Annotated in this window: 97 protein-coding genes (2 of these 97 only partly in view); 55 read left to right on the plus strand and 42 right to left on the minus strand. The window is 72.5% G+C overall.

From position 1 onward, the window contains the following. Positions 1-42: the end of an LLM class F420-dependent oxidoreductase gene (locus H299_RS0112155; RefSeq protein WP_027748625.1), read on the plus strand. 882 nt of this gene lie to the left of the window's left edge; only the last 42 of its 924 coding nucleotides appear in the window; its start codon lies off the left edge, out of view; the stop codon is at positions 40-42. Further along, the gene (mmuM, locus tag H299_RS0112160) at positions 39-941 is read left to right on the plus strand and encodes a homocysteine S-methyltransferase (RefSeq protein ID WP_027748626.1); all 903 of its coding nucleotides are present in this window, start codon (positions 39-41) and stop codon (positions 939-941) included. Before H299_RS0112155 ends, mmuM begins: the two co-directional genes overlap by 4 nt. Positions 942-1,034: 93 nt before the next feature. Here mmuM and H299_RS33740 read toward each other — a convergent pair whose 3' ends face one another. Both H299_RS33740 and H299_RS0112170 read right to left on the minus strand, forming a co-directional pair. After that, positions 1,035-1,985 carry an erythromycin esterase family protein gene (locus H299_RS33740; RefSeq protein WP_027748627.1) on the minus strand — a complete coding sequence of 317 codons (951 nt, stop codon included), beginning with the start codon at positions 1,983-1,985 and terminating at the stop codon, positions 1,035-1,037. A gap of 128 nt (positions 1,986-2,113) precedes the next feature. Further along, positions 2,114-2,929 carry an EamA family transporter gene (locus H299_RS0112170; RefSeq protein WP_486587247.1) on the minus strand — a complete coding sequence of 272 codons (816 nt, stop codon included), beginning with the start codon at positions 2,927-2,929 and terminating at the stop codon, positions 2,114-2,116. A gap of 203 nt (positions 2,930-3,132) precedes the next feature. On the opposite strand from H299_RS0112170, the gene H299_RS0112175 reads away from it, so the two are divergent. From H299_RS0112175 to argF, 3 genes are read left to right on the plus strand one after another with little or no spacing between them, the layout of a single operon-like run. Next, positions 3,133-4,026, plus strand: coding sequence for a LysR family transcriptional regulator (locus tag H299_RS0112175; protein WP_027748629.1), 894 nt, complete (start codon positions 3,133-3,135; stop codon positions 4,024-4,026). A 53-nt stretch (positions 4,027-4,079) separates the two neighbouring features. After that, a complete protein-coding gene (locus H299_RS0112180) occupies positions 4,080-5,303 on the plus strand; it encodes an arginine deiminase (protein WP_027748630.1) in 1,224 nt (407 codons plus the stop codon). Between the two features lie 57 nt (positions 5,304-5,360). Then, positions 5,361-6,377, plus strand: coding sequence for an ornithine carbamoyltransferase (gene argF / locus H299_RS0112185; RefSeq protein WP_027748631.1), 1,017 nt, complete (start codon positions 5,361-5,363; stop codon positions 6,375-6,377). Here the strand turns inward: argF and H299_RS0112190 are convergent. Continuing rightward, positions 6,328-6,831: an ATP-binding protein gene (locus tag H299_RS0112190; RefSeq protein ID WP_027748632.1), complete on the minus strand. Its 504-nt coding sequence runs from the start codon at positions 6,829-6,831 to the stop codon at positions 6,328-6,330. The two genes, argF and H299_RS0112190, sit on opposite strands and share 50 nt — an antisense overlap. Positions 6,832-7,110: 279 nt before the next feature. On the opposite strand from H299_RS0112190, the gene H299_RS0112195 reads away from it, so the two are divergent. Together H299_RS0112195 and H299_RS0112200 are read left to right on the plus strand one after the other, a co-directional pair. Then, positions 7,111-7,938: an enoyl-CoA hydratase family protein gene (locus H299_RS0112195; protein ID WP_027748633.1), complete on the plus strand. Its 828-nt coding sequence runs from the start codon at positions 7,111-7,113 to the stop codon at positions 7,936-7,938. A gap of 16 nt (positions 7,939-7,954) precedes the next feature. Beyond that, positions 7,955-10,252 (plus strand): bifunctional salicylyl-CoA 5-hydroxylase/oxidoreductase, encoded by a 2,298-nt coding sequence (locus H299_RS0112200; protein ID WP_027748634.1) that lies wholly within the window; start codon positions 7,955-7,957, stop codon positions 10,250-10,252. Between the two features lie 22 nt (positions 10,253-10,274). Here H299_RS0112200 and H299_RS33745 read toward each other — a convergent pair whose 3' ends face one another. Beyond that, positions 10,275-10,481 carry a DUF3099 domain-containing protein gene (locus H299_RS33745; protein WP_037758826.1) on the minus strand — a complete coding sequence of 69 codons (207 nt, stop codon included), beginning with the start codon at positions 10,479-10,481 and terminating at the stop codon, positions 10,275-10,277. Between the two features lie 425 nt (positions 10,482-10,906). Beyond that, positions 10,907-11,518 (minus strand): flavodoxin family protein, encoded by a 612-nt coding sequence (locus H299_RS0112210; RefSeq protein WP_027748635.1) that lies wholly within the window; start codon positions 11,516-11,518, stop codon positions 10,907-10,909. A 219-nt stretch (positions 11,519-11,737) separates the two neighbouring features. Here H299_RS0112210 and H299_RS33750 point away from each other — a divergent pair, with 219 nt between their 5' ends. Further along, complete coding sequence (locus H299_RS33750) at positions 11,738-12,676, plus strand: AraC family transcriptional regulator (RefSeq protein ID WP_051262382.1); 939 nt, start codon at positions 11,738-11,740, stop codon at positions 12,674-12,676. 64 nt (positions 12,677-12,740) lie between these two features. Here H299_RS33750 and H299_RS0112220 read toward each other — a convergent pair whose 3' ends face one another. Then, positions 12,741-13,562 (minus strand): PaaX family transcriptional regulator C-terminal domain-containing protein, encoded by an 822-nt coding sequence (locus H299_RS0112220; RefSeq protein ID WP_027748636.1) that lies wholly within the window; start codon positions 13,560-13,562, stop codon positions 12,741-12,743. 39 nt (positions 13,563-13,601) lie between these two features. Further along, positions 13,602-15,323, minus strand: a complete 1,722-nt coding sequence (locus H299_RS0112225; protein ID WP_027748637.1) for an AMP-binding protein — start codon at positions 15,321-15,323, stop codon at positions 13,602-13,604. A gap of 143 nt (positions 15,324-15,466) precedes the next feature. Between H299_RS0112225 and H299_RS0112230 the strand changes: the two genes are divergently transcribed. Further along, positions 15,467-16,657 (plus strand): acyl-CoA dehydrogenase family protein, encoded by a 1,191-nt coding sequence (locus H299_RS0112230; RefSeq protein ID WP_027748638.1) that lies wholly within the window; start codon positions 15,467-15,469, stop codon positions 16,655-16,657. Then, a complete protein-coding gene (locus H299_RS0112235; protein ID WP_027748639.1) occupies positions 16,654-17,052 on the plus strand; it encodes a RidA family protein in 399 nt (132 codons plus the stop codon). The genes H299_RS0112230 and H299_RS0112235 overlap by 4 nt, the downstream gene beginning before the upstream one ends. 86 nt (positions 17,053-17,138) lie before the next feature. Here the strand turns inward: H299_RS0112235 and H299_RS0112240 are convergent, their stop codons facing one another. From H299_RS0112240 to H299_RS33755, 4 genes are all read right to left on the minus strand, one after another. Beyond that, positions 17,139-17,561 (minus strand): VOC family protein, encoded by a 423-nt coding sequence (locus tag H299_RS0112240; RefSeq protein WP_027748640.1) that lies wholly within the window; start codon positions 17,559-17,561, stop codon positions 17,139-17,141. 150 nt (positions 17,562-17,711) lie between these two features. After that, complete coding sequence (locus H299_RS0112245; RefSeq protein WP_051262383.1) at positions 17,712-18,473, minus strand: winged helix-turn-helix domain-containing protein; 762 nt, start codon at positions 18,471-18,473, stop codon at positions 17,712-17,714. A gap of 104 nt (positions 18,474-18,577) precedes the next feature. Beyond that, on the minus strand, positions 18,578-19,330 hold the full coding sequence (locus H299_RS0112250; RefSeq protein ID WP_027748642.1) for a hypothetical protein: 753 nt from the start codon (positions 19,328-19,330) through the stop codon (positions 18,578-18,580). 101 nt (positions 19,331-19,431) lie between these two features. Further along, entirely contained in the window at positions 19,432-21,732 is a 2,301-nt protein-coding gene (locus H299_RS33755; protein WP_078512668.1) for a serine/threonine-protein kinase, read from the minus strand. A 347-nt stretch (positions 21,733-22,079) separates the two neighbouring features. Here H299_RS33755 and H299_RS33760 point away from each other — a divergent pair, with 347 nt between their 5' ends. Further along, positions 22,080-22,994, plus strand: a complete 915-nt coding sequence (locus tag H299_RS33760; RefSeq protein WP_051262385.1) for a sigma-70 family RNA polymerase sigma factor — start codon at positions 22,080-22,082, stop codon at positions 22,992-22,994. A gap of 7 nt (positions 22,995-23,001) precedes the next feature. On the opposite strand, the gene H299_RS0112265 is transcribed toward H299_RS33760, so the two are convergent. Both H299_RS0112265 and H299_RS39925 read right to left on the minus strand, forming a co-directional pair. Next, positions 23,002-23,346: a VOC family protein gene (locus H299_RS0112265; RefSeq protein ID WP_027748643.1), complete on the minus strand. Its 345-nt coding sequence runs from the start codon at positions 23,344-23,346 to the stop codon at positions 23,002-23,004. A gap of 127 nt (positions 23,347-23,473) precedes the next feature. Continuing rightward, the gene (locus H299_RS39925) at positions 23,474-23,620 is read right to left on the minus strand and encodes a hypothetical protein (RefSeq protein ID WP_199782431.1); all 147 of its coding nucleotides are present in this window, start codon (positions 23,618-23,620) and stop codon (positions 23,474-23,476) included. 282 nt (positions 23,621-23,902) lie between these two features. Here H299_RS39925 and H299_RS0112275 point away from each other — a divergent pair, with 282 nt between their 5' ends. Then, positions 23,903-25,318, plus strand: coding sequence for an FAD-dependent monooxygenase (locus tag H299_RS0112275; protein WP_027748644.1), 1,416 nt, complete (start codon positions 23,903-23,905; stop codon positions 25,316-25,318). A 220-nt stretch (positions 25,319-25,538) separates the two neighbouring features. Further along, the gene (locus tag H299_RS0112280; RefSeq protein WP_027748645.1) at positions 25,539-26,168 is read left to right on the plus strand and encodes a TetR/AcrR family transcriptional regulator; all 630 of its coding nucleotides are present in this window, start codon (positions 25,539-25,541) and stop codon (positions 26,166-26,168) included. Positions 26,169-26,181: 13 nt separating this feature from the next. On the opposite strand, the gene H299_RS0112285 is transcribed toward H299_RS0112280, so the two are convergent. Together H299_RS0112285 and H299_RS0112290 are read right to left on the minus strand one after the other, a co-directional pair. Beyond that, positions 26,182-27,927, minus strand: a complete 1,746-nt coding sequence (locus H299_RS0112285; RefSeq protein ID WP_027748646.1) for an ABC transporter ATP-binding protein — start codon at positions 27,925-27,927, stop codon at positions 26,182-26,184. Next, a complete protein-coding gene (locus H299_RS0112290; RefSeq protein WP_027748647.1) occupies positions 27,924-29,684 on the minus strand; it encodes an ABC transporter ATP-binding protein in 1,761 nt (586 codons plus the stop codon). The genes H299_RS0112285 and H299_RS0112290 overlap by 4 nt, the downstream gene beginning before the upstream one ends. A gap of 94 nt (positions 29,685-29,778) precedes the next feature. On the opposite strand from H299_RS0112290, the gene H299_RS0112295 reads away from it, so the two are divergent. The 6 genes from H299_RS0112295 to H299_RS0112320 all read left to right on the plus strand — a co-directional run bounded on the left by H299_RS0112295 (position 29,779) and on the right by H299_RS0112320 (position 34,065). After that, positions 29,779-30,834, plus strand: a complete 1,056-nt coding sequence (locus tag H299_RS0112295) for an ABC transporter substrate-binding protein (protein ID WP_027748648.1) — start codon at positions 29,779-29,781, stop codon at positions 30,832-30,834. Between the two features lie 8 nt (positions 30,835-30,842). Then, positions 30,843-31,946 (plus strand): iron ABC transporter permease, encoded by a 1,104-nt coding sequence (locus H299_RS0112300; RefSeq protein ID WP_027748649.1) that lies wholly within the window; start codon positions 30,843-30,845, stop codon positions 31,944-31,946. Continuing rightward, on the plus strand, positions 31,943-32,779 hold the full coding sequence (locus tag H299_RS0112305; protein WP_027748650.1) for an ABC transporter ATP-binding protein: 837 nt from the start codon (positions 31,943-31,945) through the stop codon (positions 32,777-32,779). The genes H299_RS0112300 and H299_RS0112305 overlap by 4 nt, the downstream gene beginning before the upstream one ends. Positions 32,780-32,900: 121 nt before the next feature. Further along, positions 32,901-33,335, plus strand: a complete 435-nt coding sequence (locus H299_RS0112310; RefSeq protein ID WP_027748651.1) for an SRPBCC domain-containing protein — start codon at positions 32,901-32,903, stop codon at positions 33,333-33,335. Beyond that, the gene (locus tag H299_RS0112315) at positions 33,322-33,675 is read left to right on the plus strand and encodes a metalloregulator ArsR/SmtB family transcription factor (RefSeq protein ID WP_027748652.1); all 354 of its coding nucleotides are present in this window, start codon (positions 33,322-33,324) and stop codon (positions 33,673-33,675) included. Before H299_RS0112310 ends, H299_RS0112315 begins: the two co-directional genes overlap by 14 nt. A gap of 3 nt (positions 33,676-33,678) precedes the next feature. Next, positions 33,679-34,065 (plus strand): VOC family protein, encoded by a 387-nt coding sequence (locus H299_RS0112320; protein WP_027748653.1) that lies wholly within the window; start codon positions 33,679-33,681, stop codon positions 34,063-34,065. 83 nt (positions 34,066-34,148) lie between these two features. Here H299_RS0112320 and H299_RS0112325 read toward each other — a convergent pair whose 3' ends face one another. After that, positions 34,149-35,678: a UDP-N-acetylglucosamine 1-carboxyvinyltransferase gene (locus H299_RS0112325; RefSeq protein WP_027748654.1), complete on the minus strand. Its 1,530-nt coding sequence runs from the start codon at positions 35,676-35,678 to the stop codon at positions 34,149-34,151. 196 nt (positions 35,679-35,874) lie between these two features. Continuing rightward, positions 35,875-37,341: a DHA2 family efflux MFS transporter permease subunit gene (locus H299_RS0112330; RefSeq protein WP_027748655.1), complete on the minus strand. Its 1,467-nt coding sequence runs from the start codon at positions 37,339-37,341 to the stop codon at positions 35,875-35,877. Positions 37,342-37,483: 142 nt separating this feature from the next. Between H299_RS0112330 and H299_RS33765 the strand changes: the two genes are divergently transcribed. The 13 genes from H299_RS33765 (at position 37,484) to H299_RS0112395 (ending at position 54,674) form a co-directional block, all read left to right on the plus strand. Further along, positions 37,484-38,164, plus strand: coding sequence for a TetR/AcrR family transcriptional regulator (locus tag H299_RS33765; protein ID WP_051262401.1), 681 nt, complete (start codon positions 37,484-37,486; stop codon positions 38,162-38,164). Then, the gene (locus tag H299_RS0112340) at positions 38,161-38,559 is read left to right on the plus strand and encodes a YrdB family protein (RefSeq protein WP_486587248.1); all 399 of its coding nucleotides are present in this window, start codon (positions 38,161-38,163) and stop codon (positions 38,557-38,559) included. The genes H299_RS33765 and H299_RS0112340 overlap by 4 nt, the downstream gene beginning before the upstream one ends. Before the next feature lie 217 nt (positions 38,560-38,776). Further along, positions 38,777-41,494: an aconitate hydratase AcnA gene (acnA, locus tag H299_RS0112345; protein WP_027748657.1), complete on the plus strand. Its 2,718-nt coding sequence runs from the start codon at positions 38,777-38,779 to the stop codon at positions 41,492-41,494. A gap of 348 nt (positions 41,495-41,842) precedes the next feature. After that, on the plus strand, positions 41,843-43,261 hold the full coding sequence (gene ngcE / locus H299_RS0112350) for an N-acetylglucosamine/diacetylchitobiose ABC transporter substrate-binding protein (RefSeq protein WP_027748658.1): 1,419 nt from the start codon (positions 41,843-41,845) through the stop codon (positions 43,259-43,261). 128 nt (positions 43,262-43,389) lie between these two features. Further along, the gene (locus H299_RS0112355) at positions 43,390-44,469 is read left to right on the plus strand and encodes a carbohydrate ABC transporter permease (RefSeq protein WP_078512669.1); all 1,080 of its coding nucleotides are present in this window, start codon (positions 43,390-43,392) and stop codon (positions 44,467-44,469) included. A 16-nt stretch (positions 44,470-44,485) separates the two neighbouring features. Beyond that, the gene (locus H299_RS0112360; protein WP_027748660.1) at positions 44,486-45,421 is read left to right on the plus strand and encodes a carbohydrate ABC transporter permease; all 936 of its coding nucleotides are present in this window, start codon (positions 44,486-44,488) and stop codon (positions 45,419-45,421) included. A gap of 244 nt (positions 45,422-45,665) precedes the next feature. Next, complete coding sequence (locus H299_RS0112365) at positions 45,666-46,874, plus strand: ROK family transcriptional regulator (protein ID WP_027748661.1); 1,209 nt, start codon at positions 45,666-45,668, stop codon at positions 46,872-46,874. 162 nt (positions 46,875-47,036) lie between these two features. Then, entirely contained in the window at positions 47,037-48,131 is a 1,095-nt protein-coding gene (locus tag H299_RS0112370; protein ID WP_027748662.1) for a sugar ABC transporter substrate-binding protein, read from the plus strand. A 144-nt stretch (positions 48,132-48,275) separates the two neighbouring features. Next, positions 48,276-49,055 carry an ATP-binding cassette domain-containing protein gene (locus H299_RS0112375; RefSeq protein WP_037758754.1) on the plus strand — a complete coding sequence of 260 codons (780 nt, stop codon included), beginning with the start codon at positions 48,276-48,278 and terminating at the stop codon, positions 49,053-49,055. Further along, positions 49,052-50,323, plus strand: a complete 1,272-nt coding sequence (locus tag H299_RS0112380; protein WP_027748664.1) for an ABC transporter permease subunit — start codon at positions 49,052-49,054, stop codon at positions 50,321-50,323. The genes H299_RS0112375 and H299_RS0112380 overlap by 4 nt, the downstream gene beginning before the upstream one ends. Positions 50,324-50,721: 398 nt before the next feature. Then, positions 50,722-52,623: a 1-deoxy-D-xylulose-5-phosphate synthase gene (gene dxs / locus H299_RS0112385; RefSeq protein WP_027748665.1), complete on the plus strand. Its 1,902-nt coding sequence runs from the start codon at positions 50,722-50,724 to the stop codon at positions 52,621-52,623. A 137-nt stretch (positions 52,624-52,760) separates the two neighbouring features. After that, positions 52,761-54,362 (plus strand): glycosyltransferase family 39 protein, encoded by a 1,602-nt coding sequence (locus H299_RS33770; RefSeq protein ID WP_078512671.1) that lies wholly within the window; start codon positions 52,761-52,763, stop codon positions 54,360-54,362. A 120-nt stretch (positions 54,363-54,482) separates the two neighbouring features. Next, on the plus strand, positions 54,483-54,674 hold the full coding sequence (locus tag H299_RS0112395) for a hypothetical protein (RefSeq protein WP_027748666.1): 192 nt from the start codon (positions 54,483-54,485) through the stop codon (positions 54,672-54,674). A gap of 208 nt (positions 54,675-54,882) precedes the next feature. Here H299_RS0112395 and H299_RS0112400 read toward each other — a convergent pair whose 3' ends face one another. The 6 genes from H299_RS0112400 to H299_RS0112425 all read right to left on the minus strand — a co-directional run bounded on the left by H299_RS0112400 (position 54,883) and on the right by H299_RS0112425 (position 61,853). Beyond that, positions 54,883-55,263: a hypothetical protein gene (locus H299_RS0112400; protein WP_027748667.1), complete on the minus strand. Its 381-nt coding sequence runs from the start codon at positions 55,261-55,263 to the stop codon at positions 54,883-54,885. Between the two features lie 101 nt (positions 55,264-55,364). Beyond that, positions 55,365-57,512 carry a 3-hydroxyacyl-CoA dehydrogenase NAD-binding domain-containing protein gene (locus H299_RS0112405; protein WP_027748668.1) on the minus strand — a complete coding sequence of 716 codons (2,148 nt, stop codon included), beginning with the start codon at positions 57,510-57,512 and terminating at the stop codon, positions 55,365-55,367. Continuing rightward, positions 57,509-58,723: an acetyl-CoA C-acyltransferase gene (locus tag H299_RS0112410; RefSeq protein ID WP_027748669.1), complete on the minus strand. Its 1,215-nt coding sequence runs from the start codon at positions 58,721-58,723 to the stop codon at positions 57,509-57,511. The genes H299_RS0112405 and H299_RS0112410 overlap by 4 nt, the downstream gene beginning before the upstream one ends. A gap of 125 nt (positions 58,724-58,848) precedes the next feature. Beyond that, complete coding sequence (locus H299_RS0112415) at positions 58,849-60,120, minus strand: ribonuclease D (protein ID WP_027748670.1); 1,272 nt, start codon at positions 60,118-60,120, stop codon at positions 58,849-58,851. 158 nt (positions 60,121-60,278) lie between these two features. Next, on the minus strand, positions 60,279-60,956 hold the full coding sequence (locus tag H299_RS0112420; protein ID WP_027748671.1) for a response regulator transcription factor: 678 nt from the start codon (positions 60,954-60,956) through the stop codon (positions 60,279-60,281). Between the two features lie 150 nt (positions 60,957-61,106). Further along, a complete protein-coding gene (locus H299_RS0112425; protein WP_027748672.1) occupies positions 61,107-61,853 on the minus strand; it encodes a DUF3000 domain-containing protein in 747 nt (248 codons plus the stop codon). Between the two features lie 82 nt (positions 61,854-61,935). Between H299_RS0112425 and hemE the strand changes: the two genes are divergently transcribed. The 3 genes from hemE to hemQ are packed head-to-tail and all read left to right on the plus strand — an operon-like array spanning position 61,936 to position 65,247. Further along, on the plus strand, positions 61,936-63,003 hold the full coding sequence (gene hemE, locus H299_RS0112430; protein WP_027748673.1) for a uroporphyrinogen decarboxylase: 1,068 nt from the start codon (positions 61,936-61,938) through the stop codon (positions 63,001-63,003). Continuing rightward, complete coding sequence (gene hemG / locus H299_RS33775) at positions 63,000-64,508, plus strand: protoporphyrinogen oxidase (RefSeq protein WP_078512672.1); 1,509 nt, start codon at positions 63,000-63,002, stop codon at positions 64,506-64,508. The genes hemE and hemG overlap by 4 nt, the downstream gene beginning before the upstream one ends. Positions 64,509-64,530: 22 nt before the next feature. Beyond that, positions 64,531-65,247, plus strand: a complete 717-nt coding sequence (gene hemQ / locus H299_RS0112440) for a hydrogen peroxide-dependent heme synthase (protein WP_027748674.1) — start codon at positions 64,531-64,533, stop codon at positions 65,245-65,247. A 64-nt stretch (positions 65,248-65,311) separates the two neighbouring features. On the opposite strand, the gene H299_RS0112445 is transcribed toward hemQ, so the two are convergent. Further along, positions 65,312-66,076, minus strand: coding sequence for a TIGR04222 domain-containing membrane protein (locus H299_RS0112445; protein WP_027748675.1), 765 nt, complete (start codon positions 66,074-66,076; stop codon positions 65,312-65,314). Positions 66,077-66,172: 96 nt separating this feature from the next. Then, entirely contained in the window at positions 66,173-66,991 is an 819-nt protein-coding gene (locus H299_RS0112450; protein ID WP_078512673.1) for an aminoacyl-tRNA hydrolase, read from the minus strand. On the opposite strand from H299_RS0112450, the gene H299_RS39080 reads away from it, so the two are divergent. The 3 genes from H299_RS39080 (at position 66,990) to H299_RS39930 (ending at position 69,182) form a co-directional block, all read left to right on the plus strand. Next, positions 66,990-67,910: an ATP-binding cassette domain-containing protein gene (locus H299_RS39080; RefSeq protein WP_106965782.1), complete on the plus strand. Its 921-nt coding sequence runs from the start codon at positions 66,990-66,992 to the stop codon at positions 67,908-67,910. The two genes, H299_RS0112450 and H299_RS39080, sit on opposite strands and share 2 nt — an antisense overlap. Further along, a complete protein-coding gene (locus H299_RS39085) occupies positions 67,907-68,575 on the plus strand; it encodes a hypothetical protein (protein ID WP_027748677.1) in 669 nt (222 codons plus the stop codon). Before H299_RS39080 ends, H299_RS39085 begins: the two co-directional genes overlap by 4 nt. Before the next feature lie 454 nt (positions 68,576-69,029). Beyond that, the gene (locus H299_RS39930; protein ID WP_199782432.1) at positions 69,030-69,182 is read left to right on the plus strand and encodes a hypothetical protein; all 153 of its coding nucleotides are present in this window, start codon (positions 69,030-69,032) and stop codon (positions 69,180-69,182) included. Between the two features lie 24 nt (positions 69,183-69,206). Here H299_RS39930 and H299_RS0112470 read toward each other — a convergent pair whose 3' ends face one another. Both H299_RS0112470 and zapE read right to left on the minus strand, forming a co-directional pair. After that, positions 69,207-70,616 carry an alkaline phosphatase PhoX gene (locus H299_RS0112470; RefSeq protein ID WP_027748678.1) on the minus strand — a complete coding sequence of 470 codons (1,410 nt, stop codon included), beginning with the start codon at positions 70,614-70,616 and terminating at the stop codon, positions 69,207-69,209. A gap of 106 nt (positions 70,617-70,722) precedes the next feature. Continuing rightward, positions 70,723-71,832, minus strand: a complete 1,110-nt coding sequence (zapE, locus tag H299_RS0112475) for a cell division protein ZapE (protein WP_051262386.1) — start codon at positions 71,830-71,832, stop codon at positions 70,723-70,725. A gap of 57 nt (positions 71,833-71,889) precedes the next feature. On the opposite strand from zapE, the gene H299_RS0112480 reads away from it, so the two are divergent. The 4 genes from H299_RS0112480 (at position 71,890) to msrB (ending at position 75,407) form a co-directional block, all read left to right on the plus strand. Then, the gene (locus tag H299_RS0112480; RefSeq protein WP_027748680.1) at positions 71,890-72,720 is read left to right on the plus strand and encodes a pyrimidine reductase family protein; all 831 of its coding nucleotides are present in this window, start codon (positions 71,890-71,892) and stop codon (positions 72,718-72,720) included. A gap of 141 nt (positions 72,721-72,861) precedes the next feature. Continuing rightward, complete coding sequence (locus tag H299_RS0112485; protein WP_027748681.1) at positions 72,862-73,329, plus strand: hypothetical protein; 468 nt, start codon at positions 72,862-72,864, stop codon at positions 73,327-73,329. Between the two features lie 189 nt (positions 73,330-73,518). Beyond that, entirely contained in the window at positions 73,519-74,913 is a 1,395-nt protein-coding gene (gene murC, locus H299_RS0112490; RefSeq protein ID WP_037758760.1) for a UDP-N-acetylmuramate--L-alanine ligase, read from the plus strand. 86 nt (positions 74,914-74,999) lie between these two features. Then, positions 75,000-75,407, plus strand: coding sequence for a peptide-methionine (R)-S-oxide reductase MsrB (msrB, locus tag H299_RS0112495; protein ID WP_027748683.1), 408 nt, complete (start codon positions 75,000-75,002; stop codon positions 75,405-75,407). Between the two features lie 67 nt (positions 75,408-75,474). Here msrB and H299_RS33790 read toward each other — a convergent pair whose 3' ends face one another. After that, positions 75,475-77,151 carry a hypothetical protein gene (locus H299_RS33790; RefSeq protein ID WP_037758762.1) on the minus strand — a complete coding sequence of 559 codons (1,677 nt, stop codon included), beginning with the start codon at positions 77,149-77,151 and terminating at the stop codon, positions 75,475-75,477. Positions 77,152-77,670: 519 nt separating this feature from the next. Between H299_RS33790 and H299_RS0112510 the strand changes: the two genes are divergently transcribed. The 3 genes from H299_RS0112510 to H299_RS0112520 are packed head-to-tail and all read left to right on the plus strand — an operon-like array spanning position 77,671 to position 79,046. Then, a complete protein-coding gene (locus H299_RS0112510; RefSeq protein ID WP_027748685.1) occupies positions 77,671-77,865 on the plus strand; it encodes a hypothetical protein in 195 nt (64 codons plus the stop codon). 45 nt (positions 77,866-77,910) lie between these two features. After that, positions 77,911-78,360, plus strand: a complete 450-nt coding sequence (locus tag H299_RS0112515; protein WP_027748686.1) for a hypothetical protein — start codon at positions 77,911-77,913, stop codon at positions 78,358-78,360. Between the two features lie 59 nt (positions 78,361-78,419). After that, the gene (locus H299_RS0112520) at positions 78,420-79,046 is read left to right on the plus strand and encodes a LysE family translocator (RefSeq protein WP_027748687.1); all 627 of its coding nucleotides are present in this window, start codon (positions 78,420-78,422) and stop codon (positions 79,044-79,046) included. Positions 79,047-79,080: 34 nt separating this feature from the next. Here H299_RS0112520 and H299_RS0112525 read toward each other — a convergent pair whose 3' ends face one another. Genes H299_RS0112525 through H299_RS33805 form a run of 4 tightly spaced genes read right to left on the minus strand, consistent with a single transcriptional unit; the run spans position 79,081 to position 84,103 of the window. Beyond that, on the minus strand, positions 79,081-80,985 hold the full coding sequence (locus H299_RS0112525; protein WP_078512674.1) for a CocE/NonD family hydrolase: 1,905 nt from the start codon (positions 80,983-80,985) through the stop codon (positions 79,081-79,083). 5 nt (positions 80,986-80,990) lie between these two features. After that, on the minus strand, positions 80,991-82,574 hold the full coding sequence (locus H299_RS33795) for an AMP-binding protein (RefSeq protein WP_199782433.1): 1,584 nt from the start codon (positions 82,572-82,574) through the stop codon (positions 80,991-80,993). Further along, on the minus strand, positions 82,575-83,444 hold the full coding sequence (locus tag H299_RS33800; protein ID WP_051262388.1) for an amidohydrolase family protein: 870 nt from the start codon (positions 83,442-83,444) through the stop codon (positions 82,575-82,577). Beyond that, positions 83,441-84,103 carry a TetR-type transcription factor C-terminal domain-containing protein gene (locus H299_RS33805; protein WP_051262389.1) on the minus strand — a complete coding sequence of 221 codons (663 nt, stop codon included), beginning with the start codon at positions 84,101-84,103 and terminating at the stop codon, positions 83,441-83,443. Before H299_RS33805 ends, H299_RS33800 begins: the two co-directional genes overlap by 4 nt. A 300-nt stretch (positions 84,104-84,403) precedes the next feature. Between H299_RS33805 and H299_RS33810 the strand changes: the two genes are divergently transcribed. Both H299_RS33810 and H299_RS0112550 read left to right on the plus strand, forming a co-directional pair. Then, entirely contained in the window at positions 84,404-86,005 is a 1,602-nt protein-coding gene (locus H299_RS33810; RefSeq protein WP_037758764.1) for a serine/threonine-protein kinase, read from the plus strand. Positions 86,006-86,078: 73 nt separating this feature from the next. Then, a complete protein-coding gene (locus tag H299_RS0112550; protein WP_027748689.1) occupies positions 86,079-88,238 on the plus strand; it encodes a UvrD-helicase domain-containing protein in 2,160 nt (719 codons plus the stop codon). A gap of 430 nt (positions 88,239-88,668) precedes the next feature. Here H299_RS0112550 and H299_RS0112555 read toward each other — a convergent pair whose 3' ends face one another. The 3 genes from H299_RS0112555 to H299_RS33815 form a co-directional block, all read right to left on the minus strand. Beyond that, positions 88,669-90,801 carry an AIPR family protein gene (locus H299_RS0112555; RefSeq protein ID WP_027748690.1) on the minus strand — a complete coding sequence of 711 codons (2,133 nt, stop codon included), beginning with the start codon at positions 90,799-90,801 and terminating at the stop codon, positions 88,669-88,671. Positions 90,802-91,011: 210 nt separating this feature from the next. Then, on the minus strand, positions 91,012-91,599 hold the full coding sequence (locus H299_RS0112560; RefSeq protein WP_027748691.1) for a hypothetical protein: 588 nt from the start codon (positions 91,597-91,599) through the stop codon (positions 91,012-91,014). A gap of 126 nt (positions 91,600-91,725) precedes the next feature. Continuing rightward, complete coding sequence (locus tag H299_RS33815) at positions 91,726-92,181, minus strand: ATP-binding protein (RefSeq protein ID WP_037758767.1); 456 nt, start codon at positions 92,179-92,181, stop codon at positions 91,726-91,728. A gap of 182 nt (positions 92,182-92,363) precedes the next feature. On the opposite strand from H299_RS33815, the gene H299_RS0112570 reads away from it, so the two are divergent. Next, positions 92,364-93,221, plus strand: a complete 858-nt coding sequence (locus tag H299_RS0112570; RefSeq protein ID WP_027748692.1) for a Scr1 family TA system antitoxin-like transcriptional regulator — start codon at positions 92,364-92,366, stop codon at positions 93,219-93,221. A 24-nt stretch (positions 93,222-93,245) separates the two neighbouring features. Continuing rightward, entirely contained in the window at positions 93,246-93,440 is a 195-nt protein-coding gene (locus H299_RS0112575; protein WP_027748693.1) for a DUF397 domain-containing protein, read from the plus strand. 39 nt (positions 93,441-93,479) lie between these two features. Here the strand turns inward: H299_RS0112575 and H299_RS0112580 are convergent, their stop codons facing one another. From H299_RS0112580 to H299_RS0112595, 4 genes are all read right to left on the minus strand, one after another. Then, positions 93,480-96,596 carry a type I restriction endonuclease gene (locus H299_RS0112580; RefSeq protein WP_027748694.1) on the minus strand — a complete coding sequence of 1,039 codons (3,117 nt, stop codon included), beginning with the start codon at positions 96,594-96,596 and terminating at the stop codon, positions 93,480-93,482. After that, on the minus strand, positions 96,593-97,849 hold the full coding sequence (locus tag H299_RS38280) for a restriction endonuclease subunit S (protein ID WP_078512675.1): 1,257 nt from the start codon (positions 97,847-97,849) through the stop codon (positions 96,593-96,595). The genes H299_RS0112580 and H299_RS38280 overlap by 4 nt, the downstream gene beginning before the upstream one ends. Further along, positions 97,846-99,843: an HsdM family class I SAM-dependent methyltransferase gene (locus H299_RS0112590; protein ID WP_027748695.1), complete on the minus strand. Its 1,998-nt coding sequence runs from the start codon at positions 99,841-99,843 to the stop codon at positions 97,846-97,848. The genes H299_RS38280 and H299_RS0112590 overlap by 4 nt, the downstream gene beginning before the upstream one ends. Positions 99,844-99,910: 67 nt before the next feature. Then, on the minus strand, positions 99,911-102,043 hold the full coding sequence (locus H299_RS0112595; RefSeq protein WP_486587249.1) for an N-6 DNA methylase: 2,133 nt from the start codon (positions 102,041-102,043) through the stop codon (positions 99,911-99,913). Positions 102,044-102,242: 199 nt separating this feature from the next. On the opposite strand from H299_RS0112595, the gene H299_RS33820 reads away from it, so the two are divergent. Continuing rightward, positions 102,243-103,475 carry a DNA sulfur modification protein DndB gene (locus H299_RS33820; RefSeq protein ID WP_027748697.1) on the plus strand — a complete coding sequence of 411 codons (1,233 nt, stop codon included), beginning with the start codon at positions 102,243-102,245 and terminating at the stop codon, positions 103,473-103,475. Positions 103,476-103,564: 89 nt separating this feature from the next. Here the strand turns inward: H299_RS33820 and H299_RS0112605 are convergent, their stop codons facing one another. Continuing rightward, a complete protein-coding gene (locus H299_RS0112605) occupies positions 103,565-104,509 on the minus strand; it encodes a GNAT family N-acetyltransferase (RefSeq protein ID WP_027748698.1) in 945 nt (314 codons plus the stop codon). A 196-nt stretch (positions 104,510-104,705) separates the two neighbouring features. Continuing rightward, positions 104,706-106,172, minus strand: coding sequence for a dihydrolipoyl dehydrogenase (gene lpdA / locus H299_RS0112610; protein ID WP_027748699.1), 1,467 nt, complete (start codon positions 106,170-106,172; stop codon positions 104,706-104,708). A gap of 99 nt (positions 106,173-106,271) precedes the next feature. On the opposite strand from lpdA, the gene H299_RS0112615 reads away from it, so the two are divergent. Both H299_RS0112615 and H299_RS0112620 read left to right on the plus strand, forming a co-directional pair. After that, the gene (locus H299_RS0112615; RefSeq protein ID WP_027748700.1) at positions 106,272-107,162 is read left to right on the plus strand and encodes a LysR family transcriptional regulator; all 891 of its coding nucleotides are present in this window, start codon (positions 106,272-106,274) and stop codon (positions 107,160-107,162) included. A gap of 19 nt (positions 107,163-107,181) precedes the next feature. Beyond that, positions 107,182-107,727, plus strand: coding sequence for an FHA domain-containing protein (locus H299_RS0112620; protein WP_027748701.1), 546 nt, complete (start codon positions 107,182-107,184; stop codon positions 107,725-107,727). Positions 107,728-107,765: 38 nt separating this feature from the next. On the opposite strand, the gene treY is transcribed toward H299_RS0112620, so the two are convergent. Continuing rightward, positions 107,766-110,219: a malto-oligosyltrehalose synthase gene (gene treY, locus H299_RS0112625; protein WP_027748702.1), complete on the minus strand. Its 2,454-nt coding sequence runs from the start codon at positions 110,217-110,219 to the stop codon at positions 107,766-107,768. Positions 110,220-110,520: 301 nt separating this feature from the next. Here treY and H299_RS0112630 point away from each other — a divergent pair, with 301 nt between their 5' ends. From H299_RS0112630 to H299_RS0112640, 3 genes are all read left to right on the plus strand, one after another. After that, a complete protein-coding gene (locus H299_RS0112630; RefSeq protein WP_027748703.1) occupies positions 110,521-111,318 on the plus strand; it encodes a hypothetical protein in 798 nt (265 codons plus the stop codon). 44 nt (positions 111,319-111,362) lie between these two features. Beyond that, the gene (locus H299_RS0112635) at positions 111,363-112,688 is read left to right on the plus strand and encodes a copper amine oxidase (protein WP_027748704.1); all 1,326 of its coding nucleotides are present in this window, start codon (positions 111,363-111,365) and stop codon (positions 112,686-112,688) included. A gap of 100 nt (positions 112,689-112,788) precedes the next feature. Further along, a protein-coding gene (locus tag H299_RS0112640) for an SAV2148 family HEPN domain-containing protein (RefSeq protein ID WP_027748705.1) crosses the window boundary here: on the plus strand, positions 112,789-113,924 show its 5' portion. 145 nt of this gene lie beyond the right edge of the window; only the first 1,136 of its 1,281 coding nucleotides appear in the window; the start codon lies at positions 112,789-112,791; its stop codon lies beyond the right edge, outside the window.

Raw genomic sequence — 113,924 nt, forward strand, 5'->3', positions numbered from 1 at the left:
CTGGAGCTGATCTCCGGCCAGGTGGGGAGCGCCCTGGCGTGACCGCCCCCGTGCGCCCGCTCGCCGAGGCGCTCGCCGCCGGACCGCTGGCCCTGGACGGCGGGCTCGCCAGCCAACTGGAGGACCAGGGCTGCGACCTGTCCGACCCGCTGTGGTCGGCCAGGCTGCTGGCCGACGCCCCGGAGCAGATCGAGGCGGCCCACCGGGCCTACGTGCGGGCGGGGGCGCGGGTCCTGGTGACCGGCAGCTATCAGGCGTCCTTCGAGGGCTTCGGCCGCCGGGGGCTGGGCCGCGCGGAGGCGGCCGGACTCCTGCGCCGCAGCGTGCGGCTGGCCCGGGCCGCCGCCGGCGACCGCGAGGTCTGGGTGGCCGCTTCGGTCGGCCCCTACGGCGCGGTGCTCGCCGACGGCAGTGAGTACCGGGGGCGGTACGGCCTGAGTGAGGAGCGGCTGCGGCGCTTCCACCATCCCCGTATCGAGGCGCTCGCCGAGGCCGGTCCCGACGTGCTCGCGCTGGAGACCGTGCCGGACGCGGACGAGGCGGCGGCGCTGCTGAGCGCCGCGCGCGGCTGCGGGGTGCCGGTGTGGCTGAGCTACACGATCGAGGGCGGGCACACCCGCGCGGGCCAGCCGCTGGCCGACGCCTTCGCCGTGGCGGCGGGCCGCGACGACGTGCTCGCGGTCGGGGTGAACTGCTGCGATCCGGCGGCGGCCGACGCCGCGGTGGAGACGGCCGCCGAGGTCACCGGCAAGCCTGTCGTGGTCTACCCGAACAGCGGCGAGGGCTGGGACGCGCGGCGGCGCGCCTGGCGGGGTGCCGCCACCTTCGCCCCCGAGCGGGCGGGGCACTGGGCGCAGCGGGGCGCGCGGCTGATCGGCGGCTGCTGCCGGGTGGGCCCGGAGCGGATCACGGACGTGGCCCGCGCGCTGGGCGCAGTCTGAGCACGTACGGTCCCCGCCGGGCCGCTTTGCCGCCGAGCCGTCGCCACCGCCGCTGGGGGGTGAAGCCGCACCGGCTGCCCGCCGCTCCCGGGCTCAGCCCTCGGCGCCGGGGAGGAGCGGGCCGGCGGGCGTGACCTCCCGTACGTGGAGCACGGCGTCGAACCATCCGGCGAGCGAGCCCCCGTCCACGTGGTGGTCGGCGTCGTCCGCGCTTTCGTAGCCGGGGCCGATCATCCGGGTCCTGGCGGGCGTGGTCAGCCAGGCGCGTACCGCGGCGGGGCTCGGTGCGCGCAGGTCCAGGTAGTAGGCGGCCGGCCCGCTGCGGGCCAGCGCCGACTCGGCGAAGTCCGCCGGCGGGGAGGGTACGGCAGCGGGGATCGTCCCGTGGTCGAAGAGCAGGCCCATCGAGACGTAGCCGCTGCCGAAGCGTTCGCGCAGGTAGCCGCCCGCGTTGCGGTGCGTCGCTGCGGTGTGGCGGGTCTCGGCGTGGGCGGTGTGCGCGAGGCCGCCCCAGTAGACGATCTTGTCGCCGGTCTGTCCGTGCCACCAGAGGGTGTTCTCGGCCAGGGTCCGTTCAAGGGCCGCCATGCCTTCCAGCGGCGGGCGCCCGGCGTGGGGGAACGGGGGTTCGTCCGGGGCCCGCGCGAAGCGGACCGGATCGCCGGGGTTCCGTATGTTGTAGGCGCGCATCCAGCGGACCACGTCGAGGATCTCCGCCGTCTGCCAGAACGGGCGGGCGCCCGCCAGCAGTGTGCGCGGGTCGCCCGTCCCCGTGGCGACGTACTCGGTGAGCCCGGTCCGGACGGGGTCGTCGCCCTCCAGGGCGAGGGAGCGGAAGCCGGAGTGCTCGACCAGTGAGGCGAAGACGCGGTGGGAGAGGACCGAGAGCTGGCGGGACTGCCGGGTGGAGGCGCCCAGGGCGACGACGGTGGCGTCGCGGAAGCGCGCGTCCTCCGCCCAGGGGTCCGTGGGGGCGGGCCGCGGGTCGTTCGCGGGTACGGGGCGTGCGTGCCGGCTGATCCACTGGTCCACGGCCTGTGACATGTCGTGTCCTTCCTGAGAGTCCCGTTCGGTGATGAGTGGCAGCCTGGTAGATCAACCTTGATTGAAGTCAAGCGGCGCCCGCGGCTCCCGTCTCCCGCCCCCGGTCCGGCACTCACCGCGCCGGACGCTCACGTCGTACGGGAGGAGCGCGCGGTGGAGACCACGAGGATGTTCGCGCCGACGATCACGGCGACGGCGAGCCAGGCGTACGCGTCGAGCCGCTGCCCGAGCACGGCGAGGCCGATCAGGGCGGCGAAGACCGGGTTCACGCTCATGAACACGCTGAAGAAGTGCGCCGGGACGCGGCGCAGCGCCAGCAGGTCGGCCAGGAACGGCACCGCGGAGGAGAGGACTCCGGCGGCGAGGGCGCAGCCCAGGGCGGCGGAGGTGGGCGGGTGGTGCCACAGTGCCCACGCGCCGACGGGCAGGTACAGGGCGCCGGAGACCGCCGCCGCGGCGGCCGGGCCCTCCAGGCCGGGCAGGCGGGCACCGACGGTCCGGTTGAGCAGGATGTAGCAGGCCCAGCACGCCGCGGCCAGCAGGGCCAGACCGATGCCCAGGTAGTCGGTGGAGGGGGTGGGGCGGGTCAGTACGGCCACCGCGCCCGCGGCGGCCACCGCGGCGGCCAGGTCGGCACGGCGGCGGGACCGGGCCAGGGCCACGGCCAGCGGGCCGAGGAACTCCAGCGTGACCGCCAGCCCGAGCCCGATCCGCTCGATCGCCGCGTACAGCGACAGGTTCATCGTCGCGAACACGAGCGCGAGGCCCAGCACGGGACGCCACTGCGCCGCGGTGAAGTGCCGCAGCCGGGGTCTGCCGACGCCCCCGAGCACCAGGGCCGCCACCCACTGGCGCACCGCCACCACCCCGGCGGGCCCCAGGTCCGGGAACGCCAGCGCCGCGAGCGAGGCTCCCGTCTGGTTGGACAGGCCGCTGCCGATCATCAGCGCCACTCCGGCCGCGCGCCCCCCGCTTGCTGAGGGGGTCCCCCCGTGGGACGGGGACGGGGGCGGCGAGAGGGGCGGCGACGCGGACGGGGCGGACCGAGAGGTCGCACCGGGGCAGGCTCCGGGCTTCATGGGCCCACCCTCGAAGAGCGGGAGCCATGCGCAAAATGCATCCGCGCACCCGCCTATACGCTGGACGCATGGATGAGACGGGGAAGCGGACCGCCGCGCTGGAGCTGAAGCACCTGCGGTGCCTGGCCGCCATCATGGACACCGGGAGTTTCACCGACGCCGCGTACGAGCTGGGCGTTTCCCAGGCCGCCGTCTCCCGCACGCTGGCCGCCCTGGAAGGCATTCTCGGGGTCCAGCTGCTCCACCGCACCAGCCGCAGCGTCGCCCCCACCACCGCGGGCGTGCGGGTCCTGACCCGCGCGCGCGTGCTGCTGGCGGGCACCGGGGAACTCGTCCGCGAAGCGGCCTCCGGCCACAGCCGGCTGCACATCGGCCACGCCTGGTCCAGCTTCGGCCGCCACACCACCGGGTTCCAGCGCCGCTGGCGGGAACAGCACCCCGAGACCGAGCTGCGCCTCATCCGCCACAACACGCCCACCGGCGGTCTCGCGGAGGGGCTGTGCGACCTCGCCGTCATCCGTGCCCCCCTCAACCTGGCGCCCTGGTCGCACGCGCGGATCGGTGAGGAGGCCCGCTACGTCGCGCTGGCCTCCGACGACCCCTGGGCCAGGCGCCGCGGCATCCGCATGGACGAGCTGCCCGGCCGCACCCTGGCCATCGACCGCCGCACGGGCACCACCGCCTTGGACCTGTGGCCCCAGGAGGACCGGCCCGCGGTCGAGTACACCCACGACATCGACGACTGGCTCGCCGCCATCGCCACCGGACGCTGCGTGGGGCTGACCCCGGAGGCCACCGCCGTCCAGTACCGCCGCGACGGCATCACCTACCGCCCCCTCCGCGACGCCGGCCCGGTCGCCGTCCACCTCATCTGGCGCGCCCGCGCCCTCCACCCCGCCACCCACACCGCGATCGCCCTCGCCGCGAGCCTCTACCGCGACGCGTCCCACCCGTGCAGATGACCCGGTGCCCGTATCTGCGGGCAACGGGCGCTCTCCTCCGACAGGATGGGGCCATGGGATTCCACGTCGACTCCGAGGCCGGACGGCTCCACCGCGTCATTCTGCACCGGCCCGATCTCGAGCTGAAGCGGCTCACCCCCACGAACAAGAACGACCTCCTGTTCGACGACGTCCTGTGGGTGCGCCGCGCCCGGCAGGAGCACGACACCTTCGCGGACGTCCTGCGCGACCGGGGGGTGACCGTCCACCTCTTCGCGGACCTGCTCGCCGAGGCGCTGGCCGTTCCGGCCGCCCGCGCACTCGTGCTGGACCGGGTCTTCGACGAGCGGGAGTACGGACCGCTGGCCACCGGCCACCTGCGCGCCGCCTTCGACGCGCTGGCGACGCCGCAGCTGGTCGAGGCGCTCATCGGCGGCATGACCAAGCGGGAGTTCCTCCAGGGGCATCCGGAGCCGGTCTCGGTCCGCTTCCATGTCATGGAGCTGGACGACTTCCTGCTCGCCCCGCTGCCCAACCACCTCTTCACCCGGGACACTTCGGCCTGGGTCTACGACGGGGTGTCGATCAACGACATGCGCTGGCGCGCGCGGCAGCGCGAGACCGTCCACTTCGAGGCGATCTACCGCCACCACCCGCTCTTCACGGGCAACGCCTTCCGCTTCTGGTCGGAGGGCCACGTCGCCTACCCCTCCACCATCGAGGGCGGTGACGTGCTGGTCATCGGCAACGGCGCGGTGCTGGTGGGGATGAGCGAGCGCACCACCCCGCAGGCGGTGGAGACGCTGGCGCACGGGCTTTTCGAGGCGGGCTCGGCCCGCAGCATCGTCGCGCTCGACCTGCCCAAGCGCCGCGCGTTCATGCACCTGGACACCGTGATGACGATGATCGACGGCGACACCTTCAGCAAGTACGAGGGCCTGGGCATGCTCCGCTCCTACACGATCGAGCCGGGGGCGGGCCCCGCCGACCTCAAGGTCACCGACCATCCGCCGGAGCACATGCACCAGGCGATCGCGGAGGCGCTGGGGCTGAGCGCGATCCGGGTGCTGACCGCCACGCAGGACGTGCACTCCGCCGAGCGCGAGCAGTGGGACGACGGCTGCAACGTGCTGGCGGTCGAGCCGGGGGTGGTGGTGGCCTACGAGCGCAACGTGACCACGAACACCTTCCTGCGCAAGCAGGGCATCGAGGTGCTGGAGATACCCGGCAGCGAGCTGGGCCGGGGGCGGGGCGGGCCGCGCTGCATGAGCTGCCCCGTCGAGAGGGAGGCTGTATAGAGATGCATTGATCCGTATATACTTACGGCTCGTACTGTCAGACCCTAGGAGCCCCTCATGGCGACAGACCTCACGGGACGCCACTTCCTCAAGGAGCTGGACTTCACCCCCCGGGAGTTCCGCCACCTGATCGACCTCGCCGCCGAGCTGAAGGCCGCCCGCCGGGCGGGCACGGAGCGGCGGCGGCTCGCGGGGCGCAACATCGCGCTGATCTTCGAGAAGGCGTCCACCCGCACCCGCTGCTCCTTCGAGGTGGCCGCGGCCGACCAGGGCGCCGCCACCACCTACCTGGACCCGGCCGGCGCGCACATAGGCCACAAGGAGTCCCCGCGCGACACGGCGCGGGTGCTGGGGCGGATGTACGACGGCATCGAGTTCCGCGGTGCGGCGCAGAGCGTCGCCGAGGAGCTGGCCGCGCACGCCGGGGTCCCGGTCTACAACGGCCTCACCGACGAGTGGCACCCCACCCAGATGCTCGCCGACGTGCTCACCATGACCGAGCACGGCACCAAGGCGCTGGACCGGACCGCCTACGCCTACCTCGGCGACGCCCGCAACAACATGGGCCACTCCTGCCTGGTCACCGGCGCCCTGCTGGGCATGGACCTGCGGATCGCGGCGCCCCGCGCGCTGTGGCCCCACGAGTCGGTGGTGGCCACGGCCCGCGCTGTCGCGGACCGCACCGGTGCCCGCCTCACCCTCACCGAGGACGTCGCCGAGGGGGTGCGCCGCGCGGACTTCGTCGCCACCGACGTGTGGGTGTCCATGGGGGAGGCGAAGGAGGTCTGGGACGAGCGCATCGGCCTGCTGCGCCCGTACGCGGTCACCATGGACGTGCTGCGGGCCACCGGCAACGACGAGGTGCGCTTCCTGCACTGCCTGCCGGCCTTCCACGACCTGGGCACGACCGTGGGCCGGGAGATCCACCAGCGCTACGGCCTGGATTCCCTGGAGGTCACCGACGAGGTCTTCGAGTCGGACCACTCCGTCGTCTTCGACCAGGCCGAGAACCGCATGCACACCATCAAGGCAGTGCTGGTGGCGACGCTGGCGGGCCCGGAAGAGTCAGCGTGAACCAGACGGCCTTGCCCGCGGCGGTGGCGTGGTAGCCGTGTCCGCGGCTCAGCGCGCGGACGAGCAGCAGGCCGCGGCCGTCCTCGTCCCACAGGCCGGGCTCCGCGGCGCCCGGCCCGGCCAGTCCGGCCCGGGGCAGCGGCCCGTGGTCCCGCACCTCGATCCGGACGGTGTCCGGGGCCGCCGGGCGCCTCTCCTCCGCCGCTGGGGCGAGGCCTTCGTGCAGCAGCCGCACGGTCAGCCGTACGGCGGTGCCGCCCGGGGTGTGCTGGACGGCGTTGGCGACCAGTTCCGCCGTCAGCAGCTCCGCGGTGTGGCAGGCGCCGGCGTCGCTCCCGGTGTCCGCGCACGTCTCGGCCAGCGCCCGCCGCACGACCGCCCGCGCCAGCGGCACGGCGGCCGTGGTGTGCGGCAGCTCGAGGTGCCAGTAGGTGCTGTCAGCGGCAGGTGACACGGCGCCTTCCGTTTCCAAGGGCAGGCACGGGGCCTGCGGGACTCTCCACCGTACGAACGCGCCCGGGGGCACCGGCAGGGCCGGGCGGCACGTCTGGGCGGGACCTTGGTCCGGACCGGCCGCCGCCGCGCCCGCCGCCGCGTGCGGGGCGGGCCGGGCCGGGGCGCGCGGCCCTGGCGCGGGGATGAAGGTGTATCGCGGGCTCATGACGACGGTCACGAACGGGTGATACTTTCGAGATGCAGGCATCCGCGCCGCCCGGCCCCAGGAGACCGCCTCATGAGCCCGTTCACCGGTTCCGTCCGCGCCACCGAGCACTGGGAGCACCTCCGGGTCACCGAGGAGGACGGCGTCGTCACCGTGACCCTGGCGCGGCCCGACAAGCTCAACGCGCTCACCTTCGAGGCGTACGCCGACCTGCGCGACCTGCTCGCAGAGCTGTCCCGCACCCGGCGGGCCCGCGCGCTGGTGCTGGGCGGCGAGGGGCGCGGGTTCTGCTCGGGCGGCGACGTGGACGAGATCATCGGCGCCACCCTGGGCATGGACACCGGGCAGCTCCTGGACTTCAACCGGATGACCGGCCAGGTGGTACGGGCGCTCCGCGAGGCGCCCTTCCCGGTCGTCGCCGCCGTGCACGGCGTGGCCGCGGGCGCGGGCGCGGTGCTCGCGCTGGCCGCCGACTTCCGGCTCGCCGACCCCACCGCGCGCTTCTCGTTCCTCTTCACCAAGGTCGGCCTCTCCGGGGGCGACATGGGAGCCGCCTACCTGCTGCCCCGCGTCGTGGGCCTCGGCCACGCCACCCGCATCCTGATGCTCGGCGAGCCCGTACGCGCCCCGGAGGCGGAGCGGATCGGGCTGCTGAGCGCGCTGACCGAGGAGGGCGCGGCGCACGGTGAGGCCGCAGCCCTCGCCCGCCGCCTCGCCGACGGCCCCGCGCTCGCCCACGCCCAGACCAAGGCGCTGCTGACCGCCGAGCTGGACCTGCCGCTGTCCGCCGCCGTCGAGCTGGACGCCGCGACGCAGGCGCTGCTGATGAACAGCGCGGACTACGCCGAGTTCCACGCCGCCTTCAGTGCGAAGCGGCCCCCGCAGTGGCGGGGCGCGTAGTGGCGGGCCGTACGCCGTGAGCGGGCCCGTACGGCGCGTCGCGGTGGTCGGCGGCGGCCCCGGCGGCCTCTACGCCGCCGTCCTCCTCAAACGCCTCGACCCCGCCCGCGAGATCACCGTCTTCGAGCGCAACGGGCCCGAGGAGACGTTCGGCTTCGGCGTCGTGCTCTCCGACGAGACCCTCGGCGGCATCGAGCACGCCGATCCGGCGGTCTTCACCGCGCTGGGCGCGGAGTTCGTGCGCTGGGACGACATCGGCATCCACCACCGCGGCCGTACCCTCACCTCCGGCGGGCACGGCTTCGCGGCGCTGGGGCGGCGCGAACTGCTGGCCGTGCTGCACGATCGCTGCCGCGCCCTGGGCGTGCGGCTCCGCTTCCGCACCGAGGCGCCGCCGCCCGCCGTGCTGGCCGCCGAGTACGACCTGGTCATCGCCGCCGACGGGGTGCACAGCGCCACCCGCGACGCGTACGCGGAGGTGTTCCGGCCCCGGATCACCCCGCACCGCTGCCGGTACATCTGGCTGGCCGCCGACTTCGCGCTGGACGCCTTCCGCTTCGAGATCGCCGAGACCCCGCACGGCGTGGCCCAGCTGCACGCCTACCCCTACTCCGCCGCGCCGCGCGGCCCCGCCTCCACCGTCATCGTCGAGATGCGCGAGGAGGTGTGGCGCGCGGCCGGGCTGGACCGGCTCGACCAGGAGGCGTCCGCCGCGTACTGCGCCGCGCTCTTCCCCGAGACGCTGCGCGGGCGGCCCCTGCGGGGCAACCGGTCGCAGTGGACGGTCTTCCGCACCGTCGTCAACGAGCGCTGGTCGCACGGGAACACCGTGCTGATCGGCGACGCCGCGCACACCGCCCACTTCTCCATCGGCTCCGGCACCAAGCTCGCCGTCGAGGACGCCCTGGCGCTGGCCGCCTGCCTGGAGGAGCATCCCGCGCTGCCGGCCGCGCTCGCGGCGTACGAGGCGGAACGGCGCCCGGTCGTCCGGTCCACGCAGCGCGCCGCCCGTGCCAGCCTGGAGTGGTTCGAGGAGCTGGCCGGCTACGTGGACCAGCCCGCGCACCAGTTCGCCTTCAATCTGCTCACCCGCAGCCGCCGTGTCACCCACGGCAATCTGCGGCTGCGCGACCCGGCCTTCGTCTCCGCGGTGGAGCGCGCCGCGGACGTCCCCGAGGGCACACCGCCGATGTTCACCCCCTTCCGGCTGAACGGCCTGACGCTGCGCAACCGGATCGTGGTCTCCGCCATGGACATGTACTCCGCGCGGGACGGCCTGCCCGGCGACTTCCACCTCGTCCACCTCGGCGCCCGTGCCCTGGGCGGCGCGGGGCTGGTGATGACCGAGATGGTGTGCGTGACGCCCGAGGGCCGCATCACCCCCGGCTGTACGGGCCTGTGGGACGCCGCGCAGACGCGGCAGTGGCGGCGGATCACCGATTTCGTGCACACCAGCGCCCCCGGCACCGCCGTCGGCGTCCAGCTCGGGCACTCCGGGCGCAAGGGCTCGACCCGGCTGATGTGGGAGGGCATGGACGACCCGCTGCCGGACGGCAACTGGCCGCTCGTCGCCCCCTCCCCGCTGCCCTACCGGCCCGGCGTCAGCCAGAGACCGCGCGAACTGGCGCCCGGCGAGCTGGCCACGCTCCGCCGCGGCTTCCGCTCCGCGGCCGAGCGCGCGGCCGAGGCCGGGTTCGACCTGCTCGAACTGCACTGCGCGCACGGCTACCTCCTCTCCTCCTTCCTCTCCCCGCTCACCAACCTGCGCACCGATGCCTACGGCGGCGACCTGGCCGGGCGGCTCCGCTTCCCCCTCGAGGTCCTCGACTCGGTACGCGAGGTCTGGCCGGACGACCGACCGCTGACCGTCCGCATCTCCGCCACCGACTGGGCCGAGGGCGGCATGACCGGCCCCGACGCGGTGGCCGTGGCGCGCGCCCTCGTAGCGCACGGCGCCGACGCTGTGGACGTCTCGACCGGGCAGGTCGTCGCCGAGGAGGCGCCCGACTTCGGCCGCTCGTACCAGACGCCGTACGCCGACCGCATCCGCAACGCGCTGGGCGTCCCCGTCGTCGCGGTCGGCGCCATCTCCTCCTGGGACGACGTGAACTCGCTCCTCCTGGCGGGCCGCGCCGACCTGTGCGCGCTGGGCCGCCCGCACCTCTACGACCCCCACTGGACGCTGCACGCCGCCGCCGAACAGGACTACCGGGGGCCGGGCGCCTCCTGGCCGCAGCAGTACCGAGCGGGCAGCCGCAAACCGCCCACCGGGCGCACCGACGCGCCGCGCCCCCGGCTGCGGCTGGAGCCCTGAAGCCTCCGCGCGGGCGGGCCGGTCAGCCGTCCTCCTCGTCCCACCAGTGGTCGTCCGGCCCCCGCCGGTTGCCGACGATCGCGGCGACGGGCGGAATGACCATAGCCGTCACGCACATCCCCACCGCGACGGGCACCGACCACAGCCGTACGAAGGCCCAGGCGCTGACGAAGAGTGTCAGGCAGACCGCCATGAGCACGAGATAACGCCGCCGCCGTCGCGCGTACACGCCTCCAGGCTAGTGCCGCGTCAGGCAAGGTTCACCCCGCTTGCCGCCCTGGCACGCCCATCCGCTGCGTTGCCCGATCGACCGAGTAGCCCACTACGAGGCCGATCAGGCGCCTTGCGGCCGGCCGCACCAGGACGCCTCGCTACCGGGCAAACCTTGCCTGACGCGGCACTGGTGCCGCGACAGGGCAAAGCTTGCCGGGAGGGCACTGGTGCCGTGACCGGAGTCCGCCGGGGTGGTCGTGGCACCGGTCGGACAGCCGGGATGTTCGTTCCGGCCACTGGAGATGTGGCGACCGAGCTTGCCCGCGGGACCGCGCCGGTGGGACGGAGTCGCACTGCCGCGGCCTCGACCGCCGGAGGCCGGGAGAACACGGGTGCAGGCGTTCACCGCACCCGTACGGGAGCGGCTGCGCGGTCGTCGCCTCAGCCGGTGACGGCTGCGGCGCGGCGTCCGGCCGCCGTGAGGGCGGCCTGGCCGGCGACACGGGCGCCGAGGTGCTCGGCGGTGCTGATGTCGGCGGCGTGGACGGTTTCGGTGCCACCGTCGAGCGGGGTCTGCGCCCCGGCGCCGCCCCAGAAACCGAGGCGGTTCAAGTCGTTCTCGGAGGCCGTGGTGGAGTTCCAGCCGGGGGCGAGGCCGAGGCTGACCCACAGCATGCGGTGCTGGGCGGCGAAGGTGGCGAAGAAGGCGAGAGTGCTGGACTTGTCGCCGGCCTTGGAGGCGGAGTTGGTGAATCCGGCCGCGAGCTTGTCGGCCCAGCGGCCTTCCGCGAAGCGCCCGCTGGTGGCCTCAGCGAAGGTGTGGAACGCGGCGGACGCGCTGCCCATGTAGGTGGGCGAGCCGAAGACGATCGCGTCGGCGTCGTCCAGCCGCTGCCACTGCTCGTCGGTGATGGTGTCCACCGGGACGAGGGCCACGTCGGCGCCTGCGTCCGCTGCCCCGCGCCGGAGCGCCAGGGCGAGGACCGCGGTGTGGCCGCGGCCGGAGTGGAAGGCGACGGCGACTGAGGGCGGCGGGGCGGCGGACTCGGACATGTGAACTCCAGCGATTCGGGTGGGTCGGGTGCGGAGGTGGGGGAGGACGGATCCGCGCGGCCGGGGGTTTGCGTCGCTGATCGTTGAGGACCCCGCCCTCACGCCGACGGCCTCCCCGTGCGCTGTCGACACTACGGCGGCCGATCGAAGCGCAGGGACTCCAGAAGTCTGGAATTCATGACTGATCGTCTACGGATCTTTTCGAAGTAGGGTGACGAGGTGGACCCCATCGATGACGTCCTGGCGGCCAGGTCTGCCGAGGACTCGCAGTACCTCAAGGTGGAAGCCCACGGAGCCTGGGGGATCTCCTTCAGGTCGCCGCGTACGACGCACGTGATGATGATCAGGAGTGGGCGCTGCTGGCAGCTCGCCCCGGACGCTGACCCGGAACCGCTCGCCCCCGGCAACTGCTTTCTGGTCCGGGCCGGCGCCGAGTTCGCCCTCGTGGACGAACCGGGGCGGGCCCTGGTCAGCTGCGAGAGCCTTCTGGCGTCCCGGCGGGGTTCTTCCGTACGACACGGCACAGAGGGTTCGGTGACCGAGATCGTCTCGGCGCGCCTGGCCTTCGACACCGGCGCCGCCGAGCCGCTGTTGAAGGTGCTGCCTCCCGTACTGCGACTCGATCTCGACGACTCGATCGGCGACGCTCTGCGCTCCACGTTCAGGCTGCTGGAGCTGGAGCGTACCTCCTCCAGTTTCGGTTCCGGATTCGTCATGAGCCGCCTGGCCGACGCTCTGTTCGTGTACGCCCTTCGTACCCACGTCTCCTCCGCCGAGGGCTCACACGGATGGCTCTCCGCTCTCAGCGACCCGCAGCTCGCGCCGGCGCTGCACGACCTCCACGCCGATCTCGCACACCCGTGGACGGTTGAGGAGCTCGCGCGCCGAGCCGGGATGTCGCGGGCCGCGTTCGCCGCCGCGTTCCGGCGAAAGACAGGTGACTCGCCGATCAACTACCTGACCTACTGGCGCATGCACCGGGCGAAAGCACTACTGCGTGACACCGAATCGAACCTTCAGCAGATCGCCCTCGCGATCGGCTACGACACCGACGCCGCCTTCAGCCGGGCGTTCCGCCGGCACCAGAGCATCGCGCCCGGAGCATGGCGACGCCGTCGGCGTGCCTCGGCCGGGGACTCCGGCGAGGCGGCCGGGTGAACACCTGGCCGAGGCCCGCCGGCGTGACCACTCCGGCGTACCGGTGCGGACAGAACCCGGAAACCTAAGGGCTGTTCCGCAGCCGCGCCGGGTATCCGGCGCCCGGCTCGTAGAGCCGCGCGTGCAGCTTCGCGAAGACCCGTGCCGAGCGCTCGCCCGGCCAGGGCGCGGGCAGCAGCGCCGGAGGAAGGCCCGGATCGGCGTACGGCAGCCGCCGCCAGGCGTCCAGCGCGAACAGGTAGTCCCGGTACGCCTCCCGCGCGGGCCCCGCGCGCCGCCTCTCCCAGGAGCGGAGCACCGGCTCGTGGACGTCGAGGAACTCCTGGTGCAGCCGCGCCAGCGCGTCCAGGTCCCACCAGCGGGCGACGGCCTGTGCGGTCGGCTCGAAGCCCGCGTGGTCGCCCCGGAACAGCTCCACGTAGCCGGTCAGCTCCAGCCGCCGCAGCTCGTGCCGGGTCTCCTCCTCCAGCTGCGCGGGGGCGATCCACACCCCCGGCGCCGCGTTGCCGAATCCCAGCCCGGCCAGCCGGGAGCGCAGCAGGTGGCGGCGCCCGCGCTCGCTCTCGGGCACCGAGAAGACCGCCAGCAGCCAGCTGCCGTCCGGCCGGGGGCGGCTGTAGATGCGCCGGTCGCCGTCCTCCAGCAGCTGCCGCGCCGCGGCCGAGGGCGCGTAGCCGGCGGACCTGCTGCCCGGACGCTCGGCCACCAGCAGCCCGCGCCGCTTGAGCCGGGAGACGGCCGAACGCACCGAGGGCGGATCGATCCCCAGGGCTCCCAGCAGCGGGATCAGCACGGCGACCGGCACCGTGCCGCCGCCGCTGAACTCCCGGCCGTAGGCGCCGTAGAACGTGACGATCAGGGAGCCGGGGGAGGGGTGCTGGGCCACGGCGTCACTGTAGAGGAGTGCCGCGGGCCCGGCGGCGGCTCAACGGTCCCCCCGCGGGCCGGGCTCGGGCACCGGCTCGCCCTCGCGCAGCCGGAAGCGCTGGAGCTTCCCGGTCGGGGTGCGCGGCAGCGCGGCGGCGAAGACGATCTGCCGCGGGCACTTGTACGGCGTCAGCTCCGCCCGGACGAACTCCCGCAGCTCCTCCGCCAGTCCGGCCGCCCGCTCGGCCGAGCCGGGCCCGCCCTCGCGCAGCACCACGTGGGCGACCACCCGCTGGCCCACCCGCTCGTCCGGTACGCCGACCACCGCCGCCTCGGCGACCTCGGGATGGCGCAGCAGCGCGCCCTCGACCTCGGGACCGGGCACGTTGTACCCGGCCGAGATGATCATGTCGTCGGCGCGGGCCACGTAGCGGAAGTAGCCGTCCGGCTCCCGGACGTAGGTGTCGCCGGTGAGATTCCAGCCGTCGCGCACGTACTCCCGCTGCCGCTCGTCCGAGAGGTAGCGGCAGCCGACCGGGCCGCGTACGGCGAGCAGGCCCGGTGTGCCGTCCGGCACGGGCGTGGCCCCGTCCCTTTCCGCGACGACGCGCGCCTCGAAGCCGGGCACGGGCACGCCGGTGCGGCCCGGGCGGATGGCGTCGTCGGCGGCGGAGATGAAGATGTGCAGCATCTCGGTGGCGCCGATGCCGTCGATCAGCCGCACCCCGGTACGCGCGTGCCACGCCTCCCAGGTGGCGGCGGGCAGGTGCTCGCCCGCGGAGACGCAGCGCCGCAGCGAGGAGATGTCGTGGCCGCCGGGCGCGCCGCCGGTGCCGGTCTCCGCGCCCGCGCCCGTGCCTGCACCTGTGCCCGTGCCCAGCTTGCCGAGCATGCCCCGGTAGGCGGTCGGCGCGGTGAACAGCACGGTTATCCGGTGCCGCCCGACGGCCTCGAGCATCTGCTCCGGCCCGCTCCACTGCTCCAGCAGCGCGGCTGCGCCCGCCCGCAGCGGGAAGACGACCAGGCCGCCGAGCCCGAAGGTGAAGCCCAGCGGCGGACTGCCCGCGAACAGGTCGTCCGGCCGCGGCCGGAGCACCCGGGCCGAGAAGGTGTCCGCGATGGCCAGCACGTCGCGGTGGAAGTGCATGCACCCCTTGGGCGGGCCCGTGGTGCCGGAGGTGAACGCGATCAGCGCCACGTCGTCGGCCGCCGTCGCCACCGCCGTGTACCCCGCGGGCTGCCGCTCGGCACGCCGCATCAGGTCCTGCGCCGTGCCGCCGCCGAAGGGCGTCACCCGCAGGCCGGGCACCCCGGCTTCGGCCAGATCGTCCATCGTCCGCACGTCGCACAGGGCGTGGCGGACGCGGGCCAGTTCGCAGATCGTGCGCAGCTCCGGGGCGTGCTGCCCCGCCAGCACCGTCACCGCGACCGCGCCCGCCTTCATCACCGCCAGCCAGCAGGCCGCCAGCTGCGGCGTGGTGGGACCGCGCAGCAGCACCCGGTTGCCCGGTACGACGCCCAGCTCCTCGGTCAGCACCCGCGCGATGCGGTCGACCCGCTCGAGCAGCTCGCCGTACGTCCAGCTCTCGGTGTCGCTGAGGAAGGCGGGCCGGTCGGGGCCGAACCGCTCCACGGTGCGGTCCAGCAGCTCCGCACCGCAGTTGAGCCGGGCGGGATAGCGCAGTTCGGGCAGCTCGCGGGTGAGCTGCGGCCACTGGCCGGGCGGGGGGAGATGGTCGCGTGCGAAGGTGTCGACGTGCGCGGACGGGCTCAGCTGCATGGCGTTCATGCCCCCTTGCGGCGATCCAGAAGGCGTCGGTTCCTGGCGTGCCGGTGTGCCGATGAGCGTAACGTGTTGGTGACGGCAGTCAATGTGCCGCGATAGCCGCGCCAGTCGCGGCACGACCGACGGAGGGTGTCGCGATGCGCGCGTTCGCGCTGGAACCGGAGCAGGAGGAGTGGTGCGCGCGGCTGCGCGCGCTGGCCGCCGAGCGGCTGCTCCCGCTGGCACCGGGCACCGGGCACGGGCAGGTCAACCGCCCGCTGGTCGCCGCGCTCGGCGAGCTGGGCCTGCTCGCGCGGGTCCTCCCGCCGGACGGCACCGCGCCCCCGGCGCTGGACCTGTGCCTGCTGCGTGAGTCCCTCGCCCGCGTCTGCACGGAGGCCGAGACCGCGCTCGCGCTCCAGGGGCTGGGCGCCGGCCCGATCGCGCTGTCCGGCAGCGCGGCGCAGCGCGCGCGCTGGCTCCCGGAGGTGACCGCGGGCCGGGCGGTCGCCGCCTTCGCTCTCAGCGAGCCGGGCGCGGGCTCCGATGCCGCCGCGCTCTCCCTCGCCGCCGATCCGCTCACCCCGGCCGGTCCCGCTGCCCCGGCCGGTCCCGCCGCCGGTCCCGCCCCCGGTGGCTGGCGGCTCAGCGGCACCAAGACCTGGATCTCCAACGCCCCGCACGCGGACGTCTACACCGTCTTCGCCCGTACGGGTGAGGCCCCGGGTGCCCGGGGGGTCACCGCGTTCCTGGTGCCGGCCGACCGGCCGGGGCTGACCGGTGAGCGGCTGGACATGCTCTCCCCGCACCCGATCGGCACGCTGACCTTCGACGCGGTCCCCGTCACGCCCGCCGACGTGCTCGGCGCGCCCGGCCAGGGATTCGGCGTCGCCATGCGCACGCTCAACCTCTTCCGGCCCAGCGTCGGCGGCTTCGCGGTGGGCATGGCACAGGCCGCGCTCGACGCCTCGCTCGCCCACGCCGCCTCCCGCACCGCCTTCGGCGGCCCGCTGCGCGACCTCCAGGCCGTCTCCCACCAGCTCGCCGAGATGGCCACCCGCACCGAGGCCGCCCGCCTGCTGGTCTACGCGGCGGCCGCCGCGTACGACCGGGGCGAGGGCGGCATCGCCCAGCGCGCCGCCATGGCCAAGCTGCTGGCCACCGAGACCGCCCAGTGGGTCGTCGACGCCGCGGTGCAGATCCATGGCGCCGCCGCCCTTCAGCGAGGACATCTCCTCGAACACCTATACCGCGAAGTCCGCGCCCCCCGCATCTACGAGGGCGCCACCGAGGTGCAGCGCTCGATCATCGCCAAGGAGCTGTACCGACCCAAGGAGTCGCCCCGATGACCCTCCACCGCACGAACCCTCCGCAGCTCGCGCCGCCCGCCGGGTTCTCGCACGCGGTCACCGCCACCGGCTCCCGGCTGGTCTTCCTGGCCGGACAGACGGCACTCGACCCGGCGGGTGTGATCACCGGCGCGGACCTGCCCGCGCAGTTCTCGCGGGCGCTGGCCAACCTGCTGGCGGCGCTGCACGCCTCCGGCGGCACCCCGGCCGACCTCACCCGGGTCACCGTCTACACCACCGACGTCGCCGGGTACCGGGAGCACTCAGAGGAGCTGGGCCGGGTGTGGCGGGCACAGGCGGGCCGCGACTATCCGGCGATGGCGCTGGTGGGCGTCGTCCGTCTGTGGGACGTGGAGGCGCTGGTCGAACTGGACGGCATCGCCGTGCTGCCCTGACCGCAGGCCTCCGGCCGCTGCCGTCGCCCGCCCGCCCCGGTCACCGGGAGCGGGCACGGGCGGCGGGCCGGCGCTCCACCGGCGGTTCAGGCGGAGGGCTGCTCCTGGACGGCGGCCGGGTCCATCCACATGATCTCCCACAGATGCCCGTCCAGGTCCTGGAAGCTGCGCCCGTACATGAAGCCCTCATCCATCGGGTCCTTGGTGGCCTCGGCCCCGGCGGCCAGGGCCTTGTCGGCCAGCTCGTCGACCGCCGCACGGCTCTCCAGCCCCAGCGTCACGATCACCTCGGCGGCGCGGGAGGTGTCGCCGATCTCCTTGTTGGTGAAGGTCTTGAAGAAGGGCTCGACCATCAGCATCGAGTAGATGCCGTTCTCGTCGTCGATGACGAGTGCCGCCGCCTGGTCGTCGCAGAACTGCTCGTTGAAGGTGAAGCCGAGCCTGGAGAAGAACTCCCGGGACCGGGGCAGATCCCGCACGGGAAGGTTCACGAAGATCATCTTGGACATGGGGAGCCTCATCTCTCCTGGTACCGCGGGTCTGGTGCCGCGTGGTGAGCGGCCGGCCGCCGCCCCTGCGGTGGCCTTCACCGATACTGACGCCGCCGCCCCGCGAAACTCATCGGTCCCAGGCGGCTCTTCGCCGATTTCCGCGCGGGCTCACCCGCTCGCGCCCCCGGCCGGCACGCGCAGGTCCGCGGGCACGATGCCCAGCAGCCCGTGCAGCGCCTCTTCCCCCCGCCCGGTCACCCGCAGCGCACGTCGGCTGCCGATCCGCTCGCACCAGCCCTCCGCCAGCGCGTACGCACACAGCGCCGCGCCCGCCGCGCCCGCCAGATGGGGGCGGCGCTCCGTCCAGTCCAGGCACGAGCGGGCCACCGGGCGGCGGCCGGCCGGGCGCCGCGCCAGCTCGATGCCCAGGCCGCGGAACCACTCCATGCCCCGCTCGGTCACCGCGAAACCCGTCGACTCCTGGAGCAGGCCGCCGGCCAGCAGCGCGTCCGTCACGGCCACCCCCAGCCGCCCGGCCAGATGGTCGTAGCAGGTACGGGCGCGCGCCATGGCCGCACCGGCGGAGGCATGGCGCAGGCCGCGCGGGGCGGGGGCGGGACCGGCGTGCGCCGCCAGGTCCTCGATGAGCTGGGCGGCCTCCGGACCGGCCAGCCGCAGGTACCGGTGTCTGCCCTGGCGCGCCTCGGCCAGCAGGCCGCCCGCCACCAGTTTGTCCAGGTGCCCGCTGGCGGTGGCCGCCGCGACGCCCGCCGTGCGCGCCAGTTCACCCGCCGTCCAGGCCCGCCCGTCCAGCAGCGCCAGGCAGAACCGGGCGCGCGTCCCGTCCGCCAGAAGCCCGGCCAGCCGGGCCAGCGAGGGCGCGGCGTCCGGGGCCGAGGCCGGGCCGAGGGGGCGTGCGCGTGGCTCCATGGCCCCCATGATGCCGCCGCGGCACTTCGGTCGCCGCCGAACGGCCGCACCGCACGCGGGCCCCGCCCCCCGCGGAGGTCAGTCCCGGCCGCGCCCGCCGGGTGTCACAGCCGGCCGGCCATCAGGCGCAGCGCCTTGCCCGCCTTGGCGCGAGCCTGCTTCGCGTCGTCGGGGCGGGCCTCGACGGTCGCCGAGAGGCTGATGTTGTCGATGACGGCGGTGACGCTCGTGTAGTGGTACTTGAGATCCTCGCCGTCGTTGGTGACCAGGCCCTCGGCCGCGAACACCTCGGTCGCCCCGGGGACCTTGGGGGGCGTGGCCTCCTTGATGTCCTCGTAGGTCTCCTCGCCGTAGTCCTGCGTGGGACAGCGGCGGGCCTCCTCGCGGGAGTTGGCGATGATGCCGGCGGTGTCCGCGGCCCCGGCCCAGATCATGACGCCGGACCAGGCTTCGCCGTCGACGACGTGCGGGGTGTCCGTCGGCTCCTGCACGGCGCGGCTGAGATAGGCGAGCAGCGGTCGGGCGTCCTCCTCGCTCTTCTCGCCGTACTGCCGGGTGCACTCGTCGTCGAGCCATCCGTAGGCCAGCCGGTTGCGGTCCTCGTACTCCTGCGCGCGGGTGAACTCGCCGCCCCACTCCTCGGGGGTGAGCGGGACACCGTCGGCGACTTTCTGGGCGGCCTCGGGGTCGGGCGCCTTCTTCTCGTCGTCGTCGAGCATCCCGCAGCCGGAGGCGGCGGAGACTAACGCCAGCAGCAGCGCGCCCGTGGCGGCGCGGCCCGCGCTTCTCCGCGGTCTCGTGCACCGCGGTGCGGTGGGCCGGTCGTCGCCGGGTATGACGGGCAGTGATCGCTGCATGGCGTGGGTGCCTCTTTCTTTGGGGAGGGGTGTGCGGAGCTGACATGCACAGGCATGCCCGAGCGGCTGCGCGGCCCGGCGGGGCCGGGTCGGCAGGGGGTTCAGTCGTTGCGGCGGTAGGTGCGGGGCGAGGCGTCTCCGGACAGGTCGTTGACCACGAGTTCGTTCTCCCCCCGCAGAGTGATCTGGTTCGTGGACTTGCTGTCGTCGCACTTCCCGGCCGTCCCGCCCGGGACGGCCTCTCCGGGGCCGAAGCTCAGCGTCTCGTCCTCGACTGCCGCCAGGGTCGCGTCCCACTCGCAGCGGTAGTCGGGGCCGTCGCCGACCGAGGTCATCCGGACGCTCCCGACCGGGCCCTGGGTGAAGGTCAGCTCCCGCACGTGCTTCGCGCCCGCGTCGGTGTGCCCTTTCCAGGTGCCCAGGAAGCCGTGGGGCACCGCGGCCTTGGAGGCGCCGGCGGGACGCAGGATCGCCCTGAGGTTCTTCGCCGGGTACGTCCACTCCATCGCGCCGTCCGCGAGCATCTTCAGCTGCTGCTCCCCGTACGGCGCGCAGCTGTTGTCGGGGGAGCTGTCGGTGATCTCGCTGGTGACCACCATGTGGCCGTCGAAGGAGACGAGCGTCGCCTCACCCTGGCACAGCAGGTCCTTGTGCAGGTTGACGGTGGTGGCGACCACGTCACCCTTGCTGCCGGAGCGGATCTCGAACCGGCGCGTGATCTCGTCGCTGGAGCCGGGCTGCTTGACCGTCCCCTGCCAGGACCCCAGGTACTTCTGGGGGATGTCGCCCTTGGCGGGCTGCTCCGCCTCCGGGTCCTCGGGGGTGTCGTCGGTCGGTGAACCCTCGTGGCCTGGGTCGGGGCCGCCGGTGGGCTGTTCGCTGACGTCACCGGGCTGCTTGCCGCCGTCGGCGCTGTCGTCGTCCTTGCCGTCGAAGCCGCGCAGCACGACGAAGGTGGCGGCGCCGGAGAGGAGGGTGCCGACGACCGCGACGGCGACCAGCAGCAGGCCGCGCCGGAAGCCCGGACCGCCGACCGGCGGCTCGGCCGGGGGCTCGGCGGGGCCGAACCCGAGGGTGGTGGGGGTGGCCGGGCCGGGCGGCAGGGGGCCGCCGCCGGGGCTGTGGGTGACCGTGTCCATGCCGTGCAACCGCGCGGCCGGCCCCGGGCCGGGCTCGGGGAGGCCGACGGGGACGGCGCCCCCGGCCTCGGTGGGCGCGGCGCCGGACAGGGGAGTACCCGGCGGCGGTACGGGCGGCACCACGGGGGTCGCGGCGGGCGGCGGCATCGCGGGCCGTGGCGGTGCCGCCGGGGCGGGCGGCGGCGTCGCGGGCGCAGGCGGGGTCCCCGGGCCGGGGGGCTGCGCCGGGGACGGCGGCGCGGCCGGCGCGGCCGGGGCGGCGGCACCCGCCACCCGCGGGGGCACGGCGGGCGGCAGCGGTACGAACGGTACGCCGCCCGCGTCCGCCGCCCGCACCACGGCCGCCGCCTCCGGCACCTCCACGTCCAGCAACCGGGCCGCGTGCCGCCCCAGCTGGGCGACCAGGTCGCCCGGCAGCCAGGGCTCTCCCGGCTCCGGAGGCTCCTCGTCGTCCGCCGTGCGCCGCAGCACCTCGTCCAGATCCGGCCGGGCGGCGGCGTCCTTGGCCAGGCAGCCGGCGACCAGGTCCCGGAGTTCCCCGGGCACCCCGGCGAGTTCGGCCTCGTCCTGCACCACGCGGAAGAGCAGCACGTGCCCGGCGCTGTCGGCGGCGCCGAAGGGCGTACGGCCCGTCGCGGCGAAGGCGAGCACCGACCCGAGGCAGAACACGTCGCTCGCCGGGGTCAGCTTGGTGCCGCGCACCTGCTCGGGCGACATGAAGCCCGGCGAGCCGACGACCGCGCCCGTGCGGGTGAGGTTCCCGTCCGCCACGGTCTCCAGCGCGCGGGCGATGCCGAAGTCGATCACCTGCGGGCCGTCGATGGTCACCAGGATGTTCGACGGCTTCAGGTCGCGGTGGATCAGCCCCGCCTCGTGGATGGCGCGCAGTGCCAGCGCGAGCCGGTTCGCCAGGATGCGCAACGTACGGGCGGGCAGCGCGCGGGTGCGGCCGGAGACCAGTTCGTGCAGGGACAGACCGGGGATGTAGCCGGTGGCCACCCACGGCTGGGCCGCGCCGGTGTCGGCGTCCAGGACCGGCGCGGTCCACTCGCCCCCGACCCGGCGCGCGGCACTGATCTCGCGCTCGAACCGGGTCCGGAAGTCCGCGTGCCCGGCCAGCTCCGGCTTGACAAGCTTGACCGCCACGGTGCGTCCTCGCGGCGACTGGGCCAGGTAGACCCGGCCCATGCCGCCCTCACCGAGCCGGCCCAGCAACCGGTATACGCCGATTCGCTCCGGGTCCCCCGCCTGCAAGGTCCTCATGCACTCCCCCTCGTCGGCCGGCTCCCGCCGCGCTCGCGCGAGGACGGAGCCGGACTGCCGCCCCGCACCCGAGCACGCTACACGCGCGGACGAGCTCGTATCCGAGGGGCGTACGGCCCCCGTGGAGCCGGGTGTTGGCACGCCGTGCCGCTGCCCCGTGTGCTGGCCGCGCGGCGAAAGTTGATCGTAGGGCGCGGCGCGGCGCGGCGGCCAGGCGGGCGGCGGCGCTGCGGCCGGCGCCCGGATCGCCCTGAACCCGTCCGGCACGTCCTCCTCGTCCTCCTCGTCCCATAGGCTGGACCCTGTACGTCGCTGCCCTGGCGGGACTCGGTGGAGGAACGTGACTGATGGACCAAGGCGATTGGCTGGCGGAGCGTTTCGAGGAGCACCGCCCCCGCTTATGCGCGGTGGCCTACCGGATGCTCGGCTCGCCGGGTGAGGCCGATGACGCGGTTCAGGAGGCGTGGTTCCGGCTCAGCCGCACCGAGGCGTCCGGCGTGGAGAACCTGGGCGGCTGGCTGACGACGGTCGTGGCCCGCGTCTGCCTCGACATGCTGCGGGCACGCGAGTCGCGGCGCGAGGAGCCGCTGGAGGCGTACGTGCCCGAGGCGGTGCCGGGCGGCGGCACCTTCGAGGGCGACCCCGAACAGCAGGCGGTGCTTGCCGACTCGGTCGGCCCGGCACTCCTCCTGGTGCTGGACACGCTCGCTCCCGCCGAGCGGCTCGCGTTCGTGCTGCACGACATGTTCGCCGTGCCCTTCGACGAGATCGCGCCCATGGTGGGCCGCTCGACGGCGGCGGCGCGCCAGCTCGCCAGCCGCGCCCGCCGCCGGGTGCAGGGCGCCGCCCCGGCTCCCGAGGTCGACAGGCACCGGCAGCGCCGGCTGGTCGACGCCTTCCTCGCCGCCTCACGCGGCGGCGACTTCGACGCGCTGCTGGCGATGCTCGACCCGGACATCGTCCTGCGCGCGGACGAGGAGGCGGTGCGGGTCGGCGCGGACAGCGAGGTGCGGGGTGCGGTATCGGTCGCCCGTACCTTCTCGGGACGCGCGGAGTACGCGCAGCCGGCGCTGCTGGACGGTGCGGTGGGCGCCGTCTGGTCACCGAACGGCCAGCCGCGCATCGTCTTTGGCTTCACCGTCGAGGACGGGCGGATTCTCGAGATCGAACTGCTGGCCGACCCCGCCGTGCTGGACCGGCTGGAGCTGGCGGAGCCGGAGCCCGCCTCGCGGGCGGCCGGGGACGCGCCGCCCGCAAGCTGACGCGCGCTCAGGCGGGCTGGATGAGGCCGATGACGTTCTTGTCCGCGTCCAGGACGGACGCGGTCAGCTTGCCGCCGCCCACGTCCTGGACCTCCTGCAAGGCCTCGGCGCCGGAGCCGAGCAGCGCGCGCAGGGTGCCGCCGATGTCGTCGACGTGCCAGTAGCCGACGGGGCCGGTCATGCCCCGGCCGTGCCCGTTGGGGTCCAGGCCGATGTGCTGGCCGCCGACGTCGAAGGCGACGTAGTACGACTCGTCCACGAAGGGTTCCGCGCCGAGGAGCTGACGGAAGACGGCTTTGGCGCGCGGGAGGTCGCGGACGGGGTAGATGATCGTCTGGACTCCTGCGGTCATGGCGTGGTCCTCCGCTGCTCGGTCTCGCGACGCGGTTGCTCCGGTCACCGGTACGTTAGGCCGTGCCCGGCGGAAGCGGCCGGGGACACACGGAGCACCCGCCGAATGCCCTCCCGTGCCCCCGCGCTCAGCGGCGCCCGCGCAGCCGCCCCAGCAGGCTGCGGGCCTGCGCCCGCTTGCGCGGGTCGGCGGCGGCCCGCCGCGCCGACTCGATCGTCCGCCGGCCCTGGGGGCTGCGGCTGAACCGCTTGATCCGTGCGATCAGACCGGACATGAGGTCTCCTGGAGAGTGGGGCCTGCCGGCGTGAGATGCACACCGGCGCGAAGTGCACGTACCCGCAAGCGCGTCCGCGACACCCGCGTATTCCCGCGGAGCTGTGCCGCCTCGCCTCCTGGCCGGACCCGCCCCGCCGTCTGGGCCGCGCAGGCCCCCCCGCCGGGCGGGTTTCGGCCATGTAGCGAGGCAGTCGCGCCGAGTGGCCGCCGATGCCGGAGCTTCCGGGCCCGGGCGGGGAGAATGGCGCATCCGGAACGACTCGCCGCGAGGGGCACGCAGATGGTGGATGGCGCAGGAGAAGGCAGCGGGCGGCAGGGCGCGGGCGGACGCCATGCCGTCGTCGTCGGGGGCGGTGTGGCGGGGCTGCTCGCCGCACACGTGCTGGCCAAGCACGCCGGCCGGGTGACCATCGTGGAGCGCGACGACCTTCCCGACGGGGCCGAGCCGCGTGCCGGCGTGCCGCAGGGCCGGCACCCGCACGTGCTGCTCGAAGGCGGCCAGCACGCGCTCGACGCGCTGCTGCCCGGCTTCACGGCCGAGCTGCGGGCGGCGGGGGCGCCCCGGCTGGGCATGCCGTCGGACATGGTGCAGTGGCAGGGTGGCTGCTGGTTTCCGCGTACGGCGGCCACGTCGTACATCTTCACCGGCTCCCGGGCGCAGCTGGAGCACCAGGTGCGCCGGCGGGTGCTGGCCGACCCGGCGATCTCGGCGCTCACCTCGACGGAGGCCGTCGGGCTGCTCGGCGACGCCTCCCGGGTACGCGGGGTGCTGCTGCGCCCCCGGGGCGAGGGCGCCCGGGCCGCCGGCCGCCCCCCGCGGGAGCTGGCGGCGGATCTGGTGCTGGACGCTTCTGGGCGCGGGTCACCTGCCGCGCGGTGGCTGTCGGCGCTCGGCGCCGAGCCCCCCGCCGAGGAGACCATCGACACGGGCCTCGCCTACGCCTCGCGCATCTACCGCAACCGGAGCGCCAACCTGGGCTCCGAATCCCTGGGCTACTACGTCTTCCCCCACCCCACGCAGGTGTACGGGGGCGGGGTGCTCCCGTTGGAGGACGGCCGCTACATCGTGATCCTCTCCGGGCTCAGGGGCGGTGAACCCCCCACGGACGAGGAGGGGTTCACCGCGTTCGCGGCCCGCTTCCCGCACCCGTTCGTCCACGACTGGCTACAGGAGGCCGAGCCGGACACGCCGCCCTTCGGCTTCCGCCAGACCTCCAACCTGCGCCGCCGCTACGACCGCCCGGGCCGCCGCCCCGCCGGATTCCTCGCCGCGGGCGACGCCCTGTGCACGTTCAACCCCATCTACGGCCAGGGCATGGCGGTGGCGGCGATGAGCGCCGTGGCGCTGCGGGACGCGCTGTCCGACCCGCGGCGCACGCCGACGACGCGAGTGGTCCAGCGGGCGCTGTTCGAGGCGTCGCGCCAGGCGTGGAACATCTCGGCGGGAGCGGACAGGGGCATGCCGGGAGCGGTGGGCAACGCCCTCACCGTACGGGCCGCGGACCGCGCCGCGGGCTGGTACCTGGAGCGCGTCGAGCAGCGGTACGCGGGTGACCCGGTGGTGGTCGGCCCGGCCTTCCGCTCCGTACTGGGTCTGACCGCACCGGTGACCGCCCTCTTCACCCCCAGGGTGGCGCGGGCGGTGCTCCTGGGCCCCGTCCCCGCGACGCCCGACCAGCCGCCGATGACGCGGTAGCCGGGCGGGAGCATGGCAGGGCCCGCCGTGCTCCCGCCCGGAACGTAGTGCCGCGTCAGGCAAGGTTCACCCCGCTCGCCGCCCTGGCACGCCCATCCGCTGCGTTGCCCGATCGACCGAGTAGCCCACTACGAGGCCGATCAGGCGGCTTCCGGCCGACCGCACCAGGACGCCTCGCTACCGGGCAAACCTTGCCTGACGCGGCACTAGAATCCGTGGAATGAGTGTGCGCCGATACACCGCTGGCCGCCCGCGGACCAAGCCTGCCGAGGAGCGGCGCGCCGACCTCCTGGACGCGGCCGAGGAGGTGTACACCCAGCGGGGGGTCGACGCTGCCCGGATCGACGAGATCACCGAGCACGCGGGCGTCGCGATCGGCACCTTCTACCTGCACTTCGCCTCCAAGCGCGAGCTCATGCTCGCGGTCCGGGCCCGCTTCATCGACCGGCTGGTCGAGCGGCAGGACGCGGCGGTGCGGAGCCTGCCCGCCGACGACTGGGTCGGACGCGTGGACGCCTGGCTGAGCGACGCGGTCCGCGCCTATGTGGAGCACGCCGTGCTGCACGACGTGCTCTACGGCCACACTCCGATCAACGCCACGGCGGAGATCCAGGTCAGCCCCGAGAACGCGCACGTCGAAGCGTTCCGGCGACTGATCACCGAACGCCCGGACCCGCCGGCGGACGCCCCGGACCCCGCCATGGCGGCGAACCTGGTCTACAGCGCCTGGTACGGCGCCACCCATTCGCTGCTCCATCACGAGGCCGAGGACATCGACCGGCTGGCCGACGAGCTGATCGCCGCCATCACCGACCTCGCACATCGCTACCTGCGCACCGAGATCCCCTGACGCGGCCCCGGGCTCAGCGTGCCGCGTCGGCGATGCGCCAGTGCCGTGCCCGCTCGTGCCGCGCGCTCAGCCGCGCGAACGTCCCGCCCGTGTGCAGCAGTTCCTCCGGCGTGCCGGTTTCGGCGACCCGCCCGCCGTCGAGCGCGACCACATGGTCCGCGGCGGCCAGGGTGGCGGGGCGATGGGCGATCACGATCACCGTGCGGCCGGGGTCGCTGCCGAGGTTGGCGATGGCCCGGGTGACGGCGGCCTCGTTCTCCGGGTCGAGCGCGGAGCTGGCCTCGTCGACGAGGACGACGCGTGCCCGCTTGAGCATCGCCCGGGCGATCGCGACGCGCTGACGCTCACCGCCCGACAGCTGCGCGCCGCCCTCGCCCACCCGGGTCTGCCAGCCGGCGGGCAGACGCTCGATCACCTCGTCGAGCCGTGCCGCGGCAGCCGCCTCCCGCAACTCGTCCCACGTCGCCCCGGGCCGGGCCAGCCGCAGGTTGTCCTCGATGGTGTCGTCGAAGAGGTAGACGTCCTGGAAGACGATGGCGATCTCGTCCAGCAGGGTGTCCGGGTCGAGTTCGCGCACGTCGACGCCGCCGACGCGCAGCTCTCCCGAGTCGATGTCGAAGAAGCGGGCGATGAGCCGGGTCACCGTCGTCTTACCGGAGCCCGACGGCCCGACCAGGGCGGTGGTCGTGCCCGGCCTGCAGCGCAGGGACACGTCCGTCAGCGCGGGGGTGTCGCCGCCCGGGTAGGTGAAGGTGACGTTCGAGAACGTGACGTCGGCCTCGGCGATCCGGCGCACCGGTGCGGCCGGAACCGGCAGCGGGGGAGTGGACAGCAGCTCCTCGATGCGCGCGATCTGGTTCCGCAGCGCGCGCAGGGCACCGATGAGGTCGATGAGGTTGCCGAGCGGCTCCAGGAAGCGGGTGGCCAGCACGAGCAGCGCGATCGCCTGGGCGATCTCGATCCGGCCGCTGAGCATGAGGTGGGCGGTCAGCGCGAGCACCGCGACGAACCCGGCCATGATCACACCGGTGTAGACGAAGAACGGCCGCCGCGCGCGGCGCATGCCCTCCCGGTAGGACTCGCGGTGGTCCTCGAGCGCGGCGCGCATCCGGGGTGTGCCCTCGGCATGGCCGGCGGCACGCAGGACCGGCTGGGCCTGGCCCAGCTCGATCGCCCGCCCGGCGACCCCGGCCGCCGCCCGCTCCAGCTCGATCTCGGCGATCTCGGAGACCCGCGCGGCACGCCGCAGGGCCAGGTAGGCGACCAGCGCGATCGCGCACAGCAGCAGCGCCATCCGCCAGTCGACCGTGAACGTGGCGACGACGACCGTCGCGGGCAGCAGCGTCGAGGTGATCACGGGCCCGCCGATCGTCACGGCCAGGTGCGCGGCACTGCCCACGTCCGCGGTCACCCCCCGCGCGAGCCGGGCCTTGTGCTCTGCGGTGAACCAGCCCAGCGTCAGCGTGCTCACGTGGTGCATCAGCCGGCGGCGCAGCTGCGCCGCGAGCGCGCCCGCCGCCGCGAAACCCACCGGGGTGGCGACGATGCTCAGCACCGCGTGCAGCAGTGCGCCGACCGCGCCGAGCACGAGCCACGGTGTGGCCGCGCCGATATCCGGTTCGGGCCGTACGACCGCGTCCAGAATCGGGATGAGCAGGGCGAGCAGCAGACCCTGGAGCACCGCCTGCCCCGCGGTGAGCAGCCACAGCCGGGCCAGCAGCTTCGGATTCGGCCAGAGCCGGTACAAGCGGCGGATCACGCGAGTACCCCTTCCTGTGCGGCCCACATCCGGGCGTAGAGCCCGTCGCGTGCGAGCAGTTCGTCGTGGCGGCCCCGTTCGGCCAGCCGTCCGTTCTCGAGTACGAGGATCTGTGCGGCGCCCGCGATGGTGTGCAGCCGGTGGGCGATCACGATCACCGTCTTGCCCACCGCCAGGTTGGCCAGCGCCTCCTGGACCGCCGACTCGCTGTCGGTGTCCAGCGCGGCCGTCGCCTCGTCCAGGACGACGATCGGCGCCCCGGACAGGATCGCCCGCGCGATCGTCAGCCGCTGGCGTTCCCCGCCGGAAAGGCTGCCGCCGCCGGCGTCGAGCAGGGTGTCGTACCCGTCGGGCAGGCCCTCGATCACGTCGTGGACGTGCGCGGCTTCCGCCGCCGCGCGGACCTCCGCGTCGCTGGCGCCGGGCCGGCCGATGCGGATGTTCTCGGCCACGCTGTCGCGCAGCAGGGCGACGTCCTGGAAGACCAGTGACATCGACGCCAGCAGCTGCGCGGACGGGATCGCGCGCACGTCCACGCCGCCGATCCGCAGCGCCCCCGCCGAGACGTCGTAGAAGCGCGGCAGCAGGCTGGCGAGAGTCGTCTTGCCGGCGCCCGAGGGGCCCACGATCGCGGTGACCCGGCCCGGCGGGCAGACGGCGCTGATCTCCTCGACGGCGTGGGTCACCCCGTCGTAGGAGAAGGAGACACGGTCGAACTCGACGTCGTGCCCGGCGGGCGTCAGCGGGTTCTCGGGCTCGGGCAGCGGCGTACGGGAGAGCAGCCGCTCGATGTTGGCCGCGCCCATCCGCCCCTTGCGCACGCCCTGGGCCGCGGTCACGGCGGGGAGGACGGAGTTGGGCAGGCCGATGGCGACGACCAGGAACGCCACCAGGTCCGCGACGCTGAGCGATCCGCGGTCGACCAGGGCCAGCCCCGCGGCCGCCACCGCGGTGAGGACGGCCATCTCCGAGCCGAACAGCCGCGTAGCGGCGGAGCTGTGGCGGACCTCGGCGACCCAGGCCGCGAACGCCTGGGTGTGCTCGTCCACGGCGTCGTCGAAGCGGCGCAGGACACGGCCCCCGGTACCGAACGTCTTGACGACCTGAATCCCGTCGGCGTACTCGACGCTGGCGGCGCTGATGCGTGTGTCTGCGGCGACCAGCCGGTTCATATGGGTCGTCATGGACCGCATCGAGACGCGGAAGAAGATCCCCGTCAGCAGGAGCACGCCCAGCACGACGCACGCCATGCGCAGATCGACGGACAGCAGATAGCCCGTCGCGACGGCCATCACGGTGGCCGCGCCCACCAGTTGCCCCAGGGCGTGCGCGATGACCTCGTGCATCTCCTCGAGGTCGCCCGTCATGGCCCGCTTGACCTGGCCCGAACCCGCGGCGCGGAACCAGCCGAGCGGCAGTCTGCCGAGGTGGGCCACGATCCGCACGCGCAGGTCGTGCAGGATCGCCGCGTCGGCGTAGTGCCCCACCCGGGAGGTCTGGACGAACAGGGTGAGCCAGAGGCCGCCACCCGCGGCGCCGATACCGACCCAGCTCCAGATGGCGGCGTGTGACCCCGCGGGGTCGTCGAGCATGAGCCGCGCGATCTCGGCGACGGCGATGTAGGGCACGAGGCCCGCCGCCGCGCTCAGGCACGACAGGACCGCGCAGAGGACGAGCCGGGACCGGATCGGAGCGAGCAGGCGCAGCAGCGCACCGGCTCCCGCCAGCCCCGGAGCTTGCGATGTCGATCGTTTCATTAGGGTAACCTAACATGACGACTGAAGCTCATTCAATAATGTGCGCACCGCCTGCCGGTACCACGTGGACCTTCGCTGAAGGGAACGCCTTTTCATGTTCCAGCCGCAGCCTGACCACCCCTCATCGAGCCGTGGGCGACGCGCTGCCCCGCACCGGCACCGGGCCGCCCTGCTCGGCGCCCTCGTCGCGCTCACGGCGGTCGGAGCGACCGGGTGCGGAGGCGCCGGCGCCGACTCGCCCCAGAAGAGCGGAGCCGGCACCCTCACCTTCGAGTCCTGTGGCCGTACCGTCGAGCTCGACCAGGTCCCCAAGCGTGTGGCGATCACCACGGACGCCCTCGCCGACACCCTGTTCGCCCTCGACGTCGGCGACCGGATCGTGGCCAAGACCCGCGGCGAGTCCGCCCCCGCGCCGGAGCTGAAGGCGCGCCTCGCGGCCCTGCCCAGCCTCGGGACGCGCAACCCGAGCACCGAGGCACTGATAGCCGCCAAGCCCGATCTCCTGATCACCGATCAGGTCGAGAAGGTCTCCGGCAAGGCGGGCAGCCCCAGCGTCGCCGAACTGAAGGAACTGGGCATCGCCACCTATGTGGCCGGTGGCGGCTGCGCGGCGGACTTGAGCGAGGACACCTCCGGACTGGAGGCGCTCGACGCCGACATCCACCAGCTCGGCGCGATCTTCGGCGTCAGGACACGCGCACAGGCGCTGGCCGAGAAGGTGCGTGGCAGCCTCGCCGACGTACGCCGACGGACCGCCAAGGAGCCCCGGCGCGAGGTCGCCAAGCTCTCACAGGTCGCCGGCCAGCTCTACGTGACCTCCGGCGGCCTCTCGGACGACGTGATCGAGCGGGCGGGCGGGAAGAACGTCTTCGCCGACCTGCCGGGCCAGTTCGCCCCGGTCAGCCCCGAACAGATCGTCGCGCGCGACCCCGGGGCCATCATCGTCGACAACTTCACGGTCACGAAGAAGGGCCGAAAGGAGGCGATCGAGTTCCTGAGGGGCAAGTTCCCCTCCGTCGACGCGGTCAAGAAGCGCCGGGTGCTCGTCATCGACGCGGCCAAGTCCGGGGCGCGCGGCAGCACCAGGCCGGTGGAGGGCGTCAACGAGATAGCGCGCTTCCTGCACCCGGACACGTCCCACTCCCAGTAAGGCGCGCGATGCACAAGCAAATCCCCAGCGCCGGCACGGCTGGTCCCGAAGGGCACGCGCAGCGGGGCCGTCGGCCGGCCCTGGGCCGTGGCTCCGCGCTCACCTCCCTCCCCGTCGCCGCGCCGCTGCTGCTCGTCCTCCTTCTCGTCACGGTCTGCGTGGCCGTGTCGGTGGGGTCCGTCGGTGTGCGGCTGGACACCGTCACCCAGGTCATCGCCCATCGCCTGTTCGGCACCGGGACGTCCGCCGACGTCATGGACGACCAGATCGTGTGGCACCTGCGGCTGCCGCGGGTGTTGCTGGCCGCCGCCGTCGGCGCCGGGCTGGCCGCCGTCGGTGTGACCCTGCAGGCGACCGTCCGCAATCCGCTCGCCGACCCCTACGTGCTCGGTGTCTCCGCGGGTGCCGGGCTGATGGCCTCCCTCGCGATCACCCTCGGGTCGGTGGCGGTGGCCGGTCTGTCGACCTCGGCGGCGGCCTTCGTCGGCGCGCTGGTGGCGATGACCGCGGTCCTCGGACTGTCGCGCCGCGCCGGCCGGGTCGTCCCGAGCCGTCTGATCCTTGCCGGGGTGACGCTCTCCTACCTGTTCAGCGGCCTCACCAGCTTCGTCATCTTCCGCGGCGGGAACGCTGACGCGGCGCACTCGGTGCTGTTCTGGCTGCTGGGCTCCCTCTCGGAGTCGTCGTGGTCGAACCTGACCCTGCCGGCGGCGGCCGTGCTGGTGGTGGGCGTCTGGCTGATGCTGCAGGCCCGGACGCTCAACGCCCTCGCGGCCGGTGACGACGCGGCTCTCTCGCTCGGTGTCTCCGTGCACCGCGTCCGCACCCGCCTGCTGGTCGTCGCCTCCCTCCTGACCGGTGTCCTCGTCGCCGTGTCCGGCGGGATCGGCTTCGTGGGGCTCATCGTTCCCCATCTGGTGCGCCTGGTGACGGGCCCGGACCACCGGCGCCTGCTGCCCATCGCCATGCTCGTCGGGGCGATCTACCTGGTCGTCGTCGATGTGCTCTGCCGGGTGCTCGTCCGGCCCGAGGAACTGCCTGTCGGGATCGTCACCGCCGTGCTCGGCGCACCGGTCTTCCTGTGGCTCCTGCGGCGTTCGGAGGCGTCATGAGGCTCGCACTGTCCGGCGTGAGTGTCCGGATCGGTTCCGCCCCGATCGTCGCGGACTGCGACATCACCATCGGGGACGGTGAACGGGTCGGCCTCGTCGGCCCCAACGGCAGCGGCAAGACCTCGCTGCTGCGCACCATCTACCGTGCGCTCGATCCCGTCGCCGGCAGCGTCGCGCTGTCCGGCGACGACGTACGGACGCTCAGTCAGCGCGAGCTCGCCCGGCGCGCCGCGCTCGTCGCCCAGGACAGCACCCCCGACTTCGACTTCACCGTGGAGGAAGTCGTGACCATGGGGCGCGGACCATGGCTCCGGGCCCTTGAGTCGGCCACCGGTCGCGGGGGCGCGCCGATCACCGCCGCACTGGAGCGGGTCCGCCTGGCGGACCACCGTGCGCGCAGGCTCTCCACCCTCTCCGGTGGTGAGCGGCAGCGGGCTCTGGTGGCCCGTGCGCTCGCCCAGGAGAGCCCGCTGCTGCTCCTCGACGAACCGACCAACCATCTCGATGTGTACGCGGCGCTCGAACTCCTGGAGCTGGTGCGCGATCTGGGGCGGGCGACGCTGTGTGTGCTGCACGACCTCAATCTGGCGGCCACCTACTGCGACCGGCTCTACGTCCTGCACCGCGGCCGGATCGTCGCGGACGGCCCGCCCGCGGAGGTGCTCACCCCCGAACTCGTCCAGACCGTCTTCGGGGTCACCTGCACGCAGCTGACCCATCCGGCCACCGGCGGCCTGCTGCTGGCGTTCTCGCCGCGGCACGACGCCCCGGTGTCCGGGAAGGCCGGCGCCGGGGACCTCGCCCGGGCCGAAGGCCGGGGCGGCCCGGCCTGACTGCGGCCCGGCCTCGAGCCGGAGCCGCACCGCCGGTCGGGGTTTGCCCGCAGAATTTGCTGCAATCAGCCAGTTGCGATACGGTATGGCAATCAAGTAGTTGCTACACAGGGAGGACCGGATGCCCGTACCGAATCGCATCGAGCGCGCGCTCGATCTTCACCACCCGCCCGAGAAGGTGTGGGCGGCGCTGACCACGGCCGATGGCCTCGGCGGCTGGTTCGGCTCCAGCGCCGAGATCGACGAGCTGCGCCCCGGCGGCCAGGCCCGGGTGCGGTGGGACGACGGCCAGGAGCACATTCTGTGGCTCCAGGTCGTCGATCCGCCCCGCCGCTTCTCCTACAGCTGGGCGATCGAAGGGCTGCCACCGTCCGACCCGCGCCGCACCTACGTGGAGTTCACGCTGGAGCCGGGGCCCGCCGGCACCCGGCTCACGGTCGTGGAGACCGGCTTCGCCCAGCTGTCCGACGACCTGGCCGGCGCCTACGAGGGCAACGTCACCGGCTGGCGGATGGAGCTGGCCGAGCTGGCCGGGTATCTCGATGCCGCTGCCTGATCCCCCCGAGGCCGAGTCGATCGCCCAGGAGGTCTTCACCGCGCTGGCCGACCCCACCCGGCGCGGCATCCTCGCCGAACTCGCCGCGCGCGGACCGGCGACCGCGACCGACCTGGCCGGGCTGCTGCCCATCTCGCGGCAGGCGATCGCCAAGCACCTCGGCCTGCTGACCGACGCCGGACTGGTCCGGGCCGAGGCCGGGGAGCGGCGCCGTATCCGCTACCGCCTCCAGGCCGGGCCGGTGGCCGTGGCCCAGTCGTTCCTCGCCGCGCTGGCGCGCGACTGGGACAGCCACCTGAACGTCCTGCGTGACCATCTCGACCAGACGAAGGAGAACTGAAACATGAGCCCGACCTTCCGCGGCGGCCACAACATCGCCATGAAGCTTCCCCAGGCGCAGTTCGACCGCACCCTCGCCTTCTACCGCGACGTACTGGGCATGGAGGTGACCGACGCCAGCGGCGAAGCCGTCGCCGACGGCGTCGTACAGAGCGCCTCGGTGCGGTTCGGGCCGGTGACGCTGTGGCTCGACCGCGTCGACAACTACGCGCGCGCCGACCTGTGGCTGGAACTGTTCACCGACGACGTCGACCAGGCGACCGCACACCTCGCCGAGCACGGGATCACCGCCCAGGACGAACTGGAGCCCTTCCCCGCCGGCATGAACGCCCACTGGATCTGCAACCCCGTCGGCGTCCCGCACATCGTCCGGCTCCCCGACGCCGCCTGACCGGCAACCCGCACACGGCCGCCGCCGCATCCCGCCTGACCCGCGCTCCAGCGGTCCGGGCGTGACGCGGCGGCGTCCGTGCGTCAGATGTCGCGGAACGTCTCGATCTGCGCGCCCACTTCGTTGAGCCGCTCGGCCAGGTCCTCGTAGCCGCGGTTGATCACGTACACGTTGCGCAGCACCGACGTGCCCTCGGCGGCCATCATCGCCAGCAGGACGACCACGGCGGGCCGCAGCGCGGGCGGGCACATCATCTCGGCCGCGCGCCAGCGGATCGGGCCGTCGACCAGGACGCGGTGCGGGTCCAGGAGCTGGAGGCGTCCGCCCAGCCGGTTCAGGTCGGTCAGGTAGATGGCGCGGTTGTCGTAGACCCAGTCGTGGATCAGGGTCTGGCCCTGCGCCGCCGCGGCGATCGCCGCGAAGAAGGGCACGTTGTCGATGTTCAGCCCGGGGAAGGGCATCGGGTGGATCTTGTCGATCGGTGCCTCGAGCTTGGACGGACGCACCGTCAGGTCGGTGAGCCGGGTGCGGCCGTTGTCGGCCGGGTACTCCGGGGTCCGGTCGAAGTCGAGGCCCATCTCCTCCAGCACCGCCAGCTCGATCTCCAGGAACTCCGCAGGCACCCGGGTGACGGTCAGCTCGGACTCCGTCACCACCGCCGCGGTCAGCAGGCTCATCGCCTCGACCGGGTCCTCGGAGGGGGAGTAGTCGACGTCGACGTCGATCCGGGCCACGCCGTGCACGGTCAGGCTCGTCGTGCCGATGCCCTCGACGCGTACGCCCAGCTGCTCCAGGAAGAAGCACAGGTCCTGGACCATGTAGTTGGAGGAGGCGTTGCGGATGACCGTCACGCCGTCGTGCCGGGCCGCCGCCAGCAGCGCGTTCTCGGTGACGGTGTCGCCCCGCTCGGTCAGCACGATGGGGCGGTCCGGGCCGATCGTACGGTCCACGCGGGCGTGGTAGATCCCGTCGGTGGCCGTGATGTCCAGCCCGAACCGGCGCAGCGCGATCATGTGCGGCTGCACGGTGCGGGTCCCCAGGTCGCAGCCGCCCGCGTACGGGATGCGGAACTGCTCGGAGCGGTGCAGCAGCGGCCCCAGGAACATGATGATGCTGCGGGTGCGCCGGGCGGCGTCCGCGTCCATCGCCGCGAGGTCCAGCTCGGCGGGCGGCACGATCTCCAGGTCCGCGCCCTCGTTGATCCAGCGCGCCCGGACCCCGATCGAGCCCAGGACTTCCAGGATGCGGTATACCTCCTCGATCCGCGCCACCCGGCGCAGTACGGTGCGCCCGGAGTTGAGCAGCGAGGCGCAGAGCAGGGCCACGCAGGCGTTCTTGCTGGTTTTGACGGCGATGCTGCCGGACAGGCGCCGCCCGCCGACCACCCGCAGATGCATCGGGCCGGAGTAGCCGAGTGAGACGATCTCGCTGTCCAGAGCCTCGGAGATGCGGGCGATCATCTCCAGGCTGATGTTCTGGTTGCCGCGCTCGATGCGGTTGACGGCGCTCTGGCTGGTGCCCAGCGCCTCCGCCAGTTGCGACTGTGTCCAGCCGCGATGCTGTCGTGCGTCACGGATCAATTGCCCGATGCGGGCGAGGTAGTCGTCGCTCATGAGGCCAACGTTATCTCAGATATGAGATAGAGGCCGCGCCGGGTGCCCCCATTCGGGTGCGCTCCGGTCGCGACTCCCGTCGCGCCGCCGCCTCTTGGACCCCACGCCTCCACTGTCGCCCATCCCGCCGCACACCGCACGGCGAGGCGCGGCGGGTACGACCCCGGAGGCTCCCGGGGCGCTTCCGCGAGCGGAACTACCCGGCGGGCAGGGCGGGCTGCTCCGCAGTGCCGTCGGCACAGTCGGCGCCCCGGCCGCCGTCGGCGGGGGAGTCGGCCGGGTCGCGTCCGGGCAGCAGTGCGGTGCCGGCCACGACGACCAGCGTCGCGCCGGCCATGAACCAGTAGACGCCGTGGAAGCCGCGCATCGGGTCGCCGGCGGTCTGCATGATGAGGGCGACCACCGCGATGCCGACCGAGGCACCGAGTTGGTTGAGCATGTAGAGCACCGAACTGCCCTGCGGCACCAGCGGGGCGGGCAGCGTGCGGTAGAGCGCCCCCATTGTCGGCGCGCCGACGCAGCCGAGCCCCAGCCCGATCACGAACGCGGCCGTCGCGCTCCAGAACTCGTGGGTCCCCGCGCCGGTCCGGGTCAGGGCGAGGATGCTCAGCAGGGCCACGGCGGCACCGCCCCGGGCCAGGCCGCGGGAGCCGAGCCGGTCGGACAGCCGCCCCGCCAGCGGCATGGCGAGGGCGGCGCCCACTCCCAGTGGCGCGACCAGCAGCCCCGCGGCGAGCGCGCCGTGGCCGTGCGCCTGCTGGTAGTACAGCGGCAGGACGAAGAGTCCGGAGTAGGTCGCGAGCCCGGTCAGTGCCATCACGGCGACGCTCGCGGTGAAGCTGGGGCGGGTGAACAGGCGCAGATCGATCAGCGGCGGGGTACGGCGGCTGCCGAGCGCGTGGCCCGCGTAGCCGGCCAGCAGCACGCCGGCGGCGGCCAGCGGGGCGAGCACCGGCCAGGCGGTGAAGCCTCCGTGCTCGGCCGCCTGGGACAGGGCCAGTATCCCGGCCCCGAATCCGGGGGTGAGCAAGGCCAGGCCGACCACGTCCAGGCGGGTGCCGGGGCCGTTCGCCGCGCGCGGCGCGTCCGCGGGCAGCGTCCGCAGGGCGAGCAGCAGGGCCGCCACGCCGATCGGCAGGTTGATCAGGAACATCCAGCGCCAGCCCAGCCCGTCGAGGACGACGCCGCCCACGACGGGGCCGAGCACCGGGCCGAGGGAGAGGACGACGCCCATCAGCCCCATCACCCGTCCCGCGCGGCCGGGCCCGGCCGCGCGGGCGAGCAGTATCAGCACGAGCGGGTCGAGAATTCCGGCGCCCAGGCCCTGCACGACCCGGAAGACGATCAGGCTGCCCACGTCCCAGGCCAGCGCCGACATCAGCGAACCGGCCAGGAAGAGCAGCAGGCCGAGCAGCCACAGCCGCCTGCCGCCGAATCTGTCGACCGCCCAGGAGGTGACCGGGATGGCGACGGTGAGCGCCAGCAGATACGAGGTGGAGACCCAGCCGACCGCGCTGAGCGAGGTGTCGAACTCGGCGACCAGGGTGTCGACGGCGACGGCCACCATCGTGCCGTCGAGGATTCCCATGATCCCGCCGAGCAGGATCACTCCGATCAGCCGCCGCAGCGCGGGGTCGAGGCGGGTGTCGTGCGTGCGTGTCATCGGTCGTCTCCGGTTCGCTCGCGTGAAGCTGGCAACTAGACCAGCAAGTCCAAACTAGAAGTCGCATGAGTCTTGCGCAAGTCGGCCCAGCAAAATGGACTCATTAGTCCAGTTATTCGCCTTGGTGTGTATGCTGCGCGGCATGAGCGGAGCAGGAATCGGAGCCGTACCGGGTCTCACCCACTCGCGCGGGCGCATCGACAAGCGGCAGGCGATCCTTCGCGCCGCGTTCGCGGTGTTCGCCCGCGAGGGGTACGCGCAGGCCGGTATGGACGTGATCGCCCTGGAGGCGGGCGTGGCCAAGGCCACCGTGTACAACCACTTCGGCGACAAGGAGACGCTGCTCCGGCAGGCGGTCGCCGCCGAGGCGGACGCGGCGCTCGCCCGGAACCTCGCCGCCGTCGAACGGCTCGCCGACAAGGGCGCCGACCCGCGCCCGATGCTGGAGGACTTCGGCCTCAGTCTGGTGACGTGCTACTGCGACCCGCGGGCCTGGGCGCTGCGCAGGCTGCTGTCGGCGGAGTCGCACCAGTTCCCCGAGCTGATGGCGATCGTCCAGGACCAGGTGGCCGACCGAGTCCTGGAGGCCCTCGCCGACCGGCTGGCGCGCCTCTCGCTCGCCGGGTGCCTGCGCGTGACCGATCCGACGGTGGCCGCGGAGCAGTTCTCCGCCCTGCTCACCGGTCCGCTGGACAGGCGCTCCCGGCTGGGCTCCCGGGAGGTCCCCGAGGCGGAGCGGGGGGCCCTGGTACGGGACGGCGTGCACACCTTCCTCCAGGCGTTCGCCGCCGACGTAGGTGAATCCGCGGCCGGTCCGCGGTGACGCCGGACGAGGGCCGCCGCGCCGCGGCCGGCCTGGCCGGCCGGCCGTGGTTCACGGCGAACGAGGTGCTCGCCTTCCTCCTGGAGCTGGCCGCGCTGGGCTGCCTGGGCTGGTGGGGCTTCTCGGCCGGGAGCGGCATCGCGCTCCAGCTTCTGCTGGGGGCGCCCCTGCTGGCCGCGGTGCTGTGGGGCCTGTTCGCCGCGCCCCGCGCGCGGGTACGGCTGCCGGCGGCCGGAGTGCTCGCCGTCAAGGCGCTGGTCCTCGGCGGTGCCGCGCTCGCCGTGCTGGGCCTCGGCCATCCGGTCGCGGCGGCGGTCCTGGCGGGCGTGCTGCTGGTGAACACGGCTCTGGTGCAGATCTCCCGGGGGGACCGCGGGCGCCCGGCGCCGGGCTGACCGGCCCCGGCGCCCGGGTCGCGCCCGCGCCGCGCCCGGGCACGCGGAACCAGGCCGGCGCCGGGCCGCGCATGACCGGACGGCGGTGGTGTACTAGAGTTATCTCGACATCGAGATAACTGTCGAAGGCGCACACGCCACCGCCGGCGGGTAAGGCTTGCCTAACCAAGCCGCGCCCACCTTAGCGGATCGGCCTCATGCATTGAAGGAGACTGTCGTGTCGGCGAACAGCTTCGACGCCCGCAGCACACTGCCGGTGGGCGACGAGTCGTACGAGATCTTCAGGCTGGACAAGGTGGAGGGCTCCGCCCGCCTTCCGTACAGCCTGAAGGTGCTGCTGGAGAACCTGCTGCGCACGGAGGACGGCGCGAACATCACCGCCGACCACATCCGGGCACTGGGCGGCTGGGACCCCGAAGCGCAGCCCAGCCAGGAGATCCAGTTCACGCCGGCCCGGGTGATCATGCAGGACTTCACGGGCGTGCCGTGCGTCGTGGACCTGGCCACCATGCGTGAGGCCGTCAAGGAGCTGGGCGGCGACGCCGACCGCATCAACCCGCTCGCGCCCGCCGAGCTGGTCATCGACCACTCGGTGATCGCCGACAAGTTCGGCACCGCCAATGCCTTCGCCCAGAACGTCGACCTGGAGTACGGGCGCAACCGCGAGCGCTACCAGTTCCTGCGCTGGGGCCAGACCGCGTTCGACGAGTTCAAGGTCGTCCCGCCGGGCACCGGCATCGTGCACCAGGTCAACATCGAGCACCTGGCCCGTACCGTGATGGTCCGCGGCGGCCAGGCGTACCCCGACACGCTGGTGGGCACCGACTCGCACACCACCATGGTCAACGGCCTCGGCGTGCTGGGCTGGGGCGTGGGCGGCATCGAGGCGGAGGCCGCGATGCTCGGCCAGCCGGTCTCGATGCTCATCCCGCGCGTCGTCGGCTTCAAGCTCCGCGGCGAGCTGCCCACCGGCACCACCGCCACCGACCTGGTGCTCACGATCACCGAGATGCTGCGCCGGCACGGCGTGGTCGGCAAGTTCGTCGAGTTCTACGGCGACGGCGTCGGCGCGGTGCCGCTGGCGAACCGCGCGACCATCGGCAACATGTCGCCGGAGTTCGGCTCGACCGCCGCGATCTTCCCGATCGACGACGAGACGATCACCTACCTGCGCCTGACCGGCCGCTCCGAGCAGCAGCTCGCGCTGGTGGAGGCGTACGCCAAGGCACAGGGCCTGTGGCACGACGCCGGGCAGGAGCCGGTCTACTCCGAGTACCTGGAGCTGGACCTGGCCACGGTCGTGCCGTCCATCGCCGGGCCCAAGCGCCCCCAGGACCGCATCGCGCTGTCCGAGGCGAAGCGCCAGTTCGGCCACGACGTACGCAACTACGTCTCCGAGTCCGACCAGGACGAGGCGGGCAAGGAGTCCTTCCCGGCCTCCGACGCGCCGGCCGTCTCCAACGGCGTGCCGTCGAAGCCGGTGCAGGTGACCTCCGCCGACGGCAGGACGTACGAGATCGACCACGGCGCCGTCGCCGTCGCCGCGATCACCTCCTGCACCAACACCTCCAACCCCTCGGTCATGGTCGGCGCCGCGCTGCTGGCCAAGAAGGCGGTGGAGAAGGGCCTGACCACCAAGCCGTGGGTGAAGACCACGCTGGCCCCCGGCTCCCAGGTCGTCATGGACTACTACGACCGCGCCGGGCTCACCCCCTACCTCGACAAGCTGGGCTTCAACCTCGTCGGGTACGGCTGCACCACCTGCATCGGCAACTCCGGGCCGCTGCCCGAGGAGATCTCGCAGGCCGTCAACGACCACGACCTGGCCGTCGCCGCCGTGCTCTCGGGCAACCGGAACTTCGAGGGCCGGATCAACCCCGACGTGAAGATGAACTACCTCGCTTCCCCGCCGCTGGTCGTCGCGTACGCGCTCGCCGGCTCGATGAAGGTGGACATCACCACCGAGGCCCTGGGTGTCGACCAGGCGGGCGACCCGGTCTACCTCAAGGACATCTGGCCCTCCGAGCAGGAGGTCGAGGAGGTCGTCGCCGGGGCCATCGGGCAGGAGATGTTCACCAACAGTTACGCCGACGTCTTCGCCGGTGACGCCCAGTGGCAGGCGCTGCCCATCCCGACCGGGAACACCTTCGAGTGGGACGCGGAGTCCACGTACGTCCGCAAGCCCCCCTACTTCGAGGGCATGGGCATGGACCCGGCCCCCGTCGAGGACATCGCGGGCGCGCGGGTGCTCGCCAAGCTCGGCGACTCGGTGACCACCGACCACATCTCGCCGGCCGGTGCCATCAAGGCCGACTCGCCCGCGGGCAAGTACCTCACCGAGCACGGTGTGCAGCGCCGCGACTTCAACTCCTACGGCTCCCGGCGCGGCAACCACGAGGTCATGATCCGCGGCACCTTCGCCAACATCCGGCTGCGCAACCAGATCGCGCCGGGCACCGAGGGCGGCTTCACCCGTGACTTCACCCAGCAGGACGGGCCTGTCACCTCGATCTACGAGGCCTCGCGCAGCTACCAGGCCGACGGCATCCCGCTGGTCGTCCTGGCGGGCAAGGAGTACGGCTCCGGCTCCTCGCGCGACTGGGCGGCCAAGGGGACGGCGCTGCTGGGCGTCCGCGCGGTCATCGCCGAGAGCTACGAGCGCATCCACCGCTCGAACCTGATCGGCATGGGCGTGCTGCCGCTCCAGTTCCCCGAGGGCGCCACCGCGCAGTCGCTCGGGCTCGGCGGCGAGGAAGCGTTCAGCTTCACGGGTGTCACCGCCCTCAACGACGGCGTCCCCGAGACCGTTCGGGTGACGACGGACAGCGGGGTCGAGTTCGACGCCAAGGTGCGTATCGACACGCCCGGCGAGGCGGACTACTACCGGAACGGCGGCATCCTCCAGTACGTGCTGCGCTCCCTCATCCGCAAGTGACGATGGCCGCTCCACTTCCCTAGCTCGCGACAAAACAACAGGTCACAAGGCTGGCGCCGTACCCCCATCCGTGGGGTGCGGCGCTGCCTTATGTCCGAGAGGTCTCAACTCGGGAAAGACTCACGGCCGAAGGTGCCTTCGATCTTGCCCTGCCGACTGCAAGTGGACTATACCTGTCGGCACCTCAGGTGATCCGGCACAGAAGCCGGGGACTCAGGTATGTACCAATGAGCAGTGCTGTACGACCCAAGCTTCAAATGACCCGCGGTGTCGGGCCCTTCGCGCCACTGGCGAGTCGACGGCAGACCGGTACACCGCCTGAGTCCTGGAGAAGGCGAGGACTTGAGCATGGGATCCACTTCCGATGTCAACCGTCGTGGTGTTATCAAGCGCGCTGCGGCGATCGGCCTGGTCGCCGCCCCTGGCATGACCGCACTGTCGGCCTGTGCGAGCGGCAGCGATGACAGCGGTGACGACAAGGTCAACAAGGGCACGAAGAGCGACAAGAATCCCCTTGGCGTGAACAAGACGGCAGGCGTGGAAGTCGTCATCTTCGACGGCGGCTACGGCGACCAGTACGCGAAGGACGCCCACAAGGTCTTCGAGAAGACCTACGGCAAGGTCAAGCACGAGAGCACCCAGAAGATCCGCACCAAGATGCAGCCGCGGATGGTCAAGGGAAATCCGCCGGATGTCATCAACAACTCCGGCGCCGAGAACATGGACGTCGCCAGCCTCATCAAGGACGAGCAGGTCGCCGCCCTGGAGCCGCTGCTGGACGCGCCGTCCCTCTTCGACCCCTCCAAATCGGTCCGGGACATGCTGCTGCCCGGAGTCGTGGAGAAGGGCACATTCGGCGGTAAGTGCTACCAGCTGAGCTACTCGTACACCGTCTACGGCACCTGGTACTCGCAGACCGCCCTGGACAAGCTCGAGGTCGAATACCCGAAGACCTGGGACGAGATGATCGCCGTCTGTACGAAGGCGAAGAAGCAGGGCATGGCGGGCTGGACGTACGCGGGGAAGCACCCCTACTACTTCTCTTTCACGATGTACCCCTTCATCGCCAAGATCGGCGGCGCCGACGTCCTCAAGGCGATCGACAACCTGGAGCCGGACGCCTGGAAGCACGAGGCCGTCAAGAAGGCGTTCGAGGCCTACCACGAGCTGCAGGCCAGGGGATTCATCCTCAAGGGCACCCCGGGCATCGACCACATCCAGTCGCAGACGCAGTGGAACAAGGGCAACGCGCTCTTCCTGCCGAACGGCTCCTGGGTGGAGAACGAGGCGCGGAAGACCACGCCCAAGGACTTCCAGATGACGGTTTCGCCGCCGACTGGCCTCGACAAGTCCGACGCCATGCCCTTCGAGACGATCTGGGCCGAGGCGAGCGAGCCGTTCATGGTGCCCGCGAAGGCCAAGAACGTCGAGGGCGGCATGGAGTGGCTGCGCACGATGATGGGCAAGGAGTCCACGCAGAACTTCACCAAGCTGGTCTCCGCGCTGTCCTGCGTCAAGGGCGCCGCCGACGGTCTCGACCTCACCCCGGGGCTCAAGTCGACCCAGGCGACGCTGGAGGCGGCCGGTGAGAACATCGTCAGCCCCCGCATCTCGGACTGGTACCTCCAGCTGCACAAGGACAAGATCGGCGGTGCCATCGCCGCGATGATGGCCGGCGACATCAAGCCGGCCGAGGCCATCAAGCAGTGCCAGAAGGCCACCGACGACGTCCGCGGCGACGATTCCATCAAGAAGTACAAGCGCTGAGACGTACGCACGCCTGAGTGACGGCACAGTCGGCCCACGTGGCGGCTGTGCCGGCTCAGGCGGGCGAAGGCACGTCCATTCAGTCCATTCGGTCCATCGGTTCGATGGTGAATACGGAGCGGGGCGGCATGGCGAACGATGTGCGGGCAGTGGACAAGAGCCCAGCACCGGCACCGGCACCGGCCAGGGGCGGCACACGCGCGTCCTTCGGCGACTATCTGTTGTTTGCGGCGACACTCGTGCTGCCGCCCCGCTTCACCCCGAAGAAGGTGAAATACGACCGGCGATACCGGTCCCTGGACAAGTATCGCTTCATCAGCTGGTTCCTGCTGGCGCCGCTGCTGCTCTACGCGGTGCTGGTGATCTCCCCGTTCTTCCAGGCCTTCCACTACTCACTCACGGACTGGTCCGGATACAGCAGCGAGTTCAACTACGTCGGCTTCGACAACTACACCCGGATGTTCGAGGACGACGACTTCTGGGCGTCGATCAGGAACAGCCTGCTGCTGCTCGTCGTGGCCCCCGTCCTGACTCTCGGACTCGGCCTCTTCTTCGCCTACATGCTTCAGGCGGGCGGCCGGCACCGGAAGGGCGAAGCGGTCTCCGGCGTACGCGGCGCGAAGTTCTACAAGATTGTCTACTTCTTCCCGCAGGTGCTTTCCGTCGCCATTGTGGGCGTCGTGTGGGGAGCGATGTACGACCCCATCACGGGGCCGCTCAACGAGATGCTGCGCAAGGTGGGTCTGGGGTCCTGGACCCAGTCCTGGCTGGCGAATCCCGATATCGCCATGTACTCCGTGCTCTTCGTGCTGTGCTGGATGTTCATCGGCTTCTATGTCGTGCTCTTCTCGGCCGCCATGGGATCGGTGCCGAAGGACATCTACGAAGCCGCCCTGCTGGACGGCGCCAGCCGGCCCAAAACCTTCTTCAAGGTCACCCTCCCGCTGATCTGGGACACGGTGCACACCGGCTGGATCTACATGGGAATCCAGGCGCTGGACGGATTCGCCATCGTCTACATCATGACGATCAACGCGGGCGGTCCGGGCAACAGCACCCTGGTGACGCCGGTCTATCTCTACAAGAAGGCGTTCGACGTCGGGCAGGCCGGATATGCCACGGCGGTCGGCGTCGTGCTCCTGGTCATCACCATGATCTTCTCGGCGATCATGATGCTGCTCAGCCGGCGTGAGCGGATCGAATTCTGATGAGCGGGGAGATGCAGTGACGAGCCTTACCAAGAGCCCGGCGGACGACCCGGAAGGCCAGGCCGTCCTCACGGACAGGCCGCCGGCGGCCCCACCGGCCCAGGGCAGGAAGCGCACATCCGGGCAGGGAGGCGCGCTCAACGTCTTCTCGTCCGCCTTCCTCGTGCTGTGGGTCGTGATGGCGGCGGGTCCGCTGCTGTGGGTGATGGTCAACTCGCTCCGGGAGTCCGGTGACATCACCGGGAACCCGTTCGGCTGGCCCACCTCGCTCAGCTTCGAGAACTTCAGCAACGCGTGGTCCGACGCGAACATCGGCAAGTACGCGGCCAACTCGCTGATCATTCTGTGCGGTTCGCTGCCCGGCACGATGCTGCTGGGCTCGATGGCCGCCTACGTCATCGCCCGGTTCAGCTTCCGCGGCAACCGCGTCGTGTACATGCTGTTCGCGGGCGGGATGATGTTCCCCATCATCCTCGCGGTCGTGCCGCTCTTCTTCGTCATGGACAACTTCGGGCTGCTGGACACCCGGCACGGCATCATCCTCGCGTACATCGCGTACTCGCTGCCGTTCACCACGTTCTTCATGACCTCGTTCTTCCGCACCCTGCCCACCAGCGTCGCGGAGGCCGCCACCATCGACGGCGCCTCCCACGTGCGGACGTTCTTCCAGATCATGCTGCCGATGGCCAAGCCAGGGCTGATCAGCATCGGCATCTTCAACTTCCTCGGCCAGTGGAACCAGTACTTCCTGCCACTGGCGCTCAACTCCACCGACCCGAACAAGGCGCTCCTGACCCAGGGGCTCGCCGAACTGTCCGTCAACCAGGGTTACGAGGGCGACTGGGGTGCCCTCTTCGCGGGCCTGTCCATCGCCATGATCCCGATCCTGGTCGTGTACATGGTCTTCCAGCGCCAGGTGCAGGAGGGCCTGACGGCCGGCGCCGTCAAGTAACCAACGTACGAGGTGTGTGCCGGGCCCCCGGTGGAGTCACCGGGGGCCCGGCTGCCTCATGTCTGCTCACTTCCGTACCATGACTCCCATCTGAGCGATGTCGTCCGTTCAAGGTCTTGACGGGAGACACCCGCCAGCGCTCTGCTTAGAGTTCATGTGTTGGAGACAGGCCGTACCCCGCTGCCTGGGTACGGCCGACGGGCCGGTGGTCGCGCCGCCCGTCGAGGCGGGAGTGGGTTCAGTCGTGGAGACTCCGGGGTCGCAGTCCTCACTGCACCGGGCCAATCTGGAGCGGGTCGTACGCGCCGTACGCCTCGCCGGTTCGCTCACGCAGGCGGAGATCGCCCGGTCGACCGGGCTGTCGGCGGCGACGGTCTCCAACATCGTCCGCGAGCTGAGGGAGAACGGCACCGTCGAGGTCACCCCGACCTCGGCCGGCGGCCGGCGGGCCCGCAGCGTCTCGCTCTCCGGGGACGCGGGCGTCGTGGTGGGCGTCGACTTCGGGCACACCCACCTGCGGGTGGCCGTAGGGAACCTGGCGCACCAGGTGCTGGCCGAGGAGGCCGAGCCGATCGACGTCGACGCCTCCGCCTCGGAGGGCTTCGACCGTGCCGAGCATTTGGTCGAGCGGCTCATCGCGGCGACGGGCGTGAGCCGCTCCAAGATCATCGGAATCGGCCTGGGCGTGCCCGGGCCGATCGACGTGGAGACCGGCGCGCTCGGCTCCACCGCCATCCTGCCCGGCTGGACCGGCACCCGGCCGCGCGACGAACTGGCCGGCCGGCTCGGCGGCCCGGTCTACGTGGACAACGACGCCAACCTCGGCGCGCTCGGCGAGCAGGTCTGGGGCAGCGGTCGGGGCGCGCGCGACCTGGCGTACATCAAGATCGCCAGCGGTGTCGGCGCCGGCCTGGTCATCAACGGGCAGATCTACCGGGGCCCCGGCGGCACGGCGGGAGAGATCGGGCACATCACCCTGGACGAGTCGGGGCCGGTCTGCCGCTGCGGGAACCGGGGCTGCCTGGAGACCTTCACGGCCGCGCGCTACGTGCTGCCGCTGCTCAACTCCAGCCACGGGGCCGATCTCACGATGCCTCAGGTGGTCTCCCTGGCGCGGGAGGGAGACCCCGGCTGCCGCAGGCTGCTCGCCGACATCGGCCGCCACATCGGCAGCGGCGTGGCCAACCTGTGCAACCTGCTCAATCCCAGCCGGGTGATCCTCGGCGGGGACCTGGCCGAGGCGGGCGACCTCGTCCTGGACCCGGTGCGCGACTCCGTGGCGCGCTACGCCATCCCCAGCGCGGCCCGCCATCTGACGGTGGCCCCGGGGGCGTTGGGCGGCCGTGCGGAGGTCCTCGGCGCGCTCGCGCTGGTGCTCAGCGAGATGGGCGACTCGACCCTGCTGGACTCCTCCGAGGCGCCGCCGTCGGCCGCCGCGCCGGTCTCTCTCTGACTACATATCATGACAACGGGTCATCTTGTGTGTTCATGGTTGTAACGAATGGCATCGTTGCCATCTCGTTAATGATTTACTTCTTGACGGTTGCCTTACTGGCGAGTTGACTTCGGGCCACCTCGGCCGCAAGGACGCGGCCCCGTCAGGGAGGTTGACTCTATGAACACGATGACGCGCCGCGTCGTCATGGGCACGGCCGCGGTCTCGATGGCTCTGGCTCTCTCCGCCTGCGGTGAAGCGGGCAGCGATGAGGGCGACGACGGCGCCGCCGACAACAAGATGATCGGCCTGCTGCTGCCGGAGAACAAGACGACGCGCTACGAGACCTTCGACCGTCCTTTCATGGAGGCGAAGATCAAGGAGCTGTGTTCGGACTGCGAGGTCAAGTACAACAACGCCTCCCAGGACACCGAGCGGCAGAAGAAGCAGTTCGACGCCCTGATCACGCAGGGCGTCAAGGTGATCATCCTGGACGCGGTGGACTACAAGGCCACCAAGTCCTGGGTGGACCGGGCCGCGAAGAAGGGCGTCAAGGTCGTCGCGTACGACCGCCTGGCCGAGGGCGACATCTCCGCCTACGTCTCCTACGACAACGAGAAGATCGGCGAACTCCAGGGCCAGGCCCTGGTGGACGCGCTGGGCGCCAAGGCGAAGGATGCCAACGTTGTCATGATCAACGGCTCGCCCACCGACCCGAACGCGGGCTTCTTCAAGAAGGGCGCCCACGCCGTCCTCGACGAGAAGGTCAAGAAGATCGTCTACGAGCAGGACATCCCGGACTGGTCGCCGGACGAGGCCAACAAGAAGATGGCCGCCGCGATCACCTCGCAGGGCAAGGACGGCTTCGACGCCGTCTACTCGGCGAACGACGGCATGGCCGGCGGCATCGCCACCGCGCTGAAGAAGGCCGGGATCAAGGACGTGCCGTTGGGCGGTCAGGACTCCGAACTCGCCGGACTCCAGCGCGTGCTGAGCGGCGAGCAGAGCTTCACGATCTACAAGGCGATCAAGCCGGAGGCCGAGACCACCGCCTCCGTCGCGGTGGCGCTGCTGGAGGGCAAGAGCATCGACGACCTGGTGCCGGAAAAGGTGGACAGCGGCAGCAAGAAGGGCGTCCCGACCAAGCTCTACGACGCCACGGTCGTCACGAAGGACAACATCAAGGACACGATCATCAAGGACAAGGTCTACGAGGTCGACGAGATCTGCACCCCGGCGTTCGCGAAGGCCTGCGAGGCGGCGGGCCTGAAGTAGCCGGCGCCCGCCCCCGGGCGGGCACCTCCGGCGCCCTCCCGGTGCGCCGCGATGCAACCCCATCCGAGGGGACGGCCCCGGCCCGCTCGCAGCCGCGGGCGGGGCGTCCCCGGACAGATCCCCGGACAGATCGGAGTAGGCCCAGTGCCGAACGAACCCGTGCTGGCGTTGCGCGGAGTCTCCAAGAGGTTCGGTGCCGTACAGGCGCTCACGGACGTAGACCTGGAAATCAGCCCCGGTGAGGTCGTGGCCCTCGTCGGCGACAACGGCGCCGGTAAGTCCACCCTCGTCAAGACCGTCGCCGGAGTGCACCCGATCGACGAGGGCACCCTGGAGTGGAAGGGGCGGCCGGTCCAGATCCAACGGCCGCACGACGCGCAGGAACTCGGCATCGCGACCGTCTACCAGGACCTCGCCCTCTGTGACAACCTCGACGTCGTCGCCAACCTCTTCCTCGGCAGCGAGCTGCGCACCGCCTCCGTCCTGGACGAGGTCGCCATGGAGAAGCGCGCCAAGGAGCTGCTGGACACCCTGTCCATCCGGATTCCCAGCGTCCGGATTCCCGTCGCCTCGCTCTCCGGCGGCCAGCGGCAGGTCGTCGCCATCGCCCGCGCGCTGATCGGCGACCCGCAGGTGGTCATCCTGGACGAGCCCACCGCCGCGCTGGGCGTCGAGCAGACCGCGCAGGTCCTCGACCTGGTCGAGCGGCTCCGCGAGCGGGGCCTGGGCACCCTGCTGATCAGTCACAACATGGCCGACGTGCAGGCGGTGGCCGACCGGGTCGCGGTGCTGCGGCTCGGCCGCAACAACGGCGTCTTCGACGTCGCGAGCACCTCGCACGAACAGATCATCGCCGCCATCACCGGTGCCGCGGACAACGCGGTGACCCGTCGGCAGGCCCGTACGACGGAGGCGGGCAAATGAGCGACCTGAAGAAGACGGACCCCGCCGCCGCCTCGCCCACCGGTGCGGTCGACCCCCGGCTGCTCGTACGCGAGCAGGGCTTCAAGGGCTACCTGAACGACTTCCGGCGCCGGGTGCGCGGCGGCGAGCTGGGCTCGCTGCCGGTCATCGTCGGCCTGATCATCATCGCTGTCGTCTTCCAGTCGCAGAACGACAGCTTCCTGTCGGCCAGCAGCCTGAGCAACATCAGCGTCTACACCGCGGGCCTGGGCATCATGGCCATCGGCGTGGTCTTCGTGCTGCTGCTCGGCGAGATCGACCTCTCGATCGGCTCGGTGGCCGGCGTCGGCGCGGCCCTGTGGGCCGTACTGAGCGTCACGCACGGGCTGAACGACTGGCTCTCGGTGCTCCTCGCCCTCGCCCTGGGCGGCGGCATCGGGCTCCTGCACGGCTTCTTCTTCGCCAAGGTGGGGGTCCCCGCCTTCGTCGTGACGCTGGCGGGCTTCCTGGGCTGGAGCGGGCTCCAGATCTGGCTGATGGGTGAGGAGGGCAGCATCAACACGCCCTCCGGCAGCATCGTCGAGGACCTCACCGGCTACTACTTCGCGGACAAGGCGGCGGCCTACGCGCTCGCCGCCGTCGCCGTCGCGGGCTACCTCGCCGCGCAGCTGCTGGACGCCAGGCGGCGCCGCGCGGCGGAGCTGCCGTCGCGGCCGATGAGCGAGATCGCCCTGCGCACCGGGGTTCTCGCGGTGCTCGCGTTCGTGATCGCGTACGAGCTGAACGAGCCCAAGGGCGCGCGCGGGCTGCCGCTCGCCCTGGTGGTCTTCCTGGTGATCCTGGTACTCGCCGACTTCGTCGCCCGGCGCACCGTCTACGGGCGGCAGATCTTCGCCGTCGGCGGCAACGCGGAGGCCGCGCGGCGGGCCGGCATCAACGTGGAGAAGATACGGATCACGGTGTTCGGCATCGCGGGCACGCTGGCCGTCGTCGGCGGACTCTTCATCGCCAGCCAGTCCGGCGGCGCGAACAAGAGCCTCGGTGCGGGCAACACGCTGATGAACGTGATCGCGGCGGCCGTCATCGGCGGCACCAGCCTCTTCGGGGGCCGGGGCAAGATCTGGTCGGCGCTGCTCGGCGCCCTGGTCATCATGTCCATCCAGCAGGGTCTGGACCTGATGGGCATGGCCAGCGAGATCCAGTTCATGATCACCGGCGCGGTGCTGCTCGCCGCCGTGGTGATCGACTCCGTCTCGCGGCGCACCCAGAAGACGGCCGGGCGGACCTAGGGTCTTTCCGCTGGACCCCGCGAGCCCAGCATGATCCCACCGAAAGACCCTGGAGCCGCGCCCGCCGCACCAGGTGCCCGGCGCCACGGCGGTGCCGGGCACCGTCATGACCGGCGTCACTCCGGGGAGTAAGGAGACATAACCACCCACACGGCTACGTACCGACTCTGATGGCCCGCAGATCCCCGGCTCCAGCGAACAGGTTCGCGGAGGGAACATTAGACTCAGCGGACTCAACGGAATTGGCCGGGAACGACAGCACAGGAGGCACCGTGCAGCAGGGGCCGCGCGAAGCGCGACGCACCGGGGTGGCGCCGGGCCAGGAGGTCTCCCCACCCAAGCTCGCGGCGGCGACGCCCGCCGGGACCGGAGAATCCACCGCCCCCGGGGTACCGGGGTTGCTGAGCCGCATCACCGGACCGCGTGACCTGGACCGCCTCAGCTCCGAACAGCTCGTCCAGCTGGCCGAGGAGATCCGGGCGTTCCTCATCGAGTCGGTCGCCAGGACCGGCGGTCACCTCGGCCCGAACCTGGGCGTGATCGAGCTGACCATCGCGCTGCACCGCGTCTTCGAGTCCCCGAAGGACAAGGTGCTCTTCGACACCGGGCACCAGGCCTACGTGCACAAGCTGCTCACCGGCCGGCAGGACTTCTCCCAGCTCAAGCGCAAGGGCGGCCTCTCCGGCTACCCCTCGCGGGCGGAGTCCGAGCACGACATCATCGAGAACTCGCACGCCTCCGCCGTGGTCGGCTGGGCGGACGGCCTGGCCAAGGCGAACGAGCTGCGCGGCACCGGCGCCCACGTGGCCGCCGTCATCGGCGACGGCGCGCTGACCGGCGGCATGGCCTGGGAGGCGCTCAACAACATCGCCGCCGCCAAGGACCGCCCCTTGGTCATCGTCGTCAACGACAACGAGCGCTCCTACGCGCCGACCATCGGCGGCCTGGCCGACCACCTGGCCACACTGCGCACCACCGACGGCTACGAGCGCTTCCTGGCCCGCGGCAAGGAGATGCTCACCCGCACCCCCGTCGTCGGCAAGCCGCTGTACGGCACGCTGCACGGCGCCAAGAAGGGCCTCAAGGACTTCATCGCCCCGCAGGGCATGTTCGAGGACCTGGGCCTGAAGTACGTCGGGCCGATCGACGGGCACGACATCGAGGCCCTGGAGTCCGCGCTCCAGCGCGCCAAGCGCTTCGGCGGGCCGGTCATCGTGCACTGCATCACCGAGAAGGGCCGCGGCTACCAGCCCGCCCGCGCGGACGAGGCCGACCAGATGCACCAGGTCGGCGTGATCCACCCGGACACCGGGCTGCCGGTGAAGTCCTCGGGCGCCGACTGGACCTCCGTGTTCGGGGAGGAGATGGTGCGCCTGGGCCGGGAGCGGGAGGACATCGTCGCGATCACCGCGGCGATGATGCGGCCGGTCGGCCTGCACAAGTTCGCGCAGGCGTTCCCCGAGCGCTGCTACGACGTCGGCATCGCCGAGCAGCACGGCGCCGTGTCCGCGGCCGGTCTGGCCACCGGCGGCCTGCACCCGGTCTTCGCCCTCTACGCCACCTTCCTCAACCGCGCCTTCGACCAGGTGCTGATGGACGTCGCCCTGCACCGCTGCGGCGTGACCTTCGTACTGGACCGCGCCGGGGTCACCGGCTCGGACGGCGCCTCGCACAACGGCATGTGGGACATGTCCATCCTTCAGGTCGTGCCCGGCCTGCGCATCGCCGCGCCGCGCGACGCCGACCAGCTGCGCGCGCAGCTGCGCGAGGCCGTCGAGGTGGACGACGCCCCCACCGTCGTGCGCTACTCCAAGGGCGCGGTCGGCCCTGCGGTCGCGTCGGTGGGCCGGATCGGCGGGATGGACGTGCTGCGCGAGGCGGGCACGGACGCGCCCGACGTCCTGCTCGTGTCGGTGGGCGCGCTCGCGCCGATGTGCCTGGAGATCGCGGAGCTGCTGAACAAGCAGGGCATCTCCACCACCGTGGTCGACCCGCGCTGGGTCAAGCCGGTCGACGAGGCGCTGCCGCCGCTCGCGGAGCAGCACCGCGTCGTGGTGACCGTCGAGGACAACAGCAGGGTCGGCGGTGTCGGCTCGACCATTGCGCAGGCGCTGCGCGACGCCGGGGTGGACGTGCCGCTGCGGGACTTCGGCATCCCGGAGCGCTTCCTCGACCACGCCTCCCGTGCGGAGGTGCTCACCGAGGTCGGTCTCACCGCCCCGGACATCGCCCGGCAGGTGACGGGCGTGGTGGCCCGCATCGACGGACGCTTCGACGCGGCCGAGATCGCCCGGGACTAGGGTCAGCACGCCCAGCACACCCAGCACGCACGGCCGGGCCGGAGCGACCCCGGGGTCACTCCGGCCCAGCCGTGCCGGCCGGTGCCCGGGACCGGCCGCCGGGCGGTGGCCGGAGTTACCCCGATAAATTGGACCCCATGTCGACGTCCGCAGCGCAGCCGCGCTCTCTCGCCGCCGCTGTACTGCTGCGCGTCCGCGGCTCGGCCCCCACCGGGCCGGGCACGGCCGGGCCCGCCCCGGAGCCGGGTGAGGCAGGGAAGGGGCAAAAGGAGCCGTCGGGCCGCGGCGGACCCGAGGCGGGCGGCTCCGGCGAGGCGCGCTACTGGCTGCGGCTGCTGCCCGTGCTCACCCTGCTGGCCGCGTTCACCCGGCTGCCCTCGTTCGCGCAGACCCTGTGGAACCCCGACGAGGGCTTCCTGGCCACCCAGGCCCGCCAACTGGCCGACGGGGGAGTGCTCTACGACACCGTCGTGGACCGTAAGCCTCCGCTGCTGCCCTGGCTCTACCGCGGCGCGTTCGCGCTCTTCGGCGACGACTCGCTGTGGCCGCTGCGGGTCGCCGCGATCGCGGCGACCGTCGCGACGGCGGCCCTGGTGGCCGCCATGGCACGCCGCCGCTGGGGCGACCGCGCGGGCTGGACGGCGGGCGCGCTCGCCGTGCTGATCGCGATCGGGCTCAACCCGGAGGACACCCAGGCGGCGACCTTCGAGGTCTTCATGCTGCCCTGGACGGTGGCCGCGATGTGGTGCGCGGACCGCCGCCGCTGGGCGTGGGCGGGTCTCGCCGTGGCGCTGGCGACACTCACCAAGCAGACCGGGGGAGCGGTCCTGCTGCCCGTCCTGTTCGTGCTCTTCCGCGCCCACCCGGGCTGGTCGGGCGAACGGGCCCTGGCCGGGCTGCGGCTGCTCGCCGCGTTCGCGGTGCCGCTGGCGGCGGCGGCGCTCCACTTCGGGCCGGGCCGCTTCAGCTACTGGACGGCGACCGGCTCCGGCAGTTACGCGTCGGTGGAGGGAGCGGTGCTGCTCGCGCTGGGCCGGGCGGCGGGCTCCACCGCGATCCTGGCCGTGGCCTGCCTCCCGCTGCTGGTCGCACTCGGGTACGCCCGGTGGGCGCGGCGCCGCCGCGGTCCGGGCGCGCCCGAGTTGTGGGCGTGGCTGGCCGCCTCCGCGGTGGCGGTGGCGTTCGGATTCCAGTTCTACGGCCACTACTTCGTCCAGCTCACCCCCGCGCTCGCGCTGCTGGGCGCCGCCGCGCTGGACCGGCTGGACCCGCGCGCCGCCACGGTGGTGGTCACCGCGACCGCCGTACTGGCCGCCGCCTTCGTGGGCTGGGGCCTGACGATGAAGCGGCCGGAGCTGGAGCACGCGAAGCGGGTCTCGGCCGCGCTGCGCGAGCACACCCGGCCCAGTGACCGGGTGCTGGTGTGGGGCATGCATCCGGAGAACTACTGGATGTCCGACCGCGTGCCCGCCACCCGCTTCCTGACCGCCGGGTTCCTGACCAACTACAGCGGCGGGCGGGGCGGCGTACGGGTGGCGGAGCGGTACGGCATGCCCGGCGCCTGGGACTCCTTCCGGCGCGACCTCGCCGCGCACCCGCCCCGGGTGATCGTCGACGACTCGCGCGGCAAGCCGTACCGGCCCGCGCGCATCCCGACGCTGCGCCGCTACCTCGACGCGTACTACGAGCGGGTCGACACGGTCGGCGGGGCGGTCCTCTACCTGCGCGTGCGGGGCTGACCGCGCGGGCGGTGCCGTTCTGCCCCCCGGTGTGAGCCGAATCCTCTTGCATAAACCGATCTGTATACCTACGCTGAGTGGCAGGTATACAGATCGGTTTACTCACGTAGGGAGAGTGCCATGCGAGCGCGCGACATCGGTGTACTGGTCCGGGACTTCGCGTACGGCTTCCACGCCGCCAGTGCGATACGCCACGGACGGCCCGCCCCGGCCCGTACCGGCTCCGCGGACCGGCGGCGCGAGCCGGGGAGCGGCCGGGCCGCCACTTCGCGCCGCGCGGTCCCGGGGCGGGCGGGCGGAGTGCCCGGGTAGGCCGCGCCGGTGCGATCTTCGCGGTTCGGCCCGCAGGGGCCTTCGGGGGCGCCGGGCCCAGGGGGAGTCAGGCGCTGGGGTCTCCCCGCCGCGGGCAGGGAACGGATGGCGAGGCGGAGGACCGTCCTCGTGCGGGGGCGTACCCGGACGACTCCGACAACGCGGGGGCGGTACCTCCCGGCGCCCCTCGGCCCGAGGCCGGGGGGACCTACCGCTCCGCCGGGCGCACCGAGCGGGGCCCGGTCACCTCCGCGCCCAGCGCCCGGACCCGCTCGCGCAGCAGGCGGTCCGCGGTGACCACGACGCAGGGGCGGCCCTGCCCCTCCTCGGCGACCAGCGCGACGATGCGGTCGTCACCGCTGCCGGGCGAGGCCACCGTGCGCACGCCCTCGACCGGGGCGACATCCCGCGCCGCGCCCTCCAGGACGAGCACCAGCTCGACCGGACCGGGGTGGCCGGGCAGCCCGTCGGCGGCGTACGGGACGAGCCGGTCGCGCAGCCGCTCGGCGGCGCCGCGCCGGTCCCGCCACCAGCCGTCGGGGACGGAGCCGATGACGTTGGCGGCATCGACGACGAGCAGCGTTCTCATGCTGGCCTCATCAGGGCAGTGTCCCATGGGGCGCCCCGTGCGTAAGGGGGTGTGCCGTCGCTGCGGAACACCCCCTCACGCGTACGTCCTCCGGGCCCGCGCTACGCGGGAACGTCTGCGAGGCCCGGGGCCAGGAACCGGCCGCCGGTGACGCGCTCGCTGACGCCCTCGCGGTCCAGGTACGGCGTGATGCCGCCCAGGTGGAAGGGCCAGCCCGCACCCGTGATCAGGCACAGGTCGATGTCCTGCGCCTCGGCCACCACGCCCTCGTCCAGCATGAGGCGGACCTCCTGGGCGATGGCGTCCAGCGCGCGGTCGCGCACCTGCTCCTCGGTCAGGGCCGTGCCGCCGGTCTGGAAGAGCGCGGCCACCTCCGGGTCCAGCTCCGGCTTGCCGGAGTCGTAGACGTAGAGGCCGCGCTTGCCCGCCGCCACGATCCGCCCGAGGTTCTCGGAGACCGCGAAACGGTCCGGGAAGGCGGCGTGCAGGGTCCCCGCGACATGGTGGGCGACGGCCGGGCCGACAAGTTCCAGCAGCACGATCGGCGACATCGGCAGGCCCAGCGGCGCGAGCGCGCGGTCGGCGACGTCCACCGGGGTGCCCTCGTCGATGGAGCGCAGCACCTCGCCCAGGAAGCGGGTGAGCACGCGGTTGACGACGAACGCCGGGGCGTCCTTGACCAGTACGGCCGACTTCTTCAGCGACTTCGCCACCGCGAACGCCGTGGCGAGCGACGCGTCGTCCGTCTGGTCCGCCCGCACGATCTCCAGCAGGGGCAGGATCGCGACCGGGTTGAAGAAGTGGAAGCCGACGACGCGCTCCGGGTGCCGGAGCCCCGCGGCCATCTCGGAGACCGACAGCGAGGAGGTGTTGGTGGCCAGGATGGCGTGCGCCGGCACGGCCGCCTCCACCTCGGCGAACACCTGCTGCTTGACGCCCATCTCCTCGAACACGGCCTCGATGACGAAGTCCGCGTCGGCGAAAGCGGTCGCCTTGTCCAGCGAACCGGTCACCAGGGCCTTGAGGCGGTTCGCCCGGTCCTGGCCGACCCGGCCCTTGAGCAGCAGCTTGTCGATCTCCTCGTGGACGTAGGAGACGCCCTTGTCCACCCGCTCCCGGTCGATGTCGGTCAGCACGACCGGCACCTCCAGGCGGCGGACGAACAGCAGCGCCAACTGCGAGGCCATCAGCCCCGCGCCCACCACGCCGACCTTGGTCACCGGCCGGGCCAGCGAGCGGTCCGGCGCGCCCGCCGGGCGCTTGGCGCGCTTCTGCACGAGGTCGAACGCGTAGAGCCCGCTGCGCAGTTCACCGCCCATGACGAGGTCGGCCAGCGCCACGTCTTCGAGAGCGAAGAGGGTCTCCGCTTCGGGGCCCGCGCGCAGATCGCCACTCTTCGCTGCTGCGATGATGTCGAGTGCGCGGTAGGCGGCCGGGGCCGCGCCGTGCACCTTGCTGTCGGCGAAGGCCCGGCCGCGCTCGACGGCCTGGTCCCACGCTTCGCTGCGGTCGACCTCGGCGCGGACGACCTCGGTGTCGCCGTTGAGCACCGAGGCGGTCCACTTCAGCGACTCCTCGAGGAAGTCCGCCCCCTCGAAGAGCGCGTCCGCGATCCCCAGCTCGAAGACCTGCCGGCCCTTGAGCTGCCGGTTCTGGTTGAGGGAGTTCTCGATGACGACGCTGACCGCCCGGTCGGCGCCGATCAGGTTCGGCAGCAGGACGCAGCCGCCCCAGCCGGGCACCAGGCCGAGGAAGACCTCGGGCAGGGAGAAGGCGGGCAGCGCCTTGGTGACGGTGCGGTAGGTGCAGTGCAGGCCGACCTCGACGCCGCCGCCCATCGCCGCGCCGTTGTAGTACGCGAAGCTGGGCACGGCGAGGCGGCCGAACCGGGCGAAGACGGCGTGCCCGCCCCGGCCGATCGCCAGCGCGTCCTCGTGCCGCCGCAGCAGCCCGACGCCCTTGAGGTCGGCGCCCACGGCGAAGATGAACGGCTTGCCGGTCAGCCCGACGCCCACGATCTCGCCGGCCGCCGCCTCCGCCTCGACCTGGTCGAGGGCCGCGTCGAGGCGGGCCAGCGACTGCGGGCCGAAGGTGGTCGGCTTGGTGTGGTCCAGGCCGTTGTCCAGTGTGATCAGCGCGAACCTGCCCGCGCCGGAGGGGAGGTCGAGATGGCGTACGTGCGCCTGGGTGACCACCTCGTCGGGGAACAGCTCCGCTGCACCCTCGAGAAGCTCGGCTGTCTTGCTCACTTGCCCTCCCAGTGGGGGTTCTCCCAGATGACGGTCCCGCCCATGCCGAAGCCGACGCACATGGTGGTCAGGCCGTAGCGGATGTGCGGCTGCTCCTCGAACTGCCGGGCGAGCTGCGTCATCAGACGCACGCCGGAGGACGCGAGCGGGTGGCCGAAGGCGATGGCGCCGCCGTACTGGTTGACGCGCGGGTCGTCGTCGGCGATGCCGTAGTGGTCGAGCAGCGCCAGGACCTGGACGGCGAACGCCTCGTTGATCTCGAAGAGGCCGATGTCGCCGATGGCCAGCCCGGCCTTCTTCAGCGCCTTCTCCGTCGCCGGGACCGGCCCGATGCCCATCACCTCGGGCTCCACGCCCGCGAAGGCGTAGCTGACCAGCCGCATCCGCACCGGCAGGCCCAGCTCGCGGGCGGTGTCCTCGGCCGCGATCAGGGAGGCGGTGGCGCCGTCGTTGAGCCCGGCGGCGTTGCCGGGGGTGACCCGGCCGTGCGCGCGGAAGGGGGTCTTGAGCCCGGCGAGGCTCGTCAGCGTGGTGCCCGGGCGCATCGGCTCGTCGGCGGTGGCCAGGCCCCAGCCGGTCTCTCCCGCCTCCGGGCTGGTGCGGCGTACCGAGATCGGCACCAGGTCCTGCTGGATACGGCCGTTGGCATACGCCTTGGCGGCCTTCTCCTGGCTGCGCACCGCGTACTCGTCGGCGCGCTGCTTGGTCAGGTGCGGGAAGCGGTCGTGCAGGTTCTCCGCGGTCATGCCCATGAACATGGCCGACTCGTCGACCAGCTTCTCCGAGACGAAGCGCGGGTTCGGGTCGACGCCCTCGCCCATCGGGTGCCTGCCCATGTGCTCGACCCCGCCCGCCACGACGACGTCGTACGCGCCGAAGGCCAGCGAACCGGCCGTGGTGGTGACCGCGGTCATCGCGCCCGCGCACATGCGGTCGATGGAGTAGCCCGGCACCGAGGCGGGCAGCCCGGCCAGGATGCCCGCGGTACGCCCCAGGGTCAGACCCTGATCGCCGATCTGGGTGGTCGCGGCGACGGCGACCTCGTCGATCTGCCCCGGCGGCAGGTCCGGGTTCCGGCGCAGCAGCTCACGGATGCACTTGACGATCAGGTCGTCCGCGCGGGTCTCGTGGTAGATGCCCTTCGGGCCCGCCTTGCCGAACGGGGTCCGGACGCCGTCGACGAAGACGACGTCCCTAGCGGTACGAGGCACGATGGCTCTCCTCCAGGGTGCGGTGGTGACGCCGTACGGCGCGCTTCCCGCCCCCCATGCTACTTGCCGGTAACACTGTGGCAAGGGGTGACCTCCCCGAGGGGTTCACCTCACACGCGCCGCCGTCACTCCGCGGGCGCCGCCGCCTCGAGCGCGGTGGCCAGCAGCGGCGCCGTCTGGTCGATCTGCCACTCGCGCGCCCCGTAACCGCGCAGCGCCTCGGAGACCGCGCTCTCGGACCGCTCGGCGGGCGGCTCCCAGCACAGCCGCCGCACCGTGTCCGGGGTGAGGAGGTTCTCCTGCGGCAGGTCCAGCTCCTCGGCCCGGCCGGTCACCGCCGCGCGGGCCGCGCTGAGCCGGGCCGCCGCGTCCGGGTCCTTGTCCGCCCAGGAGCGGGGCGGCGGCGGGCCGTTCAACGGCTGGCCGTGCTGCGGCAGTTCGGCATCCGTCAGCGCCCGTGCCCGCTCGACCGCGGACTGCCACTGCTCCAGCTGGCGGCGCCCCATGCGGTGCCCGTAGCCCGGCAGTGCGGCCAGGGCCGTCACGTTGGCCGGCATGGCCAGCGCGGCCTCGACGATCGCCGCGTCGGAGAGGACCTTGCCCGGCGAGACGTCGCGGCGCTGCGCGATGGCGTCCCGCGCGGCCCACAGCTCCCGCACGATCGCCATCTGCCGCCGCCTGCGAACCTTGTGCATCCCCGAGGTGCGCCGCCAGGGGTCCTTGCGTGGCGGGGGCGGTGGTGCCGCCGCGATGGCCGCGAACTCCTGGAGCGCCCAGGCCAGCTTGCCCTGCTCGCGCAGCTCGGCCTCCAGGGCGTCCCGCAGGTCGACCAGCAGTTCGACGTCGAGCGCCGCGTACCGCAGCCACGGCTCGGGGAGCGGGCGGGTGGACCAGTCGACGGCCGAGTGGCCCTTCTCCAGGGCGTAGCCCAGCACCTTCTCCACCATCGCGCCGAGCCCCACGCGGGCGAACCCGGCGAGCCGCCCGGCCAGCTCGGTGTCGAAGACGCGGTCGGGGACCATGCCTATTTCGCGCAGGCACGGCAGGTCCTGGGTGGCGGCGTGCAGCACCCACTCGGCGTCGCCGAGCGCCGCGCACAGCTCGGAGAGGTCGGGGCAGCCGACCGGATCGATCAGCGCGCTGCCCGCGCCCTCGCGCCGCAGCTGGATCAGATACGCCCGCTGTCCGTAGCGGTAGCCGGAGGCCCGCTCGGCGTCCACGGCCACCGGGCCGGTGCCGGCCGCGAAGGCCGCGACGACCCCGCTCAGCGCCTCGGCCGTGGCGGTGACCGGGGGGATGCCCTCGCGCGGCTCCAGCAGGGGGACCGGCGCCGGACCGGACTCCTCGGAAGGGGCCTGAGCTGGGTTTGCTGATGCGGTCTCTTGGGCGTCGGTCACCGCTCAAGGGTAGCTGTGCCCTCGCGATGCGAGAGCGCCCGCCGACGGGGAGGTTCCGTCGGCGGGCGCTTCGGGTGTGCCGGGATGTGGCGGTCGGCGGGCGGTGTGGGGTGCCTGGGGCGTGCCCGCGGATGGGTGGGGCGGTGGTGCGCGGTGCGTCAGTGGATGATGCCGGTACGGAGCGCGACGGCGACCATCCCGGCGCGGTCCCCGGTGCCCAGCTTGCGGGCGATGCGGGCGAGGTGGCTCTTGACGGTCAGCGCGGACAGGCCCATCGAGACGCCGATCGCCTTGTTGGACTGGCCCTCCGCCACCAGTCGCAGCACCTCGACCTCGCGGCCCGACAGTTCCCGGTGGCCGCCCGGGTGACCGGGCCCCCCGGGGCCGCCGCCGGGCCTGCGGTGCATGCGGGCGGCGGCGGAGCCGATGGGCGCGGCGCCGTGCCGGGTGGGCATGCCGCCGCCCAGGCTGTTGCGGGTGCCGGTGACGACGTAGCCCTTGACGCCGCCCGCGAGTGCGTTGCGGACGGCGCCGATGTCGTCGGCGGCGGAGAGGGCGAGGCCGTTGGGCCAGCCCGCGGCGCGGGTCTCGGAGAGCAGGGTGAGCCCTGATCCGTCGGGCAGGTGGACGTCGGCCACGCAGATGTCACGTGGGTTGCCGACTCGGGGGCGGGCCTCCGCGATGGACGACGCCTCGATCACATCCCGTACGCCGAGCGCCCACAGGTGGCGGGTCACGGTGGAACGGACTCGGGGGTCGGCGACGACGACCATGGCCGTCGGCTTGTTCGGGCGGTAGGCGACCAGGCTCGTGGGGTGCTCGAGGAGAACAGACACCGGGCCTCCTGGGGGGAGTCACTGGGGGTGGAAGGGTCACAGACTCCTTCGGCAGCCAGCCCGTCCCGCTTTAGGGAATGATCACGAATCAGTGATAACAATTGGTGCAATTCGGACGGTCGATCGACAGTCTGCAACCGACACGCCTCATCACAGCGGCTGCGGGCCCCGGCGCTGCGGCAGTGGTAGCACCACCACCCCCTCGGACCCGGCCGCGCCCTCCGCCCCGCCGGCTCCGTCCGCGCCGCCGGGCGGCAGCCCCGCGCACTGGCACAACATGTCGCACCACGCGGCGAGATGGGCCGCCACATCCGGCGCGCCCCCGCCCCCGTCCGCAGCCGCGCCGCCCCCCGGCCCCGCCCGCTCCCCGTCCCGGGGCGGCATACCGGGCGGGGCCGGGGACCAGCTGGCACGGATCTCCAGCTCGCTCTGCGTCTGCCGCGCGGCCAGCTCCCCGAAGAAGTACGAGCCCGACCGCGTCACCGTCCCGCTGGGCGCCCCGAACTCCAGCGCACGCGCCTCCAGCGCCCCCGTCAGCCAGGACCAGGTCACCTCCGGCAGCAGCGGGTCAGCCGCCATCTCCGGCTCCAGCTCGGTGCGCGCCAGGGTGACCACGCGGAACGCGCCTCCCCAGGACTCCGGCTCCCGCGGGTCGTGCAGCAGCACGAACCGGCCGTCCGCCAGCTCCTCGCCGCCGTCCTCGACCGTCACCTCCACCGCGTGTGCGAACGGCGCGAGCCGCTTGGGTGCGGGCAGCGCCCCGAAGGACACCTCCGCCCGGTGCCGTACGCCCTCCAGAGCCGCCACCGCCTGCCGGAACAGAAGCGGAGCCTCGTCCCCTCCCGCCTCCTGTGTGCCGCCGGAGTCCCCCGCCGTCTGTGCTCGAGCCGCTGCCATGGGCGGAAGAGTAGGCGCAGGGGGCGGTCCGCACCGGTAGGGACACGAACGGCGCCCCGTGCTGCGTGCGAGACTTCTGACCGTGAGTGCCAACAACCGCCCCCCGGGCCCGCCGACCGCCACCCAGGACTCCGCCTTCCTCCGGGCCTGCCGCCGTGAACCGGTGCCGCACACGCCGGTCTGGTTCATGCGCCAGGCGGGGCGCTCGCTGCCCGAGTACCGCAAGGTGCGCGAAGGCACCGCGATGCTGGACTCCTGCATGCGGCCCGACCTCGTCACCGAGATCACCCTCCAGCCCGTCCGCCGCCACGGCGTCGACGCGGCGATCTACTTCAGCGACATCGTGGTCCCGCTCAAGGCCATCGGCCTCGATCTGGACATCAAGCCCGGCGTCGGCCCGGTCGTCGAGCAGCCCATCCGCAGCCGCGCGGACCTGGCGCGGCTGCGCCCGCTGGAGCCGGACGACGTCTCCTACGTCGCCGAGGCCGTCGGCCTGCTCACCGCCGAGCTGGGCGCCACCCCGCTGATCGGCTTCGCGGGCGCGCCGTTCACCCTGGCCAGCTACCTGGTCGAGGGCGGCCCCTCGCGCAACCACGAGCACACCAAAGCCCTCATGTACGGCGACCCGCAGCTGTGGGCCGACCTGCTGGACCGGCTCGCGGAGATCACGGCCACTTTCCTGAAGGTGCAGATCGAGGCCGGCGCCTCCGCGGTCCAGCTCTTCGACTCCTGGGCCGGCGCCCTGCGCCCCCACGACTACCGCCACTCCGTACTGCCCGCCTCCGCCAAGGTCTTCGACGCGGTAGCGGGCTACGGCGTGCCGCGCATCCACTTCGGCGTCGGTACGGGCGAGCTGCTGGGGCTGATGGGTCAGGCCGGTGCCGACGTGGTGGGCGCCGACTGGCGGGTCCCGCTGGACGAGGCGGCCCGCCGCGTCGGACCGGGTACCGCGATCCAGGGCAACCTCGATCCCGCCGTGCTCTTCGCCCCGCGCGAGGCCGTCGAGGAGCAGGCGGACCAGGTGCTGGCCGCGGCGGCCGGCCTCCCCGGGCACATCTTCAACCTCGGCCACGGCGTCCTGCCGGACACCGACCCCGACGCGCTCACCCGCCTGGTCGCCCACGTGCACGAGCGGACCGTACGGGCGTGAGCGGGCACGCAGCGGCCGGCGCCGCGACCGTCCCGGGTGCGCACGCGCCGCGCCGCCCCCGCGCTGTTGTGATCGGCGGCGGCATCGCCGGACTGGCCGCCGCCCGCCGCCTGCTGGCCGACGGTGCCTCGGTGACGCTCCTGGAGGCGTCGGGACGGCTCGGCGGCAAGCTCCTGACCGGCGACGTCGCGGGCAGCGCGGCAGTCGACCTGGGCGCCGAGTCCCTCCTGGCCCGGCGCCCCGAGGCCATCGACCTGGCCCGCGCCGTCGGCCTGGGCGACGCGCTCCAGCCGCCCGCGACCGCGAGCGCCGCGGTGTGGACGCGCGGAGCGCTGCGCCCCATGCCCACCGGCCATGTGATGGGCGTGCCCGCCGACCCGGCCGCGCTGGACGGAGTGGTCTCGCCCGAGGGCCTCGCCCGCATCGCCGAGGACGCGCGGCTGCCGCCCACCGAACTGGGCGAGGACGTGGCGGTCGGCGCCTACGTCGCCGCGCGGCTGGGCCGCGAGGTGGTGGACCGGCTGGTGGAGCCGCTGCTGGGCGGCGTGTACGCGGGCGACGCCTACCGCCTCTCCATGCGGGCCGTCGTACCGCAGCTCTACGAGGCGGCGCGCGACGGGCGCTCGCTGCTGGCCGGAGTCCGCGCGCTGCTGGCGCGCCGCGCCGAGGAGGCGGCGGCGCGGGGCACCGCGGGCGAGCCGGTCTTCCTGGGCATCGAGGGCGGCGTCGGGCGGCTGGCCGAGGCCACCGCGGCGGCCTGCCGCGCGGCGGGCGGCGCACTGCGCACCGGTGCGCCGGTACGCGCCCTGCGCCGTACGGGTCCCGCTGGCACGGGTGCCTCCGGCACGGCCGCCGAGGCGGACACCGGCGGCGCGGGAGGCTGGCGGGTCACCCTCCAGGACGGCACCGGCCTGGACGCGGACGCCGTGGTGCTGGCCGTGCCCGCCGGCGCCGCCGCGCGGCTGCTCGCCGAGGAGGCGCCGGCGGCGGCCCGCGAACTGGACGCGGTGGAGTACAGCTCGATGGTGCTGGTCACCCTGGCCTTCCGGCGCGCCGACCTGCGCGCCGACCCGCCCGGCAGCGGCTTCCTGGTGCCGCCGGTGGACGGCCGCTCCATCAAGGCCGCCACCTTCTCCGCCGCCAAGTGGCGCTGGACGGCCGCGCAGGACCCGGAGTTGTTCGTGCTGCGCACCTCACTGGGCCGGTTCGGCCAGGAGGACCAGCTGCGCCGGCCGGACGAGGAGCTGGCGGCCGCCTCGCTGCGCGATCTGGAGGCGGCGGCCGGGATCACCGCGAAGCCGGTGGACACGGTCGTCTCCCGCTGGGAGGACGGACTGCCGCAGTACCCGGTCGGGCATCTGGAGCGCGTCGCGCGGATCCGCCTGGACCTGGCGCCGCTGCCGCCGCTGGCGGTCTGCGGGGCCGCGTACGACGGCGTCGGCATCCCGGCCTGTGTCGGCGGCGGGGAGCGGGCCGCACAGGAGACCCTCGCGCGAATCCGGTGAGGCCGCAGAGGACAATGAGGCCATGACTGCTGAACCGGAAAAGGCACCGCACGCGGGCAAGAAGGCCAAGGAACTCAACGAGAGCATCCGCTACACCCTCTGGTCGGTCTTCCGGCTGCGCGACGTGCTCCCCGAGGACCGCGCCGGGTACGCCGACGAGGTGGACGAACTCTTCGCCCAGCTCGCCGCCAAGGACGTGACGGTGCGCGGCACGTACGACGTCTCCGGCCTGCGCGCCGACGCCGACGTGCTGGTCTGGTGGCACGCGGAGACCGCCGACGCGCTCCAGGACGCGTACAACCGCTTCCGGCGCACCCGCCTGGGGCGCCACCTGGAGCCCGTCTGGTCGAACATGGCGCTGCACCGCCCCGCCGAGTTCAACAAGTCGCACATCCCCGCCTTCCTGGCCGACGAGTCCCCGCGCGACTACGTCTGCGTCTACCCGTTCGTGCGCTCCTACGACTGGTACCTGCTGCCCGACGAGGACCGCCGCCGCATGCTCGCGGACCACGGCAAGATGGCCCGCGGCTACCCGGACGTACGCGCCAACACCGTGGCGTCCTTCGCGCTGGGCGACTACGAGTGGCTGCTCGCCTTCGAGGCCGACGAGCTGCACCGGATCGTCGACCTGATGCGCCACCTGCGGGCCTCCGAGGCGCGGCTGCACGTCCGCGAGGAGGTGCCGTTCTACACCGGCAGGCGCAAGGCGGTCACCGAGCTGGTCGCCGGTCTGGCCTGAGCCCCCGGCCCGGCGGCGCCCGGGGCGCGATGCCCCGGCGCCCCGGCCGCGCGGCGCCCGGCGGTCAGCGGAACGGCCGGAGCGCGGCGCGGCCCCCGCCGAGCGCCGCGCGCAGCTCCGGTTCGGCGAGCACGGCGGGGCCGTGTACGGCCAGCGCGGTCAGCGCCGCCCGGCCGTCCGCGGCGTCCCCGCCGGCCGTAGGGGGCAGCTGCCGCAGGCCCGCCGGGGAGGCCCAGCCGGTGGCCGCCCGCAGCTCGCGGTGCGAGAGGAGCAGCGTCCCCAGGACGAGCGTCCACGGCAGCGCGAACCACAGCGCCCGCGTCACGGCGTCCGGGCCGCCCCCCGCCCACTCCGCCGCCACACCGGCCAGCGGCACGAGCACCGCCGCGCCGCGCAACTGCCGCAGCGCGGCGTTCAGCCGCCTGCGGACCGGGTCTGGCACCGCCAGCCCCGCCGCCGTGAGCCGGTCCGCGAGCGCCCGTACGGCGTCGGTGCCGGCGACGGCCGTCCGCAGCGGAGCCACCAGGGACTGGCCGCCGGGGCCCAGGGCCGTGATCACCGTGCGTTCGAGGTCGTCGCGGCCCCGCGGATCGACGACGGTGGCCCAGCCGGTGTGCGCCAGCAGCAGCCGCCCGTCCCGGTCCATCGCCACCAGGGTGAGATCGGTGACGCGGTGCGGGCCGCCGGAGAGGTACGCCGTCTCGTAGAGGGTGAGCTGCCGGGCGGCAGCCGCCCGCTCCGGCGCGGCGGCGGGCGGCACCGCCCGGCACAGCCGCACGCAGGCGGCGGCGGCGACCGCCCAGGCGGCGAGGAGGAAGAGCACCCACATGGTGCGGTTCTATCCGGAGCGGCACCGCGGGCGCCAGCGCGTATTTCACCTCCCGGACAGCACAGCGGATTTCCGCGACTCCGCCGCCCGTGCCCGTCAGCCGCGCAGCGCGGGATGGTCGGCGACCACCGTGCAGGACCCCGGGGCGATCTCGGTGAAGCCCGCGTCCCGGACGACCGGCAGCCCCGAGCCGGTGAGCCGTGCCCACCGCGCCGCCGACGGTGCGGTGCGCACCGCCAGCGCGAACCCCGCCTCCCGCCACCGCCCGCGCGCCCGCGCATCCAGCTCCCACCACGCGCACTGCGCGGCGTGCCCGGCCTGTGCCATGGCCTTGCCCGCCGACATCTCCAGCTCCGGGTTGAGCCACAGCACGGGCTCCGCGCCGCCGGGCGGCGGCGCCGCTCCGGCCGGATCGGTCAGCTCGGTACCGGAGACCTGGAGGCGCGCGAGGTGGGGCGGCCAGCCGTCCAGCGGCACCGGCGGGAAGGCCCGCACCTCGGCAGAGCGGCCGGTCACCGTCAGCCCCGGCAGTGCCTCCGCACGGCGCCACTCCGCGCCCCGCGCGCGGCGTACGACCTTGCGGATGCCGCGCTCCTCCCAGAGCCGCACCCGCTCGTGCCATTCCCCCTCGGCGGCGTCCCCGGTCCCGGCGGCGCGCGGATCGGCGAGCAGCGTGAGCACCGCTCGGGCGGCGGTCTCCAGCGCGTCCGTACGCGACGGCGGCGCGGCCCGCTCGATGCGCACGACCAGCGGCAGCACGTAGCGGGTCGGCGCGTCCTGGAGGTCCTGGCCGGTGTCGTTCACGCGGCAAGTCTGCCGGACGCTCCCGGGCGCTGCGCTCGTCCCCCGGCTCGCCGGGCCCAGGGCAGCAGCGGGGGAACCCCTGCCTGACGGCGCACTAGGATTCCTGGCCATGAGACTCCGCGAGGTGGGGCGGCGCTACGGTCCGCGAGGTCCGTGGGTGCTGCGCGGTGTGCGGTGCGAGTTGCCCGGTGCCGCGCTGGTGCGGGTGGCGGGCGGGAACGGCAGCGGCAAGTCCACGCTGCTGCGCCTGCTGGCGGGCATCGACGCGCCCTCGGCGGGCCGGATCACCGGGCGTCCACGCCGTACCGCGTACGTGCCCGAGCGGTTCCCCGCCGCGCTGCCGTTCAGCGCACAGGGCTACCTGTCCCATCTGGCGCGGGTGCGCGGACTGCGCCGGGACGCCGCGAGCCGGGCGGCCGGGGAATGGCTGGAGCGGCTCGGCGCCGGGGGATACGCCCGTACGCCGATGGCGGAACTGTCCAAGGGCACCAGCCAGAAGGTCGCCGTCGCCCAGGCGCTGCTGGCCGAGCCGGAGTTGCTCGTCCTGGACGAGGCGTGGACCGGCCTCGACACGGCCGCCCGCGCGGAGCTGGACCGCGCGGTGGCCGAGCGGGTCGCGGCGGGCGGCACCGTCGTCTTCGTCGACCACGACCCCCGGCGGCTGGCGGGCGCTCCGCAGCGGCTGCTGCGGGTCGCGGACGGCCGGGTGGACGCCGCGCCGGACGACGGCGCCCCGCAGGGCGCGCCGGAGGTCCCGTCGGTAGGGGTGACGGTGACCGGGCCGCCCGGTGCGCTGCTGCCCGCCGGGCTGCCCGGCGGGCCGAGCCAGTCGCCGGGGCCGGACGGCACGCTACGGCTGACCGTGGCGGCGCCGTACTCCGACGCGCTGCTGCGCGCACTGCTGGCGGCCCGGCCGCCCTGGCACATCGACGCGGTGCGGACGAGACCCCCGGCGGTGGCTGAGGAGCGGCCCACCCCGCAGCCGTCCACCCCGCAGCCGCCCGTCGCGGAAGGCGGTCCCCGGCTGTGATCGCACTGGTGCGCTACCAACTCGCGCTGCTGCTGCGCTCGCAGCGCTGGCTCCCCCCGCTGCTGCTCTACGCGGCGATCGCCGCCGTCGGGCTCCAGCAGGGCCAGCCGCTGCTCGACTCGCTGGGCTTCGCCGCCGCCGCGCTTTTGCCGGTGTCCGCGTGGCTGGTGCGCGTCTGTGTGACCGGCGAACCGGAGGCCGCCCGGGCCTGCGTCGCCGCAGCCGCCGGGCCCGCTCGCACCCATCTGGCGAGCCTGCTTGCCGGGCTGCTGGCGGCCACGGTGCTGGGCGCCGCCGGGGTGCTGGTGGTGACCGTGCTGAGTGATCCGCACACCAACGACGGCCGCACCGCCGTGCCCCTGGTGCCCGCGGCGGGCGCGGGCCTGCTGGCGGCGCTGACCTGTGTGCTCTTCGGCACGGCGGTCGGGGCCCTGTGCAACCGTCCCTTCCTGCGCAGCCCCGGCTGGGCGGTGCCCTCGTCGCTGCTCGCCGTGCTGCTGGTGCTGGTCGCGGGCGCGTCCCCGGCGAACGCGGCGGTGCGCGGCCTGGTGAGCGCCTCCCGCGACGGCGCGGTGCCCGTGCCGTGGCTGCCGCTGGCCGCCGCGCTGCCGGTGGCCGCGGCGGCGGCCTGGGCGGCCTGCCGGCTGGTCCCGCGCCGCCGGTGAGCGGCGCGGGCCGGGGCGGCCGGGCCAGGGGGCGCCGGCACACGTCCCCTCGGCCCAGAGGGCCTGGGGAGACCCCATCCCTCGGCCCAGAGGGCCTGGGGAGACCCCATCCCTTGGCCCTGGGGGCCTGGGGAGACTCCATCCCTTGGCCTGGTGGGCTGGGGAGGTGCCGTCTCTTGGTCCTGGTGGGGCGGGGGAGTTGCCATGCCTCGGCCCTGGCGGGTCTGGGGGAGGTGCTGGTCCTTGGTCATTACGGGCCGGGGAGGGGCCGTCCCCCGGTCCTCCAGGACCGGGGGACGGCCCCTCCCCGGCCCGTCGTGTTGGCGGGGCCATCCCCGTACGCCCGGTACGGGGATGACCCCGCCTGGCGGGTGTGCTCGGCTGCCGGAGGCCGAGACGCGCCCCGCACCCCGAGCGGACCGCGCCGTCGCGGGCACGATCTAGAATCGTCGGCATGGAGCAGCAGCCCGGCACCGGGCCCCTCGTCGAGCGCGCCGCGTGTACGGAGTGCGGCGAGCCGAGCGAGTATCCCGTCACGGCGCCCGGTGTGACGCGCTGTCCGGTGTGCGAGTGGCAGGAGGCGCAGCGGAGCGCCTGCTCCGGCTGACGGCTGCGGCGGGCCCGCCGCAGGTCAGTGCCGCCAGGGCCCGGTGACCGCGAACGTCGTACCGGGCGCGTAGCAGTTGACGAACATCGTCCGGCTGTCCGGGGAGAACGTGACGCCCGCGAACTCGCCCCAGGCGGGCTCCTCCGGCGTGCCGATGTCCTGCCTGCCGCGCGCCATCGGGTAGATCGTGCCCTTGCGGGTGAGGCCGTAGACGTGCTGCGCGCCCTCCCCGTCCTCGCAGACCATCAGTCCGCCGCTGGGTGCCAGGGCGATGTTGTCCGGTTCTTCGCCCGGCATGTCCAGATCGCTGTCCGGGCCGAAGATCACGACCAGGGTCAGGTCGTTGCGCTCCGGGTCGTAGCGCCAGACCTGCCCGTAGTGGTCGCCGCCCGCCCCCATCGCGCTCTTGGCGAAGCTGGAGACGAAGTAGACGCAGCGCCCGCCCCAGTAGCAGCCCTCCAGCTTCTGCGCGTGCATGATGCCGCCGCGCCCGAAGTCCTGGTCCCGGATGGGGGTTTCGGCCGCCAGCGGGTCCGGCACCGGCACCCATTCGATGTCCTCGAACGTGCTGCCCGGCTCCTTCACCACCGACAGGTCCGGCACGCCCGGCACCCGCATGGCCTCCAGCACGCCCCCGGCCCGCAGGGACCCGAAGCCGCCCCGGGGGCGCCGGGGCAGGAAGCGGTAGAAGAGCCCGAAGGGCGCCTCGAAGGCGTCCTCGGTCTCGTAGATCACCCCGTTCGACGGGTCCACCGCGATCGCCTCGTGCGCGAACCGGCCCATCGCCTTCAGCGGTTCGGGCACCGTGCGCTGGTCCGGCCGGACACCGACCTCGAAGATGAAGCCGTGATCCTTGGTGTAGCCCTGCTCACCCGCCTTGAACTCGGTCTCCTCGCAGGTCAGCCACGTGCCCCAAGGGGTGTGGCCGCCCGCGCAGTTGGTGGAGGTGCCGGCGATGGCCACGCCCTCCGCCCGTACGTTGTTGTGCCGGTCCAGTTCCAGGACGGTGCAGCCGCCCTCGGCCTCGGGGTCGTAGGTCAGCCCCCGCACGGCGGGGACGGCGATCTTGGTGCGGCCCTTGCGGTTCTCGTGGTTGCGCACCAGCCACACGCTGCCGTGGGAGCCCGTACGTCCGGGCCCGTAGCCGTGGCCGCGCCCGTCGCCGAAGGCGGCCATGCCGTCGTGGCTGCTGGGCACCCGGCCCTCGCCCGAACGCAGCGGATCGCCCTCCCGCGAGAGCACCTCGTAGCGGAATCCCTCGGGCAGGTCGAGCAGGCCCTCCGGGTCCGGGACGAGCGGGCCGTAGCCGCGCCCCCCGCCGGTGCCCTGGGCCTGCGCCGTACCGGCGAAGACCTCCGGGATGCTCCCGGCGAAGGCGATGCCCGCTCCCAGGGCACCGGAGCGGGCAAGCATCTGACGTCGTGTCGCGGACATCGTTCCTCCTCCTGCTGGCGGACAGGAATCACTGGGAACGTGGTCTATCACGGGGACACCCGCAGGAGCACTAGGCACAACGGGCCGTTGTCGCGCGCCGGATGGCCTACGGCAGGCGCGCGAGCCGCTCGCCGTCCCGTGCCAGAGCGGTCAGCCGCGAGATCGCCCGGAAGTACTTCTTGCGGTAGCCGCCGCGCAGCATCTCCTCGCTGAAGAGCCGGTCGAACGGCACTCCCGAGGCGAGCACCGGCACCTCGCGGTCGTAGAGCCGGTCGGCCAGCACGACCAGCCGCAGCGCCGTGGCCTCGTCGGACACCGTCCGCACCCCGGTCAGGCACACCGCCGCCAGCCCCTCGCACATCGCGCCGTAGCGGCTGGGGTGGACGCGGGCCAGGTGGTCGAGCAGCGCGGGGAAGTCGTCCAGCGCGGCGTGCGGGGTGCGGCGGGCGGCCCGTACGGTCTCCTCGTCGGTGCTGGGCTCGGGTGCCTCGGGCAGGCCGCGGTGCCGGTAGTCCTCGCCGTCGATGCGCAGCGGGCGGAAGTGCGCGGACAGGCCCTGTATCTCGCGCAGGAAGCTGTCGGTGGCGAAGCGGCCCTCGCCGAGCTTGCCGGGCAGCGTGTTCGAGGTGGCCGCCATCGCCACGCCCTCCTCGACGAGCCTGCTCAGCAGCGAGGAGACCAGCACGGTGTCACCCGGGTCGTCCAGCTCGAACTCGTCGATGCAGAGCAGCGCGTGGCCGCTGAGGGTCTGCACGGTCTGCTGGAAGCCGAGGGCCCCGACCAGGTTCGTCAGCTCGACGAAGGTGCCGAACGCCTTGCGCTCCGGCGGTGCGGGGGCCGCGTGCCAGACGGAGGCGAGCAGGTGGGTCTTGCCGACGCCGTAGCCGCCGTCGAGGTAGACGCCCTGCGGCGCTCCCGGGCCGCGCCGCCCCTGGGCGCGCCCCCTGCGGAACCACGGCTTGCGGTCGCGTTCCGCCGGTGCGGCGCCGTACAGGCCCGCCGCGAAGCCGCTGAGGGCCGCCACCGCCGCCTGCTGGCTGGGCTGACCCGGGTCCGGTATGTAGGTGTCGAACCGCACCGCGTCGAAGCGCGGCGGCGGCACCATCTCGGCGACCAGCCGCCCCGCGGGCACCCTCGGCTCGCGGGCGCACAGCGAGAGCGGCGAGGAGGGTATGGACTCGGCTGTGTGGGTGGCGGTGGTGGACACGCTTCTCATGCTACGGCGCCGTAATGCGCGGGTGCCCGTCCGGTGTGCCATGCCACACTGCCGCGTATGCGACGTCTGTTCCCCTCCGACCAGCCCGCCGTGCCCGAGGGACCTGCCGAGACCCCGGGGGCCGCCGGTCCGCCCGCCGGGTCCGGCGCCGAGTGGGGCCTGGAGAGGCTGGCGGCGGCGTACGCCTACCCGGAGGGCCCCGGGCACTGGCTGCGCGCGAACATGGTCTGCTCGCTGGACGGCGCCGCCCACCACGGGGGCCGCTCGCAGCCGCTCTCCTCGGAGGCGGACATGCGCGTCTTCGGCGTGCTGCGCGGCCTCGCGGACGTGGTGGTCGTGGGTGCGGAGACGGTGCGCCACGAGGGGTACCGGCCCGCCCGCGCGCGGGCGGCGTTCGCCGAGCGGCGTGCGGCGGCCGGCCAGGGGCCGGCTCCGGCGATCGCCGTGGTCAGCGCCGGGCTGGAGCTGGACTTCTCGCTGCCGCTGTTCACCGCGCCGCTGGTGCCGACGCTCCTGCTCACCGGTGCCGGGGCCGCCGCCGACCGGGTACGCGCGGCCCGCGCGGCCGGTGCCGAGGTGGTGTTCGCGGGCGAGAGCGCCAGGGTGGACCCCGCCCGCATCCCGGCGCTGCTGGCGGAGCGCGGCCTGACGCGGCAGCTCACCGAGGGCGGCCCCCGGCTGCTCGGGCAGCTGACGGCGGCCGGTGCGCTGGACGAGCTGTGCCTGGCGCTGGCGCCCCGCGTCGCGCTGGGGACCGCGCCCCGGGTGATGGACGGGCCGGAGGCGGCGGTGCCCGCCGAGTTCGTCCTCGCCTCGGTGCTGGAGGAGGCAGGGTTCCTCTTCACCCGCTACCGCAAGTCGAACAACAATTCGACAGTAGCCCCGTGATGCTCCGGCGAATCAGCGGAATAACAGATTCCGCTTACTCTTGATCGGGCAGACTGAGGAGAGCGCAGGCCCCGTGCGTGCGCGGGGCAGAATGGTTTCTGTTGGGGTCTCCGGGCCTCGCGTAGAAGAAGGGCACCCGTCGTGTTCACGACCGTGTTGATGATCGAGAAGCCGCTGGTGTCCGCCGACGTGGAGCTTGTCACCACCCTGCACGGGGACGAGCCGGTCTCCTTCGTCGTGCTGATGCAGCCGCGCGGCGACCAGGACCGGCTGCTGCGCGCACTCGACGACGTGGCGCTGGGCGAGCTGGAGGAGGCCGTCCACGAGGGTGAGGAGCCGGAGGGCGGGGAGGCCCTCCAGCCCGCCCGGCTGGCGCTGGAGCACTCGCTGAAGTCGCTGCGGGAGGCGGGGGTGGAAGCCGTCGGACAGATCATCGAGAAGCACCCGCTCGACCTGCTGACCTCGGTCGTCTCCCAGACCCGCGCCGACGAGGTCGTCGTTCTGACCGCTCCGCACCTGGTCGAGGAGTTCTTCCACCGCGACTGGGCCTCGCGCGCCCGCCACCGGGTGGGCGTCCCGGTGCTGAAGCTCTTCGCCCACGCGGAGTAGCCCGCCGGGCAGCCCGCCGGGCAGCCCGCCGGGCGCTCCGTGCCCCGCCGCCCGGGCGGTGAACGCACGCCCCCGGAGGCTGGTGCCGGTCACCCCGGCACGGTGCCGTGCCCGGAGCGCTTAGGCTGGACGCGGCGTGAGCCCGCCCGCCGCGCCCGCGCATCCGTACGACCCTGGGAGCCCTCCGCGATGACAGCCGTGCCGCCTGCCATGGAACGTCCGCACTTCATCGGCATCGGCGGCGCCGGGATGTCGGGGATCGCGAAGATCCTGGCGCAGCGCGGTGCCCGGGTGGCGGGCAGCGACGCCCGCGAGTCCGAGAGCGTGCTGGCGCTGCGCGAGCTGGGCGCGACCGTCCACCTCGGGCACGACGCCCGGCATCTGGCCGAGGACGCCGACTGCGTCGTCGTCTCCAGCGCCATCCGCCCCGGCAACCCGGAGCTGGCCGAGGCCACCGCGCGCGGCATCCCCGTGGTGCACCGCTCCGACGCGCTGGCCGCGCTGATGACCGGGCACCGGGCGCTGGCGGTGGCGGGCACCCACGGCAAGACGACCACCACCTCGATGCTGGCCGTCAGCCTCCGTACGCTCGGCCTGGCCCCCTCGTACGCGATCGGCGGCGACCTGGACGTCCCCGGTTCGAACGCCGACCACGGCAGCGGCGAGATCTTCGTCGCCGAGGCGGACGAGAGCGACCGCAGCTTCCACAAGTACGCGCCGGAAGTCGCGATCATCTTGAACGTGGAGCTGGACCACCACGCCAACTACGCCTCGCTGGAGGAGATCTACGACTCCTTCGAGACCTTCGTCGGCCGCGTCCGCGAGGGCGGCACGCTGGTCGTCGCCGCCGACCACCCCGGCGCCCGCGAGCTGACCCGGCGCATCCGCGCGCGCGGCGACGCCCCCCGCGTCCGCACCTACGGCGAGGCGGCCGACGCCGACGTCCGGGTGCTCCGCGTCACCCCCCACGGCCTGACCAGCGAGGTCGTGGTCGCGCTGGACGGCCGCGAGCTGACCTTCGCGGTGTCCGTGCCCGGCACGCACTACGCGGTCAACGCGGTCGCCGCGCTGACCGCGGGCACCGCCCTGGGCATCCCCGCCGAGGGCCTCGCCGAGGCGCTGGGCAGCTACACCGGGGTGAACCGGCGGCTACAGCCCAAGGGCGAGGAGGGCGGCGTCCGCGTCATCGACTCCTACGCGCACCACCCCACCGAGATGACCGCCGACCTCGAGGCCATCCGCGGCGGCGCGGCGGACGGCCGGGTGCTGGTGCTCTTCCAGCCGCACCTCTACAGCCGCACGCAGGAGCTGGGCGCCGAGATGGGCGCCGCGCTGGCGCTGGCCGACGCGTCCGTCGTGCTCGACATCTACCCGGCCCGTGAGGACCCGATCCCCGGGGTGACCAGCGCCCTGATCACCGAGGCCGCGCGCACGGCGGGGGCGGATGTGCGCCTCGCGCCGTCGAAGGAGGCGGCGCCCGGGCTGGTCGCGGGAATGGCGAAGCCCGGGGACCTCGTTCTCACCATGGGGGCGGGCGACGTCACCGAACTGGGTCCGCGCATCCTGGAGCACCTCGCGGACTGAGCGGGACGGAGCCGACGGCCGGGCCCGTCCCCCGGACCGACCGGATGCCCGGACCGAACGGCCCCACCGGACCAAGGAGCATGGCCATGGCGTACGAGATGGACAAGCCGGACGAGCAGTGGCGCGCCGAGCTGACCCCCGAGGAGTACCGCGTGCTGCGGGAGGCGGGGACCGAGGCGGCCTTCCGGGGCGAGTACACGGACACCACGACCACCGGTGTCTACCACTGCCGCGCCTGCCAGGCGGAGCTGTTCCGCTCCGACACCAAGTTCGAGTCCCACTGCGGCTGGCCCAGCTTCTACGATCCGGCCGACACCTCGGCCGTCGAGCTGCTGGAGGACACCTCGATGGGCGCCGTCCGCACCGAGGTGCGGTGCGCGGCCTGCGGCTCGCACCTGGGCCACGTCTTCGCGGGCGAGGGCTACCCGACCCCGACGGACCAGCGGTACTGCATCAACTCCATCGCTCTGCGGCTCGCCCCCGCCGAGAGCTGAGCGGGCGGCGAAGCCCCCGGGGCCCGGTCCACCCCCGAGCGGACCGGGCCCAGGTAGCGCGCTTCGCTCAGTCCGCCTTGCGCCGGCGCGCCTCGAACGCCGCCAGGTCCTTCTCCAGGTTCCACTGGAGCATCGCCTTCGGGCTCTCCTCCAGCATGGCCTGGCAGCGGGAGGTGACATCGCCCGTCCGGGGGTCGCTGCCCAGGCAGTCGGGTCCGGGCCGGTGGTCGCCGGGGCCGCGCCACAGGCTCTCGCCCTGGATGAAGGCGTGGTCCAAGGAGGCGCGGGCGCTGGCCCGCAGCTCCTGGTACGTGGCCTGGTGCCGGGTGGTGGCGCGCCGGTACTCGTCGGTGATGGTGATCCGGGAGACGCCCTGGTCGTCGGTGGACAGGGCCACCGGCACGCCCGCGTCCAGGTAGCGGCGCAGCGGGTGGGCGGCGCCGCACACCTGGAGGATCTGGCAGTTGCTGGTCAGCGGCACCTCCACGGCGACCTTCCGCTTCGCCATGGTGCGCAGCAGCTCCTCGGGGCGGTCCTCGCGCAGGATGTCCACCCCGTGGCCGACGCGCTCCGCGCCCGCCGTCTCCACCGCGTCGCGCACGTGGAAGCGCAGGTCCTTCGCCGGGGCCACCTTGGGCGTCAGCTCGCCCGCGTGCAGCGAGACGCGGGCGGTCGGGTAGACGGACTTGAGGTAGCGGATCATCCGCATGTGCAGCCGGTAGTCGCGCAGGGCGGTCGGGTGATCCTCCGCCTGGACCAGGTTGACGCCGACGTAGTACGGGTTGTTCTCGGCCATCAGGAATCCGGCGAGCAGCTGTGCGAACACGTACTTGGGGTCGTAGGTGCGGCCCACCTGGAAGTCGAAGCGGACCTCGACCCCGCAGGCGGCCTCCGGGGCGTCACCGGCGCAGCCCAGTTCGGTGTAGTACTCGTCGAGGTAGGTCTCGGTGTCCTCGCCCGACCGTGCGAGGTAGGTGTCCATGCCGTTCCCGGCGAGCAGGGTCCGCCGCAGCTGCGCGAAGTCGGGGTTCCACTCCACGTCCCGGGCGAGCGCGGCCAGCTCCTTGCCGCGCGGGGTGAACAGCGGCTCCACGTACGACTGGTTCTGGGCGGCGGCGGTCCGCGAGACCGCCGCCAGCAGCCGCCCCCGGTGCGCGTGCGTGACGGCGGAGAACTTGCCGAACGTACGGAAGAAGTGGTCGTGCCCGGACTCCTCGGGTGTCTCCTCGAAGTCCTCCATGGACCAGGCCCGGACGACCTGACGCCGGAAGTCCTGGTCGCTGACGGCCTCCTGGGCGGGGCGGGCGCCGTTCACGCACGGCGGCGGCACCGCCGTCATCGTCTTGTCGACGCACAGCCCGTCCCGTGCCGCGAAGTCGATCAGCGACTCGGTCGGCACCGCGCCGGACAGGTGCGTGTGCAGGTCCCCGCCCTTCGGCATGTCCCGCAGGAAGTCCCCCAGCAGGGCCGGGTCGTCGCGCAGTTGGGCCAACTGCCGCGCGGCCTGGGCCCCGGCGCCGCCGTCGGGCCAGGCGGGGGCCGGTTCGGCGGCGTACGGGGCGCCGGCGCGGTCGGCCGCGGTGCGCGACGCGTCGTAGGCCGCCCCGCCCTGCGGCGCGTCCCGCGGTGCGGCGGCGGCCGGGTTGGCGGGGAGCAGGGTGAACCCCAGTGACGCCGCGGTCACCAGGGCGGCTGCCAGGCGTCGCCGCCGGGCGGGGGAGTGTCCGCTTGCAGAAGTGATCATGGGTCAGGGATAGCGGAACCGCGTCCCCTGCCCCGGACCTTCGCCCGATCGGCGGCGCGCCGCGGGGGCCGCGGCGCGCGCGTACCCGTGGCCGTACCGGACGGTGCCCGCGCCGCGCCCGTGGTTCTCCGGGCTGCCAGGCGTGTCGGCCATGCCGGGGAGATGGGCCGGAGTCGGGACCGCCCCGTCGTGCCGCTGCCGCATGGCTTGTTTGACACCTCAACATGTGGTGCAGGTGAGGCGGACGAAAGAGAGAGGCGGCACAGGCCCTTGTCACGGAGCACCTGGATCATCTGGACCTTGACGACATTCGGCACGCTGGGCGCGGTGGGAGTGGTGTCCACCCTGCTGACCCTGCGCCGACCCGGCGACGGAACCGCGCGGCACGGGAATCGCTGGGCCGAACCGGTGACAACTGGTCAGGAGACCCGGCCACGGCGCCGTCCGAACGCAGTTCCGCGCGATACTCGAGTTCCTCCCGGACCTGCCGGTGAGCGCGAAAGACCTCGGTTCGAGGGCGTGCACGCCAGCCCGACGACCCCCGGCTCCGTCCACCCGGAGCAGACCCTTACCGGCCGCCCCGCCGTGGCGCGAGTCGAAGCCGCGGCAGCGGACGGGGACACCGCGCGCGCCGCGGCACGGCTCTCCGACGCGTACTGCCGACTTTTCACCATGCTGGGTCCGCCCGACGAGCGGACCCGGCGGAACAAGTAGCCCGCACCTACCACCCGCAGGGCGGCGAACGGAACGGGGGTTCACATGACCTCTGACAACGAACCGGCCCGCCCGGCGGCCACGGGCCTGGAGATCGCGGCCCAGTGGGCGGCGCTCCCGGCCGACCACCTCAAGGTCGCGCTCCGCGCGCTGGAACCGCAGCTGGCCCGCGAGCACGCCTACCGGCTGGCCCGCCTCCGGCAGGAGGAGTCCGAGGCCCTCCGGGCCCACCGGCTCCGCCTCGCGGGCCTGGTCTCCGGGTTCCTCATCACCGTCGCCATGCTCGCCGGCGCGGTCGTCGTCGGCCTGCGGGGCGAGCCCTGGCTCGCCGCCATGCTCTCCGGACCCAGCGTCCTCGCCCTGGCGACCCTCTTCGTGCTGCGCCGCAGCGATCCGACCCAGACCGTCGCGGTGGCGCGTGCGCACCGCGACGCCCTGGCCGCCTCGGCACCGCCCCCGCCCGCGCCCTCGCCCGCCGGCCCCGGGCTGCTCTGAGGGGGCCGCCGCGCTATATCGGTGGCCAGGGCAGGCGCGGGCGGTACAGCATGGCCGACATGTCTGAGCTTCTGCTGCCTTTCCTCGGCGCGTGCCTGCTGGTGGCGATGGCACCCGGTCCGAGCACGGTGCTGATCATCCGGAACTCGCTGCGCAGCCGCCGGTCGGGGCAGCTGACGGTCCTGGGCAACGAGACGGGGGTCTTCGTCTGGGGCGTGGTCGCCGCCTGCGGTCTGACCGCGCTGCTCGCCGCGTCGGAGGTGGCCTACGACGTGATGCGGTACGCCGGGGCGGTGGTGCTGATCGTCTTCGGCATCCAGGCGATACGCTCCGCGCGGCGCGGCGAAGCCGTCGAACTGGACGCGGCGGAGGGCGGCGAGCGGGCGGGGTCGGGCTGGCGCTCGTACCGGGCCGGGCTGCTCGTGAACCTCGCGAACCCCAAGGCCGCGATCTTCGCGATGTCCTTCCTCCCCCAGTTCGTGCCCTCCGGCGCCCCGCAGCTGCCGACGATGGTGGCGCTGGCCGCGCTCTGGGCGGTGTTCGAGGTCGGCTACTACTCCGCCTACGTGTGGGGTGTGGGCCGCCTCAAGCGGGTGCTCTCCCGCAGCGGCGTCCGCAAGCGGCTGGAGCAGGTCTCCGGGGGCGTACTGCTCGCCCTGGGCCTGCGCCTGGCGCTGGAAGGCTGAGGGCTTTCCCTGGATCACGCCTGCCCGGGACGGATCACGCCTGCCCGGAACGCCAGCTCCGGTCCTCGCCGATTCCGTCGCCGGTGACCCGCAGCGTGGAGTGCGAACCGCGCGGGTCCAGGGAGCAGGCGGCGCGTACGGTCCGCACGTCCTCGGCCGTGCCCACGGTGATCTCGGTCCGCGTGAAGAGGCGGGTGGCCGCGGGGCGGTGAGCGTGCGTGGAGATCTCGTAGGTGTGGACCAGCTCGACGGGCTCGTCGTCCATCGTGCGGCCCCTCGACCGCAGACCGCCGCGGACGACGACTTCGGTGCTGTCCGCGCTCTCCTCGATGGTCACGGGCGTGCCCACGTCGGCCATCCGGGGTTCTTCCGCGGCGCGGGTGGGCGCGGGCAGTGCGAAGGGGGCCGCCGTCTCGCGGGCGGCGGGCACTGTCGGCAGGTGCAGGACGCTGCGGCTCCCGGAGCCGACGAGTACGTCGAAGCCGGCGGCGGAGAGCTGGGGCCAGTACTCGGGGAAGTCCGCTGCGCTGAGCGTCAGTTGAAGGCGATGGCCGGGCTTGAGCTGATAGCGGGTGGGGTCGAGGTCCAGCTCGAGGTGGTGGCTCGTACCGGCTGCGCCCTCCGCTGCGGGCACTCCGGTGTAGGGGGGCGGGTTGGACAGGCGCTGGAAGCCGCGTGTGATCAGCGTCGTGCGGCCGTCCGGCGAGAGGTCGTTGAGCTTCGCGACGACGTCCACCTCCAGGTGGGCGACGGCCAGGGAGAGGCTGACGCGCGGCGCTCCGGCGAGGTCCAGGGGGGAGTCGAACGCGTCGGAGGTGAACGCGGCGGACCGGGCCACATCCCGGCTCTGATCACGCGGGCCCGCTGTCATACCCAGGCCCGCGGCGACTCCGGCCGTGGCGTCGAAGGCCACCGGGACCCGCCCCGGCGCCCCTGGTGCTGCGGTGCGCAGCCCCTCCTCGGAAAGGTGGAGGGAGCGTTCGAGGGTGGGCGCGGCCGGGAAGCGGTCGGCGAACTCCCAATGCTCGGCGCCCATGACGTACGTGGACACCCTCGGCGCCGGCGGCCCCTGGGGGGCTGCGCCGCGCACGTGTTCGTCGAACCAGTCGAGGGTCACGGCCATCGAGTCGACCGGTGCCTGCTCCTGCCCTTCCGGCATGCCGTGCAGCCAGGGTCCGCAGATGATGCGGCACGGTGCGTCGATCGCCGCGAAGTCGTCCCACGCACCGCGGATGTTGGTGTCCCGCCAGCCGGTGATGAGGAGGGTGGGCACGGCGATGGCGGCCGGGTCGGCCTCTCGCCCCTGCCAGTAGCGGTCGCGGTGCGGGTGCCCCGCCCATGCGTCGTGCCAGGGCTTCGCCGCCTCGAGGCGTGCGGCATAGGCCGCGGGCGGGAGCCAGGGCGCGGTGGGGGGCACGGCGGCCATGGCCAGCATCATCGTCGACCACTCACCGATGATCATGGCCAGTCCGAGGGCGCCTCGGCGGACCACTTCGCCCGTGTACGGGTCTGTCGACCCCTCGATCGCCGCCACCGCGCACAGCGACGGCGCTCCGCTGGACGCCGCGCGCAGCGCCGTGACGCCCCCGTACGACAGGCCCCACACGGCCACCTGCCCGGTGCACCACGGCTGTTCGGCGAGGCGCTCGATGACGTCGTAGATGTCGTCCTGCTCGATCCGCTCGAACGCGTCGGCCTTGACGCCTTCCGAAGACCCGGTCCCGCGGAAGTCGACCACCGCGACGGCGTATCCGGCCGCGGTGAACCTCGCGAACCGCGCCGTGCCTCGCGGCCCGAACCACGCGTCCTTGGAGTACGGGTTGGACGTCACGACGACCGGCAGGCGACCGGAGGTCTCCTCATCCGGGAGATAGACGTCGGCGGCGAGGCGCACGCCGTCGCGCATGGTCAGCGGCACATGACGCAGGAGTCGTGACATGGGGTTCAGCCTTTCCGCTGCGGCGAGTGAGGGGAGGGCTGTGCCTGGCTGTCCCAGGTCGCCGGAGTGATCGCGTTCCGCCGCAGACGGAACTTCTCGACCTTCTGCGTCGGTGTCTTCGGCAGCGCCGGCACCAGTTCGATGTAACGGGGCACCATGAAGGCCGGTGCGGTGGCGAGGCAGAAGGCGTGCACCTCCTGGGCGGTCACCCCGGAGCCGGGCCGGGCGACGACGGCCACCTTGAGGTCCTCCTCCGTCAGCTCGCTGGGCACTCCGACGGCGGCTGCCTCCAGGACGTCGGGGTGCCCGATCAGCACTTGCTCGACCTCGTGGGCGGAGATGTTCTCCCCCCGGCGGCGGATGGAGTCGGTGAGCCGGCCTGTGAAGGTCAGGAATCCGTCGTCGTCGAGCGTGCCGAGGTCGCCGGTGTGCAGCCAGCCGTTCCTCAGGACGCGCGCGGTCGCCTCCGGCATGCCGTGGTAGCCGTTCATGACCAGCCCCGGCTCCCGGCCGCGCACGGCGATCTCGCCGGTACGTCCGCGGGGCAGCGGGTCTCCGGAGCCGTTCACGATCCGGACGTCGAACTCGGGGATCACCCGCCCGCACGCGCCGGGCGGGCGGGGGCCTTCGAGGGGGTCGTAGACGGGTACGCCGCCGTCGGTGAGGCCGTAGACCTGCCGGAGCGGGAAGCCGAAACGCGCTTCCCAGCCGTGCTGCCACTCGGGCAGGGGCACTCCCCAGGCCAGCCTGACGCGGTGGGCGCGGTCCTCGTCGGCGGGGGGCCGCTTCCACAGGATCGTCAGCGTCGCACCCATGAAGTTGAAGACGGAGGCGTCGAAGGCGAGGACGTCGTCCCAGAACCGTGAGGCGCTGAAGCGGCGGCCGAGCGCGGCGGTGCCGCCGCAGGCCAGGGCCGCCACGACGGTCAGGGTGGCGGCGTCGATGTGGAAGAGCGGGAAGGGGCTGTAGAGGACGTCGTCGCTGCGCAGGCCCAGGTGGGCGGCGTGCAACTGCCCCTGCCTGGCCAGGTACCGGTGGGACAGCGCGCACGCCTTGGAGGCGCCGGTGGTGCCCGAGGTGAAGAGCAGGGTGGCGGTGGCGAGGTCGTCGACCTCGCCGGGCGGGCAGGGGCCGGTGCCGCCCTGGTAGTCGGCCAGGTCCTCGAACCGCTCGAACCACTCGTCGCCCGTGCGGCCGTTGACGATGAGCCGGGGCGGCCCAGGAAGCTGGTCGAGCACGGGCATGACGACGGGCAGCAGCGCGGCGTCGCTGACCAGGATCGAAGCCTGCGACACCTTCAGCGCGTGCGCCAGCTGGTTCCCGAGCAGGGCGGTGTTGAGTGGGGCGTGCAGCGCACCCAGGCGTGCCAGGGCGAACCAGACGAGCACCTGCTCGAGGCTGTTGTGCATCAGCAGGGCGACGCTTCCGCCCGGGCCTATCCCGGCCCGGGCGAAGGCGGCGGCCAGGCCGGCCGACCGCTCCTGGGCCTGGCGGTAGGTGAGGTCGCCCTCCCGGGTGCGCAGGAAGACGGCTTCGGGGGTGCGGGCCGCCGCGTGAGCGAGCATCGCGGTGATGCTGGTCCCCTCCATCTACCAAGACCCTTCCGCGGGCCCGAAGAGACGGGCGGCGTTGTCATGGAAGAGTGCGCGCAGCGCCGCCTCCGGCAGACCCGACGCGCGCCACTCGGTGAGGGCGCGGGCCGGCGAGATCATCGGCCAGTCGCTGCCGTAGAGGACCTGATCCCGCAGCACGTTGGGCATCATGCCGAACAGCGTGTCCCACCCCGTCCCGGGTTTGGCGACGTACTTGGGTGCCAGCGCTCCGAACTCCAGGTAGACCGTGGGGTGGCGGCGCGCCACCGCGCAGTACTCCGTCACCCAGGGCCAGCCGGCGTGGCAGGCGATCAGCGTCAGGTCGGGAAAGTCGCAGGCCACCTGGTCCAGCAGCTCCGGCCGCTCGTGCCGCAGAGGATGCATGCGGCTGTAGGTGATGCCGGTGTGCACCGCGACGATCAGCCCCAGCTCCTCCGCCCGGGAGTACATCGGGTACAGGCGGCGGTCGTCGATGTCGAGTCCGAAGAACGCCGGCTGGAGGGTGACCCCGCGCAACCCCAGGCCGCCCACCGAGGCTGCCTGCCGGGCGATCTCGGTCGGCCGGGAATCGGCGAGGTCGACACAGCCGATGCCGGTGAACCGGTCGGGATGGTCGGCCAGTACCTGGCACAGCGCTTCGTTGAGCCGGTCCGCCGACTCCCCGCCCTCGGACTCGGCGTGCATGACGGCGCGGTCGATGCCCTCGGCGTCCATGAGGTGGAGCAGGTCGGCGAAACGGCCGGTGTTCATCTTGTCGGTCAGCTTCAGCACCTTGTCGTACTGCTCGACCTGCCGCCTGGGGGCGGCGTAGGCGTGCGTGGGACGCAGCTCCTGCGGGAGCCGTACCCGGGCGTCGATGATGCTCATCCCGCGACCTCCGTCCTCTGTGCGCGCACCGGCGCGGCGACGGGCTCGCAGGCCAGCCGCGCCGCGGGCACGTCCCCCGACTCCTCCCGGCCTACCACCGGTATCCCGACGAGGCGGCAGGCGAACTCGACGAACCGGTCCTGGACGTCGCTGACGTCCAGCCGCCCGTCGGGCCGGTACCAGTTGGCGACGCCGTTGCACATCTCCAGCAGCGCCAGCCGGGTGAGGCGCGGATCGGTGACCGCGAAGGCGCCGGTACGGCCGCCGCGCTCGATGACCCGGGCGAAGACCGACTCGTAGTCGTCACGCAGACCGATGAGCGCCTCCTGATCACCCGGGCCCAGGGCACGTACCTCCTGGTCGGTCACCTTCGCCGTGAGCGGGTTGAGCGCGGACAGCCCCACGTGTCCCCGCACCAGGCGAGCCAGCTGGACGCCGGGGTCGGCCGACGTGCTGGTCGCGTCGACCGCGGAACGCAGCAACTGCTCGAGGCAGGTCCGCATGACGTCGCGGAGGATCTCCTCCTTGCCCCCGGCGTAGTGGTACAACGTCGCCGAGTTGATGCCCGCGGCCCGCCCGAGCTCCCGAATGCCGGTCGCGGCATACCCCTTCTGCGCGAACAGGCCCACCGCCGCCCGATGAATCTCCGCCAGCCCCATACGACATTCCCAATCGATCGATTGGGGGAATTTATACCTCCCGTGTCAGGGCCGGTCAAGAGGAGAGAACGCTGACCTGGGATTTACCTGGACTGCGTGGGGAAGGAGGCCGGCCTAGCAGCGATGGCCCGATCAACCGATTGACTGGCGGGCGTGCTCAGACGGTGACACACGGCCGCCGGCGCCGGAACCGCAGCGGCCCGCGTCCTCGCGACGCATCGCGGCGATTCGTCAACACATGGACGCCGCATCACCCGACGCGTCACACTGATCACGGAACATCACCGTGGGGGTACACGCATGGTCGGGAGTACGGCGCCGCAGAGGATCGCAGGGCGCTATGAACTGGTCGCGCCGATCAGCACTGGTGGCATGGGTCAGGTCTGGAGGGGTTACGACACCGTTCTCGATCGCGACATCGCCGTCAAACTGATCAAACCGGAGATCGCAGAGTCCCCGGACCGCGCGGAGTTCCTCGCCCGGTTCCGCCGCGAGGCCCGCGTGACGGCGAAGATCGAACACCACGGCGTGCCGGCCGTCTTCGACGCCTCGTTCGACGAGGAGGCTGACCGGCTCTACCTCGTCATGCAGTTGGTCCACGGAGTGTCACTCGCCGACCTCCTCGCGGAGCGGGACGGGCCGCTGCCGGTGTCCTGGGCGGTCTCGATCGCGGCCCAGATCTGCACGGTGCTCTCCTACGCGCACACCGTGCCCGTCGTCCACCGGGACATCAAGCCCCAGAATGTCATGGTCGACCGTTCCGGCTCCGTCAAGGTCCTCGACTTCGGGATCGCCACCGTCCTGGGGACGGACGTCACCCGGCTGACCGCCACCGGTCGCGTGCTCGGCACCCGTCCGTACATGTCGCCGGAGCAGATCAAGAACGTCCCGGTCACCCCGCGCAGCGATCTCTACGCACTGGGCTGCCTGCTCCACGAACTCCTGGCAGGCCGACGCGTGTTCAACGCGGTGGAGGAAGTCCCGCTGATGTATCAGCATCTCTCCGAGCCACCCGTGCCGCTGCGGGAGCTTCGTCCCGACGTGCCCACCACGCTGGAGCAGCTCGTCCTCGACCTCCTGGAGAAGGAGGCGATGGACCGTCCCGCTGATGCCTGGACGGTGTACGACCGGCTCGCCCCGCTGCTGCCACCCCGGGAGACAGGGAGCAGCCCTGACGAGGAACCGCCCTCCACCGGGGCGTCGGACCCGACCCGCCCCTACCGTCGCCCCGGCGCGCCCCGTCCGCGTCCGGCCGTGTACGACGGACCCGCCCGGCCCGGCCTGACTCCAGCCCCCGCCGAGCCGCCCTCGCAGCGACCCGCGGCTGTCGCCGAGGAGGAGATCGACGAGGCCGTCGACCACGCGATGGCGCTCCTCGACGAGGACCGCTTCTCCCAGGCCGCCGAGGTCCTCGCCGAGGTCCTCGCGGCTGCTGCTGAGGGGCACGGAGCCGACAGCCCGAAGGTACTGGAACTGCGTCTCGCCCACGCGGTCGCGCTCTTTCTCGGCGGCGACTTCCGGCGGGCCCTCCCGGAACTGACCGCCCTCGCCGACGCCTTGAGCCGCCTGGACGGTCCCAGCGACGGCCGGGCGATCGACTGCCGGAGGCAGGCCGCCTACTGCCACGCCGAACTCGGCCAGTTCGACGAGGCGCTGCGTGTGCTGGAGGGCGTACGCCCGCACGCCGCCGTGCTGTTCGGCGAAGACACCGAGGACTTCTTCCGCCTGCGCCTGGACCACGCGCGGTTCCAGCTGGGCGCCGACCGGAACGACTCCGCTGCCCGTGCCCTTGGTCGCCTGCACGAAGAAGCGCGCGCGGCCCTCGGCCGCACCCATCCCCTGGTGGCGGAGGTCGCCGCGATCCTCACCCGCATCCGCTTCCAGCTCGGTCGGGACACCTGACGCGCACCAGTCCGCGAGGGTCCAGGCCGGACGCCCCTCGCCCGCTCCGCCGCCCGGAAGGACGTCAACACCCATGCCGCACCTGGCTTTCGACATAGGCTTCTGCACCGAACTGCACAAGCTCCAGGCAGAGGTGAAGAAGGGCGTCTTCGACGCTTGGGAGAAGTTCCGCACCCGCACACTCGAACAGCTCCTGTCCGACCCGGGGCTGCACATCGAGAAGCTGCGCAGGGCGCGCGACCCTCACATCCGTACGATCAGGATCACCGGTTTCTGGCGGGGCGTCGTACTCGCGCCGGAGTCGGGCGACACCTTCGTGCTGCTCAAGGTGCTGCCCCATGACAAGGCCATCGCCTGGGGCGTCAAGCAGCGCTCCAGTATCAACACCGTCACGCGCGCCGTCGAACTGCGCGACGCCGCCGCGCTGGAACGGCTCACGCCCGTCGACGAGGAGCAGGCGGAGCCGCCCGAGTCCCGACTGTTCTCGCACGTGTCCGACGGCGAACTCGCCTCTCTCGGTATCGACGCCGACACGGTACGCCGCGCCCGGACGCTCACCGACCATGAGCAACTGGAGGCATTCGCCCCCTTCTTCCCGCCGGACCAGTGCGAAGTGCTCCAGTACCTCGCCGAGAAGATCCCGGTCGAAGAGGTGTGGCGGGACCTCGTCGCCCACCGGGTCCCCGCATCGGGCACCGGGGCCACCGACGAGACCGACTACGACACCGCCATCCGGCACACGGTCTCCCGCATCCTCGTGGTCACCGCCTCCGAAGAACTGCAGGACATTCTCGACAAACCCTTCTCGGCCTGGCGGATCTTCCTCCACCCCTCCCAGCGGCGGGTCGCGTACCGCCCCAGCTACGCCGGACCGGCCCAGGTCTCCGGCGGCCCCGGCACCGGCAAGACGGTGGTCGCGCTGCACCGCGTCAAGTACCTGCTGTCCCACCTCCGCGACGGCCAGCGCATCCTGCTCACCACCTACACCAACGCCCTCGTCCGCTCACTCCGCTCCGGTCTCGCCGCTCTCGTCGACGACGAACGGCTGCGCGACCGAGTCGACATCCTGACCGTCGACGCCTTCGCCAGCCGAGTCCTGACGACCGCTCCTGGACAACCGGGCCGCCGGGCGGTCGGCGGCTCCGAGGAGGAGCGGCGTTGGGCACAGGCGGCCGAGGCCGTCCAGTACCCGGGCAGCGCCCAGTTCCTCGCCCAGGAGTACAAGCACGTCGTACTCGCCCAGGACCTGCGCAGCGCGGCGGAGTACGAGAACGCCTCGCGTCCCGGCCGGGGCAGTCGCCTCGCCGCCGGCCTCAAGCCGCACATCTGGCGGGCGTTCGAAGCCTTCACCAGCAGTCTGGAGAGGGACGAACTGCGCACCTACCTCCAGACCAGCAACGAAGCTGCCCGCGCCCTCACCGAGACCGGCCCCCTCTACCGCCACGTCGTCATCGACGAGGCACAGGATCTGCACCCGGCGCAGTGGAGGCTGCTGCGTGCGGCGGTTCCCGTCCGCCCCGACGACCTGTTCATCGCCGGTGACCCGCACCAGCGGATCTACGACTCCAAGGTCTCCCTCAAGGCCCTCGGCATCAAGGTCACCGGCCGCTCCACCCGCATGCGAAAGAACTACCGCAGCACGCAGGAGATCCTCACCTGGGCCACCGCGCTGCTGCTCGGCCGCCCCGTCGACGAACTCGCCGACACCGCCACCGCTGAGAACCTGCTCGGCTACCGCTCCGCGCTGCGCGGCACCGGCCCCACCGTGCACGCCGCCGCGGACGAGGACGCCGAACTGGGCGCCCTCGCAGACCGCTGCCGCGCCTGGATCGACTCCGGAGTGAACCCCTCCGAGATCGGCGTCACCACCCGGTTCAAGAAGACCGGTGACGCCGCACTGGCCCGCCTGGCCGAAGCAGGCATCCCCGCTCGCCGCCTCCGCGCCAACACCCCCGCCGACCGTGACGCCGTCAGCATCGGCACCATGCACGCTTTCAAAGGGCTGGAGTTCCGCTGTGTCGCCGTCATCGGCGTCCGGGACGGCGCGCTCCCCTTCCCTCGCGCCGTCACCCCGCAGAGCCTGGACCGTCTCCAGCACGAAGCCGACCTGCTGGCCGAACGCTGCCTGCTCTTCGTCGCCTGCACCCGCGCTCGCGACAACCTCTACGTCTCCTGGCCGGGTGAACCCAGCGAGTTCCTCACCGAGGCGGGTGTGGGCGCGGCCCCTGCGTAGAGCGGTTCACCACAACGAGTGGACGTCTCCGCCCGTAGGGGATGAGCCGCCTCCCGCGGGGGAGTGAGAGCCCAGAGGACAGGGGGCGACGGTGACATCGCGCACGCATCAGCAAGACCGGGCCGCACTGACGGACCTGGCACATGCGCAACGGAGAGTTGCCCTCCGGGCGCAGCTCATCGAGGCCGGGGTGCCGGAGCGGACCATCAGCCACCGCTGCCGCTCCGGCCGCTGGCAGACCACGCTCCCAGGCGTCGTCGCGCTGCACTCCGGTCCGCTCGGCTGGGAGCACCGGTACCGTTCGGCGCTGCTCTACGCGGGCCGTCGTCGCGCCGCGCCCGGCACGGCCGGCCACTCCCGCCCACCCGGCCGCAGCTCCGCCCCCACCGGCCCGCGCACGCACCAGGTGCCGCACCACCCCCGGTTCACCTCACTCCTCCGGCTCCTCCAACTCCTGGCGCAGCTTCACGGCGAACTCGGCCAATGTCTGGCTCGCGGAAGTCATCCAGCGAGCGGTGCCCTGATTGGCCACCGGACGGTTCTCCCACTCGGCGAGTTCCCACATCAGTTTGATGAGGCCGGAAGGTGAGTACTCCAGTCCGTCGGCCTCCCACAGGAGGGGCCTGGCACGGTTGTTGACCCAGGTGGCCCTGGAGCGCCGGGGGTCCTCGGCCAGCCAGCTCTCCAGAGCCTCGCGCTCCGGGGCCAGTGGTGTGTAGAGCGACAGCGGGTCGCCCTCGCTGAGGGCGCTGTGGTTGATGATGGTGTGTACGGCGTTCTCGCTGCGTCGCTTGGTGCGCTTGACCTGGACGTGCCGGTACTTGGCAGGGAGCCTCGTCGGTGCCCCGCTGCCCCTGACCCGTTCGAGGACGAGGTCAGCCACGTCCTTGCACCGGATCGGGTCCGCGCACAGGGGGCGGATCTGGGACCTGGGGTACAGCTCGTCGATGGCGAGTACCAGGGCGGGCACCAGCTTCTTCAGCAGCCCGGGGAGCTCGGGAGCCACCGTCTTTCCCCACTCCAGCTCCGCGTCGTCGAGGCCGGGGGAATCGAGCAGCTGAATCGCCAGGTGGGAGATCAGCAGGTGACCGTGCTCGACCGTCGCGGCGGCTCGGCCTTCCACCGACGGGCGCATTCCGTGGAGGATCTTCCGTACCTCGCGGAGGGTCAGTACGGAATTCCACACCTGGAACGCGTTCGGCTGCGGCCGGAAGAGCGTGTCGTACGTCCCCTGCGGCCCCCGTTCCCACAGGGAGTCCAGCGAGCCGGAGGTCCGTGCCGCGTGCTTGGGGTGAGGATGGGCACACGCGAGCGCCATCGCGGCCTCGACGACCGAGCATCCGGTGTCGGGGGAGGGCTCCGGCTCGCCCCGCCGGATGGTGTAGATCCTGTCCAGCTCGGCCTTGAGGTCGGCGCGGATCTCGCTCTGGACAGGGTCCAGGGAGATGAAGTCACGCGCCTCCACCTGATTTTGCGAGTTGGTGGCCTTGGTGGTCCGCTCCGCGAAGTCCCCGGTGCCGCCGGTGGCGATGACCCGCACGCTGACCTGGGCCGTAGCGGCGTCGTCGTCCCGGGCGACGGCTTCCGCGATCGCCTTGACCGTCTGTGCTCCGTTCACCACGCTGGCGCCGTTGATCTCCAACGTCACGGGCTTGCTGTGCGGGGCCTTCTGCGATCCGTACCGCGGCTCGATCGTGTCGCAGAGCACCGTGATGCCGTTGTTGAAGTACCAGAAGCTGGAGGGCTCCTGAGAGAGCGTGCCCTGCATGTCGCCGTTGGTGCGCGTGAGACCGAGCGGGTCCCGGATGTTCCGGTGGAAGAGTGACGAGTCGTGAGTGTCCAGCCACGAGGCGACCTCCTCGGCGGACACGACGCCCTGGAACGCCTGGTAGGGCATGTTGACGCTGAACCAGGGCGACAGTTCGATGGAGAGGTTCACCGGCTTCGGTGCGATGTCCGCACGCACCTGCTCCCAGAACTCGGGGGCATGGATGACACGATGGTCGAGGAACCGGCCGAAGGCGTTGAACTCGGCCTCGCCGTTGGCCAGTACCTTGTCGACGTCGGGAGAGGGCGGCTCGGTGCCCATGAGCGCCGTCACCAGCGTGACCTTGGCCGCGTGCTCGGAGATCAGCGTCTTGGCCTGCTCCGCGAGCATGCTGCCCTTGGTGTTGAACTGGTCGTACTCCTCCACGTCGATCAAGCGGAGGCCGGCCAGCATCTTATGGGCGGCGTCGGTCTTGGCCGTCGCGTTGCCCGTCCGGCTCCACTTCGCCTGGACGAGGTAGACGTGGGGAGGCGAGTGGGTCAGCGCGATCGCGTCGATTCCCTGGTCATCGCGGCCATCGATCACGGCAGCGGCGGCGCTCTCGGAGTCGCAGCCGGTGAGGATGCGTACCGTCAGGGCGGTCAGCGCACGGGAGAGCAGGGCCTGTTGGCGGGAGTCTGGGGAGTGACTCTCGAAGTCGGCCATGTCGATGAGGCCGTGGCCGTAGGTCTCCCACAGGATGCGCTGCACCTGTCGTACCTGGTCGGGAACGTGGACTTTGCCGCCCTTGGCCATGGCTGCTCCGCTCGTGAAGATGGCAGTCCACCAGGCATGCGGGAGCGCATGCGTGTGGTACCGGGAGCGTGATGATACGTAATCACACCATCGCTGCGGGTGGTGAGGGGGAAAGCAGCGGCTCAGGTCAGCTGCTGGGGCCGGGGCCGGGGCCGGATATGGCGGGGGACGGACACAGCGGGGGCCGGGGAGGGAACTGTCGTCGTCCTGTCAGAGCTTGCCTTCGAGCAGTACGGTGCGGTGGCCGCCGAGACGGCGCGAGAATTCCCCGACGAACTCGGGGCGCAGTGTGGGCCAGTTCCAGAACGTGAAGCCGAGATGACCGAACGCGAAGTAGTCGTCGGCCCAGAGCCACGCGTGTACGGGAGCGGTCCGGCCGCAGGTCGGGCACGCGACAGGCTCATCGTGACCCTCGGGCCAGGAATGCACCGCGTCCCCGAACAGGGCCCACCTCTCCTCGAGGGGCGACCAGTACTCGTCGACGAGGGGTATCTCCGCCGCGCAGTGCGGGCAGGTGACGGCCGAGGGTTCGCCCTGCCCGGCATCGAAGACCGTACGCCCTACGGTGACGCCCAGACCGTTGCTCCACACATTGACCAGCCCGGGATCCTCGTCCTCGACGGCTTCGCCGTAACGCGTCCCTGGCGCGTGCCCGGTGTCAGCGCCGAGGACGCAGTCGGTACGTTCCGCTGAGACGACGCCGTCTGCGATCAGCCAGTCGAGTACGTTCGCCGCGAGCTCCCGCGCCTCCTCTGGCGTGGCCTCGGTGTCGACGATCGTCTGGAACCAGTCGCCCATGATCTCCCCTTCAGTGCTCCTGCCTGCGTACCGTACGTTCCGCCACGGACAATTGCAGCGGCCGGCCTCCCCATCGGCATCGCGTTCGTATCGAAGCCGTCGTTCGGGGCGGGGCGTGAGGCAGCGTCACGGTTGACCCTGGTCGCCGTCGATCAGCTGTGTGAGCTTGAGTTCGGCCCAGACGGTTTTGCCGATGTCGTGCGGGCGCGGGGTGACGCCCCAGTCGTCGGCGAGCGCGGTGACGAGGAGCAGGCCGCGCCCGGACTCCGCGTCCGGGCCCGGAGCGAGGTCGGCGGAGCGAGGGCGGGGGAGGTCGGCGCAGGCGTCGGCCACTTCGAGGCGGAGGAGGCTGCTGTCCGCGTCGAGGCGGAAGCCGACCTCGACCTGACGGCGCGGCGGATTCCCGGCGTGCTGCACGGCGTTGGTGACCAGCTCGGACAGGATCAGCTCGGCGGTGGCGACGTCGTGCGGCAACATGCCCCAGGCGGTGAGCTGCGCCCGCAGGTTGGCACGCGAGCGGCTCACGGTGTGGGGGGTGCGGGGGAGCCGGTGGCTGACTGTGGCTACGGCGGCTTCGTACATCTGGTTCTCCTCGCGTGAGGGCGCGGCTGGCTATCACCAGACGAACTCAGATGGCTTCGTTCGGTGATGAATCCAGGGTGCCTTGGGTCGAGTTCGAACAGCAATCGTGCATTTGGAACTAGTTCCAAGATCTTTGTCGGAGATGTAGGCTGCTGCGTATTGATACGTACGCAGGGGGTGACATGGCGGAACGACGTCCGACTGTGCGGAGGCGACGTCTCGCAGCAACGTTGGTCAAGCTGAGAGAGGCTGCGGAGAAGACTCCGGCGCAGGCTGCCGAGAGACTTGGCTGCCACCGCACGAAGATCAGCCGGATCGAAACTGCCAGGCTGGGCATCTCCCTCGGCGAGCTTCGCGACCTGCTGACCTTCTATGGCGTCGAGGACCAGGACTTCGTCGAGGAGTTGGTGTCACTCGCGCGGCGCGGGAAGGAACCGAATTGGGTCCAGCGCGCGAGCCTGGCCAGGCCCTCCTACTCCGACTTCATCAACTACGAGGAGAGCGCCGCCTACATCCGCTCTTTCCAAGCGCAGCTGATCGCGGGGTTGTTGCAGACCCCGGACTACGCCCGTGCCATCGTGCGTGCGGCGCCTGGAGTTCTTGACGAGAGCCAGGTCGATGCCCTCGTGACGGCGCGCATAGAGCGTCAGGAGGTGCTCAATCGCAGCGATCCTCCCCGACTTTGCGTCATTCAGGGCGAGTCCGCCCTCCGGGTGCCCATCGGCGGCGAGAAGGCGATGGGCGACCAACTCGACCACCTGGTGCAGATGGCCGCCCGCCCCCATATTGACGTGCAGGTACTACCGGACCGCGCGGGCGCGCATGCTGGACTGATGGGCTCCTTCGTGCTCTTCAGCTTCCCTGCTGCGGCCTTCTCCGACGTCGTGTGCGTCGAACATCGGACCGGGACGCTCTACATGGAGACGCCGGAGGAGACTGAGCAGTACACCTTGATTTTCGACTCACTGCGATCGAGTGCCTTGAGCCCGGCGGACAGCATCGACATGATCACTCAGGTGCGGCAGGAGCTGTACGCGTAAGAAGGCATGGAAGGGTAGCGAGAGATGCATGCAGCGGCACGCGGCGACGTGGCATGGCGAAAGAGCAGCTACAGCGGCACGGGAGGCGACTGCCTTGAGATATATGACGTGGGTGGCGAGATAGCCGTGCGGGACTCCGCCCGCGTCGACGGGCCCGCGCTCGCGTTCCCCGCAGACGCGTGGCGCGCGTTCGTCGCGCAGGCCAAGGCCGGGGGGTAGCGGGCCCCGCCCGCTACCGCCCGGCCCCGGCCGCGCCCCTCACGCCGCGTCAGCGACACCGTGGTCGCGGCGGATCAGGCGGTACGCCGCGCGCCGCGCCTCGCGGGTGATCGAGCTGCGCAGCTCCGCGTGGCCGTAGAACTTCTCCACGAAGCTGCTGCTCGTGGAGGCGTGGTCCACGACCTCGTTCTCGTAGCGCTTGTCGAAGACGTGGCCGAAGGCCTCCTCCGTGTTGGCCAGCGCCGCCTGCTGAACGGCCGTGTCTGCGCGGGCCGCCTCCATGTGCGCTTCCGCCAGCAGGCGGTGCTCGTCGGTGAGGCCCTCGCCGAACTTGTCGTTGAGCTGGGCGAGGATCTCGGAGAGCAGCTTCTCGTCCGCGTCCTTGCTCCCGCCTGCCGCGCCGTCGGAGAAGCCGGGGAGGACCTGTTCGCCCTCCGGGGTCAGGCTTACGTCGGCCTCGCCCGTCTTGCGCGTGTGCAGATGGGTGAGGTCGACCTCGATGTCCATGCTGCCGTCCTGGCGGCGCGGCAGCCGGTTTTGGACGTGCTTGCCGAACAGGTAGAGCCGTTCCAGCTCCGGGTCCGCGTACGGGACGATCTGCGCGAGGAAGCCGTACTTGCGCACGAAGTCGCGCAGCGCGGAGCGGAACTCCTCGGCGCGCGCCCTCTCGTCCTCGTCCTCGCTGTCGAGCAGCGGGGCGAAGCGGTCGACGGCCGGGTCGGTGTGGCGGTAGAGCGCCGCGTGCAGCTTCTCCCACTGCGCCTGGTTGCCGCCCGCGGCGCGCTGGGCCCCCGCGTACGCCTCGGCGAACGCCTGCATCTCGGAGTCGACCAGGATGCGGTGCTCCATGACCGCGCGCTGGGCGGTGTAGAGGAGGTTCGGGTCGGTGGGGGTGGTGAGCGCCTCCTCGAAGAAGGGCTTGAACTCGGCCTGGATGTTCTCCGCGTCGTTGGCGAAGTCGAGGACGAAGACGTCGTCCTGGCTCTTGCGCGGGTGCGTGCGGTTGAGGCGGGAGAGGGTCTGTACGGCCGCCACGCCCTTCAGCGGCTTCTCCACGTACATGGTGGTCAGCAGCGGCTGGTCGAAGCCCGTCTGGTACTTCTCGGCGACGACCAGGATGCGGTGCTCGGGCAGCTCCCGGTCCTTGCCCTTCGCGTCCTTGGGCACGTTCCCGAAGCGGCGGGGCAGCTCCCGCTCGGAGAACCCGTTGATCCCCGCCTCGGTGACCTCCTCGCCGTCGATCTTCAGCGGGCCGGAGAACGCGACCAGTGCGTTGAGGTCCGGGTAGCCCAGGTCGGCCACGTACGCGTTGATCGCCCGGTGCAGCCTTACCGCGCTCTCGCGGGAGCGGGTGACGACCATCGCCTTCGCCCGTCCGCCGAGGCGGCGCAGGGTGTGGCGGCGGAAGTGCTCGACGATCACCTCGGCGTGCTGGGCAAGGGTCGAGTCGTGCAGGTAGACGAAGCGGGCGAGGGCGGAGTTCGCCTTGCTCGCGTCGACCTCGGGGTCGTCGGGGCCGGAGTTGGCGAGCTTCCAGTACGTCTTGTACGTCACGTAGTTGCGCAGGGTGTCGAGGATGAAGCCCTCGTCGATGGCCTGGCGCATGGAGTAGATGTGGAACGCGCGCGGGTTGCCGGTCGCCTTGTCCGGGGTGCCGAAGAGTTCGAGGGTCTTGGGCTTGGGGGTGGCGGTGAAGGCGAAGTAGGAGAGGTTCGCGTGCCGGCCGCGCGCCTTGGCGGAGGCGGTGAGCCAGTCGTCCTTGGTGTCGTCGCTGTTGTCGAACTCGGCGGCCTTCTTGGCGCCCAGCCCGCGCAGCACCCGCTTGAGGTCGGCGGCGGACTCGCCGGACTGGGACGAGTGCGCCTCGTCCACGATCACGGCGAACTTGCGCTGGGAGAGCGCCTCGCTGTGGCCCGCGAGGTGCTCCAGGACGTACGGGAAGGTCTGGAGCGTGACGATGATGATCTTCGCCGTCTCGCCGGTCAGCGCGTCCGCGACCTGCTGCGACTTGGACGAGCCGGAGCCGTCGATCTTCCGTACGACGCCTTGGGTCTGCTCGAACTTGCCGACGGTGTCCTGGAGCTGGGTGTCCAGGACCGAGCGGTCGGTGATGACGATGACCTTGTCGAAGACATGGTCGTTGGTCGACGTGAAGAGCGACTGGAGGCGATGGGCGAGCCAGGCGATGGTGTTCGACTTGCCGGAGCCCGCGGAGTGCATGACGAGGTAGTGCTGCCCGGCCCCGTGCCGCGCGGCGTGCGCGGTCAACTCGCGCACGGCGTGCCACTGGTGGAAGCGCGGGAAGATGAGGCTGTGGGTGACGCGGCCCCGGTCGTCCTTGGCGGTGTGTACGAGCAGGAAGCGCTGGAAGAGGTCCATCCAGGCGTCCCGCTGCCAGATCTGCTCCCAGAGGTACGCGCTCCGGTAGCCAGGGGCGGTCGGGTTTCCGGCACCGCCGGAGTTGCCGGGGCCGTCGGAACCGGTGTTGAAGGGCAGGAAGTGCGTGTCCTTGCCCTTGAGCTTGGTGGTGAGGAAGACGAGGTCCGTGTCGACGGCGAAGTGCACGAGCGCCCGCCGCGCGAAGATCGGCTCCAGCGGATCGCGACTGGTGCGGTACTGCTGCTTGGCGTCCTCGACGGTCTGGTGGGTGAACGGGTTCTTCAACTCGGCGGTGGCGACGGGGATGCCGTTGAGGAAGAGGGTGAGGTCGAGCGTGTTGCCCTGGTCGGCGAGCTTGGCGGCGTACGGGAGCTGGCGGGTGACGGTGAGCTGGTTGGCGTTGTACTCGGTGAGCGCGTCCGCACCGGAGAGGGTGTGCGTGGGGCGGAAGTAGGCGAGCCGGATCTTGACGCCCCGGTCCTTGACCCCGTTCCGGATGACGTCCAGCGCGCCGCGCTCGTCGATCTCCCGGGCCAACCGCGTGGCGAACTCTCGCTGGACGGGGGAGGGGTCGTCGTCGCCGGACACGCCGTACTTGGCGAGGAGGTTGCTCCATGCGTCGCCCTGGGTGGCGCCGATGAACTCGAAGAGCCGGGCCGTATCGAGCGCGAGTTCGTTGTTGTAGTGGCTGACCTGCCCCTGAGCCCAGCCATTGCCGAGCATTGAGGCGACCACGGCGTCCTCAAAGGCGTGCTCGTGGTGGTGTATCGGACTCATGACACGTCCACTCCCCGTGCGGTGGTGACGTCGATTTGACCGGTGACAGCTGCGGTGATGAGCGCCTGGCGGCGCTCGGTGAGCAGGGCATTGTGTTGTTTGCTTACTGCGTCCAGATCGTTGATGATCCGATGTTTTCGGCGGAGGACTTCGAGTCTGCGTCGTTGCTCGGCTAGCGAGGGGATGCTGATGCGGAAATCACCGACAAGACCTGCGCTGATGACTTCTTGGGCGGCTCCGTACTGAGATGTTTGCACTTGCCCCTTTCCTGCCGCAGAGTTGAGAAATGTAACGAGATATTCCGGAAGGACCACAGGACTCTTTCGGAGAATCAAAACTGAAGCGCAGTTTGCGCCATCGTATTCCGAAGAAACTTCGGCAGCGCGACCGCAGGTGGCGCCTGCTCTCACGACGAGAACATCACCTCGGTAGACCCGTGAACGTTTCAGGCGGTAGTTGTCCTCCTGGGTCATGAATTTCATGCCATGAGGACTGATCCAGTTCTGGCGAACATTGAATCCGTGGATGAAGGGGGTGCCGTCATCGGTGAAGTAGCTCGATGGATTGATAACCACCCCCACGTTGATGGCAGGGAGTGCATGTCGGAGCTTCGAAATTTTCCAACTAGGAGAGATGGTGCCGAGCAGTGGATCGAACACCGCATCGTCGCCCGTGTATGTTGTGCACTCGGTGAGCTGTGCTGCTTGACTTGCGGCGCTAAGTTTTAGTTGGTGCGCCCGCATGCGCTGCAATTTGTCGATTCGCTCAGTCTCAACGTCCAGGAAGTCGGCGATGCGGCGCTGCTCCTCCAGGCTGGGAACTTTCATCGGAATATTGCCGATTTCACCTGGATTGATTGCTGGGTAGCTGACGCCAGTGGATCTGGAGACAACGTCTTCGATGAATCGTTGTGAGTGGCAGTAGTAGGAAAGGAACCTGCTGTCTATGTGATTTTGGGGCTCCAGTACCGCAAAGCCTGTCGAAAAGACAAGAGTTTCAGCGTTGGGTGGGACTCTTGCTACTGCCCTCAGATAAGTGCGGACGGTCGACACGATGGTACTTCCAGGCTGTGCGAGTCGGCGCGCTCGCGAGGGAGCGGTTTTGAAGGAAACATTCTCTTCTGGAACGGAGATCTTCCCCTTGCTGTCTACGGCGCCAATGTCGATGTAATGAAAGCGCCGGTCTGGGTCGGCGTCTTCCGGTAGCACTCGCGCATTGATGCGAGCAACATCTTTGATGCGATAGGAAGTCACCCCGTCACCTCGCCCAGCAGTGCCTGGATCTCGCCCTCAAGCGCCTTCAACTCAGCGTCGATCTCCGTCAGTGGCCTCGGCGGCTTGTACACGTAGAAGTGGCGCGTGAACGGGATCTCGTACCCCACCTTCGTCTTCGCGTGGTCCACCCACGCGTCGGGCACGTGCGGGAGCACCTCCCGCTCGACGTACGCGTCCACGTCCTCGTCCAGTGGCACGTTCTCGTTGTCCCTCAGTTCAGCATCCGGCTCGACCACACCCCCGCGCTTCCGCTGCACCTCACCCTCCGGGTCCCGCACGGCGACGACCGCCCACACCGCCTTGTCGACGTTCGCCGGGAGTTTGTCGACGCCGTTCTCCGCGTACGCGCTGCGCAGCGCGTCCGCGAACTCCGTCCGCTTGAACGACGCGGGCCGCCCGACCAGCGTGCGCAGCGCGTCCAGCAACGGCCCCCGCGCCTCGTACTTGGCGAGGGTCTTGCTGCCCGACATGTTCGCCTCCAGCTCCGCCAGCGCCTCTTCCGTCACCTCGAAGCGGAGCTTCAGCGGGCGCTCGACCGTAATCCGGTGGTAGCCGAAGTCCCTGTTCCGGAAGACCTTCACCTTGCCGTGCAACGCATGCTCAGGGTCCTCCGCGACCGTCAGCGAGTCGCGGTACAGCCGCGTGATCTCCGCGATCTGCTCATCCGTCACGTACTTCCGCTTGTCGCCCAGCGACTTGCGCATCTTGGCGAAGTGTTCCCGCGCGTCCAGCAGGACGACCTTGCCCTTCTGTCCCGCCACCTTCCGGTTGGTCAGAATCCAGAAGTACGTCGAGATCCCCGTGTTGTAGAAGAGCTGGTCCGGAAGGGCGACGATGCCCTCCAGCAGGTCGTTCTCCAGAATCCACTGCCGGATGCGGGACTCGCCCGACTCCGCCGCACCCGTGAACAACGGGGAGCCGTTGAAGACGATGGCGATCCGGCCGCCCCCGTCCTCCACCGGCTTCATCTTCTTGATCATGTGCTGGAGGAAGAGCAGCGAGCCGTCGTTGATGCGCGGCAGTCCGGCCCCGAAGCGGCCCGCCCAGCCCAGCTCGTTGTGCTCCGCCTCGATCTCCTCGCGGGCCTTCTTCCACTCCACCCCGAACGGCGGGTTGGCGAGCAGGTAGTCGAAGGTCTTCCGGTCGTGCCCGTCCGCGCGGAAGGAGTCGCCGAAGGCGATGTTCGTCGTCCGCTGTCCCTTGATCATCAGGTCGGAGCGGCAGATGGCGTATGCCTCGGCGTTCAGCTCCTGCCCGAAGACCTCCACCGTCGCGCCCGGGTTGAGCTGGGTGATGTGCTCCTCGGCCTCCGTCAGCATGCCGCCGGTGCCGCACGCCGGGTCGAGGATGGTGCGTACGGCACCCGGGACGGTCAGCGCGTCCTCGTCCGGGGCCAGCAGCAGGTTGACCATCAGGCGGATGACCTCGCGGGGCGTGAAGTGCTCGCCCGCCGTCTCGTTCGACTGCTCGCTGAACCTCCGGATGAGGTCCTCGAAGATGTACCCCATCTGGTGGTTGGAGACCCGGTCCGGATGGAGGTCCACCTCGGCGAACTTGCCCGCCACCTGGTAGAGCAGCCCCGCGTCCTCCAGCCGCACCAGCTGCCGGTCGAACTCGTACTTCTCCAGGATCTCCCGCGCGTTGTCGGAGAAGGCGCCGACATACGCGGTCAGGTTCTTCCGCACCTGGTCCGGGTCGGCCACCGCGGTGCTCAGCGTGAGCTTGCTGGTGTTGTAGAAGGACTGCTTCGCCGCCTTCTCCAGCAGTCGCGTCGTGTCCATCGGCTTGCCGAACCAGCGCTTGTGCTCCGCGAGCACCGCGTCCTTCGTCGGCTCCAGGACGCAGTCCAGGCGGCGCAGCACCGTGAACGGGAGCACGACCTTGCCGTACTCCGACTGCTTGTAGTCGCCGCGCAGGCGGTCCGCGACCGACCAGATGAAGCTGACCAGCTCCTGGTGCTTGCTGCTGTTCAACGAGGGTCCTTCCCCAGCTCTGTGGTGATGTCCAAGTCTGACGGAAATGTGTCGCGCCGCGTGCCGTTCACCGCGAATCCGGCGGGAGCAGCGCGCCGGTGGTGAGCCCGCTGCTCAGCTCGCGGGCCGCCTCCTCGGCCAGCCGTCCGGCGATGTCCGCGGCCGTGCGCATGGCGCGTAGGCGCCGGAACGCCGCCCCGTACCGCCGCTGTTCGGCCAGCGGCAGCAGCGGGACCCGCAGCCGACGGGCGTCGACGCGCACAATGGTGCTGCCGGTGGCGGCGCCGCGCAGGTTCTCCTCGGCGGAGAGGAAGCCCGCCAGGAACCACGGGTCCAGATGCTCCGGATCGGGCCGGAGCAGGTAGTGCTGCTGCCGCAGGGGCCGCCCCTCGTCCCCCGCCTCGGCGACCCGGGCGTCGCCGCCCGCGCCGCCGCCGTGCAGCAGCTCGGGGAGGATCACGTCACCGCGCCGGACCTCCAACGCGCCAGGCTGCGCGTCGTGCTCGGCCGACCCCCGCCGCGTACGGGCGGCCGGGTGGGCGCGCTGGATGGTGAGGGCGGAGCCGCGTGCCAGGTCGGCGACGGTGGTGGTGTGCCATCCGCTGGGCTCCGCTCCGGCGGGTGGCCAGTCCCCGCCGACGCTGAGCGCGGACAAGGCGCCGACCGAACGGCGCAGCAGGGCGCGTACGGACCGGGCGGCCTCGGCGCGTTCCTCCGGCTGGACGGAGACGGCTGTGCGGACGTGGCGGGCGGGGGTGAGTTCTACCGCCTCGTCGAGCAGGTCGACGACGGGGACGGCGCGGGCGCTGCCCGCCGCGGGCTCGAAGGCCTCGGGGTCGGCCGCGAAGTCCCGCCAGGCACTGAGCGCCGTGTCCCGTACGCGCTCCCAGCCCGTGCCCGTGCCCGTGCCCGTGCCACCCTCACCGCCCCCGGTCTCCGCCCCGGCCGCGTCGACGAAGAGCACGTGCTGCCCGGCGGTGCCGGCTGCCGACGGCCCCGGCCGCTGGAGTACCCACACGTGCAACCCCACGTGCAGGGGCTGCGCGACGCCCGCCGGGAGCGCCAGGACAGCGCGTACCGCGCCGCGCCGCACCAGGGCGGAGCGGATTCTGCGGGCCGACGCGCGCTCCGCCACGCCGGGCGGCATCAGCAGGACGGCCAGGGCGCCGGGCTCCAGGTGGGCCAGGCAGTGCTGGGCCCAGGCCAGTTCGGATTCGCCCTTCGGCGGCAGGCCGTGCTCCCAGCGCGCGTCGTAGGACAGTTCGTCATGTCCCCAGTCGCGGTCGGCGAAGGGCGGATTGCACAGGACGGCCTCCGCCGTGAGCTGCGGGAAGGCGTCCGCCCGCAGAGCGTCCCCGGCCCGCACCTGCGACTCGGACTCCTGGTTGCGGATCTCCAGGGCCACCGCGGCCCGCGTCGCCTGGGCCGCGACCGCGTCCTGGCCCCACAGTTTTCCCGCCCCCAGCTTTCCCGCAGCCGCCAGCAGCACCCCCGCTCCGCAGGCCGGGTCCAGCACGCTGCCGGGGTATCCGCCGTCCGCAGGTACGAGCAGCTCGGCCATGAGCCGAGCGAGCGGCTCGGGGGTGGTGCCCGGGGCCCGCGTACCGCTGTCCTCGCGGTGGCCTTCGGCGAGCAGGCCGAGCGTCGCGGACGCGCCCTCCTCGCCCAGGCACTCCAGCACGGCACGCAGCAGGGCGGGTTCGGGAGTCTCGCCGTCCGTGACCTCGCCACCGCCGTGGCCGTCCACACCGGCGAGGCCGCCGGCGTGGAGGTGTACGGCAGCCGAGACCTCGCGGACCAACTCGGCGTCGGACAGCCGGGCCCACGAGCGGCAGACGTCGGCCCCGCTCCGGAATGCGGCGAGGAGCGGTGGGAGCAGCCGGTCGGCGGTGGCGCTGCCGCCGGGGCTGCGGCGCAGTGACGCCCGCAAATGATCCCCGGGTGACGCCGACGGCAACTGGCCACGCGCGGCGAGCCATTCCTCGACCGCCTCCAGCGCGTACGCGGGGCTGGTGTCGGTGCCGCCGCCGGGGGCCGGGAAATCGGAGTGGCGTCGCCGCCAGTTGCTGACGGTCGCACGGGTGACCCCGGCGAGGCGGGAGATCTCCGCCGCCGTCACCCAGGCCGAGGCGGCGGCCGGAGCCGGGCCGGAGCCCGGCGGGGGCGCCGATGAGTCGCGCGGGTCGCGCCGCTGGGGCATGGGGGCTTCCTGTCGATGCCGGGGGAGGGTCGTCGAACTGACGTCACTGTACACACTTCACCGATCGGCCGATACCGTTTGACAGTGCTTTCAGGTTCTGCTGTTCTGGTGATGCTTTCACTTCTGCCATCGCTTCAGTGATTGCTCCAGCTCTCACCTCAGCGCTCCTCGCACGACCGACACGACAGGAAGTGCCCGCATGTCCCTCACCCTCACGATGCCGACGGCCGCGGCCGAAGGCGTGCAGCTGACCGTCATGCCCTTCCGGGCAGACGCGGTGGTCGGCACGGTCGGCCTGCCGACCCTCCTCCAGCTGGTCCCGTCCCCGAAGGTGGAGGAGGACAAGCGGGCGATGAAGTACTCGTCCGGCGCCATGCGCCGCCACGCGGAAGTCCGGGCGCTCGTGCAGCGCATGCTGAAGTCGACGCAGAAGGGGAAGAACGTCGGCAGCTACGCCGCGTACATCGCCGCCGGGATCAACGGCGAGTACGGTTCGGGGTGGTCCACGCCGCCGATCACCCTCTGGCTCGACGGGCAGCCGGGGGCGGTCAGCGACGAGCTGGTCGCCGGCAGCGGCATCCGCAAGCTCACGCTGCTCTCCGGCTCCCCGGTAGTGGCCATCGATGGCGAGACCCAGGTCACCGCCTTGCACGAGCTCTACGACGACCCGGAGAAGTACGGCCTCGGCTACGAGAAGCTGTCCGCCCTACGCCTCCCCTTCGAGTTGTACTGGGGCCTGGCCGTCGAGGACGCGCGCCAGATCTTCTACGACCGGAACGTCGAGGGCGTCTCCGTCACGAAGAACCTCGCGATGTCCATGGACCAGCGGGACTTCGGGACCCAGCTCGCGCACCGGATCGCGCAGACGGCCAAGGTCGAGCACGACGGCAAGGTCGTCCCCTTCGCCGCGTTCGTGCAGTCGCGCAAGCGGCAGCTCGCCAAGTCCGACCCCGAGCTGGTGACCCTCTCGGCGCTGCGGGTGCTGGTCATCACCACGATCTTCGGCCGTACGGGGCTGGACCGCGCCTCCGGGACGGTGCGCGACGGCGATCTTCCGGCAGGCGCATCGGCCGCGCAGCTGGAGAGCGAGGTCGTACCGCTGCTGGCCTCGCTCATCACGCGCTTCTTCGGGCAGTTCGCGGCACGGTCGGCGATCTCGGCGCCCGCCGTCCTGGGCGGTCTCGGCATCGCCCTGCACCAGCGGACCGGCTGGGCCACGGCCGGCGGGCCGCTCACGGAGGCGGACCTGCGCGGCCTGCTCGCCGACATCCGGTGGGAGCGGGAGGCCCGCTACTGGGACGGCGTCGCCGCACGCTCCAACGCGGCGGGTGTGCTCAACTTCGTCGGCGGCGCCAAGGACTCCGGCGGACGGGTGGCCGACGCGATCCTCTACCCGGACACGCAGGGCGGGCGGCAGATCCGCGGGCGGTAGGGGCGGGGAAGGCGGAGTGTGTGCGGCTACGGCCAGCAGGTGGCCGTAGCCGCACACGTTCTCAGGCAGGCGCCCTCAGGACACCGCCGTCACACCCCCTCAGGCGCCGGGGGTGTCATGCAGTAGCGGTGCTGACGTACCGGGTAGCCCGCCTTGGTGAAGTTCGCCGCCATCGGCGCGTTCCCCAGGTCGGTCGCGGCGATGATGGACTGCGCGCCCTCCTCGACCAGCAGGCGGGTGCAGTCGGCCAGCAGGTCGTAGGCGTAGCCGTGCCCCCGCTGCTCGTGTACGACGCCGATGAAGGCGACGGCCGGGCCGCTGGGGATGATCCCCGGTGCGTGCAGGCCGACCAGTTCGCCCGAGGGCGTGTACGCGAGCCGCCACCACTCGCGGGGCGAGGACATCCAGCGGAGGTGGTCCAGGTCCTCCTGGGCGGCCTGCTCGAGGCCGCCCTGGGCGAACGCCTGCCGGGCGTGGCCGTCGAGGGAGCCCTTCTCGATGCGGAGCAGGGCCGCCAGGATCACGTCGTCGTCCGGCTCGGGGCGGAAGTCGAGGCGTCCGGGCTGTGCGGGGAGGCCGCACTCCGGGGTCCAGATGTAGCGGAACCGCTCCACGAGCAGGGTGTACCCGGCTTCCTCGGCCGCGGCGATGCGGGCCTCGGCGGCGGCCCGTACGGCCGGCTCGTCCCGCCAGGACGGCGGCAGGATCAGCTCGTACTCCACGCCGGGGACCGACTCGCGCAGGAGCCGGACGGCGGCGGCGTGCTCGCCGGGGGCGAAGTCGAACCAGTCCAGCAGGTGCGGCTCGGTGCCCTCGGGAGCCGCCCAGAACGCGGCGCGGGCGACGACGTGGCCCTCGCGCAGCGCGACCCACGTCCACTCGGGCCGGTACTCGCCGCCGTCGGCGAGGGTGTCGTAGGGGCGCCCGAGCAGCGGACGGCCGACCAGGTCCGCGTCGGGGAGGGAGGAGTCGAGAGAGGTGAAGAGCTGCCGCGCCTCGTCCTGGACGAGGGGGCGGATGACCAGATCGGTCATGGTGGTGGTGTTCCTTCCGGAAGGGCTTGCGGGTGCGCTCCCGGAGAAAAGGTCAACTGAGTGAAGACGCCCGGGAGTTGAGGCGGGAGCGCGGCTGGGTCCTGCGGTGCATGGCTCTCGCCTCCTTCCTCGATCAAGGGCGTGCCCGCACCATAGTCACAGGTGCGGGCAGGTGTCCACCCTCTTCAGGGGGGTCTCAGACCTGGTGCAGGCCGCGTCCCGCCAGGGTCAGGAACGCCTCGCCGACCGCCTCCGAGAGCGTGGGGTGGGCGTGGACGTGCTGAGCGACGTCGGCCGGTGCGGCGTCCCAGGCGACGATCAGCTGGCTCTGCGCGATCATCTCCGAGACGTGCGGGCCCACCAGGTGGACGCCCAGCGCCCGCCCTTCGGCGCCGCGTTCCGCGACCACCTTCACCATGCCGCCCTGGCCGTGCACCATCCCCTTGGCGACCGCGGTCAGCGGCATGGTGTTCGCCACCACCTCGTGCCCGCGCTCCCGCGCCTCCGCCTCGCTCAGGCCCACCGAGGCGGTCTGCGGGCTGGAGTAGGTGACGCGTGGCACCGCCGCGTACTCCACCGGGCGCGACGGCCTGCCCGCGAGCGTCTCGGCGACCAGCAGGCCCTCCGCGAAGGAGGCGTGCGCCAGTCCGAGCGAGGGCGGCGGCAGCAGGTCGCCGACGACGTGGACACCCGCAGTCGCCGTCTCCAGCCGGGACCAGTCGGCGGGGGTCACGAAGCCGCGGCCGTCCGTGGCCAGCCCGGCGGCGGCCAGGCCCAGCCCGTCGGTCACCGGCGCGCGTCCGACGGCGACCAGCAGGCGTTCGGTGTCCAGCACGCTCTCCTGGCCGCGCGCGGAGCGCAGGACGGCCCGCACGCCGCCGGCGCCGCGCTCGCCGCCCTCGGCGCCGTACGGCTGCGCGTCGAGCAGGCGGGCACCCGTACGGACGTCGATGCCGCGCTTCTTGAGGCCGCGGGTCAGGTGGCGGCTCACGTCCGCGTCCTCCAGCGGGAGCAGCCGGTCCGCCGCTTCGACGAGGGTCACCTCGGCGCCCATCGAGCGGTGGAAGGAGGCGTACTCGACGCCGATCGCACCGCCGCCCAGCACCACCACGGAGCTGGGCAGGCCGGGGGCGAACAGTGCGTCGTCGCTGGTGACGACCCGGTGCCCGTCCGGTTCCAGGCCCGGCAGGGTGCGCGGCCGGGAACCGGTGGCCAGGACGACGCCGCGCGTGGCGGTGTACGAGCCGCCCGCGGCGCCGTCGCCACCCGGCTCGGCGCTGCCGCTCACCTCGACCGAGCGCGGACCGGTCAGCCGCGCCGTCCCGCGCACCACCCGTACGCCCGCGTGCGCGAGATGGCCCTCCACGCCCCGGTGGTTGCGGGTGACGATGCCGTCCCGGGTCGCGGTGAGCGCCGCCCAGTCGACGGCGTCCACGGTGGCCTTGACGCCCCACCTCTCCCGGGCCTCCGTGATGCCGTCGACGAGTTCGGCCGCGTGCAGCATGGCCTTGCTGGGGATGCAGCCGCGGTGCAGGCAGGTGCCGCCCACGAGGTCGCGTTCGAAGAGGGTGACGGAGAGGCCGAGTCCGGCGGCGCGCAGAGCCGTGCTGTAGCCGCCCGTGCCGCCGCCGATGACGATCACATCTGTGGAGTTCCCGTTCATGGGGCAAGCATCTGCCGCCGTTTGGTGATGAGTCCAAGGCAATGTTTCCATCGAGTCCATGAACACTGCTCATGACAGCCGGGGCGGGGCCGAACCGCGATGAGCCTGCGGCAGATGGAGTACCTCGTCTCCGTGCACGAGGCCGGATCGTTCACCCGCGCCGCCGAGGAGCTGAACGTCACCCAGTCCGCGCTCTCGCACCAGATCAAGGCGCTGGAGCGGGAGGTCGGCGGCGCGCTGCTGGAACGCCTCCCGCGCGGCGTACGGCTCACCGCCATGGGCCGCGCCTTCCTCCCGGACGCCGAACTGGCGGTACGCAGCGCCGCGCAGGCCCGCCGGGCCGCGCGCGCGAGCGCCGGAGCCGCCGGCGGTGAACTCCAGATCGCCACGCTGCACGGGCTGGCCGTCGGCCCCCTGCCCGCCGCGCTGGCGCGGATGCGCGCCGCCCACCCCGGGGTACGGGTCGTGCTGCACGAGTACGGGACGGAGCCGGAGCTGCTGGAGCGCATGGCACGGGGTGTCGCCGACATCGCGCTCACCTACCCGCCGCCGCCGGACTGGGGCGGCGCGGTGCGGACGGTGGGCGAGGAGGAGCTGCTGCTCGTCGTCCCGCCCGGCGATCCGCTGTGCGGGCGGGACGCGGTACGCCTGGAGCAGCTCGCCGACCGCGACTGGGTGCGCTGCGGGATGGAACCGCTTGTCGAGGGCGAGCTGTTCCTCGACTGGGCCTGCGCTCGGGCGGGCTTCCGCCCCCGTACGGTGGTGACCACCCGCCACACCACGACGGCCGCGCGGGTGGCCGCCGCCGGGGCGGGCGTCGTACCGGTGCCCTCGTACGTGGCGCGGATGGCGGCGCCGCCCGCGCAGCTGCTGTCGATGGACCCGCCGTGGCGCCGCTCGCTGTGCCTGGTGGGGCGGGCCCAACCGGTGGGCGCCGCCGCCGCGTTTGTCGATCTCCTGAGACAGGATCAGCCTGGACAGGATCTGTGAGGGTCCGGAGAATGCACACATGACATCTCTCGAGTTCAGGGCGTACCCGCCGCGGGTGTCGGACGCGGACCGGGAGCGCGCGCTCGAGGTGCTGCGCGAGAGCGCCGTGGAGGGGCGCATCTCGCAGGAGACGTTCCTGCGCCGGATGGAGGTGATCCTCCAGGTCCAGCGGCAGGACGAGCTGGAGGCGGCCGTCGCGGACCTGGGCACCCGCAGGCGCGGTACCCGCTGGCTCTTCCGTACGGTCGGCGCGATGTCGGCGTTCCCGGTGATGGTGCGCCGCGCGTGGCAGACGGAGCGGCTGCCGGAGCTGCTCCTGCCCGGGCCCGGCCCGCACGCCCTCTCGATCGGCCGCGCGCCCGGTTCGGTGCTGCGGCTCAACGACTTCACCGTCTCCCGGACGCACGCGCAGCTGCGGCACACCGAGGACGGCTGGACGCTGCGCGACCTGGGGTCGAGCAACGGCACCTGGGTCAACGGCCGCCGGGTGACGGGCAAGACGCGGGTGCGGCCGGGCGACCAGGTGCGCTTCGGGCAGGTCGGGTACCGCCTCACCGCGCCCTGAGCCGCCGGCTGCCGCCGCGCCCCCGGTGGCCCCGCCGCTCACGCGCGTACCAGCAGGGCGACGGGGTTGCCGTCCAGCAGCTCCGACACCCGGCACCGGCCGCCCTCCAGCACCTGTTCGGTCAGCAGGTCCCGCCATCTCCCCGCGGGCAGCGGCAGTTCCGTGCCGTGCCAGCCGCCGCCCTCCCGCAGCCGCAGCGACAGCCGGGTGACGGCCGTGACCACGCTGTCGGACCGGACGAAGGCCACGCAGTGCTCGGCCGCCGCGCCCTCCGCCCGCAGCGGCGCGTACGAGGAGCCCTCCAGGAACCACCGCGGGTGCTCCCGCCGCAGCCCCAGCGCCGCCGCGGTCAGCCGCAGCTTGCCGACCGGGCCGGGCGGCGGGGTGTGCGCGGAGGCCGGGCCCAGGCCCAGGGTGCCGGGCGGGCGCCGGTTGTCCGGGTCGACCAGGGCGCGGTAGGGGCGCTCGGTGCCCATGTAGAGGTCGGGGACGCCCGGCATGGTCAGGTGCAGCAGCGCCATGCCCAGCGAGTTGGCCTCGGCGTGCGGGGCGCGCCGGACCGCCCACTCGGCGAGCGCGTCTCCGGCCGGGCCGCACGGGCCCGCCGCCACGAAGCGCTGGACGGCGGCCTCGTACGCGGCGTCCGGATCGGCCCAGCTGGTCCACAGCCCGGCCTCCCGCACGGACTTCAGCAGCGCCGCGATCAGCCGCTCGCCCCGCTCGCCCCGTTCCCCCCGCACGGGGCCGCCCGGGCCGCCGTCGGCCGGCACCTCCCGCGCCGTCCCCGGCTCCAGGCCCAGGGCCGTCTGCCAGGCCGTCCAGGCGAAGTGCGGGTCGGGCACGGCCCGGCCCTCCGGCGCCCGTTCGGTCTGCCCGCCGGCCTCGGCCACCAGCGCGGCCCAGGAGCGCGGGCACTCGGAGAGCACCGCGAGCGCGGCCCGCACGTCCGCGCTGCGCTTGGTGTCATGGGTGGAGACGACGGTCCCGGTGGTGGGCCAGTCCCGCTGGATACGGGCGCAGAAGTCGTGGAAGTCGTCCGGCGACACCGCGGGCCGCCCCGGATCGCCGCCCACCTCGGCGGCGGACAGCAGCGGCACGTAGCGGTAACCGGCCGTGTCCTCCAGCGCCTTGGCGCGCAGCGCGCCGGAGACCTGGGCGAAGCGCGCGGCGAAGTCGCGGGCGTCGGGGCCGTCGCCGAGGCGGCCCAGGGCCAGGTCCCGTACGGCGTCCGCGGCCTCCCCCTCGCCCGGATCGTCGAACGCGGCGCGGGCGCCCTCGGCCGCCGCCTCCAGCATGGCCGCATCCCGTTCGCGCACGGGCGCGCCGGGCCGTACGTACGGGCGGTAGACGGGCAGCCGCACCAGTACCTCGCGCAGGGCTGTGCGCAGCGCCCAGGGCGCGTGGTCGCGCAGCCGCAGCGTGGGGTCGGCTTCGCAGGCGCGCACGGCGGAGCGGGTGAGCCGGGCCGTCTCGGCGGCCAGCGAGCCGACCGCGACCTTGCGCGCGGCGCGCCGCGCGGTGGCGGCCCAGTCGCCGCCGCGGTCGGCGGGCACGGCCGTGCTGTCGCGGTAGAGCGAGGCGAGTTCGGCGTGCCCGCGCGGGTCGGTGAAGAGGCCGTCCACGCGGTGCAGCGCGTCGTAGCCGGTGGTGCCGGCGACGGGCCAGCGGTTTGGCAGGGTCTCGTCGCGGGCGAGGATCTTCTCGACCACGGTCCAGCGCCCGCCGGTCGCCTCGTGCAGGCGGCGCAGGTAGCCGTCCGGGTCGGCGAGTCCGTCGGGGTGGTCCACGCGCAGCCCCTCGGCCACTCCCTCGCGCAGCAGGCGCAGCACCGTGGCGTGCGTCGCGTCGAAGACCTCCGGGTCCTCCACCCGGAGCCCGATCAGTTCGGAGACCGTGAAGAAGCGGCGGTAGTTCAGCTCCGTGCGGGCCAGCCGCCACCAGCACAGCCGGTAGTGCTGCGCGTCGAGCAGTTCGGCCGGCGGCAGCTGGGCGGTACCGGCGCGCAGCGGCAGGACGTGGCGCCCGTAGTGCAGCTCCGCGCCCCGCACCCGCAGCGCGCCGTGCTCCGCGCGCAGCGGACCCGCCAGCACCGGCAGCAGCATCCGGCCGCCGCCGGCGTCCCAGTCGACGTCGAACCAGCGGGCGTAGGGCGAGCCGGGCCCGTCCCGCAGCAGCTCCCACAGCGGGGCGTTCAGCCGGAGGTCGGCGGGGACGGCCATGTGGTTGGGCACGATGTCCAGGACGAGCCCGAGCCCGTGCTCACGGGCGGTGCGCGACAGCTCGCGCAACCCCTCCTCGCCGCCGATCTCCGCGCGGACGCGGGTGTGGTCGGTGACGTCGTAGCCGTGCGCCGAGCCGGGGACCGAGGTGAGCACGGGGGAGAGGTGCAGGTGCGAGACGCCTAGCCGGGCGAGCCGCGGGACGGCCGCCGCGGCGGCGGCGAAGGGGAACTCCGGCTGGAGCTGGAGCCGGTAGGTGGCGGTCGGAGTCATGGATGCTGGACTACCCGCTACGGGGGCGGGGTACGTGCGCGGGCGCGGCGCACCCCTCGTACGCGCCCACGCTCACCTGTACGGATGAATGGCCGTTCGGGCGCGGACGACCCGCTTCCGCTGCCGCCGTCGCGGACCGGCCCAGCGGGCGCAAGCCAAGTCCCGTTTGAATGGCGGGATTTCACCATGGATTTCCCCATTCGGGGGGCAACGCCTGTGCGGTCCGGACCGTCTTCCTCGAAGACCACTACTTGTGACGTGTCCCCACGAACGGGGACACGGGCAAAGGCAGGGGGGGTACGTGCGCGAGAGACTGCGCCCACATCTCGGGAAGCTGCTGGCCGCCATGGCCATCGCGGTGACCGGGACGGTGATGGCGGTTGCGGTGGCAGCGCCGGGGGATGCCTCGGGCAGCCCGCAGGCCGGCGGAGAAGGACAGGGCGGACGACAGGAGCAGGCGGCGGAACAGCGCCCCGGCACCGTCGAACCCGCGCCGAAGGAGAGGGAGAGGGGCAGCGGGCGGGACCCGCTCACCCAGCGGGAGAGGGAGCGGGCCGAGCAGGCCGCGCTGGGCCGGGGGGCCCGCGGCAGCAGCGAGGACGTGCGGGGCGGGGCGGGGCCGGAGCGGCTGACCACGGAACTGGCGGAGCCGGAGCCCGCCGAGGCCTCGCAGGCCGGAGCGCCCAGACGCGCGCTGGTCTCGTACTACGACTACGAGGACGACACCTACGTCACCAAGACCGTCGACCTCGGCTCGGGCAAGGTCGAGGAAACCGAGACCCAGCGCGGCGTCCAGCCGCCGCCGACCAGGGCCGAGGCCCGGGAGGCGGCCGAGGTGCTGCTGCGGAGCCCGCTCGGCGGCGGACTGAAGGCGGACTACAAGGACGCCACGGGCAAGGCACTCACCTCGGCGGAGCAGCTGAGGGTGACCGCCTTCGTCTACCGCGTCGACGAGGAGAACGCCGGCCCCGCCGGTCTTCGCGAGTGCGGTGAGCACCGCTGCGTCCGGCTGTTCACGAGGGCCGCGGGCGGCCCGTGGATCGACACCCGGCAGTTCGTGATCGATCTGAGCGCACGCTCCGTCGGCAGGCTGAGCTGACCTCCCCGACCTTCCTTCCGCACTCTTCTCAGGAGTATCGACCCATGAGTCAGAGAAAACTGAGCCCTGCCCGCGGCCGCAGCTTCGCGGCCGTCGGCATCACCGCGCTGCTCGGCGGCGTGCTCGCGGCGGCGGGGCCGGCCGGCAGCGCGCAAGGCAGGCCCGCGGCACCGACGGCCGCGCCCGCGGCCGACTGCAGCGCCGCATACCGGATCGAGCAGAAGCTGGCCGGCGGCACCACCTGGCGGATGTGCTGGCGCTACGACGGGTACGCCGGGCTGGTGCTCGACAAGATCTCGTACCAGCCCAAGGGCGAGGCCAAGCCGATCCGGGTGCTCGCCTCGGCCAAGCTCGCCCAGATCCACGTGCCCTACGACGACGGCATGGCGGAGTACGACGACCTCACCGGCGCGGGATTCGGCCAGGGACTGATGGAGCTGGAGCCGGCCGAGTGCCCCAGGGGCACCATCAAGACCGTCAGCGTCCCGGGCACCGGAGAGGAGCGGCCCCCCAAGGTCAAGGGGCTGTGCACCACCACCCGCGCCCGCGGCCACGCCTACCGGATGACCAACTGGGAGGACGGCAGGACCTACCAGGCCCAGGGCAAGGACCTGCTCGTCTACAGCGTCAACCAGACCGGCTGGTACGAGTACATCACCGAGTGGCGGTTCGCCGCCGACGGCACCATCATCAGCCAGGTCGGCGCGACCGGCACCCTCTCCCCGGTCGACTACGACGCGGGTGACGGCCGCGGCTGGCCGATCGGCAAGCGGTCCGCCGACTACGCCACCAGCCACGCGCACAACGTCTTCTGGCGGCTCGACTTCGCGCTGGACGGTTCCCCGAAGAACAAGGTCGAGCAGTACGACTCCAAGACGACGACCAGCGCGGGAAGCTCCCCGAAGACCAGGACCACCCGCACCAAGGTCACCAAGGAACTGGCAGGTGACGCCAAGCCGCACCGCTGGTGGCGCGTGGTGAGCACCGCCGGCAAGAACAAGGACGGCCACCCCCGCAGCTACGAGATCGCGCCCGGCCACACCGACAAGTACTCGGGCCGCAGCTACACCAGGCACGACGTCTACTTCACCGAATACCGCAAGTGCGAGCAGTTCGCCAGCCACAACGTGCGCAACTGCGGCCCGGGGGGCGGCAGGAGCGTCGACAAGTGGGTGAACGGCCAGCATCTCAAGCACCCGATCGCCTGGGTCAACATCGGCTTCCACCACATAGCCAGGGACGAGGACCAGGAGCCGATGCCGGTGCACTGGCAGGGCTTCCAGCTCTCGCCCCGGGACGTCACCGCGATGAACCCGCTCACCCCGCGTGAACTCTCGGATCACAACGGGCAGTACGATCCGCATAACTGATAAGGACTCGGCACATCCGGCTGCACCGCCCTTCGGGTCGCAGTAGTCTTCCTTGATCGAACAAAGAGGTCCGGAGACGGGCCCGGAAGGCGGTGCGCGGGTGGGCTCGGGAGGGCTTGAACTCCCGCCGGGCGAGGGCGGCCTGAGCGAGGGCGGCGGCTCAGGCGAGGGCAGCGCGGAGGCGGTCACCGAGGTGCGCTCCGGGACGGTCTCCCTCGCCCGTCCCATGGAGATCGGCGCGGACCTGGACTGGGACGCGGAGATCTGGGCGGAGGTGCGCACCAGGGCCCGCCGGGCCGGGCGGGCGTACATCTGGCTGAACCTGGTCGAGCAGCGGCTGCGCGCCGTGGTGGCGGCCGTACTGCGGCCCATCTACGAACCGGTGCACGGCGACGAGTGGGTGATCGCCGCGGCCGGCCCCGCCGGCCAGGAGTGGGTGCAGCGCGCGGCGGCCGTACGGGAGGTGAGCCGCCGCAAGGGCTATCTGCTGGACCCGGCCGACGACACCATCCTCGCCTTCCTGACCCTGCCCCAGCTGCGCGAGCTGATGGTGCAGCACTGGCCGTGCTTCGAGCCGTACTTCGACTCGCGGCGCGAGGTCGAACTCGCCCTGGACGAGCTGGAGGTGGCGCGCAGCGCCGTCGCCCGCAACCGGGCGCTCTCCTCGATGGTGCTCGCGCAGGCGGAGCGCACGTGCGCGCGGCTGCTGGACCTGCTCGGCACCTCCGGCAGCGCGGGCCCGGCCGGACCGGCCGGTCAGCGGCTGCCGGTGGACGCCGTCGAGGACCTGGTGGGCGACCGCTTCGGCGACGTCGTCGGGGTGCACCCCGACCGCGTACGGCTCCAGCGGCAGCTGCCCGCCGAAGACCTGTTCGGCGGCGCCCGGCGGCTGGACGGCATAGGCATCGGCCTGAATCTGCTGGTGCAGAACTACAGCGGTCGCCGGCTGGTGCGGCTGGCCGGGACGGGCTGCCGGGTCCGCCTGCTCTTCCTCAACCCCGCGAGCACCGCCGTACGCCGCCGGGAGCGCGAACTGGGGCTCAAGAAAGGCGAATTGAGCCGGTCGGTGGAGATGAACATCCTGCACATGCGGCGGGTGCGGGCCCGGCTGCGCGACCCGGACGCCTTCGAGGTGCGGGTGTTCGACGAGACGCCGCGCTTCACCGCGTACCTCGTGGACGGCGACACCTCCGACGGGGTCGCCGTCGTGCAGAACTACCTGCGCCGGGTGCGGGG

This window comes from Streptomyces sp. CNH287 (assembly GCF_000424825.1).

What these genes read in the sequence shown, in the direction of transcription:
- H299_RS0112225 (WP_027748637.1), bottom strand. Translation starts at nt 15,323, where the DNA reads ATGCAGCTGAGCCCGTCCGCGCACGTCGACACCTTCGCACGCGACCAT.
- H299_RS33795 (WP_199782433.1), bottom strand. Translation starts at nt 82,574, where the DNA reads ATGGAGGGGACCAGCATCACCGCGATGCTCGCTCACGCGGCGGCCCGC.
- H299_RS33820 (WP_027748697.1), top strand. Translation starts at nt 102,243, where the DNA reads ATGTCCCTCACCCTCACGATGCCGACGGCCGCGGCCGAAGGCGTGCAG.
- H299_RS0112575 (WP_027748693.1), top strand. Translation starts at nt 93,246, where the DNA reads ATGCATGCAGCGGCACGCGGCGACGTGGCATGGCGAAAGAGCAGCTAC.
- H299_RS33740 (WP_027748627.1), bottom strand. Translation starts at nt 1,985, where the DNA reads ATGTCACAGGCCGTGGACCAGTGGATCAGCCGGCACGCACGCCCCGTA.
- H299_RS0112320 (WP_027748653.1), top strand. Translation starts at nt 33,679, where the DNA reads ATGAGCCCGACCTTCCGCGGCGGCCACAACATCGCCATGAAGCTTCCC.
- H299_RS0112370 (WP_027748662.1), top strand. Translation starts at nt 47,037, where the DNA reads ATGAACACGATGACGCGCCGCGTCGTCATGGGCACGGCCGCGGTCTCG.
- H299_RS33760 (WP_051262385.1), top strand. Translation starts at nt 22,080, where the DNA reads ATGGACCAAGGCGATTGGCTGGCGGAGCGTTTCGAGGAGCACCGCCCC.
- H299_RS0112210 (WP_027748635.1), bottom strand. Translation starts at nt 11,518, where the DNA reads ATGTCCGAGTCCGCCGCCCCGCCGCCCTCAGTCGCCGTCGCCTTCCAC.
- H299_RS0112280 (WP_027748645.1), top strand. Translation starts at nt 25,539, where the DNA reads ATGAGTGTGCGCCGATACACCGCTGGCCGCCCGCGGACCAAGCCTGCC.
- H299_RS0112315 (WP_027748652.1), top strand. Translation starts at nt 33,322, where the DNA reads ATGCCGCTGCCTGATCCCCCCGAGGCCGAGTCGATCGCCCAGGAGGTC.
- H299_RS0112250 (WP_027748642.1), bottom strand. Translation starts at nt 19,330, where the DNA reads ATGCAGCGATCACTGCCCGTCATACCCGGCGACGACCGGCCCACCGCA.
- H299_RS39930 (WP_199782432.1), top strand. Translation starts at nt 69,030, where the DNA reads ATGGAGCAGCAGCCCGGCACCGGGCCCCTCGTCGAGCGCGCCGCGTGT.
- H299_RS0112615 (WP_027748700.1), top strand. Translation starts at nt 106,272, where the DNA reads ATGAGCCTGCGGCAGATGGAGTACCTCGTCTCCGTGCACGAGGCCGGA.
- ngcE (WP_027748658.1), top strand. Translation starts at nt 41,843, where the DNA reads ATGGGATCCACTTCCGATGTCAACCGTCGTGGTGTTATCAAGCGCGCT.
- H299_RS39925 (WP_199782431.1), bottom strand. Translation starts at nt 23,620, where the DNA reads ATGTCCGGTCTGATCGCACGGATCAAGCGGTTCAGCCGCAGCCCCCAG.
- H299_RS0112180 (WP_027748630.1), top strand. Translation starts at nt 4,080, where the DNA reads ATGGGATTCCACGTCGACTCCGAGGCCGGACGGCTCCACCGCGTCATT.
- H299_RS0112300 (WP_027748649.1), top strand. Translation starts at nt 30,843, where the DNA reads ATGCACAAGCAAATCCCCAGCGCCGGCACGGCTGGTCCCGAAGGGCAC.
- H299_RS0112480 (WP_027748680.1), top strand. Translation starts at nt 71,890, where the DNA reads ATGCGACGTCTGTTCCCCTCCGACCAGCCCGCCGTGCCCGAGGGACCT.
- H299_RS0112305 (WP_027748650.1), top strand. Translation starts at nt 31,943, where the DNA reads ATGAGGCTCGCACTGTCCGGCGTGAGTGTCCGGATCGGTTCCGCCCCG.
- lpdA (WP_027748699.1), bottom strand. Translation starts at nt 106,172, where the DNA reads ATGAACGGGAACTCCACAGATGTGATCGTCATCGGCGGCGGCACGGGC.
- H299_RS0112195 (WP_027748633.1), top strand. Translation starts at nt 7,111, where the DNA reads ATGAGCCCGTTCACCGGTTCCGTCCGCGCCACCGAGCACTGGGAGCAC.
- H299_RS0112235 (WP_027748639.1), top strand. Translation starts at nt 16,654, where the DNA reads ATGACCCTCCACCGCACGAACCCTCCGCAGCTCGCGCCGCCCGCCGGG.
- H299_RS0112595 (WP_486587249.1), bottom strand. Translation starts at nt 102,043, where the DNA reads ATGCCCCAGCGGCGCGACCCGCGCGACTCATCGGCGCCCCCGCCGGGC.
- H299_RS0112450 (WP_078512673.1), bottom strand. Translation starts at nt 66,991, where the DNA reads ATGGCCAGGAATCCTAGTGCGCCGTCAGGCAGGGGTTCCCCCGCTGCT.
- H299_RS0112570 (WP_027748692.1), top strand. Translation starts at nt 92,364, where the DNA reads ATGGCGGAACGACGTCCGACTGTGCGGAGGCGACGTCTCGCAGCAACG.
- H299_RS33755 (WP_078512668.1), bottom strand. Translation starts at nt 21,732, where the DNA reads ATGAGGACCTTGCAGGCGGGGGACCCGGAGCGAATCGGCGTATACCGG.
- H299_RS0112520 (WP_027748687.1), top strand. Translation starts at nt 78,420, where the DNA reads ATGTCTGAGCTTCTGCTGCCTTTCCTCGGCGCGTGCCTGCTGGTGGCG.
- msrB (WP_027748683.1), top strand. Translation starts at nt 75,000, where the DNA reads ATGGCGTACGAGATGGACAAGCCGGACGAGCAGTGGCGCGCCGAGCTG.
- argF (WP_027748631.1), top strand. Translation starts at nt 5,361, where the DNA reads ATGGCGACAGACCTCACGGGACGCCACTTCCTCAAGGAGCTGGACTTC.
- H299_RS0112555 (WP_027748690.1), bottom strand. Translation starts at nt 90,801, where the DNA reads ATGGCCAAGGGCGGCAAAGTCCACGTTCCCGACCAGGTACGACAGGTG.
- H299_RS33815 (WP_037758767.1), bottom strand. Translation starts at nt 92,181, where the DNA reads ATGTACGAAGCCGCCGTAGCCACAGTCAGCCACCGGCTCCCCCGCACC.
- H299_RS0112175 (WP_027748629.1), top strand. Translation starts at nt 3,133, where the DNA reads ATGGATGAGACGGGGAAGCGGACCGCCGCGCTGGAGCTGAAGCACCTG.
- H299_RS0112470 (WP_027748678.1), bottom strand. Translation starts at nt 70,616, where the DNA reads ATGTCCGCGACACGACGTCAGATGCTTGCCCGCTCCGGTGCCCTGGGA.
- H299_RS0112310 (WP_027748651.1), top strand. Translation starts at nt 32,901, where the DNA reads ATGCCCGTACCGAATCGCATCGAGCGCGCGCTCGATCTTCACCACCCG.
- H299_RS0112425 (WP_027748672.1), bottom strand. Translation starts at nt 61,853, where the DNA reads ATGGCAGCGGCTCGAGCACAGACGGCGGGGGACTCCGGCGGCACACAG.
- H299_RS0112560 (WP_027748691.1), bottom strand. Translation starts at nt 91,599, where the DNA reads ATGGGCGACTGGTTCCAGACGATCGTCGACACCGAGGCCACGCCAGAG.
- H299_RS0112275 (WP_027748644.1), top strand. Translation starts at nt 23,903, where the DNA reads ATGGTGGATGGCGCAGGAGAAGGCAGCGGGCGGCAGGGCGCGGGCGGA.
- H299_RS0112265 (WP_027748643.1), bottom strand. Translation starts at nt 23,346, where the DNA reads ATGACCGCAGGAGTCCAGACGATCATCTACCCCGTCCGCGACCTCCCG.
- H299_RS0112245 (WP_051262383.1), bottom strand. Translation starts at nt 18,473, where the DNA reads ATGGAGCCACGCGCACGCCCCCTCGGCCCGGCCTCGGCCCCGGACGCC.
- H299_RS33770 (WP_078512671.1), top strand. Translation starts at nt 52,761, where the DNA reads ATGTCGACGTCCGCAGCGCAGCCGCGCTCTCTCGCCGCCGCTGTACTG.
- H299_RS0112240 (WP_027748640.1), bottom strand. Translation starts at nt 17,561, where the DNA reads ATGTCCAAGATGATCTTCGTGAACCTTCCCGTGCGGGATCTGCCCCGG.
- hemQ (WP_027748674.1), top strand. Translation starts at nt 64,531, where the DNA reads ATGACTGCTGAACCGGAAAAGGCACCGCACGCGGGCAAGAAGGCCAAG.
- H299_RS0112635 (WP_027748704.1), top strand. Translation starts at nt 111,363, where the DNA reads ATGAGTCAGAGAAAACTGAGCCCTGCCCGCGGCCGCAGCTTCGCGGCC.
- H299_RS0112325 (WP_027748654.1), bottom strand. Translation starts at nt 35,678, where the DNA reads ATGAGCGACGACTACCTCGCCCGCATCGGGCAATTGATCCGTGACGCA.
- H299_RS39080 (WP_106965782.1), top strand. Translation starts at nt 66,990, where the DNA reads ATGAGACTCCGCGAGGTGGGGCGGCGCTACGGTCCGCGAGGTCCGTGG.
- H299_RS33805 (WP_051262389.1), bottom strand. Translation starts at nt 84,103, where the DNA reads ATGGGGCTGGCGGAGATTCATCGGGCGGCGGTGGGCCTGTTCGCGCAG.
- H299_RS33800 (WP_051262388.1), bottom strand. Translation starts at nt 83,444, where the DNA reads ATGAGCATCATCGACGCCCGGGTACGGCTCCCGCAGGAGCTGCGTCCC.
- H299_RS0112395 (WP_027748666.1), top strand. Translation starts at nt 54,483, where the DNA reads ATGCGAGCGCGCGACATCGGTGTACTGGTCCGGGACTTCGCGTACGGC.
- H299_RS33765 (WP_051262401.1), top strand. Translation starts at nt 37,484, where the DNA reads ATGAGCGGAGCAGGAATCGGAGCCGTACCGGGTCTCACCCACTCGCGC.
- H299_RS0112620 (WP_027748701.1), top strand. Translation starts at nt 107,182, where the DNA reads ATGACATCTCTCGAGTTCAGGGCGTACCCGCCGCGGGTGTCGGACGCG.
- H299_RS0112295 (WP_027748648.1), top strand. Translation starts at nt 29,779, where the DNA reads ATGTTCCAGCCGCAGCCTGACCACCCCTCATCGAGCCGTGGGCGACGC.
- H299_RS0112170 (WP_486587247.1), bottom strand. Translation starts at nt 2,929, where the DNA reads ATGATCGGCAGCGGCCTGTCCAACCAGACGGGAGCCTCGCTCGCGGCG.
- H299_RS0112605 (WP_027748698.1), bottom strand. Translation starts at nt 104,509, where the DNA reads ATGACCGATCTGGTCATCCGCCCCCTCGTCCAGGACGAGGCGCGGCAG.
- H299_RS0112380 (WP_027748664.1), top strand. Translation starts at nt 49,052, where the DNA reads ATGAGCGACCTGAAGAAGACGGACCCCGCCGCCGCCTCGCCCACCGGT.
- H299_RS33790 (WP_037758762.1), bottom strand. Translation starts at nt 77,151, where the DNA reads ATGATCACTTCTGCAAGCGGACACTCCCCCGCCCGGCGGCGACGCCTG.
- H299_RS0112445 (WP_027748675.1), bottom strand. Translation starts at nt 66,076, where the DNA reads ATGTGGGTGCTCTTCCTCCTCGCCGCCTGGGCGGTCGCCGCCGCCGCC.
- H299_RS0112580 (WP_027748694.1), bottom strand. Translation starts at nt 96,596, where the DNA reads ATGAGTCCGATACACCACCACGAGCACGCCTTTGAGGACGCCGTGGTC.
- H299_RS0112355 (WP_078512669.1), top strand. Translation starts at nt 43,390, where the DNA reads ATGGCGAACGATGTGCGGGCAGTGGACAAGAGCCCAGCACCGGCACCG.
- murC (WP_037758760.1), top strand. Translation starts at nt 73,519, where the DNA reads ATGACAGCCGTGCCGCCTGCCATGGAACGTCCGCACTTCATCGGCATC.
- H299_RS33810 (WP_037758764.1), top strand. Translation starts at nt 84,404, where the DNA reads ATGGTCGGGAGTACGGCGCCGCAGAGGATCGCAGGGCGCTATGAACTG.
- H299_RS0112230 (WP_027748638.1), top strand. Translation starts at nt 15,467, where the DNA reads ATGCGCGCGTTCGCGCTGGAACCGGAGCAGGAGGAGTGGTGCGCGCGG.
- H299_RS0112550 (WP_027748689.1), top strand. Translation starts at nt 86,079, where the DNA reads ATGCCGCACCTGGCTTTCGACATAGGCTTCTGCACCGAACTGCACAAG.
- H299_RS0112515 (WP_027748686.1), top strand. Translation starts at nt 77,911, where the DNA reads ATGACCTCTGACAACGAACCGGCCCGCCCGGCGGCCACGGGCCTGGAG.
- H299_RS0112290 (WP_027748647.1), bottom strand. Translation starts at nt 29,684, where the DNA reads ATGAAACGATCGACATCGCAAGCTCCGGGGCTGGCGGGAGCCGGTGCG.
- H299_RS0112525 (WP_078512674.1), bottom strand. Translation starts at nt 80,985, where the DNA reads ATGTCACGACTCCTGCGTCATGTGCCGCTGACCATGCGCGACGGCGTG.
- zapE (WP_051262386.1), bottom strand. Translation starts at nt 71,832, where the DNA reads ATGAGAAGCGTGTCCACCACCGCCACCCACACAGCCGAGTCCATACCC.
- treY (WP_027748702.1), bottom strand. Translation starts at nt 110,219, where the DNA reads ATGACTCCGACCGCCACCTACCGGCTCCAGCTCCAGCCGGAGTTCCCC.
- H299_RS0112400 (WP_027748667.1), bottom strand. Translation starts at nt 55,263, where the DNA reads ATGAGAACGCTGCTCGTCGTCGATGCCGCCAACGTCATCGGCTCCGTC.
- H299_RS0112330 (WP_027748655.1), bottom strand. Translation starts at nt 37,341, where the DNA reads ATGACACGCACGCACGACACCCGCCTCGACCCCGCGCTGCGGCGGCTG.